This is a genomic window from Mycobacterium sp. 852014-52144_SCH5372336 (assembly GCF_001665615.1).
In the GTDB taxonomy this organism is placed as follows: domain Bacteria; phylum Actinomycetota; class Actinomycetes; order Mycobacteriales; family Mycobacteriaceae; genus Mycobacterium; species Mycobacterium neumannii_A.
Window position 1 is genome coordinate 1 of record NZ_LZSW01000042.1, and the last position, 113,189, is coordinate 113,189.

Here is a 113,189-nt window from a genome sequence, read left to right on the forward strand (position 1 = left end):
GATGTGTATAAGAGACAGGCCCTCCTCACCACGAGGGGGTGGATTGTTCGGCAGCCCAGGTGAATTCGGCGGCCCAGGGCTGTGCGGCGCAGTGGTGCGCGGCGCCGGTGGTGGCGGCGGCGTGCAGATCGGCAGCAGAGAATCGCGCGCCAGCTGGTTGATCTGGGTGATCGCCTGATCCTCCGACCCGGTCGGCAGACCGGAGATGACCTGTCGCTGTTCGGACGGTTTGAGGTCGCTCACCCGAAATGGCTGACAGTCGCGCGGTTCCTGGCCGGGACTGATCAGCGTCAGCCCGTTGCGTTCGGTCAGGCAGCCCTTTCGGTACGGCTCCTGCAGCGGGTAGCCGAGGATCGATCCGGGCACACCTCGCATGATCGAGACGACGTCGTCATGGGCGGTGACGTAGAAGTTGCTGCGGATGATCTCGCGACCGACGGCCAGTCCGGCAAGGACGACCAGTACCACGAGGGCGGCGGCGATGAACATTCGCCGCCGCGACTTGGGCGGTCGCGGCGGTTCCTCCGGTTCCGGTAGCGCGCGCTTGGCTTCGTTGCGTCGCGGGTTGAACGCCGACGCGCGACCGGCCGCGGTGTTGGGTGGTGGTTGGTCGTCATCACCCGATACCGCACCGGCGATGATCGGTTGGGTCTGCCCGTAGTCGTGGGCGTTGTTGTCGATGACGTCGGCCACCACGACGGTGACGTTGTCGGGACCGCCACCGCGCAGCGCCAATTCGATGAGCCGGTCGGCACTTTCGGCGACATCGGAGATCTGCAACGCCTCGAGGATGGTCTCATGGCTGACCGGGTCGGACAGTCCGTCGGAGCACAGCAGATAGCGGTCGCCTGCGCGCGCCTCCCGCATGATGAGCGTGGGCTCGACCTCGTGGCCGGTCAGCGCGCGCATGATCAACGACCGCTGCGGATGACTGTGCGCCTCCTCGGCGGTGATGCGGCCCTCGTCGACGAGCGTCTGGACGAACGTGTCGTCTTTGGTGATCTGGGTCAGCTCCCCGTCGCGCAGCATGTAGCCGCGCGAGTCTCCGATGTGTACCAAGCCAAGTCGGTTGCCCGCGAACAGGATTGCGGTCAACGTGGTGCCCATGCCCTCGAGCTCGGGGTCGGCCTCCACATGCGCGGCGATCGCTGAGTTGCCCTCGCGCACCGCAGCGTCGAGCTTGCTCAGCAGGTCGCCGCCGGGTTCGTCGTCGTCGAGGTGGGCCAGGGCGGCGATCACCAGCTGAGAGGCCACCTCGCCCGCGGCGTGCCCACCCATACCGTCGGCCAGCGCGAGCAGGCGGGCGCCGGCGTACACTGAATCCTCGTTGTTCGCCCGAACCAGGCCGCGGTCGCTGCGCGCGGCATATCGAAGCACCAGGGTCACGGGCGCAGCTCGATTACCGTTTTGCCGATCCGAACCGGCGTGCCTATCGGAACGCGTACCGCCGTCGTCACCTTCGCCCTGTCGAGGTATGTGCCGTTGGTCGATCCTAGGTCCTCGACGTACCATTCCGAACCTCGAGGCGACAGCCTCGCGTGGCGCGTCGAGGCGTAGTCGTCGGTCAGGACCAACGTCGAGTCGTCGGCCCGCCCGATCAGCACCGGCTGACTGCCCAGAGTGATGCGGGTGCCGGCCAGCGCACCCTCGATGACTACCAGATGACGGGCCACGTTACGGCGGGCTCGGTTGGGTAGCAGCGAGGCGCGCAGCGGCAGCCCGCGCCGCACCATGACGGCGCCGGTGGGGGCGTAGAGATCCGTCCGCAGAATTCGCAGCACCGACCAGATGAACAGCCATAGCAGCAACAGGAATCCGACGCGCGTCAGTTGCAGTACCAACCCCTGCATCTGACGTCCTCTCCGTCTCCATCCCGTTCAGCCGCCTCGGCACCGCAGCCAGCCTCGGCACCGTCACGATACTTGGACGGTTACCGACATGAGGGGGAAGCGACAGCTTCTCCGCCCCGGGCGGGCGCTCAGTGCACGCGGACGATGATCTCGGAGTGGCCCAGCCGGATCACGTCGCCGTCCGCGAGCTGCCACTCCTGAACGGGCGCGTTGTTGACGGTGGTCCCGTTGGTGGAGTTCAGGTCGGACAACAACGCGACCTGACCGTCCCAACGGATCTCCAGATGCCGCCGGGACACCCCGGTGTCGGGCAGCCGGAACTGTGCGTCCTGGCCGCGGCCGATCACGTTGGTGCCCTCGCGCAGCTGATAGGTGCGACCACTGCCGTCGTCGAGCTGCAGCGTGACGGTCGCGGCGCCCGCGCCGTAGTCGGCCTGGCCGTAGCCGCCGTAGCCGGCCGGCTGACCGTAGTCGTAGCCGCCGCCTGCGGGCTCGGAGTAGCCGGGTTCGGCGTAGCCGCCTGCGGGGGCGTCACCGTAGCGGCCGTAGTCCGGCGGAGCGCCGTAGCCCTGGTCCTGCCGCCCGTACGGCTGTCCGCCGTAACCGCCCTGGTCGGGATAGCCGCCCTGGTCCGGGTAGCCGCCCTGATCCGGATAGGCCGGACGACCGTAGCCGCCCTCCTCGTGGCGGCCGGGGGCCGGGGGACGCCCGTAGTCGTAGTCGGGCCCGGGTGCGCCGCCGTATCCGGGCTGGCCGCCCTGCGGGGGACCGTAGCCACCCGGGGCCTGGCGGTAACCCTGGTCCGGGTAGCCGCCCTGCGGCGGCGGGCCGTAACCGGCGGGCGGGCGCTGTTCGTATGACGGCGGCGGATAGCCCTGGTCGGGGTAGCCGCCCTGGTCGGGGTAGCCACCTTGGTCCGGGTAGCCGCCCTGATCCGGATAGCCACCCTGGTCGGGGTAGCCGCCCTGGCGCGGGGCGTACGGATCGCCCTGCGGCGGGTAGCCGCCCTGCTCGGGCGGGGGATAGGGGCCACGGTCGTCGGGGCGGCCGTAGCGATCGTCCTGCGAACGGTCCTGCGGACGGTCTTGCGGACGGTCGTAGTACTCGTCGGCGGGCCTCCCCGGCCCCTGGCCGCCGCGGTAGGTCGGGTTGTCGCTCATCGGTGGTACTCCTGATTCTGCGCTGGACGCACGTACATGGTGTGGTGGTGCGGGTTCGCCAGTGGTCGTGTCGGGATTGACCGCTCCACGCGCGCGAAACTGTCCGGTGTGCAGGGTGGGTGATTGTTCGAACCTGACGACCACATCACCATACGTTTGCCACCCCTGCTCACGGATGTATCCCTCCAAGTGCTTGGCAAAAGTCGCTGACGTGAGGTCTGGGTCGGCGCTCACCTTCTGATAGTCAGGCACACTGAGGGTAATGACGTAGTCGTTTGGTGCCAAAACCTGACCGCCGAGCACTTCGCGTCCGCCGGTGTCTGCCTCCCGCCGAAGCATCGCCTCGACCTCCTGCGGGACGATCGAACCGCCGAACACCCGGGCGAAGGCATCGCCGACCGTCGACTCGAGCTTGCGCTCGAAGCGGTCGACTAGACCCATGTCACCGCCCGCCTCACTCGGTCGTCGTCCGTCGGCACTGCTCACCGCGACGGGAGCCAGCGTGTCGCCTGGCCACATTGTTCATGTGCATGGTATCGGCCGAGCGCCGGACAGCGGGACCAACAGAACTCTGAGAATCGAATCACCGCAGTTCAGCGCCCTCGATCACGATCGGCCGAAAGTACCGGGGGCCAGCCGGTACGGTTGGGGAGCCGGGTGTTGTGCGTGATAGGCTCCCCCGGTTGTTGGGGCGAGTGGCGGAATGGCAGACGCGCTGGCTTCAGGTGCCAGTGTCCTTCGGGACGTGGGGGTTCAAGTCCCCCTTCGCCCACAAGCAATGAGACGAGCCACCGGATTTCGGTGGCTCGTCTCATTTGTATGACGTCGGCGGCCGGCGTCGGCACGCCTGAATCTGCGGCCGGCTGCCCGCGGGTAATTTGCGAGACATGCGGAACGCGATCTTTGCGCTCGTATCTGTCGTCGCGCTGCTTGCCACGGCGTGCACATCGACCGTCGAGGGGTCCGCGGTGCGGGCCGCGGGTGGGCCCGTGTTGGATTTCGACCGGTTGGACCCGGGCCGGTACCCAACGGCACCGCGGGATCCGCTCGGCGTCGCGGGCGACCCGATGCTCGGCGTGGTGCTCGAGGGCCAGCGACTGGCCAACCACGTCATCGGGCCGTGGGAGGTCGACGAGGCGCTGACGGAATGGTTCGGCCTGGGCGCGATGGTGCTGCCCCGCGCCGAAGCGCTGGCCATGATCGGCCCGATGAACGTCGCTGCAGCGGCCGCCCGGCACGACTTCGTCACCGGCTTCGCCACGACGCGAACCGAGAAGAACAAGCAGATACTGCTCAACGCGGTGCTGCGCTTCGGCGACGATCGCGCTGCCCAGGCCGCGGCCGACGACATGGGCGACGCGGTATCGCAGCCGCAGGGCGCCGACGGACCGTCGCCGAAGCTGGAGATTCCCGGCCACCCCGAAGCGCGCGCCAGCAGTCACACCGGGACCGATCGCAACATCGGGAAATTCGGTGCGGTGCGGTCGTTCACCGCGCACGGGTCCTACGTGTTGATGCAGCTGGCGCAGGCGACCGCCGGTATCGACGCCGCCGCCCGGCTGGTGACCGAGAGCCTGGACCTGCAGGCGCCGGAGATCGACAAGTTCCGAGCCACCGACCCGAGCGAGCTGGCCGACATCTCGATCGATCCGACCGGCCTGTTGGCCCGCGCGCTACCGCTCGACGGCCGCGACCCGACGTTCACCAAGGGCGGGACCTACGAACGGCGGGGTGCGCTGCACTTCCAGTCCGATCCCGTGCGGTCGGCCAAGCTCTTCTCCGACACCGGCGTCGATCTGGTCGCGATGGCGGGCACGACCGTCTACGAGGCCGAGGACGTCGCGGGCGCCGAAGGCGTGGTCGAGGAGTTCGCCGAGGAGGTGTCGGCGACGGCCAAGCCGGCCAACCCGGTGCCGGACATGCCCGGCAGCCGCTGCCTGCGCACGAACGAGGGCAGTTTCTACTGTCTGGCCACCGCCGACGAGTACACCATCGAGACCAGTGCCCCGACTCTGCTTGCGGCACAACAGATGACGGCCGCGCAGTACATCATGCTGATGAGCTAGCCAGTACGCAGCGAAGTCGGCTGCCGCCGCGGCAGGTCGGGCCCACATCGTTGTCGCCGCGCTGAAGCCCATCCCGGTGACGGTCGTCGCCGCCGCGACCTGACAAGATCGGGCCGTGGGCAAGAACGAACGCGCGAAGATCGTCATGTCCGACGACGAGATCGCCGAATTCATCGAACGCAGCCGCACCGCCACGATGGCGACCGTGCTTCCTGACGGGCGGCCGCACCTGGTCGCGATGTGGTACGCCGTGCTCGACGGTGAGATCTGGTTCGAGACGAAGGCCAAGTCGCAGAAGGCCGTCAACCTGCGACGCAACCCGACGGTCACCGTGATGGTCGAGGACGGCCACACTTACGACACGCTGCGCGGCGTGTCCATCGACGGCAGGGCCGAGATCGTCGACGACCCGGAAACCATTCTGCGCGTAGGTATCAGCGTGTGGGAGCGCTACACGGGACCCTATTCCGACGACATGCGCCCGTTCGTCGACCAGATGATGAAGAACCGCATCTGCGTGCGGGTGGTACCGCTGCGCACCCGCAGCTGGGACCACCGCAAGCTCGGTATGCCCGAGATGCCGTTGGGTGGCAGCACCGCGCAGTACCTAGGTTGATCCCATGGACCCGAACAACAAGCCCAAGCAGCTGAACTCGCCTGTCGTCACGAAGATCATGAAGTACGCGGGCAAAGCCCACGTGTGGGTGTATCGCCGCTCGGGCGGCAAGATCGGCGCGACGTGGCGGGTGGGCGCGGGTTTCAAGAAGCCGGTACCGACGCTGCTGCTCGAGCACATCGGGCGTAAATCCGGCAGACGGCTGGTGTCGCCGCTGGTCTACATCAACGACGGAGACGACGTGATCGTCGTGGCGTCCCAGGGCGGCCGCGACACCGATCCGCAGTGGTACCGCAACCTGGTGGCCAAACCCGAGGCCCATATCGAGATCGGTTCGGACCGCCGAGCGGTGCGCGCCGTCACGGCCACGCCCGAACAAAAGGCGCGGTTGTGGCCGAAGCTGGTCGAGGCGTACGCGGACTTCGACACCTATCAATCGTGGGCCGACCGCGAGATTCCGGTGGTCATCCTGCAGCCGCGCTGACGACACGCCGAGTGCGATCCATCTCACACCCCTGAGGCGTTCGACTCCCCCCACACGCCGGGTAGCCAACAGGACAGGTGCACCCCAGCGCCGACCGAAACCGTCAACGCTTAAGGGGCGAAAATCTATGACTACCAAGAACACACTGATCGCGCAGTTGCGCACGATTCTTGACCTCACGCACACCGAGATCCAGGTCGCTGAGACCCGGATCGCGCAGGCCCGTACCGAGGCTGTCCGTCGTGAGCTGACTCAGAACGCCGAGAACGGCCGTATCCGTGCCGAGGCGATCGAGAAGGCGATCCGCGACCTGGGTGGCTTCCCGGACACGATCGGCCCGTTCCTGGGCCGCGCCGCCGCCGCGGTCAAGGCGCTCACCGAGCAGGCACAGCCGTTCGATGAGGCGCTGCTCGGCGACCTGGCGCTCGAGGACCAGCTGCTCGACCGTGCCCGCTACGTCAAGGCACTCGCGGTCGCAGCCAAGGAGCCGGCCGTGCAGGATCTCGCCGATCGCCTGATCACCGCGCACTCGGCGACGGTGAACTGGCTGACGACAGTGCTGGCCGAGGATGCCCTCGGCGGCCCGGCCGCGCTGCAGCGCACCCCGCTGCAGGCTGCTGCGGGTACCGCGGTGAAGCTGGTGAACCTGCCAGGGCAGTGGTCGGCACAGTCGGTCGAGCGGCTCGCGGAGCTGCTGCGTTCGGCCGGACCGGCCGTCGATGATCTGCGCGAGCGTGCCCAGCGCGCCAGCGAGATCACCTTCAAGGCGCTCGGGGCGTCGCGCGACGGTGCCCTGCGCAGCGCGGAGAAGGTTGTCCGCCGCGAGGGTGCCGGCGACGCGGCCGATGCGCTGCACAAGGCGCGTGCCGAGAGTGGAGTCGTCGACGCCGACGAGCTGCCGATCGCCGGGTACGAGGATCTCAACCTCAGCGACGCGGTGGCCGCGGTGAAGGATCTCGACGATCCCTCCGACATCCGCACGATCATCGCCTACGAGGAGATGCACAAGAACCGCCAGCGGCTGGTGTCGGCAGCGCAGACGCGCCTGGCCGATATCGCGCAGGAGGTCGTGGGCATCAGCTGACCTTTTGGATGGCACCGGAAGCACCCCGCGGGAAACCGCGGGGTGCTTCGTATGTCGCAGGGGTTTGCGGCGGTCTTGCCGAGTTCTGCGGCAGGGCTGTGAATTGTCTCGTCGATCGCGACCCTGCCGCAGAAGTCGACGCGGAAATTAGTGCGAGGGGGGCGATTTCGCGCTACATACGGGGTGGTGTGAAGCCGGGGTTCGCCAGGGCATTGGCCACACCGCTACCGATGGGTCCGTACTCGTCGACGAGGGTCGCGGTGCCGGTGGCCACTCCGGCGTCGCTGAAGTGTGTCAGTGCGGCCAGCCCGAGATAGGGCCCCTTCGGCAGCCGCGACAGCGTCAGTGTGTAGTCGGCGTTGATCCACTGCAGGCCGCTCGGCCCGAAGTGTGTCAACGAGCTGACCATGTCGCCGGCCATGGCGGCGCGGGTGAACGGCGTCAGGTCCACGCCGGCGACCAGCGGCCGAAAGTCGCGGACCCACAGGTGTTTCGGACCCGAGTGCTGCCAGTTCGCCAAGCCCTCGCCGGGTCCGGGTTCGCGCTCGTCCCTGCCGTAGGTCCACACCAACGTCGACAGTTCGCGGGGGATGGGATCGGGTGTCGGAGGCGGCGCAGGCATGGTGACCGGCGACGTCCAGATCTCGTCGGCGGGTTGTTCTCCGCGGCGGAGGAACAGCGCGGTCGCGCGCGCGATGGTCGTGTCGCCCTGCGTCATCAGTGCGTCGACCAGTTTCAGGCGGCGGCCCTGGCGGACGACGGAGGTCTCGACCCGAACCGCCGCCAGCGCGGCTGGGCGGAACAGGTCGACGGTCAACCGGGCCGGCTGGAAGTCCGGGTCGCCGGCGTCGCGTTCGAGCACGTGACCGAGCAGACCGCCGACGTAGTTGCCGCTGATCGTCTGTCCCCACGGCCCCTGCGCCATCGGCGCGGGCACGAAGGCGTCACCGTCGGGGGTGAAGAACGCGGCCACCATCGCGAAGACGATAGCGGTCTAGTCGAACTAACGATTCTCCAGCCACTGCTCGATGTCGTCGGACACCGGATCGACGACGTCGGCGAACTCGTCGTGCTTCTCGACGTAGGACGCCACCATCTTGCAGACGGGCACGATGCGCAGCCCCTCATCGCGGGTCTTCTGCAGCGCCTCGCCGATCAGGATGGTCGCCAGGCCGCGGCCCTCGAAATCGCTGTCCACCTCGGTGTGGGTGAAGACTCGCTGCCCGTCGCGGTCGGCGAACTCGGCGATTCCGACGCCCTTCCCGTCGACGGCGATGGTGTAGCGGTCGGCTTCGGCGGTGACCTCGGTGGGTGCGCCGGTTTTGTCGGTCGTCATGGTTTCTCTATACCCCCGGGTTCGATCGCGGACGCAAGGTCGCGTTGGGCAGCGGGGGAGCGGGCAACCGGGATACCCCGCCGCGGTATCCCTGCACCGCGCCGAACCGGTCGTCGCCGTCCTCCCACTGTCTGCGATAGGTGGTGATGTCGTCATGGCTGCGGCCGACGAAGTTCCACCACATGACCAGTTCCTCGGGGAACGGTGGTCCGCCGAGCAGCACCAGCCGGGCGGGCGCGCTGCCGCGGTTGGCCAGGTGCAACCTCTCTGCACCGGCGGCCTGGAACGCCAGGTCGGCGGTGCAGAGCGCAGTGCCGTTGACAGCGACATCGCCCTGGTCGAGCAGCACCCCGTGCTCGAAGTCCGAATCGACCTCCAGCATCACCTCGGCCCCGGGGTCGAGGTCGACCTGGGCCCCGAGCAGGGGTGTGAACGTGTCGACGGGGGAGCGCAGGCCTTCGAGTTCGCCGATGAACACCCGCAGCGTCGCGTCCCCGACGGCGCGCGGCGCGGGGACGAAGTGTTCGAAGCCGCGCCCGGTGTCACGCGCCTCATCGGGCAGAGCCACCCACAGCTGTACGCCGTGCAGGATCGTGGTGGCGCCCGTCGACACCTCCGAGTGGCAGATGCCCGCTCCTGCCGTCATCAGGTTGAGCTCGCCCGGGCGCACCAGCGCGTGAACGCCGCCGCTGTCGCGATGCTCGACCTCGCCGCTAAACAACCAGCTGACGGTCTGCAGCCCGGTGTGCGGGTGAGGCGGCACGTCCATACCCGTCCCGCCGCGCACGTCGTGCGGGCCGTAGTGGTCGGCGAAGCACCACGCACCGATCAGCGACCGCTCCCGCTGCGGCAGCGTCCGTCGCACCCGGATCGCCCTCGGACCGCCCAGCGGCACCTCCCGCGGATGCAGCACGCCCGCGAACGGGACTGCCGCGCAGGCGACTTCGGCGGGTGCCGGATCGGTGTTGCTCATCAACCCACAGTAGGTCTAAGCCGCACCCGTCATCGCCGAACGGATCACGTCCAGATCGTCGTCGCCGATCTTGAACACCCCGAAGCGGAACTTGTAGCCCCACCGGGCCGTGTCCTCGATGAAGTCGAGCTTCTCGAGGAGCGGACGAATCGGCGTCTCGTGCGCGTCGAGGAAGTCGACATTGCGCCGCCACCGTTCGACGTCCGGGGACGCCGGATCGAGATAGGGCTCGTCGTCGGCGATCTGCCCGATCGCGGTGAACGCCTGCAGCGGCGGACCATCGGGATAGACGGCGCGAGGGGAGTAGAAGACGATCCAATCGCCGCGCGCCATCCTGCGCAGCATGTTCGGCTTGCCGTGATTGGCCTGAGTGAAGCGGCCGCGCACGCCGAATTCGACGTGGTCGCGGCTGACTGTGTTGATCCAGTTCGTCATGACCGCACGCTAAGCGCGACGGCCGACAGTTCCAGACCTCGAGAGAAGTGCCTGTGGATAACTCGGGCCGACGCCGCCTGATTAGCATCGGACGCCGTGAGCGACGAGTCGCTGCGCGACGACCACGCCGAGTTTCTACGACGCCGCGAACTCACCGAGGACGCGGCCCGACCGGATGCCGTGACCAGGCGACACGAGGCGCACGCCAGGACCGCTCGGGAGAACATCGCCGACCTCATCGACGAAGGCTCGTTCGTGGAGTACGGCCGGTTCGCGATCGCGGCGCAGCGCCACCGCCGCGACCTCGACGACCTGATCGCCCGCACCCCCGCCGACGGTCTGGTCGCCGGGACCGCACGCATCAACGGCGACCTGTTCGGCGCCGAGCGCAGTGCGTGTGCGGTGCTGTCCTACGACTACACGGTGCTGGCCGGTACGCAGGGCGCGCTGGGCCACCGCAAGAAGGACCGGTTGTTCGAGCTGATCGAGCGGCTGCGGCTGCCGACGGTGTTCTTCGCCGAGGGCGGCGGCGGGCGGCCGGGCGACACCGACTATCCGGCGGTGTCGTCGCTCGATGCGCGCGCGTTCAAACTGTGGGCGGCGCTGTCGGGCGTGGTGCCGCGCATCGCCGTCGTCCATGGTCGCTGCTTCGCGGGCAACGCCGTCATCGCTGGATGCGCGGACCTGATCGTGGCAACCGAGAACACATCGATCGGCATGGGCGGACCCGCGATGATCGCCGGCGGCGGGCTCGGCGACGTGCCACCCGATGAGGTGGGCCCGATCAGCGTGCAGTCGCCCAACGGTGTGGTCGACGTGGTCGTGGCCGACGAGGCCGAGGCGGTCGCGGTGACGAAGCGGCTGCTCGGCTACTTTCAAGGGCGGACCGAGCCCGGGCCGGCTGCCGACCAAACACGGTTGCGCACAATCGTTCCCGAGCGCGCCCGCCGCGCGTATCAGGTCGCGCCGATCGTCGAGACGCTTGCCGACGAGGGCACGGTGACGTTCCTGCGGACGAAGTTCGCGCCGGAGATGGTGACGGCGCTGGCCCGCATCGACGGCCGCCCGGTCGGGATCATCGCGAACAACACGATGGTGATGGCCGGCGCGATCACGGCGGCCGCCGCGGACAAGGCCGCCCGCTTCCTGCAGCTGTGCGACGCGTTCGGGCTGCCTGTGCTCTCACTGGTCGACTGCCCGGGCTACATGGTGGGTCCGGCGGCCGAGTCCGAGGCGCTGGTGCGCCGCGCCTCGCGGATGCTGGTGGCCGGTGCGGCGCTCGAGGTGCCGCTGATCGCGGTGATCCTGCGGCGCGGGTACGGACTGGGCGCGCAGGCGATGACGGGCGGCAGCCTGCACGAGCCGGCGTTGACGGTGGCGTGGCCGGGGGCGCACCTGGGACCGATGGGCCTGGAGGGCGCGGTCCGGTTGGGTATGCGCAAGGAACTGGAAGCGATCGCCGACGAGGACGAGCGCGAGGAACGGGTCAGGCAGGCGACGGCGGCCGCGCAGGAAAACGCCAAGGCGCTCAACGCCGCTGCGCTGTTCGAGATCGACGACGTGATCGACCCGGCCGAGACCCGTGATGTCGTGATCAACGCGTTGACTGCGGCCACGGCGCACGCCCCGCGTCGTCAGGGCCGACGCTTCGTCGACACCTGGTAGAAGAAAAAGGGACGGTGCCGCCTGCGCCTCTCGGCGAGTGGTCGCTCGAAGCGACGATTGTGTTGGGGCCCGGGGCATGCCCGGCACCGTCGCATTCGTCAACCTGCTGGTCCCCAGAGATATTCCGGGCGATGGTCGAGGCCCGCCGCCGACCCCCCGATCCGGCGGCGAGCCGACCGGTGATCAGGCCGATTCCGCGTAGAGCCGACGGTCGCGCACGGGGTGGCCGTGCCGCTCCGCCAGTGACTTCAGCTGCCGCAGAGCAAACGTGCGGCCGCGCCCGGCCTCGGGCACGAAGATCCCCGCCCACAGACCCTCGGCGCGCGGTAACTCGCAGGCCTCCCGTGCGCAGAGCCAACGGCGAGGGCACGCGCGGCAGATGGCCTTCGCCTGCTCGTCGGCCGATGTGGTCCACCGCTCCGGGTCCCGGGTGCAAGCACCGACGGGCGTCTCATCCCATTCAGTCGTGTTCATTCGTGATGCTCCTCTGCACTGTGTGCGGCCCGTCGGTCGCGATGGCGAAAACGTAGCGCATTAACCGTAGCGATGCAACAGTTACTGCGGATACGAGAGCCGATGGCCGCCGCAGATATGCCCTTGAAGTGCGGCTTCACACGCCACGGGACGCCGACAAAGCCGTAGCACCGACTGACGCGGACACGACTGAACTGGAGCGTCGACACGATTTGGGGACCGCCACGCCGCACCAAGCCGTAGCGCGCAACATAACGGCGGATACGATTACGGCGCCTTCTCACCCCCGCCCTCGAGGACCCACCGCGCCATGACCAATCCGGAGTCGACCGACGGATCGACCGAGGCGCTCGATCAGGGCATGGTTCGAGCGGGTGCGGCCGCCGCGGCGCGGCGTCGTGAGCTCAACATCAGCCAACGCAGCCTCGCGGCGGACGGCATCATCAACGCCGGCGCCCTGATCGCCTTCGAGAAGGGTAGAAGCTGGCCGCGGGAGCGAACCCGAGCAAAGCTCGAAGAGGTGCTGCAGTGGCCACCCGGCACGATCGCTGGGCTTCGGCGGGGAGAACCGGCCGGCGAGAATCACCGCCCCGCGGCGGCGCCGCGCAGCGACGAGGTGCCGTTGATCGCCGAGGCGGTGATCACCGCCGCGAGGACCTTCGACTCGGCCATCGCGGCGCTACCCGCAGCCGAGGACCCGGAGTTCGGCGCGAAGGCGGCCAAGATCCTGGCCGACCTTCGTCAGCTGGAAGCCGTCGCGGCGCGGGCGGCGCGGATCAGCAGGGTGACCCCGCCGCTCATCAAGGCGTTGAGCGCCGTGCGGACGCGCTATGACGAGCTGATGTTGCGCGCGGCGCGATCCCCGGGCGCGACATTGGGTCAGCGCCTCTATGCGGCGCGGCGCCGGGCGAACCTCACCATCGCCGAAACCGCCCAGGCGGCAGGGGTTTCCGATGACGACATTGCGCACGCCGAGGCAGAAGGGCAGGTGCCGGTGCAGGCTGCCGAGGCGATCGCCGCACTCGTCGACGAACTCGGTTGAGGCATCCGAATCAATAGCGCTCGCGGCTGCGGTCGTCGCTGGTGGGGAAGTGGTCGGCCAGCGCGGCGGCGATCTCGAGGAACCGCCGACGGGTCTTCGCGGACATCTCCGATGTCCCGTTGATGACGCCGCCCGGACGCAGATGCCCGTCGAACGGCACCTCGATGACCCTCTGGCCCTGACCCGAGAACTGTTGGGCCAGAATCGAACGCGTGCGCTTGTCGGCGTGCCCGTCGGAGTCGTTGAGCACGATGACCGTGCGCTGCAGCAGCCTCGTCAGCCCGCGCGCAGCCAGCCAGTCCAGTGTCTGGCCGGCCACAGCGGCACCGTCGACCCACGGTGAGGACACCACGACCATCGCGTCCAGGTCCCGAAGCACCTCCTGGGTGACCGGGGAGTCCATCGTCGAACTGCAGTCGATGATCGAGATCGTGAAGTAGCGGTCCAGCCGAGAGGTGGCTTCCCGGTAGATGGCCGGGTCGAGCACGCGGCGACGCGCGGGAGTGCCTTCACCGGCGAGCACGAACAATCCGGCGGCGTTGTTTCCGACTCGGCTGCGGACGTCGGCGAAGGTTTCCAGATGCTGGTCGGAGGCTAGTTCCCAGTACGAGCCCTGGGCCTTGGGGTCGACCCGGCTGCCCAGCTTGCCGAACGCGGTGTCCGCGTCGATCGCGACAACCCGGTCGTCCTGACGTATCTCGGCGAATACCGAGCCGATGCTGGCCGACACGGTCGTCTTACCGACCCCGCCCTTGCCCATCACGCCGATCTTGTAATGACCCCGCAGCGCGCCCCGGATCTTCGCTTCCAGCTCGGCCTGCCGGATCTCGTCAGGCCCCGGGCCGAGGTTCACGTATCCGAAGGTGGCTCGATACAAGGCGTATCGCCAACCGCGGGTGGGCGCGGGCTTGCGCGGAGGCACCAGTTCGTCGGGCCTGATCCGTTCTGCGTAGGAGCCCGGTTGCTGGGGTGCGGCTTGGCCCTGCGGTCCGGGACCGGGCCACGGTCCGGTGGGGCCGGGCTGCTGCGGAGGACGGGGCGGTGGCTGTTGCCTGGTGGGGTGGCCCCACATCCGCGGATCGGGACGGGGTGCGGCCGGTACCGGTCCGGTGTCGTGAAGAGAGTCCGGGGGTGGGCCGAATCGGGTCGGCTGCTCACGGAAACTGGCGCGCGGTGCGTCCGGATCCGGGAAACCCGGTGGCGGCGGCTGCGCCGGCTCCGGTTCGGAGGGCGGTGGCGGCGCCTGTTCGGCTTCTTCGGGGCTTGTCCAGCCGAGTTCTTTGCGCAACGCGTCATCGCGGTCGCTCAATGCGATCTCCTCCGAATGTCGTATCGGTCCCCGGGGTCAAGTATCAACCACTGTCCCAGCTTCCCCTGGCCAGCGTTCCCAGCTAACACCGAGCCGGGGGTCCCAGGGACGATGTGAACCGCCGTGAGTCGACATTCAGCCCGCTGCAACCGTCGGCGGGCATGCTTGCCAGCGGAAGCAGCCGCCAGCGGCTTCAGCACCCTAGGACCGTGGAAAAGTGCATCAACAGAGTTTGCTACATCGGGCATAGGCGCGGTTATGCCGCTGAGATGACATCCTGCGCATTAACTGCAAGTTGCCTGTGCGCGACGATCGGCGGGCGCCGAGGAGCCGAAAATTGGTGACATCGGGGGTGTTCAACCGCTGGTACGCTAGCTCGCGGCGACCAGACCTGCGTGCTCGGTGCCGGCCGTGTGAAGGGGTCCGCGGCAAAAGACTCGAGGTCCGTGCGCAAACCCGCGGTGCCGACAGAAGGTGCCAACGCACGACGACGGGAAGGGGTGAACGGCGATGTCCGACGATGTGCGTGTCTCCACCGCTCACCTCGGCGATCTGGCCGCTCGGCACGACCGCACGGCCGCGGACACCCGCGCGATGAGCCGCTCCGGCGACGACATCCAGGCAGCGGTCGAGAACACCCACGGCACCATCGCGGCGCCGACCGCCGATGCGCTGGATGCCGTGCTCACGTCGCGAGACCACGCCGGCGTCGCCGCCGCGGAATCGTCGGTCGCCCTCTCCGACGAACTGACCGACGCCGCCGCGCTCTATGGCAGCACCGATGAGGCGGCGGCCTCGGCATTGACTGCCCAGATGCAGACGGATCAGCCGTGAGCACGGACGCCACGCACATCGACGACGTCGTGGGCGTCGAGGTCACCATCGACGGCATGCTGGTCATCGCCGACCGGCTCGGCCTGATGGAATTCCCCACCGCCTTGGGCATCCGGCTGAACATCCCCCAGCCGGAACTGCGCGACCGCGTGTGGGATCAGGTCGCTCGCGATCTGACCGCACAGGGCGTGCTCGACGTCTTCGGCCACCCGCACCCCGAGGTGGCGGCGATGGTCGACACGTTGAGCCGGGCGGACCGCACGTTGGAAGCACGCTGGTGGCGGCGCGACGTCGGCGGCAAGCTGATCCGCTTCGTGGTCTGCCGCAAAGGTGACCGCCATGTCGTCGCGGCCCGTGACGGCGACATGCTCGTGTTGCAGCGGGTGGCTCCCCAGGTCGGTTTGGCGGCCATGGTCATGACGGTGCTGGGCACCGCGACGCCGGCCGACGTCGAACCGCTGACGGGTGTGGCGAGCAAACTCGCCGCATGCCGTGACGCAAACCAGATCGCGGCCTACGGAATCGGCCCGTCGTCGGCGCGCGCCTACGCCGACATCATCGCCGACCCGGAGAGTTGGGCGGAGATCACCGCGATCGAGCGGCATCCGGGCGGAACGTTCACCCAAGCCGACGTCGCCGCGGGCGTGCTGGACTCGAAGTACGGACGGATCGTGTCGATTCCCCGGCGGGTGAGCGGTGAACTGTATGGCAGTTTCCTGCCCGGCAGCACCGAGAACCTGCAGCGTGCGCTGGACGGCTTGATCGAATTCCTGCCGTCCAGAACGTGGTTCGAGCACGCCACGCTCGACCCAGCAGAGGCCGCGCATGGTGGATGAGCGGTCCCAACACGATGCCGACGACGAGCGCGACGACATGGCCGCGCTCGATTTCCGCCCACCCGAGGTCTCCGACGACTCCGTGCTCGACGCCCTGGATGGCTACGGCCCGGGCGCAACCGGCGCCACCGAACCGCCGCTCCCCGTCGCCACTGTGACCAATCCGCCCGGCACCGTCTCCGTCAGCGCCTTGTCCGACGGCCGGATCAGTCGAATCAAGCTATCTCCCAGAGCAAGTGGGCTCACAGAGGCCAAGCTGGCCGAAGAGGTCCTCGTCGTCGCCGGGCTCGCCAGCCAAGACGCGAAGTCGACGCAATACGTCAGCATGCTCGAGGGCATGCGCCAACAGGGCCACGACGACGCGGCAACCCGCGACTTCCTCACCCGCGATCTCGGCCTTCCCAGCCCGGAACAAGCCCGCGCCGAGCGCACCCGCGTGTTCAGGACAAGATATGCCGGTGACCATGACTGAGCATCTCGCCAGCCTGTTCGGAAGCGCGGTCGGCATGCTGGCCAGCACACCCGCCCGCTCATTCGAGATCTTCACGGAGATCACCACTTTCGACGAATCAGCCTGCGACGCATGGGTGGGCCGCATCCGTTGCGGTGACACCGACAGGGTCACGCTGTTCCGCGCCTGGTACTCCCGCGCCAACTTCGGTCAGCTCGCCGGTTCGGCCGAGATCTCGATGAACAGCCTCAACGCTCGGGTGCCGATCGGCGGGGGGTTCGGCGACATCACCTACCCGGTGAATTCGCCGCTGGCCATCACTATGGGTTTCGCCGCCAACGAGGCGTCGATCGGCAACTACGCCGACGCGATGGAGGCTCTCGACGACGCCCCGGCCGCCGGGGCCGAGCACCTGGTGGCCTGGATCAAGGCCGTGATCTACGCCGCCGCCGAGCGCTGGACCGATGTGATCGACCAGGTCCGCGGCGCCGCCGCGTGGCCCGACAAGTTCCTCGCCGCGGCCGCAGGTGTGGCGCACGGCGTCGCGGCGGCCAACCTCGGGCTGTTCACCGAGGCCGAACGACGGCTCACCGAGTCCAACTCCTCACCCGCCGGGGAGGCGTGCGCCCCGGCCATCGCGTGGTTCCTGGCGATGACGCGCCGCAGCCAGGGCAACGAAGAGTCGGCGGTCGCACTGCTGGAATGGTTGCAGGCCACCCATCCCGCCCCGAAAGTCGTTGAAGCACTCCGCGACCCGTCATACCGGCTCACGACCACGACCGCGGAGCAGATCGCGGCGCGCAAGGATCCGTGGGACCCGAACAGCGTCGAGGCCGACACCTCCGGTCGCGAGCGGCTCCTCGCCGAGGCGCAGGCCGAACTCGACCGACAGATCGGGCTGACGCGGGTGAAGGAGCAGATCGAGGCCTACCGTGCCGCGACGCAGATGGCGAAGATCCGCGCGGCGCGCGGGATGAAGGTCGCACAGACGTCCAAGCACATGATCTTCGCCGGTCCGCCCGGGACGGGCAAGACGACGATCGCCCGTGTCGTCGCCAATATCCTGGCGGGCCTCGGCGTCATCACCGAGCCGAAGCTTGTCGAGTCCTCTCGCAAGGACTTCGTCGCCGAGTACGAGGGGCAGTCGGCGGTCAAGACCAGCCGCACGATCGACCGCGCCCTCGGCGGTGTGCTGTTCATCGACGAGGCCTACACACTGGTGCAGGAACGCGATGGCCGCGCCGACCCGTTCGGCACCGAGGCACTGGACACGCTGCTCGCCCGGATGGAGAACGACCGGGACAGGCTGGTGGTGATCATCGCCGGCTACAGCGCCGACATCGACCGCCTGCTGGAATCGAACGACGGCCTGCGGTCGCGGTTCGCCACCCGCATCGAGTTCGACTCCTACACCCCCGGCGAGATCGTCGAGATCGCCGAAGTGATTGCGCAGGCCAATGACTCGTCGCTGGACGAGCAGGCCGCCAAGCAGGTGCTCGAGGCCGCCACCCTGTTGAGCAGCCGTACGCTCAACGGCAAACCCGCGCTCGACATCGCAGGCAACGGCCGCTATGCCCGCCAACTGGTCGAGGCGGGCGAACAGAACCGTGACATGCGGCTGGCCCGTTCACTCGACATCGACAGCCTTGGCGACGAACAGCTCAGCGAGATCAACGGTGAGGACATGGCCGCCGCGATCGGCGCGGTCCACGCACGTCTGAGCATCGGTGATTAGCCATGGGATTCCGGCTCACCACCAAGGTGCAGGTCAGCGGTTGGCGCTTCCTGCTGCGACGCGTCGAGCACGCGATCGTGCGCCGCGACACCCGGATGTTCGACGACCCACTGCAGTTCTACAGCCGCGCCGTCTCCGCGGGCGTGATCATCGCGGTGGCGGTATGCCTGGGTGCCGCGCTGCTGGCCTACTTCAAGCCGCTCGGAAAGCGCGGCGATGACACGCTTCTCGTCGATCGCAACACCAATCAGCTCTATGTGGTACTGCCCGGCAGCGGTCAGCTGCGGCCGGTGTACAACCTGACCTCGGCGCGGCTCGTGCTCGGTAACGCCGGGACACCGGTGGCGGTCAAGTCCGACGAGTTGAACCGCATGCCGAAGGGTCAGTCGATCGGAATCCCCGGGGCGCCTTACGCGACGCCGGTCGGCGGCGCGAACTCGATGTGGACGCTGTGTGACACCGTCACCAAGCCCGAAAGCGTGGCGCCGAACCTGGAATCGTCGATCATCGTCCGGCCCCTGGTCACCGACGCCTCGGTCGCGCCGATGCGCCCCGATCAGGGCATGTTGGTCTCCTACGAGAACGACATCTGGCTGGTGACCGAAAGCGGCAGGCACGACATCGATCTCGCCGATCGCGCGGTGACCTCGGCGGTCGGAGTCCCGGTGACAGCGCGGGCGACGCCGATTTCGCAGGGGTTGTTCAACGCGCTTCCCAACACGGGCCCCTGGCGTCTTCCCGACATCCCGGCCTTGGGGGCTCCCAATTCGGTTGGGCTGCCGCCCAATCTCGTAATCGGCTCGGTGTTCAAGGCGCTGACCGAGGACGGCGAACAGCATTTCGTGGTACTGCCCGACGGTGTCGCGAGGATCAACGACACCACCGCCGCCGCGCTGCGCGCGACCAACTCGTTCGGGCTCGTCACCCCGCCGTCGGTGGAGGCCAGCGTGGTCGCGCGTATCCCCGAACATGTCTTCGCCTCACCGCTGCCCGACAAGCCGTTGGAGATCCTGCCGCGCGAGGACACCCCGACGTTGTGCTGGGCGTGGCAGCGCGAGCCGGGGGATCAGGCGCCGAAGACGACGGTGATCGCGGGGCGGCACCTGCCGATCGCACCGTCGGCGATGGGCACCGGCATCGAACAGATCGGGGGTGAGGCAACGGTTTACATCGACGGCGGACAGTACATCCAGTTGCAGTCGCCCGATCCGCGGTACGGCGAGAGCCTCTACTACATCGATCCGCAGGGCGTCCGGTACGGGCTGCCCAACGCCGACACCGGCAAGACACTCGGGCTCAACGGTCCGACGACCGCGCCGTGGCAGGTGGTCGGACTTCTGATGGACGGCCCGGTGCTGTCGAAAGAGGCGGCGCTCATCGAACACGACACCCTGCCACCGGATCCCAACCCGCGCAGGGTCGGTGGGGACTCTGTCGCCGAGCCGGCCGCAGCGCAGACCGGAGGCGGCCGATGACGACCAAGAAGTTCACCCCGATCATCAAGCGCGGCCCGAGGCTGACGCCGGGCGAGATCAACGTCGCACCGCCGGAAGACCTGGGCGTCGAGATCCCGCCGTCGGGCATCCAGAAGGCGCTGCCGTGGGTGATGGGTGGCGGCATGCTCGGGATGATCGCGATCATGATCTTCACCGGCATCCGGCAACTGTCGCCGTACATGCTGATGATGCCGCTGATGATGGTCATGGCGACCGTCGGCTTCATGGCCGGTGGCGGTCCCGGCGGCAAACGTGTCCCCGAAATCAACGCCGACCGTAAGGAATATCTCCGCTACCTGGCCGGGCTCCGCACCCGTGTCACGTCCTCGGCGGCGGCTCAGGTGACGTTCTTCAACTACCACGCGCCACACCCGCAGGACCTGCTGTCGATCATCGGCACCAACCGCCAGTGGTCCCGGCAGAGCAACGCCGATTTCTACGCCGCGACCCGGATCGGGTTGGGCACCGAACCCGCGGTCGACCGGCTGTTGAAGCCGGCGGTCGGCGGGGAGCTGGCCGGTCCGCAGGGCGCGCCGCAACCGCACCTGGAACCGGTGAGCCACATGTGGGTGACGAAGTTCCTGCGCACCCACGGGCTCATCCACGACTGCCCGAAACTCCTGCAGCTGCGCTCCTTTCCGACCATCGCGATCGGCGGTGACCCGGACGGTGCTGCGGGGCTGCTCACCGCCATGGTCTGTCACCTCGCGGTGTTCCATCCGCCGGACCTGCTGCAGATGCGGGTGCTCATCGAGAACCCGGAGGACCCGAACTGGGCCTGGCTCAAGTGGTTACCGCACGTACAGCATCAGACCGACACGGACGCGGCGGGGCCCACCCGGATGATCTTCACCCGTCCCGACGGCCTGAGCGACCTGACCGCGCGCGGCCCGCACACCGCGGATGCGGCGCCCAGCGGACCATACGTCGTCGTCTTCGACCTGACCGGCGGGAAGGCCGGATTCCCGGTCGACGGCCGGGCTGGGGTCACGGTCATCACGCTCGGCAACCACCGCGGCTCGGCCTACCGGATCCGGGTGGCGGACGACGGCACCGCCGACGATCGGCTGCCCAACCAGACCTTCCGGCTGATCACGTCGACGGTCGATCGGATGACACCGGGGCAGGCCGCCCGCATCGCGCGCAAGCTGGCGGGTTGGTCGATCACCGGCACGATCATCGACAAGAGCGTGCGGGTGCACAAGAAGGTCGCCACCGAATGGCATCAACTGGTCGGGGCGCAATCGATAGAGGAGGTGACCCCGGCGCGGTGGCGCATGTTCAGCGACACCGACCGCGACCGGCTGCGTATCCCGTTCGGTCACGAACTCAAGACCGGCGACATCATGCACCTCGACATCAAGGAAGGCGCTGAGTTCGGTGCCGGTCCGCACGGAATGCTCATCGGGACAACGGGTTCGGGCAAGTCGGAGTTTCTCCGCACCCTGATCCTCTCGCTGGCGGCCACCCACCACCCCGACCAGGTCAACCTGCTGCTCACCGACTTCAAGGGTGGCTCGACATTCCTGGGCATGGAGAAGCTGCCCCACACCGCCGCCGTCGTCACCAACATGGAAGAGGAAGCCGAGCTGGTCAGCCGCATGGGCGAGGTGCTCAGCGGTGAACTGGACCGCAGGCAGTCCATCCTGCGGCAGGCCGGTATACAGGTCGGCGCGGCGGGCGCGCTGTCCGGCGTCGCCGAATACGAAAAGCATCGCGAACGCGGGGCCGACCTGCCGCCGCTGCCAACGCTTTTCGTCGTGGTCGACGAGTTCGCCGAACTCCTGCAGAACCACCCGGACTTCATCGCGTTGTTCGACCGGATCTGCCGGGTGGGCCGCTCGTTGCGGGTGCACCTGCTGCTGGCGACGCAGTCGCTGAACACCGGCGGGGTGCGCATCGACAAGCTCGAGCCGAACCTGACCTACCGGATCGCGTTGCGCACCACCAGTTCCGCCGAATCCAAGGCCGTGATCGGAACCCCTGAGGCGCAGTACATCACGAACAAGGAAAGCGGTGTCGGCTTCCTTCGCGTCGGCATGGAGGACCCGGTCAAGTTCCACAGCGTCTACACCGGTGTCAACTATGTGCCGACCGCCGCGCGGCAGGACAACGGGGAAGCACGACCCCAGACCAACGGTCAGACCCGGCTGCGAATCCGGCCGTTCACCGCGGCGCCGATTCCGGAGACGGCGGTGACGTCATGAGCATCGAACCGGACCAGCGGGTGCTCCGCGAGGTGGTCCTCGACCAGCTGACCACCGGAGAGACCCGCGCCTATCGGATGTGGTTGCCGCCGTTGGCCGATCCGACACCGGTCAACGAACTGATCGCCAACGACCGGCAGCGTCAGCCGCTGCGCTTCGGCCTCGGCATCATGGACGAACCGCGCCGGCACCGCCAGGAGGTGTGGGGCATCGACACGTCGTCGGCAGGCGGCAACATCGCCGTCGGCGGCGCACCACAGACCGGCAAGTCCACCTTCCTGCAGACGTTGATCCTCTCGGCGGCCGCTTCCCACACGCCCCGGCAGGTCCAGTTCTACTGTGTCGACCTCGGCGGCGGCGGCCTGCTGTACCTCGAGGACCTACCGCACGTCGGCGGTGTCGCCACGCGCTCGGAGCCGGACCGGGTCAACCGTGTCGTCGCCGAGATGAAAGGCGTTCTGCGGCAACGTGAGGCGATGTTCAAGCAGTACCGCGTCGGATCGATGGCCGCCTATCGCGAGATGCGCGATGACGCGAACCATCCGCTGGCCGCCGATCCGTTCGGCGACGTGTTCCTGGTCATCGACGGATGGCCGGCATTCGTCGCGGAGTTCGCTGACCTCGAGCCCGTCGTGCAGGATCTCGCCGGCCAGGGTCTGCAGTTCGGTGTGCACACGGTGATCTCGACGCCGCGCTGGACCGAGCTCAAGGCCCGCGTGCGTGACTACCTCGGCACGAAGGTCGAGTTCCGTTTGGGCGACGTCAATGAGACGCAGATCGACCGCATTACCCGCGAGATCCCGGCCAACCGGCCCGGCCGCGCGGTGTCGATGGAGAAGCACCACTTGATGATCGGAGTGCCGCGGCTCGACGGCGTGCACAGCGCCGACAACCTCGTCACCGCGATGTCCGATGCGGTCCAGGTGATCGCGGCGCGTCACACCGACCAGGCACCCAAGGTGCGCGTCCTGCCCGAACGCATCTACCTACACCACCTGGACCCCAACCCGCCCGGCCCGGACGCCGACTACCGCACCCGGTGGACGGTGCCGCTGGGTCTGCGCGAATCCGACATGGCTGTGGCCTACAACCACATGCACACCACACCGCACATGTTGATCTTCGGTGGGCCCAAGTCGGGCAAGACGCGAATCGCACACGCTGTCGCGCAAGCGATTTGCGCGCGCAACAGCCCGGACCAGGTGCGATTCATGCTGGCGGACTACCGGTCCGGCCTGCTGGACGCGGTTCCGGAGACACATCTTCTGGCAGCGGGCGCCATCAACCGCAATAACGCGAGCCTGGAAGAGGCGATCAAGGCGTTCGCCATCAACCTTCAGAGGCGGCTCCCGCCCGCGGACCTCACCACGGCCCAGCTGCGCGCCCGGTCCTGGTGGAGCGGGCCGGATGTGGTGCTGCTCGTCGACGACTGGCACATGATCGTGGCCGCCAGTGGTGTGGTGCCGCCGATGGCTCCGCTGTTTCCGCTGCTGCCCGCGGCCGCCGACATCGGCCTGCACATCATCGTCACCTGTCAGATGAGCCAGGCACACCGCGCCACCATGGACAAGTTCGTGGGCGCCGCGTACGGCGCCGGATCTCCGACGCTGTTTCTCTCGGGGGAGAAACAGGAGTTTCCCTCGAGTGAGGTCAGGCTCAAGCGTCGTCCCCCCGGCCAGGGATTTCTGGTCTCACCGGATGGCAAGGAAGTCATCCAGGCGGCGTATGTGGACCCCCCGGAAGAAGTTGTGTAATGAGCACCCCTGGGCCGCGGTTAAGATTGGTCGAGACACGCCAGCAAATTTTGTGGCAAGGCCTTGGCAAAGAGGTCGGGGAACGGTTCCTGGCTGGCGGACAGCGGCGTCCGAGCGTGCACAAGTTCATACGCATTGAATTCATGACCCACGAGGAGACGAACAGATGGAACCGTTGATGCACAATCCGGGTGCGGTCGGAGTCGGCGCCCAGGTCGTGGCTAACGGCACCCGGGGCCTCGCCGCGGGCACCACTGCCGGTGCGGCGGTCACCGCACTGGTTCCGGCCGGTGCCGATGAGGTGTCGGCGCAGGCGGCGGTCGCTTTCGCGGCCGAGGGCGTGGAAACGCTCGCGATGAACACTTTTGCCCAGCAGGAACTGGCCCGGATGGGCGCGGCCGTCATCGAAGGCGCCGGGATCTACACCGCCGTGGACGGCGCGAACGCCACGACGTTCTGAGCGCGGACCACCGCACACCCTCACTCGACGAACCAGGGAAGACCTAGACGATGTTCTGGCACGCCATGCCGCCAGAATTCAATACCGCCCGGCTGATGGCCGGCGCGGGCGCGGCGCCGATGCTGCAGGCCGCCGCGGGCTGGGAGGCGTTGGCGATCTCGCTGGAAACACAGGCAGACGAATTGGCCGCGAGCCTGGCGTCGCTGACAGCGGTGTGGAGTGGTACGGCCAGCGAGCGGGTCGTGGCCGCGACGATGCCTATGGTGGCGTGGCTGCGGACCGTGTCCGCGCAGGCCCAAAAGCGGGCGTTGCAGGCCACCGCGCAGGCGAACTCCTACAGCCTGGCGATGGCCACCACGCCGCCGCTGCCGGAGATCGAGCAGAACCACATCACCCACGCGGTGCTCGAAGCCACCAACTTCCTGGGCGTCAACACGGTGCCGATCGGGGTCAACGAGTTCGACTACTTCGTCCGCATGTGGAACCAAGCGGCCGGGGCGATGGACGTCTACCAGGCCGAGACCGCCGTGAACCTCCTGTTCGAACCGATCATGCCCCCCAAGCCGATCGTGATGCCCGGTGTGGCCGCCGGCGCGACGGCGGTCGCGGCTGGGTACGCTGCGGCGTCGGCGCCGATGACGGCCATGCGCAACGCCGTGATCGCGCAGGTGAGCACGCAGGCCTCGATGGAGTCGGCGGTGCTGCAGGGTGGACGCGCGACCGCCCAGATCGGCATGTCGGCCCAGCAGGCCGAGGGTCAGGTGCAGAAGGCCGAGAACCTCGCCCAGCGGGCGGCGAGCCCGAACCAGATGACCCAGCAGGGCATGCAGATGGGCATGCAGATGGCGTCGCAGTTGGGGTCGTCGCTGGCGCAGGTGCCGCAGCAGGGCATGCAGATGGTGATGCAGCCGGTGCAGCAGATGACCCAGCCGTTGCAACAGGTCACCTCGTTGTTCACCCAGCTCGGAAGCAGCTTGGGCAGCGAGAAGATGCAGGTGGGCCTGGTCGGGGCCAGCCCGCTGTCGAATCACCCGCTGGCAGGTGGCTCGGGGGCGACGTCCGGCGCGGGGCTCGTGCGAGCCGCGTCGTTGCCCGGTGCGGGCGGGACGATGGCCCGCACCCCGTTGATGGCCGACCTGATCGGTCAGCCCGCCGCGATGTCCGGCGGGCCGGGCGCGGCAGCCGGCGCAGGCGGTGCCGGGCTGGCACCGGTCGGCGCGGGAGGCGGTGCCGGACCGATGGGCCAGATGGGCCAGCGAGCGACCAGCGGGGGAAGCAAGCACGGATTGACGGCGCCGCGGGTCCTACCCCAGGACCTCGGCGAAGACGAGGACGACGACTGGTGATCGTCCACCACGACTTCCCGGTCACCCGACCGGAAAGACTCGCCAGCGATGGTGAGGACAGAGGAAGAGAGAAAGAGTATCCAGCATGGCAATGAATACCGACGTTGCTGTCCTCGCCAAGGAGGCAGCGAACTTCGAACGGATCGGTGGAGAGCTGCAGGCCGTCATCGGGCAGGTGGAGTCCACGGCAGGCGCCCTGTCCGCGCAGCTGATCGGCGAGGCCGGCTCGGCCGCACAAGCCGCCCTGATGCGTTTCCACGAAGCCGCCGTTCGTCAGGTCCAGGCGCTCAACGACATCTCGGCCAACATCCACTCCGCCGGCGCGCAGTACGCCGCGACGGATAGCGACCAGTCCGCGGCGCTGTCGACCGCGATGCAGTTCTGAACCCAACCCGACGAACGGAGAACACACCATGAGCGAAAAGGTTTACAACTACGCGGCGATCGACGGGTCGTCGGCCGAGATCAACACCGCCGTCGGCCGGACCGAGGGTCTGCTCGAGGAGGGCAAGGCCTCTCTCACCGCTCTCGCCGGAGTCTGGGGCGGCACCAGCTCGGAGGCCTACCAGGCCGTGCAGATGCGCTGGGACACCGCTTCGGCCGAGCTCAACGCCGCCCTCCGGCAACTCGCCGCCACCATTCAGGAGGCAGGCGGAAGCGGGGGGACCATGTTCCAGGCCGACAAGATGATCGAAAGCTCGTTCGGCGGATAGGAACTGCACGCGGGTGGGCAGGTTTCATCCTTCGGGGGGTCTTGCCCACCGCGTGTGTCCTCGCTTAGCGACTACATAGAGAGGTTCCCATGTCGGCAGACTATGACCGGCTTTTCCACTCCGCGGGAGACGCTGTCCAAACAGCCGACGACGACGCAGTGGATCGCGACACCACCAGTGCGGCCACGCGCCCGCCCGCACCCATGCCCAGTGGCCACGTCCCTGTCGAGATGACGGGGCCGACGGTGTCGGTCGGACAGACCAAACAGGCGCCGCCGCCGCAGCAGAACGAGATCACCACGCAGATGCCGGCCGCGCGGTCGACACCACCGCCGCCGCAACCGAATTCGATGATGCGCGTGCCGATGAGCGGCGCACCGGCCGGCGCACGGTTCGAGCAGCCACGCTCGGCGCCTGCACCGGCGCCGCGGCCTGCGCCCGCACCCGCGCCGAGCCAGCACTTCACCGAATCGGAGAAGAACGGCGCTCTCGCCAGTGCCCCGCCCGCGCAGACGTCCGCGGCCACCATCGGCAATCACCGCGCGATCGACGCGCTGTCGCATGTCGGGGTGAAGTCAGCGGTGAAGATGCCCTCGCAGCGGGGCTGGCGCCACGTGCTCTACATGCTGACGCGGATCAACCTGGGCCTGTCGCCCGACGAGCTCTACGAGATGGAACTGCACACCCGGATTCGCCGGAACGCCAGGGACTCCTACCAGATCGGTGTGTTCGGGCTCAAGGGCGGTGTCGGCAAGACCGCCGTGACCGTCGCGCTCGGTTCGGCGATGAGCAAGGTACGCGGCGACCGAATCCTGGCCGTCGACGCGGATCCCGACGGCGGCAACCTCGCCGACCGGGGCGGCCGCCAGTCCGCGGCCACCATCGCCGATCTGCTCGCCGACAAGGAACTGCAGCGCTACAACGACATTCGCGCCTACACGAGCATGAACGGCGCGAACCTCGAGGTGCTCTCGAGCGAGGAGTACAGCGGAGCCCGGCGTGAGTTCAACGACGAGGACTGGAAGGGCGTGACGAACATCGTGTCGCGCTACTACAACCTCGTGCTCGCCGACTGCGGAGCCGGACTGTTCCAGCCCGCCGCTCGCGGGGTGCTGTCGACCGTCTCGGGCCTGGTCATCGTGGCGAGCGCGTCGATCGACGGCGCCCGGCAGGCCGCGATGACCATGGACTGGTTGCGGCAGAACGGATATCAGGATCTGCTCAGCCGCTCGTGCGTGGTGATCAACCACATCGTGTCCGGCAAGCCGAACATCGACGTCGAAGATCTCGTCGCGCAGTTCGAGCGCCACGTACCGCCGGGGCGGGTCATCGTGCTGCCGTACGACAAGCACATCGCAGCGGGCACCGAGATCCAGCTGGATCTGCTCGGCAAGACGTTCCGGCGCCGGATCGTCGAGCTGGCCGCCGCCCTGTCCGACGACTTCGACAGGCTCGAACGCCGGTGACCTCAACCGCCGCAGCGACATCCGCCTCGAGCGTCACGCCCGGGCGGCCGTCGACCACCCGGGTCACCATCCTCACCGGACGGCGCATGACCGATCTGGTTTTGCCTGCGGCGGCGCCGATCGAAACCTACATCGACGAGACCGTCTCGGTGCTGGCCGAGCTTCTCGAGGACACACCCAAGGATGTGTTGGCGGGGTTCGACTTCAAGGCACAGGGCGTGTGGGCGTTCGCCAGGCCGGGTGCGCCGCCTCTGAGGTTCAGCGAGTCGCTTGACGAGGCGGGGGTCGTCGACGGATCACTGCTGACGTTGGTCTCGGTCAGCCGCACCGAGCGCTATCGACCGCTCGTCGAGGATGTCATCGACGCGATCGCCGTACTGGACGAGTCGCCGGAGTTCGACCGCTCGGCTCTGAACCGCTTTGTCGGAGTGGCGATTCCGCTGGTATCCGTGGTCGTCACGGTGATGGCGATGCTGGCGTGGTCGCGCGCCGGGCACGACTGGTGGTGGGCGGCCGCTCTCGGAGTGCTGGGGTTGGGTCTGCTCGGCGGTAGCGCGGTGGCCCACAACCGCTACCGGAACGTCGACCTGGCCGAGAGCCTGTTGACGGCGGCGCTGCCGACGCTCGCGGGTGCGGTGGCCCTGGCCGTCCCCCTTCCCCGGGGCGTCGACTCGCTGGGCGCACCGCAGATCGCGGGTGCCTCCGCGGTGGTGTTGTTGTTGACGTTGGCCACACGCGGCGGGCCCCGCCGCAGAGCGGAGTTGGCGTCGTTCCTCGCGATCGCGTCGATCGCGGTGACGGCTGCGGCGGTGGCCTTCGGCTACGGATGGCAGCAGTGGGTGCCCACGGGAGCGATCGCGTTCGGTCTGATCGTGGTCACCAATGCCGCCAAACTGACCGTCGCGGTCGCCCGCATCGCGTTGCCGCCGATCCCGGCCCCGGGGGAGACGGTGTCCAACGACGAACTGCTCGATCCCGTCGCGACATCGCACAGCGAGGAGGAGTCGCCGACCTGGCAGGCGATCATCGCCTCTGTTCCGGAGTCGGCGACGCGCCTGCACGAGCGCAGTCAGTTGGCCAGGCGGCTGTTGATCGGATTCGTCACGGCGGGCGCCCTCGTGCTGTCGGTCGGCGCGATCGCGGTCCTGACGCAGGGCCACTTCTTCGTGCACAGCATGATCGTCGCGGGCCTGACCGCGGTGATCTGTGGATTCCGGTCCCGGTTGTATGCCGAAAGATGGTGTGCCTGGGCGCTGTTGACGGCTACCGTTGCCATCCCGACGGGCGTGATGGTTCGGCTGTGCCTGTGGTATCCGGACAGGGCCTGGTCGGTCCTGGCGATCTACGCGCTCGCGGGCATCGTCGCATTGACCGCCGTCGGTGCCACGGCGAGCGTGCGCCGGATCTCACCGGTGACGAAGCGGATCCTCGAACTGCTCGACGGCGCCGCGATCGCCGCGATGATCCCGATGCTGCTGTGGATCGCCGGCGTCTACGACCTGCTGCGCAACTTGCGTTTCTAACTCCACTGCGTCGCGGGGCGTTCCTGTCGCACACCGTCGACGGCGACGTCGACGCGCTCGTCGAAGAAGCAGATGCGGTCGCGAACGCGTTCGCCGTCGGGCAGAGGATCGCGGTACGTCCACGCGACGTCGCGTGACCCGTGGGGCACCGAGAAGTACGACGCCCGTCCCTTGTATGCGCAGTAGGTGACGGTGTCGCTGTCGACGAGTTCGGCGACGACGTCTTCACGGGGCAGGTAGTACCGCACCGGCAGATGCGTCTCGAACAGCAGCAGCGGGCGCTTCGATTCCGCGAGCAGGTGGCCATCGGATTCGATGCGGACGTGGCGGCTGCTCGTGAGGATGTCGATGCGGTGATACGGATCGTGCGGGTGGCTGACGATCGGCTCGTCTTCTTCACGCCATTCGAACGCGCCGAAGTCGAGCACCAGGTAGTCGGCGAGGTCGGGGTCCTCGGGTTGGAAGGCCGCTGCGGGTGCCGTTTCCTCGCCGGCGATGACGTCGAACTCGGCACCGGGACACGAGTGGGTGCCGAACGGGACCGTGGGATCGAGCACCGCGCGGTCGACGCCGGGGCGATCCGCGTCGTCGTCGCCGGATTCGGCGCCCCCGGGCACCAACTGCCCGGCGAGGTCGGCGACCGGAACCGCGTACGTCGGCAGGATCCGGCGTGGTTCCCACACCAGCACGGCGTCGCAGGTGTCGACGAGCGGTTCACCGGCAAGGGCCACGCGGATCCGCTTCGGCGTCGGTTCGTACCGCAGGGCGTCGAGGTTTGCGCGCAGCAGGGCGGCCATCCGAACGGCCATCGGGCGCCCCTTGTCCGCTTATCCGCGAGTCATTTGCGAGGCGGGCGCAACACGTTCATCGCCAACCGCATAATCGGCGCGGGCACCCGGTCCTTGGCCGAAAGCGCGGCATCGGCGGCCCGACCGCGTAGCGGCGTACCGCGCCCGAACATGCGGTTGAACGGCCCACCGCTCGGTTCGAGGTCGAAGTGCAGCGGGGGCTTCCCGTCGGCGGCGCCGAGTGCATTGGCGATGACGACCCGCTGAATCTCGCTGGTGCCCTCGAAGATGGTGTACAGCTTGGCATCCCGGTACCACTTCTCGACGGGATGGTCGGTGATGTAGCCCCAGCCGCCCATTGTCTGGATGGCGCGTTCGGTGGCGCGGACCGCGACCTCGCTGGCCGCGAGCTTGGACATCGAGCCCTCGCCGCGTTCGAACGGGACACCGCTGGCGGCCATCCACGACGCGCGCCAGGTGAGCAGGCGGGCGCCGTCGAGCGTGGTCGCCAGTTCGGCGAGTGGGAACGCGATCCCCTGGTTGTCGATGATGGGGGCGCCGAACGCCTCTCGCCGGTTGGCGTACTCCGTGGCGTATTCGAGTGCGGCCCGGGCGATCCCGAGGGCCTGGGCGGCGACCATCGGCCGCGTCTGCTCGAAGGTGCCCAGCGTCGCCGAGCCGGAGTGCTTGGCGCCTTCGACGGCTTCGCGGGCTTTGGCCAGCTTGTAGTCGAGTTTCTCCTGGCCGCCGAGCAGGTTGTCGGCGGGGACGCGCACGCCGTTGAACTTCAGCTCCGCGGTGTGCGAGGCGCGGCAGCCGAGCTTGTCGAGCTTGCGGACCATCTCCAGACCCGGGGTGCCGCCGGGGACGATGAAGAGCGCTTGGCCCTTGTGTCCGAGTTCCTGGTCGACGACGGCGTTGACCACGTGCACGTTGGCGATGCCGCCGTTGCCGATCCACATCTTGTGGCCGTCGATGATCCAGTCGTCGCCGTCGCGCCGGGCGTGTGTCCGGAGGTTGCGGACGTCGCTGCCGCCCTCGGGCTCGGAGATCGCCAGTGCCGCCAGCTTCAGATCGCCTGGGGTGCCGAAGCATTCGGGTGCCCACTGGAGCATCTGTTCGGGCGAGGCAGCCTGGCCGATGGCCGACAGCGCGAGTGCGGGCATGACCACGGCAAGGCCGATGCCGGCGCAGCCCCAGAAGAGCTCCTCCATGAACATCGGTAGCGAAAGCCCCGTCGGGTCGCCGATGAGGTCGCGATAGAACAGGGGACTGTAGAAGCCGCGCGTGGCGGCTTCCTCGAGCACCGGCCAGGGGAACTCCTGGCGTTCGTCGTAGTCGAGCGCGACGGGCCGGACCACCTCTTCGGCGAATTCGTGGGTCCGTCGCGCCAGGTCGTGCTGCGCCTCGGTGGGCGTCAGGTCGAAGGCCACGACAGTGTGTTAGCCACGCCTGCGCATTCCGAAACACTTGTTCGCTGAAATGGACGGCCCCCGGATGCCAGGGGGTGCATCCGGGGGCCTGTCTCGCGGGGTAGCTACTTGACGTCTACATAGATCGTCTTGTTGATCACCCGGGTGTTGCGGTCACCGCCGACGCCCAGGCTGTCGGTCTGGGTGTAGGTCTGACCGGGGCGCACCGCCACCACGGACGCCTTGTCCAGCGGGACGTTACCGATGCGGTTCACGATCACGTGGTAGCCCTGAGATTCCAGCTCGTTGATGGTCTGCTGCGCGCTTCCGGGTCCGGATGGTGCGGCCTGGACGGGTGCGGCCAGTCCGATCAGAGCGGCGGCAAGGGCGCTAGCGGCGACGGTAGCGATACCAAACTTCTTCATTTTCGAGCCTTCTTCTTTTGTTCGTTTCGTATCCGAGCCGTGGCATGTGTCGCGGTTCGTAGCTGCAGCTGATCTTGGAAACCACGTGGTCAAAGGATTTAATTCCGATGGCAGAAATTGATTGCCGGATGGCAGGAATAGTGCTGCGGGGCAGCCGATTGCCCATGTTCGGACGGCCGAACCGGCCCACTGCCGGCGCGGTGAGCGGCGGGGCCGGCCGCACGCTCGCGGGCGCGGGTCGGTTCGCGTTCAGCTACCAGGTGTTCGAACGTATGATCGAACCATGGGCGAGCTGAAAGGCATCGGATACAACGGGCAGCCCGTTCAGCAAGCCTTCCGTCGTGTCGATCCGCCGATCACCGTGCTCGTCGATCTGGCCGCGGTCTTTCCGCGCGAGCCGCACGCCGTCGGCGGCTACAACCCGGCGGGTCTGCAGATGCACGCGGTCGTCGAAGGGCGGCTGACGTGCTGGGGCTTGTGCGAGCAGGGCTACTGGTGGGGGCTGGTGACCTACGAAATCGCCTACGGCGCGCGCCGGAAACCCGTCACGCACTGGATCCCCGCATGGACGCTCAAGCCCAAGGCGGACTGACCGCGCTCCCACGCATGGCTAAGAAGCCGCCTGGCCCAGCCGCCGCTGCGCCTCTCCTGGAGAAATACGCAAGCGCCTGGCCACATCCCGCGGAGTCGCGCTCCGGTCAAGGAGCAGGCGGCCGAACAGCCGCAGCTCGAGCGCCGCGACGCGACCGTCGAGCTTGTCGAGCTGTTCGACGAGCGCGTAAAGCTCGGTGCGCGTCAAACCGTCGAGCCGGACACTTGCAAGCTCTCGGTACAGCGCCTCCAGCGTGGTGAGCAGATCGGAAATTTTATTCGAACGCATGTACGAAAGCCTAGCTCCAGGGTGTGACACCCCGCGAGGAGTTATCCACAGGCAGGGGAATGTATCGGACTACAGTCCGGTTATTCCGTGCATGCCTGCAGTTACCGCCGATACGCTCACCCTTCCCCGCATCACCACCGCCGGGCCGTCGGACACCGACCGCCCCGTCCGGTCGATCACCAGCGGGCCGCGCGGCTTCGAAGGTGAGGGTTTCCCTGTCGTCCGCGCCTTCGCCGGGGTCTCGGCCGCCGAGCTCGATCCGTTCGTTCACATGGACCAGATGGGCGAGGTGGAGTACGAGCCGGGAGAACCGCGAGGCACCGACTGGCATCCGCACCGCGGGTTCGAAACCGTCACCTACATGATCGACGGCCGATTCGCGCACCAGGACTCCCACGGTGGCGGCGGGCTGATCACCGACGGCGCCACTCAGTGGATGACCGCCGGCTCGGGCATCCTGCACATCGAGACACCACCCGCCGAACTCGTCGAAAGCGGCGGCATATTCCACGGCATCCAGCTGTGGGTCAACCTACCCCGCAAGAACAAGTTCGCGACGCCGCGATACCAGGCCATCGAGGGCGGCCAGGTCAAGCTGTTGTCGTCCGACGACGGTGGCGCGCTGGTCCGAATCGTCGCCGGCGACGTCGACGGCCACGTCGGCCCTGGTGCGACGCATACCCCGATCACGTTGGCACATGCCACGATTCAACCCGGTGCGCAACTTCACCTGCCCTGGAGACGCGACTTCAACGCGCTGGTCTATGTGCTGTCCGGGCGCGGTACGGTCGGCCCCGTCGCACACCCGATCCACCAGGGCCAGCTTGCGGTACTGGGGCCCGGCGACCGGATCAAGGTGGAAGCGCACCGGAGCCAGGACGCTCACCGTCCCGCGCTTGAAGTACTGATCCTCGGCGGCCTCCCGATTCGCGAACCCGTGTTCCAGTACGGCCCGTTCGTGATGAACAGCAAGTCCGAACTCATCGAGGCGCTCGAGGACTACCAGGCGGGCAGGTTCGGACAGATTCCTCCGAACGCCCTCATGCCTCACCGTCATTGATCGACCGCGCCGGTGCACCTTTGGGGTACAGCAGGTTCAGTGCCCCGAGATGGGCAGCGACGGCCACCAAAGGCAGCGCGGCAGGAACCGCGAGGTCGTCGTCGGTGGCCTCGGCGCGCAGCGCCGTCACGAAATCGTCGCTGAGTGGTGGCGGCGGATCGACCGCGCCGCCGGTGACCCTCGCGCAGATCGCCTCGGCGTGGGTTTCGAGCACCCCCCTTGTCCGGGGATAGATTCCGTGCGGCGGGGGAACGACATCGGCGATCAGTTCGGCGGCGGCACGCAGCCGGATGGCCCGGTTCGCCGATCGCACTGCGGGCCCGCGGATATCGGTGGGCCCGCTACCCTCCGAAAGGAACTGTCGCACTGCGTCGTCCACGGTCCGCGTCGCCCGTAGCGCCTGTTGACTCAACGCGATGACCCGATCGGCGGCCTCCTCCGACGCCCCGCGGGTCACCCTCAGCACCGCGGCCTTGAGGAACGTCGCGCCGACGGCGAACGCGTCGTCGATGGCGCGTCCCAACCGGTTACCCACCCCGCGCGGCCACAACAGGACCGACACCACCACCCCGACGAGTGCGCCGACCACGACATCCTCCACGCGGATCAGCCCGACGCTCCATCCCGTCGGCGCGATCAGGTTGAAGATGATCAGCACCATCATCGTGAACGCGGCCTGGCCGGCGATGAAGGACGCGACCTCCGGAACGAAGGCGGACCCGAAAGCCACCGTCGGCAGGAGCATCCACATGACGACCGGATCGACGCCGACGAGCTCGATGAGCCCGACGCCCAGCAGGAATCCGATCGCGGTACCGGCGACCGCTCGTAACATCCGAGTGCCGGTGGTCAGCGCGCTGCTGCGCAGCACCGACATCGCTCCGAGCACGACCCAGAAGCCGTGCTCGAGCGGGAAAAGGTGAGTGACCGCAACCGCCAGCGCCAAGCCGAGCCCGGTGCGAATGCTGTTGCGCAACACCACTGCCCGGGTGGCGAGGAATCCGCGGGTGATCGCTGCGACGGCCGTCGTCTCCGGCATCACCCAGTCGGCGGTGCCGGTCTTGGGCAGGCCACGGCCCAGCACCCGCGCCCACACCGGGCGCGCGTCGGCGGCGGCGGCATTGCGGATGATCCGGCCGGTGACGCCTACCGTCGCCGAAAAGGTGCGTCGCGCAAGCAGATTGCGGCCGACGGTGATCGCGTCTGCCTCGCACGACGATGCGAGGATCTCGAGGATGTCCTCGCGGTAGTGCCCCTGGGCGATCTCGCGCAGTTCGGTCAGCGCCGCGTCGAGGTCCGCGGTGCGGGCGGCGCGGGTCGAGACGTCGGAGATCTGCAGTACTGCGGCCGAATCGCGCAGCACCCGGATGAGCGGGTATTTCATCTCGCCGAGGAGTTGCCCCGTGCCGTCGGTGATCCGGTCTGACAGCCAACCGAGATCGTCGACCACCCGGACCAGGGCGCGGCTGCCCGCGGTGAGCGCGACGGGTCGGTAGTCGGCACCCAGGAACGTTTCCCACAGTTGGTTCATCGCCCGGGTCACGTTCCTGGCCGGGGTGGTGCCCTGCAGACAGTCGGCCAACCGGTCGCACACGCGCGCGGCACCGCTGCGCAGCTCGTCGTGGTGGCGCGGCGGCAGGAGGAACAGCGCGGCGGGCACACAGAACACCAGGGCTATGAACCAGCCGAGCAGCCGATCGGGTACGGGCCCGGGGGGAGTACACGCGGGCAAGACGAACGTCATCAGCGTGGCGCGCTGCCCGGCGGCGATGATCTCGCTGAGCACCCCGGAGAACGTGACCACCACCCCGAGCACGAACATCGCCGCGACGGCGAGCCACGGATGCGGAGCCACCAGGGTGCCGAGCGTGATCAGGACGGCGCCGTTGAAGGCGAGCCCGAGGTAGGCGAGCGCGCGAGCCGGCCGGTTTCCCGGGAAGTCGACCAGGATCAGCAACGCGACCGATCCGAAGATCGTGATCATCGGCGTCTGGGTCCCGCCGCCGACCGCGAAGCTCACCGCGGCGGCGATCGGGAGCACGATCGCCGCGCGGATCGCACGGCGCAGCGCGTCGAGTTCGGGATCGCGCCGTCGCAGTCGGTTCTCCGCGTGGCGCCACACCGGGGCGACGACTTCAGTGAGCGACAACCCCGATGCCCGCGCTAATCGCTGTCGGGAACCGTCGCGAACCGACCGTCGTCGAGGGCCTCCCGCAATTCCGCGGAGATCCATCGCAACCCCTCGGGGTCGCGCGGCAACGTCGTCTGCTCATAACCGACGAAGACGTACACCGCACACTCGGCGAAGAGCTGCGCCTGCCTCTTGTGCTGCAGGATCTCGAACGCCGACTCGTACAGGATGTCGAAGCGCTGCTGGTCGACCGCCACCTGTACCTCGTGCACGTGCGGGTCCAGCGCGCTCCACACGCGAATGGCGGATTCGGCGCTGTGCGGCACGTCGAAGGCCGACTCGAACAGGGCGTCGATGCGCCGCCGCGGGTTGGGCTCGGCGCGCACCGCTTCGATCACCCGCACGGTGCGTTCCTGTGTCCAGTGTGCGAGCAGTTCCCTGGTGTAGGCGGGCCAGTTCGGGAAGTAGTGGTAGAACGAGCCGGTGGTCACACCGAGGCGTTGACAGACCTCCGCGAGCTTCAGACCTCCGTATCCCAGGTCGGACAGGATCTCGATACCCACGTCGAAGTAACCGTCCCGCGATACGACGCTCCCCATTACGTGGACATTAGTTCTAAGTCGGGCCGATTCTCTACGTTGTATTTCCGACCGCAAAGTCCGCCATTTGCTGATAAAAGGCTGGTCGGAGCCACGGGCGAAGCGGACGTCTGAAGAGGTAAGTGACGTGTGGCACAATTTGACCGTGCCGCATACGGCGAGTAGAGGTCCGGGTCGTCCCCCCGCAGCGAAGGCTGCCGAGACGCGTGAGCGCATCATAGGAGCCGCGCGCGAGGTTTTCAGCGAACTCGGATACGATGCCGCGACTTTCCAGGCGATCGCCATTCGCGCGGATCTGACCCGCCCCGCGATCAACCACTATTTCGCCAATAAGCAGGTTTTATGGCGTGAAGTCGTGCAGCAGACCAACGCCGCGATAGTCAACGCGGGGAAAGCGCGTGCGCAAGACGAAACCAAACTGCTCGCAAGGTTGTCGGCGTACTTCACCGCGGCGATGCAGGCCGATTCCGAAGATCGTTCGGCAGCAGCATTTTTGGTGACGTCGGTACTCGAGGCCCAGCGCCATCCGGAGCTCAGCGACGAGGAGCACGACTCGCTCAAGCACTCCCGCGAGTTCGTGGCCTGGGCGGTCAATGACGCGATCGCACGCGGCGAGCTCACCACCGACACCGAGGTCGACTCGCTGGTCGAGATGTTGGTCGCGGTGATGTGGGGGATGGGCTTCTACGCCGGCTTCGTCGGCAGCCACGAAGAGCTCAAAGCGGTGGTGCGCCAGTTCGAGCTCCTGATGTCCAACAACCTCTGGCGCCTGCAAACCTGACCGACGTCCCCACGCTCGGTAGCTCGGCTAAGTTCTCGGCTACGATGGCGGACGATGAGTTCGCTGCGCACTGAAGACGACACCTGGGACATCGCCACCAGCGTGGGCACCACCGCGGTGATGGTGGCCTCCGCCCGAGCCGCCGAGACCGAACGCGAGGACGCGCTGATCCGCGATCCCTACGCCAAAGTTCTGGTCGCGGGCGCCGGCGGCGGCGTCTGGGACGTCATGCTCGACCCACAGACCCGCGTCAAGATTGCCGACGCCGATGAAGACGTCGCCGCGATCTTCGAGCACATGGGCAATTACCAGGCGGTTCGGACGCACTTCTTCGACGAGTACTTCACCGATGCCGTCGAGGCCGGTATCCGGCAGGTCGTCATTTTGGCGTCGGGGCTGGACTCGCGTGCGTACCGCCTGCCGTGGCCGGCGGGGACGTCGGTGTATGAGATCGACCAGCCCAAGGTGCTCGAGTACAAGGCCGCCCGGCTGGCAGAGGAAGGCGTGTTGCCGACCGCCAAGCGCGTCGCGGTGGCCGTCGACCTGCGCCAGGACTGGCCGGGCGCGCTGCGGGAAGCGGGTCTGGACCCCGACGCCCCGACCGCGTGGCTGGCCGAGGGTCTGCTGATGTACCTGCCCGCCGATGCCCAGGACCGGCTCTTCGAGCAGATCACCGCGCTCAGCGCGCCGGGCAGCCGCGTCTCGGTGGAGACGGTCGGGGTGCAGGCCGAGGAGCGACGCGAGCAGATGCGGGAACGTTTCGAGAAAGTGCGCGCGCAGCTCGGCATGGAGGAGTCCGTCGACGTCGCGGAGCTGATGTACAACGACCCCGACCGCGCTGAGGTCTCGGAGTGGCTCGACGCGCACGGCTGGCGGTCGACGGCGGTGACCTCGCAACAGGAGATGCGTCGGTTGGGCCGCTGGGTGCTTCCCGAGGAGTACACGAACGACGACGGGTTTTCCGAGTTCGTCATCGCTCAGAAGGTCTGATCTACCGCGCGTCGGGCACCGAAGCCCCGCTAGCGACCGCGTTCGTACGCTGAATCGCGGCGCGTCGACGGGCAAACGCGGTCGCTCGCCGGCTAGCGCGAGGGCTCACGGCCCGCATGCGCGAGGGCTCACGCGGAAAAGGCGCGAGGCCTTCTGGGCGGTTCAACCGGTTGGTTAGGATCGGGGCATTCCTCGGGTCAGGAAGGACTCCCCATGACCACCGATATCGCCACTCCGGCACAAGCCACCGAAGACATCCCCAGCATCGTGCGTCGCCTGCGCGAGACCTTCAAAACCGGCCGCACGAGGGACATCGAGTGGCGCATAAGGCAGCTCAAGGCGATCGAACGCCTCGCCGTCGAGAACGAGGAGGCCATCGCCGCCGCGCTCGAACAGGATCTGGGGCGCAACCGTTTCGAGGCGTGGCTGGCCGACATCGCGAGCACCGCCGGTGAGGCCAAGGACGCCGCCAAGAACGTCAAGAAGTGGACCAAGCGCCGCTATCGGCTGCTCGAGATGTCGCAGCTGCCCGGTCGGGGCTGGGTCGAATACGAACCGTTCGGCACGGTGCTGGTCATCGGCGCGTGGAACTTCCCGTTCGTCCTGACGATCGGCCCGGCGATCGGGGCGATCGCGGCGGGCAACACCGTGGTCCTCAAGCCCTCGGAGGTCTGTCCGGCGTCGTCGGCGCTGATGGCCGAACTGGTGCCGCGCTACCTCGACTCCGACGCGATCGCGGTGGTCGAGGGCGACGGCTCCGTCAGCCAGGAGCTCATCGCGCAGGGCTTCGACCACATCTGCTTCACCGGCGGCACCGAGATCGGCCGCAAGGTCTACGAAGGCGCCGCACCGCATCTGACGCCGGTCACGCTCGAACTCGGCGGGAAGAGCCCGGTGATCGTCTCCGCTGATGCCGACATCGATGTCGCGGCCAAGCGCATCGCGTGGACGAAGCTAATCAACTCCGGGCAGATCTGCATCGCGCCCGACTATGTGCTCGCCGACGCGAAGATCCGCGACAAGCTGGTCGACAAGATCAAAGAGGCGGTGACGACGTTCGAGTCGGAGAACCCCGGCGGCAAACGCATTGTCAACGAACGCCACTTCGGGCGGCTGACCGACGCGTTGGCCGCGACCAAGGGTGAGGTGGTCGTCGGCGGTGGTTCGGACGCGTCGAAGATCAGCATCCAGCCGACCGTCGTCGTCGACCCCGACCCGGCGGAACCGTTGATGACCGACGAGATCTTCGGCCCGATCCTGCCCGTCGTGACGGTCCAATCACTTGACGACGCAATCAGTTTCGTCAATTCGCGGCCGAAGCCGCTGGCGGCCTACCTGTTCACCAAGACCAAGAGCATCAGGGAACGGGTGATCAAGGAGGTGCCGGCCGGCGGGATGGTGGTCAACCACCTGCTGTTCCACTTCGCCACGAACAAGCTGCCGTTCGGCGGCGTCGGGCCCTCGGGCATGGGCGCCTACCACGGCCGCTACGGCTTCGAACAGTTCAGTCACAAGAAGACCGTGATGACCAAACCGACCCGACCCGATGTCGGCGCGTTCATCTATCCCCCGTATACAGAGAAGGCGCTGAAGCTCGCCAAACGCCTGTTTTAGCGATTCGGGTGTAGTTGGTGGCGGCCAGCGCAACCAACTACACCGAAATCGCGGCGGAATGTGGAAAGGAACCCCATGCCAGGAGTGCAGGATCGCGTCGTCGTCGTCACCGGGGCCGGAGGCGGACTCGGACGCGAATACGCGTTGACGCTCGCCAAAGAGGGCGCCAGCGTCGTCGTTAACGACCTCGGTGGTGCCCGAGACGGCACCGGCGCCGGCCAGAACATGGCCGACCAGGTCGTCCAGGAGATCAAGGACGCCGGTGGCCGCGCGGTCGCCAACTACGACTCGGTCGCCGAGCCCGAGGGCGCCGAGAACATCATCAAGACCGCGCTCGACGAGTTCGGCAAGGTCGACGGTGTGGTCTCCAACGCGGGCATCCTGCGCGACGGCACATTCCACAAGATGGAGTTCGCCAACTGGGACGCCGTGCTCAAGGTGCACCTGTACGGCGGTTACAACGTGATCCGCGCCGCATGGCCGCACTTCCGGGAGAACGGCTTCGGGCGCGTCGTGGTGGCCACCTCGACCAGCGGTCTGTTCGGAAACTTCGGCCAGGCCAACTACGGCGCCGCCAAGCTCGGCCTCGTCGGCCTGATCAACACGCTGGCCCAGGAGGGCGCGAAGTACAACATCAAGGCCAACGCCGTCGCCCCGATCGCGGCGACCCGCATGACGCAGGACATCCTGCCGCCGGAGGTCTTCGAGAAGCTGACGCCGGAATATGTTGCGCCCGTGGTGGCCTACCTGATGACCGAGGAACTGCCCGACACCGCTTCGGTGTTCATCGTCGGTGGCGGCAAAGTCCAACGGGTAGCGCTGTTCCAGAACGAGGGGCTCACCTTCTCCGAGGTGCCTTCTGTCGACGACATCGCCGCGAAGTGGGGCGAGATCACCGACCTGTCGGCGGCACAGCGGGCCACCTTCAGCCTCGGCTGAGTTTCGATGAAAGCGCTTGTCGCGCAGGAACTCACCGGACCGGCTGGACTGGCGTACACCGACGTCGATGATGTTGGCGGCGAGGACGTCGTCGTTGTCGACGTCGGTGCGGCCGGGGTCAGCTTCCCGGACCTGTTGCTGCTGCGCGGGGAGTACCAGCTGCGGCTCGAACCGCCGTTCGTCCCCGGCATGGAGGTCGCCGGGGTGGTGCGCTCGGCGCCGTACGAGTCGGAGTTCGAACCCGGGCAGCGGGTGACCGCGCTGTCGATGCTCGGCGGGTGGGCCGAGCGGGTGGCAGTGTCACCCGACAGCCTGACACCGACGCCCGACGGCCTCGACGACGCGGAAGCCGTTGCGCTGCTGGGCAACTACCAGACGATGTACTTCGCGCTGGCCAAGCGGGGCGCGCTGCGACCGGGCGAGACGGTGCTGGTCCTGGGATCGGCGGGCGGTGTGGGCACCGCGGCGGTGCAGATCGCGAAGGCGTTGGGCGCCAGGGTGATCGCGATGGTACACCGGCCGCACGCGATCGAATTCGTCGAGTCGCTGGGCGCCGACGTCGTGCTACCGCTGACCGACGGCTGGCTGCAGGCGGTCAAGGACGCGACCGACGGCCACGGTGTCGATCTGGTGGTCGACCCCATCGGCGGCGACGCGTTCGACGACGCGATCCGCGCGCTCGCCGTGGAGGGCAGGCTGCTGGTGATCGGTTTTGCGGCGGGCGGGATTCCGACGGTGAGGGTGAACCGGCTGCTGCTGCGCAATGTGGCGGTGATCGGGGTGGGCTACGGCGAATATGTGAACCGCAAGCCGGGCTCGCAGTCGGTGTTCGAGTTCGGCGTCGCGCAGCTCGTCGAGGCTGGATTGCGCCCGCCGCCGCCGATGCGCTTCGCGCTGTCGAAGGGCGCCGAGGCGTTGCAGGTCCTCGCCGACGGCGGCGTGCTCGGCAAGGTCGTGTTGGAGCCGTAGATGCCGAAGGCGCTGGCATTCGACGTGTTCGGCACTGTCGTCGACTGGCGTTCGAGCATCATCCGCGAGCTCGAGGAGTTCGGTCGCACCCATGGCGTGCAACGGGATTGGGCGGCCTTCGCCGACGACTGGCGGGCCGGCTATCCGCCAGCGATGGACCGGGTGCGCCGCGGTGAGCTGCCGTGGACCAAGATCGACGACCTGCACCGCATGATCCTCGTCGAGCTGCTCGACGCGGCGGGGATCACGAGCGTCGATGCCGCGGCCGTCGAGAATCTCAACCGGGCCTGGCACCGCCTCGACCCGTGGCCCGACGCCGTGGACGGCCTCACCCGGTTGAAGGCGTGCTACCTCATCACGACGCTGTCCAACGGGAACGTCTCGCTGCTGACGAATATGGCCAAGCGTGCGGCCCTGCCGTGGGACTGCGTGATCTCGGCCGAGCTGTTCTGCCACTACAAACCCGATCCCGAGGCCTATCTCGGGTGCGCCGAGCTGCTCGACGTCGCGCCCAGTGAGCTGATGCTGGTGGCCGCGCACGCCAGCGACCTGCGCGGTGCGAAGCGGGCGGGCCTGATGACCGCCTACGTCGACCGGCCGCTGGAGTACGGGGCGCGCCGCCGCCGCCCGTCGAAGATCGAGGACGGCGAGTTCGACGTCATGGCAGCCGATTTCGCCGACCTGGCCGACCAGCTCGGGGCCTGAACCGCAGGGGTAGCGTGAAAGCGTGACCGATCAGCCGAAATCGTCGCTGCCGCCTGCGCTGCGCAGGGCGGTCGAGCTGTTCTCCGATCCGCCGGCGCGTCTCGAGGTCCGCGACGGCTACCTGGACCTGCTCGACGACGCGGCATCACCGAAGCAGGCACCGCCGGCGAACCGCGGTCTGATCCAGGCCGTGTGGGCGTCGGGCCCGGGGTCGATGTTCTACGACTACACCCAGGGCATCGTCCGCAGATTCGTGGGCGCCTGGCAGCTGCCGATCGACTGGCTCGACATTCCGAAGGGCGGTATCGCGCTCGACATCGGAAGCGGGCCGGGCAACGTCACCGCCTCGCTGGCCCGCGCGGCGGGACCGGCTGGGTTGGCGCTGGGCATCGACATCTCGAGACCGATGCTGGCGCGGGCGGTCAGCGCGCAGGCCGGGCCCAACGTCGGATTTCTGCGGGCGGACGCCCAGCGGTTGCCGTTCCGGGACGAGACCTTGGACGCGGTGACGTCGCTGGCGGTGGTGCAACTGATCCCGGAGCCGTCGTCGGCGGTGGCCGAGATGTACCGCGTGCTGCGGCCGGGCGGCCGGATCGCGATCATGGCGCCCACGGTCGGCAATGTGCCGCCGCCGCTGCGATGGTTGTCCAGCGGCGGGGCCCGCTTCTTCGCCGAAGACGAACTCGGCGACATGTTCGAGCAACGCGGGTTCGTCGGCGTGCGCACCAAGTCCGTCGGCAACCTCCAGTGGGTGCGGGCCCGGCGCCCGTGAGCCGACCGCGGCCGAGCCGCTACGACCACACGTAGATTCAACCCATGACCACCGGCGGGATCGTGCTTGTCGCGTTGGCCATCGCGGTCGGCATCGTCGGCATCGTGGTGCCGGTGCTTCCCGGGACACTGCTGGTCTTCGGGGCGATCGCGGTGTGGGCGCTCGTCGAGCAGGAACCCGCCGCGTGGGTGACGCTGGCCGTGGCGACCGTGCTGCTCGGTGCTGCGGCGCTGATCAAGTACACGTGGCCGGTGCGACGGATGCGGGAGGCTGATGTGCGCACCCTGAGCCTGGTCGCGGGCGGAGCGCTCGGCGTGGTCGGCTTCTTCGTGATCCCCATACTCGGACTCCCGATCGGCTTCGTGCTGGGCATCTATCTCTCTGAACTGACCAACCGGCACAACCGGCGCGTGGCGTGGGTGTCGACGAAGCATGCGCTCAAGGGCGTCGCCTTGTCGGTCGGCGTCGAAATGGCCGGCGCATTGCTCGCCACCGTCGTTTGGGTCATCGGGGTGTACCTGACGCAGTAGCTTGCAGGCATGGCCAAGCTGCGTTTCGGATACTTCATCGCACCGTTTCACCGCGCCGGCACCAACCCGACGCTCGCGCTGCAGCGCGATCTGGAGCTCATCGAGCACCTCGACGCGCTGGGCTTCGACGAGGCGTGGATCGGCGAGCACCATTCGGCGGGAAGCGAGATCATCAGCTCACCCGAGGTGTTCATCGCGGCGGCCGCGCAGCGCGCCAAGCGGATCCGGTTCGGCACCGGCGTCATCTCGCTGGCGTACCACAACCCGCTGTGGGCGGCCGACCGGCTGATGCTGCTCGACCACCTCACCCACGGCCGCATCATCGGCGGCATGGGGCCCGGCTCGCTGCCCACCGACTCGGCGATGATCGGCCTGACGCCCACCGACACCCGTGAACTTCTGGAGACCAACCTCGACATCGTCGTGCGGTTGCTCAAGGGCGAAACGGTCTCGGCCAAGACCGCCACCCACGAACTCCACGACGCCAGACTGCAACTGGCGCCTTATGCGGAGGACGGAATCCCGCTCAGTGTCGCCGCGGTGGCCTCACCGACCGGGGCGCGGCTGGCAGGCAAGCACGGAATCGGCCTGCTGTCGATCGGTGCGACGCTCGTCGTCGAGGGATTCGATGCGCTCGCGCATCACTGGGGGATCGCCGAGGAACGGGCGGCCGCGTTCGGCACCACGGTCGACCGCCGCAACTGGTCGCTCGTGTGCCCCATGCACATCGCCGAAACCGACGAACAAGCGCGCGCCGACGTCCGCTTCGGTATCGAGCCGTGGTTCAACTACTTCCAGAAGGTCGCCGCATTCCCGCAGATGACGATTCCCGGGGACCGGATCGACGACATGATCGACATCATCAACAACGCGGGCGCCGGAGTGATCGGAACACCCGAACGAGCCCGCGCCCAGGTGCAGCGGCTGTGGGATCAGTCCGGCGGCTTCGGGTGCATGCTCCAGATGGGCCACGAATGGGCCAATCCCGCCGCCACCAAGCGCAGCGCGGAACTGTTCGCCGCCGAGGTCATACCGCACTTCCAGGGTCAGGCCCAGCCGACGCTCGACGCCGCGGCGCGCGCCCGCGATGTGCGCGAGAACCTGGCCCAGACGCAGCTGTCCGCGATCGAGCACATGACGCAGAAGTACGAGGCCGAAAAAGGCGGGGCCTGACCGGATTTCAGCCGAGCAGGACGGTGCGCAGCCGCACGACCTCATCGTCGGTGACGCCGGCGGCCTCGAGGTAGCCCCGCACCGAGCCGTAGTTCTCGACGATCGAACGTCGCGCGGTTTCGAGGTAGTCCTCGCGCACGCCGAGCACCTCCTCGGTAAGCCGCGCCTCGGCGAAGGTGACGATTTCGTCGGTGGTGTCCTCTGACCGGTTGCGGATCGACTCGAGGATGCTTTCGCGCAGCTGCGGTACTGCCTCGTTACTGCGCAGGAAGTCGGCCAGGATGGCATCGCGCTGCACACCGACCGCCTCGAGCACGGTTGCGACCGTGAAGCCCGTGCGGTCCTTACCGGCGAAGCAGTGCGCGATGACCGGGCGTTGCCCGGCGAGCATCGAAATGACCTGGCGCACGGCCAAATGCGCACCGGGCAGCGTCGGGAACTTCTGGTACTCCTCGGTCATGAACCGGCCCGCCGCCACCGCCACGTCTTCGTCGTCGGGCTTTTCGGTCATCATGCGCTGGAAGCTCTGCTCATGGGGGGCCTCCGCGCCGGGTTTGGCAAGCTCGTGAAACGGCAGCCGGTGTATCGCGACGCCGTCGGGCACCCGCCCGGGCCCGCGCCGCTCGACCTCACGGTCCGAGCGCAGGTCGGCGACATCGGTGATGTTCAACCGGCGCAACAGCTCGCGGCCCACCTCGTCCAGACCGCTCAGCTCGCTGGACCGGAAGAACTGCCCGGGTCTGATACCGGTCTCCTCGGAGATGTCGCGGAAGTTCCACGCCCCTGACAGGGCGTCGGGGTTGCCCGCCACCTATCCGGCTCCTCCGGCCACCGCTGGGCCCGATTGGCGGCTCGCCGCCGTCGCGAAAGCGCTTTTCTCCCTACCGAGTTCGGCGCGGGCGATGGTCCTCATATGCACCTCGTCCGGCCCGTCGAACAGCCGCATCGCGCGGTGCCAGGCGTACAGCCGGGCCAGGGGCACGTCATCACAGATCCCCATACCGCCGTGCACCTGGATCGCGCGGTCGATGACGTCGCACGCCATCTGCGGGGCGACCGCCTTGATCTGGGCGACCAGCACCTGCGCGTCCTTGCTCTTGTTGCCCTGCTCGTCGATCGTCCACGCCGCCTTGTGGCACAGCAGGCGGGCCTGGTCGATCTGGTTGCGCGACTTGGCGATCGACTCGCGCACCACCCCCTGCTCGGACAACGGCTTGCCGAACGCCACGCGGTTCTGCACACGGTCGATCATCAACGCCAGCGCCCGCTCGGCGGCGCCGATCGCGCGCATGCAGTGGTGGATACGCCCCGGGCCGAGGCGGGCCTGGGCGATCGCGAACCCGCTGCCCTCTTCGTGGAGCAGGTTCTCGGCCGGCACCCTTGCGTTGTCGAAGACGATCTCGCAATGCCCGTGCTGGTCTTGGTAGCCGAACACCGGAAGCGAACGTTGGATGTCGACGCCCGGGGTGTCGGTCGGCACGAGGATCATCGACTGCTGCTGGTGGCTGGCCGCATCCGGATTCGTGCGGCCCATCACGATCATGATCTTGCAGCGCGGATCGGCCGCGCCGGTGATCCACCACTTGCGACCGTTGATGACGTAGTCGTCCCCGTCGCGCAGCATCGTGGTCTCGATGTTGCGGGCGTCGCTGGAGGCGACCGCGGGTTCGGTCATCGCGAAGGCGCTGCGGATCTCGCCGGCCAGCAGCGGTTCGAGCCATTGCTTGCGCTGCTGCTCATTGGCGAACAGGTGCAGCGTCTCCATGTTGCCGGTGTCGGGGGCCGCGCAGTTGGTGACCTCGGGCGCGATCTCCATGCTCCAACCGGTCAGCTCGGCCAGCTGCGCGTACTCGAGGTTGCTCAGACCCGACTCGGCGGGCAGGAACAGATTCCACAACCCGCGTTCCTTGGCGAGCTTCTTGAGGTCCTCGACGATCGGCGGGACGGTGTGGTCCTTGGGACCGGCCTCTTCGCGGTAGCGGTGGTACTCGGCCTCGGCGGGGAAGACGAATTCCGTCATGAATTCGCCCAGGCGCTGGTGGTAGTCCTGAGCCTTGGCCGACATCGCGAAGTCCATGCCCGCCACGATATGTCACCTCCTCAGACGGGTTTGTGCTGCGTCGGGCTTTGCCCGGACTCCCACTTGGCCTCCAGGCTGCGGGTCACCCGGGTGCCCGCGGCGTATTCGACCTGGAACGTCGTACCGTCGTCGAGCTCGTAGGTGATGACGGCCGTGCCGTCGTTGACGTCCTTGTGCACCACCTTGGACGGGACGGGTTCGGCGCCGCGGTCGACGAGGACGATGTCGCCGGGCGTGACGTCCTCGATGCGGTCGTTCTCGGAGATGTTCGACATCCATCGACCGTAGCAACGTCGCTGGCGCGAGGGTCCGCGCACTCTGCGATGCGTCCGTCCCGGTGGACCCCGAAATACGCTGACAGCGAACCCATTTCACGGCGCAGGTGTGGCCACAATCACGTTCGTTTAGCTTGCCTTCGCACCGAGAAAGGCCGAGTATCGAATACGTAATCTGGACTGAATCCAAACTAAGCGATAAGGATGGTGCTCGCGAATGGCATTGTTGACAATCGGTGACCAGTTCCCCAGGTACGACATGGCGGCGGTGGTCGGCGGTGACCTCTCCGAGGTCGATGCCAAGCAGCCCGACGACTATTTCACCCGCGTGACCAGCGAGGACCACGAGGGCAAGTGGCGGATCGTCTTCTTCTGGCCGAAGGACTTCACCTTCGTGTGCCCGACGGAGATCGCCACGTTCGGCAAGCTCAACGACGACTTCGAGGACCGCGACGCGAAGGTCATCGGCGTGTCCGTCGACAACGAGTTCGTCCACTTCCAGTGGCGCGCCCAGCACGAGGACCTCAAGAAGCTGCCGTTCCCGATGGCTTCGGACCTCAAGCGCGAGCTGTCGCTGGCGACCGGTGTGCTCAACGCCGACGGCGTGGCCGACCGGGCGACGTTCATCATCGACCCGAACAACGAGATCCAGTTCGTGTCGGTGACGGCAGGATCCGTGGGCCGCAACGTCGACGAGGTGCTGCGCGTGCTCGATGCGCTGCAGTCCGACGAGCTGTGCGCCTGCAACTGGAAGAAGGGTGATCCCACGATCAAGCCGGCCGAGCTGCTGGCAGAGGCGGTGTAACCATGAGCATCGACAACATCAAGGAAGCCCTTCCGGAGTACGCCAAGGACCTGAAGCTCAACTTCGGCAGCATCGTCAAGACAACCGAGCTGTCCGAGGAGCAGTTGTGGGGCGCCCTGGTGGCGACCGCCGCGGCGACGAGGAACGAGCGACTGCTGCGGGAGATCGCCGAGGACGCTCTGGACATCCTGAGCCAGGAGGCCTACAACGCCGCCCTCGGTGCGGCCGCGATCATGGGGATGAACAACGTCTTCTACCGCACCAAGGGCCAGCTCGACGGCGCCTATGACGACCTGCGGGCCGGGCTGCGGATGAACATCATCGGCAATCCCGGTGTCGCCAAGGAGGATTTCGAGCTGTGGTCGCTGGCGGTGTCGGCGATGAACGGATGCGGCCATTGCGTCACAGCGCACGAGAAGACCCTGCGCGACGCCGACGTGTCACGCACGGTCATCTTCGAAGCGATCCGGTTGGCCTCGATCGTCTCCGGTGTGGGCCAGGCGCTGCAGACCGCCGAGGTGCTGACCTCGGTCTGATCGAACACGTGAAGCGGGGGCACCGAATCGGTGCCCCCGCTTTCGTCCCCCCTCACCGGTGATAGGACGGCTGCTCGAACTCGATGTGGTCGATGCGGTGGCCGTGCGTTCCGTTCTGAACCGACGGAGCGTGGACGCTGGGCGTCGCGACGATGCCCGGCCGCGGCGTGTTGTCGGGGGAGTAGGTACCCGCGCTGGCGGCTCCGGCGAAACCGAGTGCCCCGGCGAGGATTCCGGCCCCGAGGACCGGCAGCGCGACGAAGCGGGCGAGGCGGCGATTGGTGTTGGTGGTCATTTCGAATCTCCTTTGATCCTTGTTGTCTTGTTCTGACCACCGGCTTGTTCCGGCGATGACTCAAGAGTGCTGCAACACAATCGCGCTGTATGTCGGGAGACCGGTGGGCGATCGGGATGAATCTCGTGTCCCCCAAATAGGGGAAGCGGACGCCCCGCTATGCCAAGCTGACACCCGTGGCGAGCGGTACGACCGGTGACAAGGTCCGGGTGGTGGTGGGTGACGACCATCCGATGTTTCGCGACGGGGTGGTCCGAGCGCTGGTGTCCAGCGGCCAGATCGAGGTGGTGGCGGAGGCCGACGACGGCGCGACCGCTCTCGAAGCGATCCGCTCACATACCCCGCAGGTGGCCCTGCTGGACTACCGGATGCCGGGCATGGACGGGTCCGAGGTGGCGGCCGCTGTCATACGGGACGAACTGCCCACGCGAGTGTTGCTCATCTCCGCGCACGACGAGTCCGCGATCGTCTATCAGGCACTGCAGAACGGCGCAGCGGGATTCCTGCCCAAGGAATCCACTCGGGCGGAGCTCGTCAACGCGGTGCTCGATTGCGCCAAGGGCCGAGATGTCGTCGCACCGAGCCTGGCCGCCGGCCTGGCCGGTGAGATCCGCAAGCGCTCTGAACCCAACGGTCCGACGCTGAGCCCGAGGGAACGCGAGGTGCTCCGACTGATCGCGTCCGGGACCAGCATCCCGGCGATGGCCAAGCAGCTGTTCCTGGCGCCATCGACGGTGAAGACCCACGTGCAGCGGCTCTACGAGAAGCTCGGCGTCAACGACCGCGGCGCCGCCGTCGCCGAGGCGATGCGCCGCAAGCTGCTGGACTGACACCGTCGTGCTGAACCGGATCGCGAGCTTCCTCACCGCGGAGCCCGTACGTGTTTCCGCGGTCCTGCGGCTGCCGCTGCTCGCGCTCATCGCGGTGCTGGTGGTGATCTGGGAGGTCGACCACTGGCTTCCCGGGCTGTACGCGGTGGTGCTCGGGATATGGGCGGTCGCGGCCGTGCTGTGGCTCGTCGCGGTGTTGCGCGGCCCGGTGCCCTGGTGGGCAGGCTGGGCGTCCACCGGCGTCGACGTCCTGATGATCCTGGTGCTGTGCCTGGTCTCCGGTGGCGCCACCGCCGCGCTGCTCCCCGTCTTCTTCCTGCTGCCCATCGCGGTCGCGTTCCAGGACCGGCCCATGCTGACCGCACTGCTCGGAATCGGCACGGCGACGGCCTATCTCGGGGCGTGGGTGGTGTACTCGAAACGCGACGACACGATGGGATTGCCGAATGTCGTCTACACCCACTTCGGCTTCCTGCTGTGGGGTGCGGTGGCGATGACCGCGCTGTGCATGGTGCTGGTCCGCCGCCAGGCGCGGGTGGCGAAGCTGCAAGCGGTACGGCGCCAACTGGTTTCCGAGGCGATGCAGGCCGACGAGCGCCACAACCGAGAGGTCGCCGAGAACCTGCACGACGGACCGCTGCAGACACTGCTCGCGGCGCGTCTGGACCTCGACGAATTGCAGGAGAACAGCGACGATCCCGCGCTGGAGGCGCTTCGCGACGCGTTGCAGCAGACCGCCGCGGCGCTGCGCTCGACGGTGACCCAACTGCACCCTCAAGTGCTGGCCCAACTGGGGCTCACCCCGGCGGTACGAGAACTGCTGCGCCAGCACGAGTCCCGTGGTCTCTACGAGATCGAGGCGGACCTCGACGACGTCGGCAAGCCCGAATCGCAGCAGTTGCTCTACCGGGCGGCCCGCGAACTGCTGACCAACATCTACAAGCACGCCGACGCGACGACGGTGCGGGTGGGACTGTCGCGGCAAGGGGACCGGGTCGTGCTGACGGTCTCCGACGACGGCAAGGGATTCGACCCGGCGATCATCGAGCAGTACGTCGCCGACGGCCATATCGGCCTGGGCTCACTGCTGGCCCGGTTCGACGCCATGGGCGGGTCGCTGAAGGTGAGCTCGGAAGAAGGCCACGGCACACGGGTCACGGTCACCTCGCCGCCCGAACCGTCGCTCGGTGAACCGGCCGAGATCAGGACGTGAGCCCGCGGGCGATGACGAGGCGCTGAATCTGGTTGGTGCCCTCGAAGATCTGGGTGATCTTCGCTTCCCGCATGTAGCGCTCGACGCGGTAGTCGCGAGTGTAACCGGCACCGCCGAACACCTGCACCGCGTCGGTGGTCACCTTCATCGCGGCGTCGGTGGCGATCAGCTTGGCGACACTGGCCTGCTGTGAGTACGGCCGGCCCTGATCACGTCGACGCGCCGCGTCCAGGTACGTAGCCCGCGCACTGGCGACCGCAGCGGCCATGTCGGCCACCAGGAAGCCGAGGCCCTGATGGTCGATGATCTTGCGCCCGAACGTCGTTCGCTCGTTGGCGTAGGCGACGGCCTCGTCGAGCGCGGCCTGGGCCAGCCCGGTCGCGACCGCGGCGATGCCCAACCGCCCGGAATCCAGTGCAGAGAAGGCGATCTGCAGGCCTTGGCCCTCGGCGCCGATCAGCCGGTCCGCGTCGATGCGGGCATCGGAGTAGAACGCCGACGTGGTCGGGATCGCGTGCAGGCCCATCTTCTCCTCGGGCTTCCCGAAGCTCAGCCCGGGCAGGTCACCGGGCACCAGGAAGCACGAGATGCCCTTCGACCCCTCGCCCGTCCGCGCGAACAACGTGTAGAAATCGGCACGCCCGCCGTGGGTGATCCACGACTTGGAGCCGTTGATGACGTACCCGTCCCCCGTCTTGGCAGCCGCGCAGCGCAACGCCGCTGCGTCCGAACCGGCCTGCGGCTCCGACAGGCTGTAGGCGCCGATCTGCTCACCCGACAACATGCCGGGCAGCCAGCGCCGCTTCTGCTCGTCGGCGCCGAACATCAGCAGGGGATGCGACGACAGGCTGTGCACGCTGACCGCCACCGCGACGGCCGCCCACCGGGCCGCCAACTCCTCGAGCACCTGGAGGTACACCTCGTAGGGTTGGCCGCCACCACCCCACTCCTCGGGTTGGGGCAGGCTGAGCAGTCCGGCCGCCCCCAGTTGCGCCATCACGCCTTCGGGATAGCGCTCGGCCTTCTCGTGGTCGTCGACGATCGGGTCGAGCACCTTGTCGGCGATGTCGCGGGTCAACGCGATCAAATCTTCGGCATCCGGGGTGGGCAGCAGCCGGTCGACAGCCATCCGATGGCCTCCCGTGGTTGTACTGGTCGAGACCACCATAGGCGGGCCTGGCCGGCGGCTACCGCGCCGTCAGTCGCTGCGTCGCCACCAGGCCGCGAAGTACAGCACCATCGCTCCCGTCAACGCGAGCAGCACCCACAGCACCAGGATCTGGTCGATCCACGCGCCCGGCGGCGGCGCACCGGGCATGAAGTTGCGGATGGGGATGATCGCGAACAGCGAGGCGGCGTACCACGTGCCGAAGGGCGGGAGGAAGTTGCGCCGTCCGCGCAGCATCTCGATCGACACGAAGAGAGCCAGCGCGGGCAGGGTGATCAACACCAGGCACAGGCCCACATCGAAGGCGAGCGGTCCCTTCGCGCGTTTCAACGTCACCGTCTCGTAGTCGCCGTCGTCAGCCGACTGGGTGGCCGGCCCGCTTCGCGTGCTGGCGATGTCCCACCCGTCGAGTCCGCCGGTCACCACCACCCGAGCGGGCTCGAACGTGCGGTCGTCACCGCTTCCGACGATGATGTCGGCTCCCAGAGCGCCGACCGTGTACGAGTCGAAAGGCCACTTGTCCGGGTCGCCCTTCGCGGACAGCGTGGCGCTGATCTGGGCAGGCAACTGGCCCTTCGGCGTCTGCAGGTCTTCGATGTCGATGTTGATCTCGTTGATGAACAGCCGCACCGCGATATCGGTGTTGACCACATTGAGGTCATCGTTCATGTGGTTGTCCGACGGGAAGACCACGACCTTGACGTCGATCTGGTTGGCGACGGTGTGCAGTTCCGACAGGGTGACCTGGACGATGTTGTCCCCGCTGTCTCCGAGGTCAGGAGGACCCAAGGAGACGGGCTCGCCGGAGAGATAGTGATAACCGACCAGCGACGTGATGTAGACGACCAGGATGATCAGCACCGTGGCGATGTCGGCCAGCCGTGCGCGTCGGCGATTACGGGACTTCGGCAACGACGCTTCCGGCACCTTCGGGATGCTAGTTCGCGCGGGCGCCGTTTCCGGTGCGCCGTGCCGGTGGAAATCCGCGACTGACCGTACCGATTTAGATGTGACCAGCGGTAGCGGTTAAGGTGTTCCGTCATGACAGAGCAGACGCATGCTGATGTCGCCGGCGGGGCGGCCCCGACGGTTGGGGTGGTACGCGAATCAGAAGCCGACGAGCGCCGCGTCGCGTTGGTGCCGAAGGCCGTCGCGTCGCTGGTGAAGAGCGGTGTCACCGTCGTCGTGGAGTCCGGCGCGGGTGAGCGGGCCCTTCTGCCCGACGACCTCTACACCGCAGCGGGCGCGACGATCGGTGACGCATGGAGCACCGACGTCGTGGTCAAAGTTGCGCCGCCGACCGCCGAAGAGGTCGCCAAGCTCACGAGCGGGCAGACGCTGATCGGTTTCCTCGCCCCCCGCAACGACGACAACCAGATCGCCGCCCTGAAGGCCGCAGGTGTGCAGGCCTTCGCCGTCGAGGCGATCCCGCGTATCTCGCGCGCCCAGGTGATGGACGCGCTGTCGTCACAGGCCAACGTCGCGGGCTACAAGGCCGTGCTGCTGGCGGCTTCGGAGTCGACGCGGTTCTTCCCGATGCTCACCACGGCCGCAGGCACCGTGAAACCGGCGTCGGTGCTGGTGCTCGGCGTCGGCGTGGCGGGGCTGCAGGCGCTGGCCACCGCCAAGCGGCTCGGCGCGCGCACCACCGGCTACGACGTGCGCCCCGAGGTGGCCGACCAGGTCCGCTCGGTCGGCGCGCAGTGGCTCGAGCTGGGCATCGAGGCGGCCGGGGAGGGCGGCTATGCCCGCGAGCTGTCCGACGAGGAACGCGCACAACAGCAGAAGGAACTGGAGCAGGCGATCACCGGCTTCGACGTCGTGATCACCACCGCGTTGGTGCCCGGCAGGCCGGCGCCCCGACTGGTGACCGCCGCCGCGGTCGAGGGGATGAAGCCGGGCAGCGTGGTCGTCGACCTCGCCGGCGAGACGGGCGGCAACTGCGAGCTCACCGAGCCGGGGCAGACCGTGGTCCGCCATGGCGTCACGATCGCCTCACCGCTGAACCTTCCGGCCACCATGCCCGAACACGCCAGCGAGCTGTACTCGAAGAACCTGACCTCGCTGCTGGAGCTACTGATCAGCGACGGCAAGCTCATGCCCGATTTCGATGACGAGGTGGTGGCGGCCTCCTGCGTCACCCGGGGAGAAAACTGATGTACGACAACCTGCTGGCCAATCTCGCGATCCTGGTGCTCGCCGGGTTCGTCGGGTTCGCCGTGATCTCCAAGGTGCCCAACACCTTGCACACACCGCTGATGTCGGGCACCAACGCCATCCACGGCATCGTGGTGCTCGGTGCGCTGATCGTGCTGGGTGATCTGCCCGCAGACGCGCCATGGGGTGTGCGGACGATCGCCTTCGTGGCGCTGATCTTCGGCACGCTCAACGTGATCGGCGGCTTCCTGGTCACCGACCGGATGCTGGGGATGTTCAAAGGGCGAAGGCCCGCCCAGAACACCGAGCCCAAAGCTGTTGAGGCGGCTGACAAGTGAACTACCTCGTCACCGTCCTCTATATCGTCGCGTTCTCGCTGTTCATCCTCGGCCTGTCCGGGCTGACCGGACCCAAAACCGCGGTGCGGGGCAACTGGATCGCGGCCACCGGTATGGCCATCGCCGTGATCGCCACGCTGATCAAGGTGCGCGACACCGCGCCGATCAACTGGGTGCTGATCGTGGCCGGATTGGCGCTCGGCGTGATTCTCGGTGTGCCACCGGCCAAGAAGACCAAGATGACCGCGATGCCGCAGTTGGTGGCGCTGTTCAACGGCGTCGGCGGTGGCACGGTCGCGTTGATCGCGTGGGCGGAGTTCATCGAGACCGACGGCTTCGCGCATTTCACGCCCGACCAGCATCCGACGGTCGCGTTGGTGGCGGGGTCGCTGCTGGCCGCGATCATCGGGTCGGTGTCGTTCTGGGGTTCGCTGGTGGCGTTCCTCAAACTGCAGGAGTCGATCCCCAAGAACATCGAGAAGCGACTTGTTGCTTCCGCGAAGGTGTTTCAGGCCGCCAACGTCGTGCTGCTGCTCGGTGCGACCGCCGCCGCGATCTACATCGGGCTCAACGCCGGCACGGGTACCCCCGGGTGGGCGATCGCGCTGGTCCTGGTGTTCGCCGGCCTGATGGGCCTGTTCGTGGTGTTCCCGATCGGCGGCGCGGACATGCCGGTCGTCATCTCGTTGCTCAACGCGCTGACTGGATTGTCCGCGGCCGCAGCGGGTCTGGCGCTGGACAACACCGCGATGATCGTCGCGGGCATGATCGTCGGCGCATCGGGTTCGATCCTGACCAACCTGATGGCCGTGGCGATGAACCGGTCGATCCCGGCGATCGTGTTCGGCTCCTTCGGCGGCGGCGCCGAGGCGGTGGCCGGGCCGGGGGGCGACCAGGGCACGGTCAAGGCCACCTCCGCCGCGGACGCCGCGATCCAGATGGCCTACGCCAACCAGGTGATCGTCGTCCCCGGTTACGGGCTGGCCGTCGCGCAGGCCCAGCACACCGTCAAAGAGATGGCCGACCTGTTGGAAAGCAAAGGCGTCGAGGTGAAGTACGCCATCCATCCCGTCGCGGGCCGTATGCCCGGGCACATGAACGTGCTGCTGGCCGAGGCCGACGTCGAGTACGACTCGATGAAGGAGATGGACGACGTCAACGGCGAATTCGGCCGCACCGACGTCACTTTGGTCATCGGCGCCAACGACGTCACCAATCCGGCCGCGCGTAACGACCCGTCGAGCCCGATTCACGGCATGCCGATCCTCAACGTCGACGAGTCGCGTTCGGTGATCGTGCTCAAGCGGTCGATGAACGCGGGCTATGCGGGCATCGAGAACCCGTTGTTCTTCCTCGACCAGACCTCGATGCTGTTCGGCGACGCCAAGAAGTCGGTCACCTCGGTGATCGAGGAACTCAAGGCGCTCTAGCGCTACCTGGGAGCCGTAAGCTCAAGCGGGTGACGGAGCGACGTTCGCCGGTCGAGGTCCTGCTGGCCCGTGCGGGCGGCGTGCGCGGACTGGTCTACTCCGCGCTGCCGGTCGCGGTGTTCGCTGTATCGTCGCCGACGCTGGGCCTGCTGGTGGCCACCGGAGCCGCCGTGGGCGCCGCGGCCCTCGTGGCGATTGCGCAACTGCTGCAACGAGGTTCGATACGGCCCGCCCTGTTCGGCTTCGCCGGGGTGGCGGTTTGCGCGGTCGTGGCCCTGATCACCGGCCGCGCCAAGGACTTCTATCTGCCGGGGATCTGGATGTACCTCGCTCTGGCGATCGCGTTCACCACGTCGTTGGTGGTGCGGCGTCCGCTGGTCGGAGTCGTGTGGGCGTGGATCACCGGACGCGACAGTGCCTGGCGGCAGGTCCCACGGGTGCGCCTGGCTTTCGACATCGCCACCGCGGTGATGGCCACGTCGTCGTGGTCGCGCTTTCTGGTGCAGTACTACCTCTACGACACCGACCGGGAGGGACTGCTCGCCGTGGCCCGTGTCGCGATGGGGTGGCCGATCTTCGTGATCACCTCGTCGGTGATCTACCTCGCGATCCGCACGGCGCTGCGCACGCTGCCGCGCGCTGCCTGACAGCGGGCGATTCAGCCGGCGCCGGTCGGGTAACCGGACGGCATGGACATGCACGCGCTTCTTCAGACGCCCGAATCGGCCGACTCACTCGACGCGGTCGCGGACCGGACGGCCGATGCCGTCGACCGGATGCTCGGTGACGGCGCGTTGGCACGGGGACTGCGCGGCTCGTGGCTGGGTCACCCCACACATCCGCTGATGGTCACCCTGCCGATCGGCGCGTGGATGTCGTCGATGGTGCTGGATCTGGTGTTCAAGGACCGCGACGCCGCGCGGCAGCTGATCGCGATCGGGTTGGCCGCGACACCGCCCGCAGTGCTGGCCGGGCTGGCGGAGTTTCCCACGCTGGGGACGCGGCAGCGGCGGGTCGGCCTCGTGCACGCGGCGGGCAACACGGTCGCGGCAGTGGCGTTCTGGGTGGCTTATCGGAAGTACAAGCGCGGCAAGGTGGGTGCGGCGCGCACGTTCAGCGTGCTCGGGTTGACCGCGGTCTCAGTGGGCGGCGCGCTCGGCGGACATCTGTCCTACGCCCAGGGCGCGGGTGTGCACCGCTGGCAGTTGACGGGTTAAACCGGCGGATAGGCCGGCGGCGGGTACACCCCGCGGAGAATCCAGGCGAACCAGTTCACGCCGTACTCCAGCTCGTCGCTCGCGTCATAGTCCGGATTCGGATCCATGGGGTCACCTCTCGAGTACGGGCCGGTTATGACCGAAGTCTAGACCCGCGGTGCGGTCGGCGACACCCCCAACACCTACACTTCCAACCAGTTGATTGACACCCGGACGAGGTTCCGGCCTGCATATAGTGAGTCGCCATGCCCTCTGCGGACGCCGCCACCCCGAACGGGAGGACCCGTCGCGACGAGTTGTTGGCCGTCGCGACCAAGCTCTTCGCCGCCCGCGGCTACCACGGCACCCGGATGGACGACGTCGCCGACGCGGTCGGCCTGAACAAGGCGACCGTCTACCACTACTACGCCAGCAAGTCGCTGATCCTCTACGACATCTACAAGGGTGCCGCCGACTTCACCGTCGACGCGCTGCACGACGACCCGTCGGCGTCCGCGCGCGAAACGATCTACCACTTCACCCGCCGGTTGCTCGTCGGCATCGCCAGCGACATCGAACGCGCCGCCGTCTACTTCCAGGAGGGCCCCTATATCGGCGAGTGGTTCACCGAAGACCAGGTGGCCTACATCCGGGAGAAGGAGACGCAGGTCTACGAACACGTCCGCGACGTCATCGACCGTGGCATCGCCAGCGGCGAGTTCTACGACTGCGATTCGCACGTCCTCGCGCTCGGCTACATCGGCATGACACTGGGCGCCTACCGCTGGCTGCGGCCGCACGGCAGGCGCACCGCACAGGAGATCGCGGTCGAGTTCAGCACGGCGCTGCTGCGCGGTCTGATCCGTGACGAGACCGTGCGCACCGAGTCGCCGCTGGGCATCGCGGTCGACGCGTTGCCCGGGGAACCCGACACCGCGACCGCACCGTGAAGTCACTGCTGCTGTCGCGCCGCGACCTCGACTTCCTGCTATATGAGTGGTTGAAGGTCGAGGAGTTGACCGAGCGCGAGCGGTTCGGCGAACACTCACGCGAGACCTTCGACGCGGTGCTGTTGCTCTGCGAGCAATTGGCGACGCGGTACTTCGCGCCGCACAACAAGAAGAGCGATGCCAACGAGCCGACCTTCGACGGCGAGAAGGTGACCGTCATCCCCGAGGTCAAGGAGGCCTGGGATGCGTTCGCCGAGGCCGACCTCATCGCGATGTCGATGGAACACCGTCTCGGCGGCGCGCAGCTGCCCGCGACCGTGGCGCAGGCCGCCTTCGCCTGGTTTTCGGCGGCCAACCTGAGCACGACGGGCTATCTGATGCTGACGATGGCCAACGCCAACCTGCTGGCCCGCTTCGGCACCGACGAGCAGGTCGAGGAGTTCGTCAAACCGATGCTGGCCGGGCGGTTCTCGGGCACCATGGCGTTGTCGGAGACCCAGGCGGGTTCGTCGCTGGCCGACATCGTCACCCGCGCCGAACCGGCCGACGACGGCACCTACCGGCTGTTCGGATCGAAGATGTGGATCTCGGGCGCCGAACACGAACTCACCGACAACATCGTCAACCTGGTGCTCGCCAAGATCCCCGGCGGCCCACCGGGAACCAAGGGCATCTCGCTGTTCATCGTGCCCAAGTACCTGACCGACGGCGACGGCGCGATCGGCGAGCGCAACGACGTCGTGCTGGCCGGGCTGAACCACAAGATGGGTCAACGTGGCATCACGAACACGGTGCTCAACCTCGGCGAGGGCGCGTACACACCCGGCGGGAAATCCGGCGCGGTCGGATACCTCGTCGGTGAGCCGCACCGCGGGATCGCCTACATGTTCACGATGATGAACGAGGCGCGGCTCGGCGTCGGGATGGGTGCGGTGGCGCTCGGTTACACCGGCTATCTCAAGTCGGTTCAGTACGCCCGCGAGCGCCCACAGGGGCGACCGGTCAGCGACAAGGACCCGTCGACGCCCCAGGTACCGATCATCGAGCACGCCGATGTCAAGCGGATGCTGTTGGCCCAGAAGGCCTATGCCGAAGGCGGATTGGCGTTGCTGCTGTACTGCGCCAAGCTCGTCGACCTCCAGCACAGCGCGGCCTCCGATGAGGAGCGCGACAGCACCACGTTGCTGCTCGAGATGCTGACACCGGTCGGCAAGAGTTGGCCATCGCAATGGTGTCTGGAGGCCAACAGCCTGGCGATCCAGGTACACGGTGGCTACGGCTACACCCGCGAATACGACGTCGAGCAGCACTACCGCGACAACCGGCTCAACCCGATCCACGAAGGGACACACGGCATCCAGAGCCTGGACCTGTTGGGCCGCAAGGTCCCTGCGCGCGGGGGTGCCGGGCTGGCGGCGCTGGGTGCGGCCATCGGAGCGACGGTGACCGAGGCCGGCCCGCTCGGCGGTCGGATCGCCGAACACGCAGGTCTGTTGGATGCCGCATGGCAGCGCCTCACCGCCGTCACCGCCGAGATGTTCGGCTGCGGCGACGTCGAGGCCGCGATGGCGAACAGCGTGATCTACCTCGAGGCGTTCGGCCACATCGTCGTCGCTTGGATGTGGCTGCAGCAGGAGATCGCGGCGCAGGATCACAGCGGAGACTTCTATGACGGCAAGCGTCAAGCCGCCCGCTACTTCTTTCGGTACGAACTACCCAAGACCGCACCGCAACTCGACCTTCTCGCCAGCCTGGACCGCACCACGCTGGACATGCGCGAGAGCTGGTTCTGACCTCTACCCGAAGCGGATGACCTGACGCACGGCCCGGCCGTCGGCCAGTTCGTCCATGCCGGAGTTGATGTCGTCGAGCGTGATCGTCGACGACACCAGCGACTCGACCGGCAACCGTCCCGCACGCCACAGTTCGACGAAGTGGGGGATCTCGCGGGAAGGGACCGCCGAACCGAGGTAGCTGCCGATCAGCGATCGGCCCTCAGCGACAAAACCCAAGGGCGACAAGGATACCCGCGCATCGGGTGGAGGCAGGCCGACAGTCACCGTGCGACCCCCCGCGGCGGTGAGCTCCACCGCGGTTTCCAGGGCGCTCGGATGACCGACCGCCTCGATCACGACGGCGGCTTTGAACCCCTTGTCCTGAGCGTCTTCCGGGGTGTACGCCTCGTGCACCCCGAGGCCGCGGGCCCGCTCGAGTTTGTCGGGCAGCTGGTCGATGCCCACCACGCGGACGTCGTCGACAGCCAGTGCGGTGAGCACCGCGGCCATCCCGACACCGCCGAGGCCGACAACGGCCACGGTGTCGCCCGGGCGTGGCCGGCCGGCGTTGATCACCGCGCCGCCCCCGGTCAGCACCGCGCAGCCCAGCAGCGACGCCACCGCCGCGGGCACGTCGTCGGGCACCGGCACGACCGAACGGCGGTCGACGACTGCGTGGGTTGCGAAACCGGAGACGCCGAGATGGTGGTGGACCGGCTCGCCGTCGCGGGACAGCCGGCGCTCGCCGGTCATCAGCGTGCCCGCCCCGTTGGCCGCCGAACCCGGCTCGCAGGGCGTGAGACCGTCCGTCGCGCACGCCGGACACTCACCGCACCGAGGCAGGAACGTCATCACCACGCGGGCGCCGACCTCCAGGTCGGACCCGCCGGCGCCGATCTTTTCGACGATCCCGGCCGCCTCATGCCCGAGAAGCATGGGCACGGGCCGTACACGGTTGCCGTCTACCACCGACAGGTCGGAGTGACACAGACCCGCGGCCTCCACCCGCACCAGCAACTCCCCGGGGCCGGGCGCGGCGAGGTCGAGTTCACCGACCGTCAAGGGTTTCGACTCCGCATACGGCCTCGGCAGGCCGATCTGTTCGAGCACGGCGCCGCGAATTCTCATCTCTACAGCTTGCCGTCACCTCTGCTGAGCCGACAATCCGACGAGCCGGTTGGAACTACGCTTCTGGGGTGCTGGAAAGGTCCGAGATCCGGTTTCTGCGTGTGGACGGACGCCGCATCGCCTACGAGGTGCGCGGCAGCGGCCCGCCGCTGATCGCTCCGGCGTGGTGGGTCAGCCATCTCGAACTCGACTGGCAGGCAGCCGGTTTTCGTCGCTTCTGGGAGGGAATCGCCGACGGATACACCTTGATCCGCTACGACCGGCTCGGAGTCGGCATGTCCGACCGCACTCTGCACGATTCCGATCTGAGCCTCGAGCACGAGGTCGCGACGCTGAGCGCGCTCGTCGACGAGCTGGGGCTCGAACGCGTTGCGCTCATCGGCGGCTCATCGGGCAGTTGCACTGCAGTAGCGTTCGCCGCGACATTCCCCGAGCGTGTCGAGCGGTTGGTGTTGTACGGGTCGTATCCCGACGGAACGGCACTCACGCCGCCGGGGGTCGGTGAGGCGATACTGGCTGCGATACAGGCACATTGGGGTCTGGGTTCACGTCTTCTCGGCGACATCTTCCTCGGCAGGGCCGACGCCGATGAGCATGAGCGATTCGGCCGGTTGCAGCGTGAGGCAGCGACGGCCGAAGTCGCCGCCGCGGTGTTGGCTCTTGTCTACCGCCTTGATGTTCGAGACCATCTTGCGCGCGTCCGCGCGCCAACACTGGTGGTACATCGTCGAGACGACCGCGCCGTGCCGTACCGACTCGGGCGCGAGGTCGCGGCCGCGATTCCTGGCGCCACATTCATCCCGCTGAAAGGAAGCGCGCACTTCCCGTGGCACGAGGACGCCGTATCCGTCGTGCGCGCATGCCGCGAGGCGCTCGGACCCGCGGAGCCGTCACCGCACCAGGCGAGCGGCCAGGAACTGGCCCTGTCCTCCCGCGAGCGCGAAATTCTGGCCTGCGTCGCGCGCGGTCTCAGCGACCGCGCTATCGCCGAAGACCTGGTCCTCAGCCCGCACACTGTGCACCGCCACGTCGCGAACATCCGCCGCAAGCTGGGTCGCACCTCACGAACTGCCGCCGTCGCGGAAGCCGCGCGGCTGGGACTCCTGTGAACTAGCCGAAACGGGCCATCTGCAGAAGATGGCCGCATCGGGCGATGCGTGCGTCACCTGCTCACTCCTACGTTTGCGGCATGACTGAAGTCGCCGATATCAAGTCGAGCAGCGAACCTTGCGGAAAGCCGCAATCGGCTGCGTGGCTGCGGATCTTCGCTCTCGCGTACGACCCCTTGCTGTGGCTGGGTGAGATCGCAGGCATGCGTCGCAGGCGCGCCGCGCTGCTGGCCGATGCCTACGGTCGCGTCGTCGAGATCGGTGCCGGGACGGGGCTGAATGTCGCGCACTATCCGGAGGCGGTCACCGAGCTGGTACTGACCGAGCCCGAGCCCGGAATGCGAAGGAAACTGTCACGTCGTGTGCGCCAATGTGATTCGGCCACAAGTATTGTCGACGCCCCAGCAGAGCGGCTCCCATTCGACGACGCGTCGGTGGATACGGTCGTTTCGACGCTCGCTCTGTGCACGGTCGACGAGCCTGAACGGGCGCTGCGCGAGATTGCACGTGTACTCCGGCCCGCCGGACAGCTGTTGTTCATCGAGCATGTGCGCGCGAGCTCACGACTTCTGGCGGCGTGCCAGGACAAACTCGTCGAACCGTGGCGCCACTTCGCCGGTGGCTGCCGTTGTAACCGCGACACCGTCGGGCGCCTGCGCGCCAGCGGCTTCACGGTCTCGGCCCGAAACGTCGTCTGGCGCTGCATGCCGGCGATCGTCCACCCGCTCGCCATGGGACGTGCGACGCGCACCGTCACTACTTCTGGCGAGCATCAATCGATTCGAAGGGAAAGCACATGAAAATCCGTTCAATTGGAATGTCGATGGCGGCGATCGCTTTATGCGGCGCGGTTGCCGGCCTCGGCGCCGGCGTCGCCGACGCGAAGCCCATGGAACGCGAACACCAGAGGTATTGCGCGAAGATCGTCAAGGACTACGAGACGACCGGGCGAATCTACCGGGATTACCACAAGAGGTACGGCCCCAATGACGCGCTGACCATCCAGGCCGCCAGCAACCACTCCCGCGCAGCCGACGCTTGGGTGAGCGCAGACTGTTAGTGAGCGGCGGCGGGCTCCGCCCGTCAGCCTTGCGTGACTGCGAGACTGCTGCGATGACCGGTAGCGAGCAGACACACTCCAGCGCGGACTTCCCCGTGCACTGGCCGGTGACCACCAGGTGGGCCGACAACGACATGTTCGGGCACCTCAACAACGCGGTGTACTACGCGCTGTTCGACTCGGCGATCAACGGCTGGATCAACACCAGCCTCGGGATCGACCCGCTGACCGTGCCCTGGTTGGGTGTGGTGGCCGAGTCGGGGTGCCGGTACCTGGCCGAGCTTCGGTTCCCGGATCCGCTGACGGTCGGCCTGGCGGTCACCCGGCTGGGCACCAGCAGCGTCACCTACCGGTTAGGGCTCTGGCAGCACGACGGCCCGACCGCGGCGGTCGGGCACTGGGTGCACGTCTATGTGGACCGGGACGGTCGGCGGCCGGTGCCGATCCCGGCGTCGATCCGCGAGCTGCTGGAAACGGCGCGCGTGGAGTAGTCGATATGCTCGTCGGATGCCGCTCGTGAGTAAAACCGTCGAGGTGGCGGCCTCCGCCGAGGCGATCATGGGGATCGTCGCCGACTTCGAGGCCTACCCCCAGTGGAACGAAGAGATCAAAGGGTGCTGGGTGCTGGCCCGGTACGACGACGGCCGGCCCAGCCAGTTACGTCTCGACGTCGTCGTGCAGGGGCAGGCGGGCACATTCATCACAGCGGTCTACTACCCGGGCGAGAACCAGATCTTCACGGTGCTGCAGCAGGGCGATCACTTCGACAAGCAGGAGCAGAAGTTCTCGGTGGTTCCGATGGGCCCCACCTCGCTGCTGACCGTCGACCTCGACGTCGAGACCAAGCTGCCCATCCCGAAGCAGATGGTGAAGAAGGCGATCGGGGACACGCTGGACTATCTGGCCGACAACCTCAAGGCCCGCGCCGAACAGCTGGCCTCCAAGTAGCGCCGCTTCGTCAATCGGGCAGCGCATCCAGCCACTTCTCGAAGTCGCGGCCCGCGAGCATGTCGGCTTCGGCCCGCAGGTCGAGCACCCGCTTGCGAATCCGGTCTGCGGTCGAGCGCGGGGTGTCACCCGGGCCGTAAAGTCCGCGCCGCAGCCGTCGCACCCGGCCGTGTGCCATCTCCCAGCGCAAGGCGTCGGAGACCCACTTGGGGGCCGGTCCGGGGAGTGCGAAGTTGTAGTAGTCGAGTGCGTCGATCAAGTCGGGAATCGTCGTGGGGCCGTGCTGGGACAGATGGAACGTCAGCACGTACCGCAGTTCGACGCCGTAGATGTGCCGCTTGCTGGCCATAGCCACGACTGTGCCGCGAGCCACCGACAGTTCCGGCCCGCAGCGGCGCATCATCCCCAGGCGGTCCCCAGGCGGCTCGCCATCGTCGGGCATATCGACTGCCGACCATTCGCGAAGGTGCCCACCTCGCAGCGAAAAACTCGCTGCCAGCGAATTTTTCGCTGATAGGCGGGCACTCGTCTAAATGGTGGGCAGCGGGTGGTTCCTGTGGACGGATGATCTGCGCAAGGCGCCGATTTGGGTGGGGCCGGTCTGCAACGACCGGTCTCTGGCAGCCGGTCTGCGAAGGCGAGTCTCGTCTTGGAGCCTCAGCTCCACAACCCCGTCTCGTCGAGGCGCGCGATCAGCCGCTGGGCCCCGTCGGTGAACTCGCCGGCCGTCAGCGCGACCACGGTGTCGACGTCACGTCGGCGCAGCGCCGCGATGAGCTCGCGGTGCGTCGCCACCGCCGAAACCCCCCACTGCGGGTCGCCCGCGTAGATCTGCCCGGGCAGATAGCGCGCGACGTGCAGAAGGAACCAGGCCAGCTTGATCCGGCCGCTCGAGCGGTTGAACGCGCGGTGGAACACGAACTCCGCGGCAGCGATCTCCTCGACTTCGTGGCGTGAGACGGCGAGCTCCAAGTCGTCGTTGAGCCGGTCCAACTCGTCGATCTCGTCGGTGGTGATGCGTTGGGTGGCCGTGGCCGCGAGCTCCCGCGCGATCGTCGCCTGCAGCCAGAAGATGTCCTCGACGTCGGCGCGTGACAGCGGCACCACCACGTGGCCGCGGTGCGGTTCGAGCTGCACCATGCCCTCACCGCGCAGCGTGCGCAGCGCCTCGCGCACCGGGGTGATGCTCACCCCGAGCGCCGCGGCGGTCTCGTCGAGCCTGATGAAGGTGCCCGGCCGCAGCACGCCGGTCATGATGTCGGCGCGCAGACGCGCCGCGACCTCGTCGGACAGTTGTTCACGCCGCACTCCCCGCGGCGGCCTGGGAAGCCGTGCGGTGGGTGCGTTCACGGTGTTCTCCGGTGCGTTCTGGCGATCAACGACGAGGAAATGACGAGGGCTTGTACCCGAGCGGCCGAGGCCATAGTGTGACCGGGGCAACACCATGTTTGATCAAATGTCAAACGCGCGCAACCCCGAGATTCGATGGAGCAGCAGCAGGTGAGTTCCCTTCCCCCGCCGGAACCCGACCCCACTACACAGCCGTACCTCGCTCGCAGGCAGAACTGGACGAACCAGCTGGCCCGCCATGCGCTGATGCAGCCCGACGCCACCGCCTTGCGCCACCTCGGCAAGACCACGACCTGGCGTGAGCTCGACATGCGGGTGAACGCGCTGGCCGGCGCGTTGAGCCGCCGCGGGGTGAGCTTCGGCGACCGGGTGCTGATCCTGATGCTCAACCGCACCGAGTATGTCGAGGCGTTCCTCGCGGTCAACAAGCTCGGTGCGGTCGCGGTACCGGTCAACTTCCGCATGACCCCGCCCGAGATCGCGTACCTAGTCAGTGACTGCCAAGCCACGGTCGTCATCACCGAGGCGGTCCTGGCCACCGTCGCCACCGCGGTCCGCGACATCGACTCGACGCTGACCACCGTCATCGTGGCCGGCGGCGCCACCGAGAACGACGTGCTCGGCTACGACGACCTGATCGCCGAGTCCGGTGAGCCGGCGACGGTCGTCGACATCCCCAACGACTCCCCTGCGCTGATCATGTACACCTCCGGCACTACGGGCCGGCCCAAAGGCGCGGTGCTCACCCACACCAACATCGCCGGCCAGGCGCTGACGTTCCTGTTCACCAACGGCGCCGACATCAACAACGACGTCGGGTTCATCGGCGTGCCCATGTTCCACATCGCCGGCATCGGCAACATGATCCCCGGCCTGCTGCTGGGCCGGCCGACCGTCATCTATCCGTTGGGCGCCTTCAATCCGGACGAGCTGCTCGACGTCCTCGAAGCCGAGCAGGTGACCGGGATCTTCCTCGTGCCCGCACAGTGGCAGGCGGTGTGCGCCGCGCAGAAGGCACGGCCCCGTCAGCTGCGGCTGCGGGTGTTGTCCTGGGGCGCCGCGCCCGCGTCGGACACCCTGCTGCGCCAGATGGCCGAGACCTTCCCCGGCACCCAGATCCTGGCCGCCTTCGGCCAGACGGAGATGTCGCCGGTGACCTGCATGCTGTTGGGCGAGGACGCGATCCGCAAACTCGGATCGGTCGGCAAGGTGATCCCCACCGTCGCGGCGCGGGTGGTCGACGAGGACATGAACGACGTCCCGATCGGGCAGGTCGGCGAGATCGTCTACCGCGCACCGACTCTCATGGCCGGTTACTGGAACAACCCCCAGGCCACCGCGGAAGCGTTTGCCGGCGGCTGGTTCCACTCCGGTGATCTCGTCCGCCAGGACGAGGAGGGCTACGTCTGGGTGGTCGACCGCAAGAAGGACATGATCATCTCCGGCGGAGAGAACATCTACTGCGCCGAGGTCGAGAACGCACTCGCCGCCCACCCGGCCATCGCGGAGGTCGCCGTCATCGGACGTCCCGACGATAAATGGGGCGAGGTTCCCGTCGCTGTCGTCGCCCTCGGCGCGCCCGATCAGACCGATCTTGACCTGCGCGAGCTCGACGCGTTCCTCGACGAACGGCTCGCCCGGTACAAGCATCCGAAGGCCGTCGAGGTCGTTGATGCGTTGCCGCGCAACCCCGCCGGCAAAGTCCTGAAAACCGAACTGCGTGCACGGTTTGGAGCCGACAAGCCGGTTGACGCCGCTGAAAGTAGCTCCGAGGGAGCGGTTTCTGCTGCGCCACAGCCGAATTAGAGAACGGAATCGGGTTTGCTAACGGTTACGGGCACAATCCGCCCGATGCCCTGCACGGCAGGAATCGCATCGGGTACATTCCTGTGGTCTGTCTTACTACCGACTGGTAGCGAGACGGGGATAACAACAATCAGGTCGGGGCAAGGAGGGGTCGTGCGACAGGGGCTGCCGGGGCACCACGACAGTCGCCGTTGCGCCGCGGGAGCACACTGGTGACGGCGTCGACCGGGGTCGTCGGTTACGTACGTGACCAGGTCCGACCGGGTCTGGAAGCGGTCGGCGGATTCGTGCGCATGTGCGTGCTCGTCGGCAAAGCCCTGTTCAAGCCGCCGTTCCAATGGCGCGAGTTCATCCTGCAGAGCTGGTTTCTGATGCGCGTCGCGTTCCTGCCGACGCTCGCGGTCTCCATCCCGCTGACCGTGCTCCTGATCTTCACGCTGAACATCCTGCTGGCCGAGTTCGGCGCCGCCGACGTGTCCGGCGCCGGCGCGGCCATCGGCGCGGTTACCCAGCTCGGTCCCCTGGTGACAGTGCTCGTCGTCGCCGGGGCGGGCTCGACCGCCATCTGCGCCGACCTCGGGGCTCGAACCATCCGCGAGGAGATCGACGCGCTCGAGGTCCTCGGCATCGACCCGATCCACCGCCTGGTGGTGCCCCGCGTCGTCGCCTCCACCTTCGTCGCCCTGCTGCTCAACGGCGCGGTGATCACCGTCGGCCTGGTCGGTGGCTTCATCTTCGGCGTGTACCTTCAGAACGTCTCGGCCGGTGCCTACGTCTCGACTCTGACGCTGATCACCGGGCTGCCCGAGGTCCTCATCTCGATCATCAAGGCCATGACGTTCGGCCTGATCGCCGGTCTGGTCGGCTGTTATCGCGGTCTGACCGTCGCCGGCGGCGCGAAGGGCGTCGGCACCGCGGTGAACGAGACCCTGGTGCTCTGCGTCATTGCGCTGTTCGCGGTGAACGTGGTCCTGACCACGATCGGCGTCCGGTTCGGAACAGGGAGCAGTTGAGGTGTCTACGACAACGGTCCTGCGTTCTCGGTTTCCGCGGGGGTTCAGCCGTGCCCAAAGCGTCGCGAGTGCACCCGCGCGGTTCCTCGACAGCGTCGGGCACGTCGCGTGGTTCGTCATCACCTCTGTCGGGTCGATCGGCCACGCACTGCGCTACTACCGCAGGGAGACGCTGCGTCTGATCGCCGAGATCGGCATGGGCACGGGCGCGATGGCCGTGATCGGCGGGACGGTCGCGATCGTCGGCTTCGTGACCTTGTCCGGTTCGTCGCTGGTCGCGATCCAGGGCTTCGCCTCGCTCGGCAACATCGGTGTCGAGGCCTTCACCGGCTTCTTCGCCGCGTTGATCAACGTGCGTATCGCGGCACCGGTCGTCGCGGGTCAGGCGCTGGCCGCCACGGTCGGCGCCGGTGCCACCGCGGAGCTGGGCGCCATGCGCATCAGCGAGGAGATTGACGCTCTCGAGGTGATGGGAATCAAGTCCATCTCTTATCTTGTCTCGACCCGAATCATGGCCGGGTTCATCGTCATCATCCCGCTGTACGCGATGGCGATCATCATGAGCTTCTTGTCAGCGCAGGTCACTACTACGTTGTTCTACGGCCAGTCGACCGGCACCTACGACCACTACTTCCGCACGTTCCTGCGTCCGGATGACGTGTTCTGGTCGTTCATCCAGGCGGTCATCATCTCGATCATCGTGATGCTAAACCACTGCTACTACGGCTACTTCGCCAGCGGCGGTCCGGTCGGTGTGGGTGAGGCCGTCGGTCGCTCGATGCGTGCTTCGCTGGTGGCCATCGTTTGTGTGGTCCTGTTCGCCTCGTTGGCGCTTTACGGCGTCGACCCCAACTTCAACCTGACGGTATAGCGCCATGACCGCACCCCTGAACAATCCGCGCACACCGCCCTACAAGCTGGCCGGGATCGTCCTGACCATCTTCGCGATCGGCGCGTTGATCTTCGTGTATTTCCAGTTCCGCGGGGAGGTTCCGTGGCTGCCGCGCGAGAAACTCACGCTGTTGTCGGGGCGTGCCGGCCTGTCGATGGACCCCGGCGCGAAGGTGACCTACAACGGCGTGGAGATCGGCAGAGTCGGCGCTGTCGACGTGGTCGACGTCGGTGGTGAGCCGAGAGCGAAGATTCTCCTCGAAGTCGACCCCAGGTACCTCGAGCTGATTCCGAAGAACGTCGATGCCAGCATCGACGCCACGACGGTGTTCGGCAACAAATATGTCAACTTCTCGAGCCCGAAAAACCCCACCGAGCAACGCATCACGTCGTCGGACGTGATCGATGTGACGTCAGTCACCACCGAGTTCAACACGTTGTTCGAAACCGTCGTCTCTGTCTCGGAGCAGGTCGACCCGATCAAGCTGAACCAGACGCTGGCCGCGACAGCCGAGGCCCTCGACGGGCTGGGCGACCGGTTCGGGCAGTCGATCATCAACGGCAACGAGATCCTCACCGACGTGAACGCCCGGATGCCCGAGCTCCGCCGCGACACCCGGCTGCTCGCCGACCTCGGCGAGGTCTATGCCGACGCGGCACCCGACCTATTCGACGGGTTGGAGAACGCGGTGACCACAGCCCAGACGCTCAACGAGCAGCAAGCCAACATCGACCAGGCGCTGATGGCGTCGATCGGTTTCGGCAACACTGGGGCCGATATCTTCGAGCGCAGCGGGCCGTATCTGATCCGCGGCGCCGAGGATCTCGTCATCACATCGGAGTTGCTCGACGAGTACAGTCCCGCGCTGTTCTGCACAATTCGAAACTTCCACGACGTCGAACCCAGGTTCGCAGCCTCACTGGGCGGGAACGGGTACTCCCTGAGAACGCTGTCCACAATCGCGGGCGCCGGTAACCCATATGTTTATCCGGACAACCTCCCGCGGGTGAACGCCCGGGGCGGCCCGGAGGGCCGGCCGGGCTGCTGGCAACCCATCACGCCCGAGCTGTTCCCTGCGCCGCTCCTCGTCGCGGATACCGGTGCGTCGAACGCGCCGTACAACCATTTCGAACTGGGCCAGCCGCTGCTGATCGAATACGTCTGGGGACGTCAGGTGGGGGAGTACACGATCAACCCATGAAAATCACCGGTACTGCCATCAAGCTCGGGGCCTTCTCTCTGGTGCTGCTGCTCTTCACGGCGATGATCGTCGTGGTGTTCGGTCAGATGCGCTTCGACCGCACCACCGGGTACACGGCGATATTCTCCAACGCGAGTGGCCTGCGTGCCGGGCAGTTCGTCCGTGCCTCGGGCGTCGAGGTTGGCAAGGTTTCCGGGGTCGAGCTGATCGACGGGGGATCGAAAGCGAAGGTGGACTTCGCCGTCGACCGCTCGCTGCCGCTTTTCGAGGGGACGACCGCGTCGGTGCGGTATCTCAACCTGATCGGCGACCGCTACCTGGAGCTCAAGCGGGGAGACAGCGACAGGCGGATGCCCGGCGGTGCCACCATACCGATCGAGCGCACCGAACCCGCGCTCGATCTCGACGCGTTGATCGGCGGATTCCGGCCGGTGTTCCGAGCCCTCGATCCCGAAAAGGTCAACAGCATCGCCCAGTCGATCATCACCGTCTTCCAGGGGCAGGGCGGCACGCTCAACGACATCCTCGACCAGACCGCGTCGCTGACATCCGCGTTGGCCGACCGGGACCAAGCTATCGGAGAGGTGATCCGCAATCTCAACACCGTGCTTGACACGACCGTGCGCCATCAACGGCAGTTCGACGAGACCGTGCAGAACTTCGAAACATTGATCACCGGGCTGAAGAACCGCGCCGATCCGATTGCCACTTCGGTGGCCGGAATCAGCGACGCGGCCGGGACGGTCGCCGATTTGCTCGCCGACAATCGCCCGCTGTTGCAGAGCACGATCAGCTATCTGGAGGCGGTTCAGCAGCCCCTGGTAGAGCAGCGTGACGAACTCAACAACATCCTCGTCAGACTGCCAACCGCATTCAAGATCATCGGACGCAGTGGCGGTATCTACGGCGACTTCTTCAACTTCTACTCTTGCGACATCTCGTTGAGAATCAACGGGTTGCAGCCCGGCGGGCCGGTCCGCACGGTCAAGCTGTTCAGCCAGCCATCGGGTAGGTGCACGCCACAATGAGGACGCTCGAAGGGTCGGATCGGGTCCGGAACGGACTGATGGGGATCATCATCGTGATTTTGGTGATCGGCGTGGGACAGAGCTTTGCCAGCGTACCGATGTTGTTCGCGCAACCCACCTACTATGCGCAGTTCTCCGACACCGGTGGTATCGGCGAGGGCGATAAGGTGCGCATCGCCGGTGTCGACGTGGGCCTCGTCAAAAGCATGCGGATCGACGGCGATAAGGTTGTCATCGGTTATTCGCTGGGCGGCACCCAAATCGGGAAGGACAGCCGGGCCGCCATTCGCACTGACACGATTCTGGGCCGTCGCAACATCGAGATCGAACCGCGCGGCACCGAACCTCTGCGCGCAAACCAGGTGCTGCCGCTCGGGCAGACCACCACGCCGTACCAGATCTATGACGCATTCTTCGACGTGACGAAGGCGGCCTCGGATTGGGACACTCAGACCGTCAAACGCTCGCTCAATGTGTTGTCGGAAACGATTGATCAGACCTCACCCCATCTGAGCGCCGCGCTCGACGGGGTTGCCCGCTTCTCTGACACCATCGGTAAGCGCGACGAGGACATCAAGCAACTGCTGGCCAACGCCAATAAGATCGCCGGCATCCTTGGCAGCCGCAGCGAGCAGATCAAGAACCTATTGGTAAACGCGCAAACGCTGCTCGGCGCCATCAACGAGCGCAACTACGCGGTCAGCATGCTGTTGGAGCGGGTCGGTTCGTTCTCCGAACAGGTCAAGGGTCTGATCGACGACAACCCCAACCTGAACCGCGTCCTCGAACAGCTACGGGTAGTCAGCGACGTGCTGCGCGAGCGCCAGTTCGACTTACAGGAAACGCTGATCACGGTGGCGAGTTTCGCGGCGTCGTTAGGCGAAGCGTTGGCCTCCGGTCCCTACTTCAAGGTCATGCTGGTGAACCTGCTACCGGGCCAGATCCTACAACCGTTCATTGACGCCGCCTTCAAGAAGCGCGGTATCGATCCAGAGAAGTTCTGGCGCGACGCTGGCCTGCCCGCCTGGCGTTTCCCGGACCCGAACGCCCAGGGTTTCGAAAACGGCGCGCCGCCGCCGAGCCCCGCAGTGATCGAGGGCACCCCGGAGAACCCCGGACCCGGTGTGCTGAAGGGTTCGCCGTGCTCGTACACGCCACCGGCCGACGGGCTGCCGCGGCCCGGCGACCCGCTGCCGTGCGCCGACCTTTCGGTGGGACCGTTCGGCGGTCCCGCATATGGGCCGCCCAATGTGGCCACCTCCGACCCGAACATGCACGGCCCGCAACCGTCGCCGGGCGTGCCCGCCGCCGCGATCCCCGGTCAGATTCCGCCGAGTGTGCCTGGGGCGCACGGCCAGCTTCCGCCCGCACCGCCGGGGGCCCGCACCGTGCCCGTCGGGCAGGACCCTTCGCAGCCCCCATTGCCCGCGGACTTCACGCCCGGCATCGCCCCGCTGCCACCCGCGCTGCCAGCGCCCGCGGTCCCGGGACCTGGTCAGCAACTGGCGCCCGCCGGACAACCGCCCTTACCGGGAAACCCGCCGTTCCTCCCGCCGGGTTCGCAGCAGGGTTAGGGGATAGCAGATGTCGACAATTTTCAACGTCCGAAACATGAAGTTGCCCGCGCTGTCCCGGGCGACGATCGTCATCGGTGCGCTGATCGTGGTTCTCGCGTTGGTGGCCGCCTTCGTCGGGTACAGCCTGTACAAGAAGCTGACGACGAACACGGTGGTGGCCTACTTCAGCGACACTCTGGCGCTGTATCCGGGCGATAAGGTGACGATAATGGGCGTGCGGGTCGGCGAGATCGAAACGATCGAACCGGCCGGCGACCGGATGAAGGTCACCTTCAATTACGCGAACTCCTACAAGGTGCCGGCCAACGCCACTGCGTCCATCCTCAACCCGAGCCTGGTGGCGTCGCGCAACATCCAGTTAGCGCCGGCCTACACGGGCGGCCCGGTGATGGAAGATGGTGCCGTCATCCCGATCGACCGCACCCAGGTACCTGTCGAGTACGACGAGCTGCGGGACTCCATCAATCGGATCTTGACGGACCTGGGCCCAACTCCCGAACAGCCTCGAGGCCCGTTCGGCGACATCATCGATTCGGCCGCCGATGGATTCGCGGGCAAGGGTGAGCAGCTCAACAGGACGCTCAACAACCTGTCAGAGGCGCTCTTCGCGCTCAACGAGGGGCGCGACGACTTCTTCAGCGTGGTCAAGAGCCTGGCACTGTTCGTCAACGCCCTGTATCGCAGCGATCAGCAATTCGTGGCGCTCAACGACGACCTAGCTACATTCACCAACGCATTCACCAACACCGACCGCGAGTTGGCCAACGCCCTTCAGGATCTGAACGAGCTGCTGACGACGACCCGTCAGTTCTTCGACCAGAACGCGGAGGTGTTGACCCACGACGTGAACAATCTCGCCGAGGTGACAACTGCGATTCTTCAGCAGGAGCCGCGCGACGGACTGGAAACCGCGTTGCACGTGTTCCCCAACCTCGGCGCGAACTTGGTCAACATCGTCTCACCGGTCACCGGCGGCATTAACAGTTATGCCGTGATCAACAACTTCGCTAATCCGCTGCAGTTCATCTGTAGTGCCGTTCAGGCCGGTAGCCGGCTCGGATACCAGGAGTCGGCAGAGATGTGCGCGCAGTACCTGGCGCCGATCCTGGACGCGATCAAATTCAACTACCTGCCGTTCGGTGTCAACCAGTTCAGCTCCGCGATGACGCTGCCGAAGCAGGTTGCGTACTCCGAGCCACGGCTAAAGCCGCCGGCCGGTTACAAGGACACGACGGTGCCGGGCATCTGGTCGCGGGACACGCTGTTCTCTCACGGCAACCATGAGCCGGGCTGGGTCGCCGCACCGGGCATGCAGGGCATCGACGTGCAGCCGTTCACGGCGAGCATGATGACCCCGGAATGCCTAGCGGAATTGTTGGGCGGACCCGACTGCCCGATCCCCGCCGCGCCGCCTGCGTTCGGGACGACGCGCGACGGCAACCTGCCCGGTCCGCCGAACGCGTTCGACCAGAACAACCCGCTGCCGCCGCCGTGGTACCCGCAGCCCGGACCACCACCGCCGCCGGCGCCGGGCGTTATTCCAGGCGACCCGGGTGGAGCGGCGATGGCCGGCCCGGTACCGGCTCCCGCCGCCGGCGCCCCCGCACCCGCGGGCCCCCCGCTTCCAGCAGAGGCAGGTCGATGATGATCGCGCTCAAATGGAGAAGGCTCGCGCAACGCGCTCTCGCGCTCGGGGCGGTCGCTCTGGTGCTGAGTTCCTGCGGTTCCTGGAAGGGCATTGCCAACGTGCCGCTGCCCGGGGGCCCGGGTACCGGTTCGAATGCGACGACGATTTACGTGCAGATGCCGGACACTCTGGCACTCAATGTCAACAGCCGCGTGCGAGTGGCCGACGTCTACGTCGGTCGAGTACGTGCCATCGAACTCAAGAACTGGGTCGCGACCTTGACCCTCGATGTCGAGCCCACAGTGGAGTTGCCGAAGAATGCGCTGGCACGAATCGGGCAGACGAGCCTTCTCGGCTCGCAGCATGTAGAGCTCGAATTACCGCCGGATCCATCACCCCAACCGCTGCGTGACGGTGACACGATCCCACTGCAGAACGCGTCGGCTTTTCCGACCACCGAGCGGGTGCTGGCGAGCATCGCCTCCATCCTGCAGGGCGGCGGGGTGCAGAACCTCGAGGTCATCCAAACCGAGATCTACAATGTGCTCAACGGCCGAGCCGATCAGATCCGCGATTTCCTCAGCAAGCTGGATACGTTCACCGACGAGCTGAATCAGCAGCGTCAGGACATCACCCGCGCGATCGAGTCGACAGACCGACTGCTGTCGATCGTTGCCCAGCGCAACAACACGCTGGACCGGGTGCTCACCGAGTTCCCGCCACTGATCAAACATTTCGCGGATACCCGCGATCTGTTCGCCGACGCGGTCGAGGCGATCGGCCGGATCAGCGTCGCGGCCGACAACGCGGTGGCGCCGGCCAGCGAAGATCTGAATACCAACCTCGTCAACCTTCAGCGGCCGCTCAAGCAACTGGGCCGTGCTGCGCCGTATGTCATCGGTGCGCTCAAGCTCCTGCTCACTGCACCCTTCTCGATCGAGAACGTCCCGAAGGCAATTCGCGGTGATTACGTCAACGCGTCACTCACGGTCGACTTGACACTCTCAGCGCTCGATAACGCTGTCCTGTCGGGCACCGGCATATCGGGCATGCTGCGTGCACTTGAACAGTCCTGGGGTCGCGATCCGGCGACGATGATCCCAGATGTGAGGTTCGTGCCGAATCCGCACAATGCGCCGAACGGCCCGCTGGTCGAAAGGGGTGAGTAAGCGGTGCTGACCCGGTTCATCAAATTCCAGCTGACGCTGTTCTCCATCCTGACGATTGTCGCCATCGTGGTACTGGGTTGGTATTACCTGCGGGTTCCAAGCATTATGGGTATCTCGCAGTACGAGTTGAAAGCCGAACTCCCGCGCTCGGGCGGGCTCTACGCGACCGCCAACGTCACGTACCGCGGAACCCAGATCGGCAAGGTGACGTCGGTCGAGCCCACCCAGACCGGTGCGATAGCCGTGATGAGCATCGACAACCGATTCAAGATCCCGGCTGATGCGACCGCCAACGTCCACTCCGTGTCAGCAATTGGAGAGCAATACCTGGACCTGGTGTCAACCGGCAACCCGGGTCAGTACCTGTCGCCTGGTTCGACCATCACCGACAGCACCGTGCCCAGTGAAGTGGGACCGGCACTCGATGCGGCCAACCGGGGCCTGGCGGTATTACCGAAAGAGAAGATCGACACGCTGCTGACCGAGACCTCGCAGGCCGTCGGGGGTTTAGGCCCGGCGCTCCAGCGGTTGGTCGACTCGACGACCAATATCGCGCAGGGGTTCCAGCAGAATTTGCCGCAGGTCAACGACATCATCGAGAACGCAGCACCGATCCTGGACAGCCAGGTCCAGTCGGGCGACAACATCGAGCAGTGGTCGCGTAACCTCAACATCCTGGCAGCGCAGTCTGCCGAGCAGGATGCTGCGCTGCGCAGCGGACTGCAGCAGGCCGCCCCGACGCTGGATCAGGCGAATGCGGTATTCGGTGGTGTTCAGGAGGCGTTGCCTCAGACGTTGGCGAACCTCACGATCGTGATCGACATGCTTAAGCGCTATCACAAGGGCGTCGAACAGTCGTTGGTTCTCTTACCTCAGGGCACTGCGGTGGCGCAGGCCGGCACGATATTCGAGGGTTACGGCCTCCTGCCCTTGACTCTCGGAGGGATTAACCACACGCCGCCGTGCTTCACGGGTTTCCTGCCGGCGTCCGAGTGGCGCTCGCCCGCCGACACCAGCATGGCGCCGTTGCCGCGCGGCACATACTGCAAGATTCCTCAGGAGTACCAGGGTAACGTGGTTCGCGGTGCGCGTAACTATCCGTGCGCTGACATCCCTGGCAAGCGTGCAGCGACGCCGATGGAATGCCGCAACAACGAACCGTATGTTCCGTTGGGCACGAACCCGTGGTACGGCGACCCCAACCAGATCCTGTCCTGCCCGGCTCCGGGCGCCCGCTGCGACCAAGGTGTCAACCCCGGCCGTGGTGTCATCCAGGCGCCGTCGGTCAACAGTGGCATGAACCCCGCACCGGCTAGTGACCTGCCGCCGCCGAATTCGTCGGCGCCGGTCAGCGACCCGCTGAGCCCTCCCGGACAGGGCAACGTTGTCTGCAGTGGACAGCAGCCCAACCCCTGCGTCTACACTCCCGCTCCAGGGCCACCCGGCTCCACAGCGGTGTACAGCCCGACCAGCGGCCAGGTGGTCGGACCCGACGGCGTGAGGTACAACGTCAGCAACTCGAATAGCACAGGAGACGACGGATGGAAGGAGATGCTGGCACCCGCCAGCTGAACCCCACCGATGCTGATGAGACGCCCGACGAGTCGTTAGCAGTATCCCCAGACAGCGAAGCTACCGAGAACCCGGACAGCCCCGAGGACGGGACCCCGGCCAAGCCCCGCCGCCCGTCGCGGATCGGCCGCGGTCTGGCCGTCGGCATCTCCGCGGCGCTGCTGGTGCTGGCCACCGCCGGCGGCGTCGCGGGATTCCTGTTGCTCAAGAACGACCAGAAGGTGGTGGCCGGTGACCGTGCGGAGGCCGCCGCACTGCAGGCGGCCAAGGATTGTGTGGCGGCGACGCATGCCCCGGACACCGCCGCCATGACCGCGGCTCAGTCCAAGATCATCGAGTGCTCGACCGGCGACTTCGCCGTCCAATCCTCGCTTTACGCCGGCGTGCTGGTCGATGCGTACCAGGCCGCGAACGTACAGGTGCAGGTGTCGGATATGCGAGCCGCGGTGGAGAAACACAACGGCGACGGGACATTCGACGTCCTCGTCGCGGTCCGGGTGAAGGTCACCAATTCCGATGTCGCCGATCAGGAGCAGGGCTATCGGCTTCGCGTGAAGATGGCGCCCGACGACGAAGGCACCTACAAGATCGCCAAACTGGACCAGGTCACCTCGTGACGTCGTTGACCGCTGTGCATGAAGCACCCGTAGATCCGGTGGCCGCTGGCGAGGCCGTCGACGAAACGGTGGCCGCGTGGTCGGCCAGGGCCGGCGCATTCGCCGTCGACATCCTGACCGGGCTCGCGGTGCTGGTGACGCTGGCGGTGGTGTCGTTGACCGCACCGCAGCGTAGCTCGTTGTGGTGGGGCTACCTGATCGCGATGGGCGTGGTGGTGCTGGCGATGGCGGTGAACCGCCTGGTGCTGCCGGCGGTGGTGGGATTCTCGCTGGGGCGGGCGCTGTTCGGGCTCGCGGTCCGCAAACGGGACGGTTCGCCGGTGGGAGTGTGGCGGCTGCTGCTGCGCGAGGTCGCTCACCTCCTGGACACCGCCGCCCTGTGCGTCGGATGGTTGTGGCCGTTGTGGGATAGGCGCCGCCGGACCTTCGCCGACCTGTTGGTGCGCACCGAGGTGCGTCCGGTCCAACCGCCGGAGCGCAACATCCGGAAGTTGACCGCGATCGTGCTGACCGTCGCGACGCTGGCTTGTGCAGCCGCGGTCGGGGTGAGCTATTGGGTGGTGTACCGGCACGAACGCGCGGTGGACGAGACCAAGCAGCAGATCGCCGAACAGGGTCCTCGGATCGTGGAACAGATGCTCAGCTTCAAGCGCGACACCATGGCAGAGGATTTCGCGCGTGCACAGTCGCTGACCACCGACGGCTACCGCGAGCAGTTGATCGCCCAGCAGAAGGCCGGCCAGGACGCCGGTGTCAGCTCGAACGAATACTGGGCGGTGAGCAGCGCCGTGCTGAAGGCGACGCCGGACGCGGCCGAGATGCTGCTGGCCATGCAGGGGCAGCGCGGCGACAATCCCCAGGAGTTGAAGTTCATCACGGCGACCGTCCAGGTCGAGTTCGAGAAGTCCCGTGACGGGCAGTGGCGCGTCGCCAAGCTCACCGTGTTGAAGCGGCCGCAGATGAACGCGCAGGGCCAATGAGTCCGCGGCGCAGGGTCGACGCCGACGAGCGCGACTTCTTCGAGGTGGAGCCCAAGCCGCCCCGCCGCTGGGGGCTGCCGATCATCTCGGCCGTCGCCTCGCTTCTCATGGCAGCCGCAATCACGGCGGGTTCGCTGATGTTGGTCAGCCACGAGAACGACCGCCGCACGGTGGCCGACGACCACGCCGCGCTGGTGTACGTCAGTGAGTTCATGACCGAATACACGACGTTGGATCCCTTCAACGCCAACGCCTATGTGGAACGGATCCTCACGAATGGCACGGGCGATTTCGCGAAGATGTTCAAGGAGAAGCAGAACGAGATCCTGATCCAGGTCGCGCAGGCGGAGCCGACCAGCGGCACCGTGCTGGCCGCAGGCGTGCAGCGGTGGAACGACAACGGCAGCGCCGACATCCTGGTCGCGACCAAGGTTTCCCAGAAGGCGCCAGACGGCAAGTCGACGGTCGAGAGTGGAAGTCGTTGGGTGGCAACGACTATCAAGGAAGGACAGCAGTGGAAGATCAGCCAGCTGATTCAGGTGATCTGACCACCGACTCCTCAGCGGAATCCACCCCGGCACCGCGTCGGCGTCGGTGGTTCTTCGGGCGTCGCAAGACGGAAGGCCCTGCCGCCGCGGCGGATACGGAAGCAACAGAGGAAGCGCAAGAAGCGGAGCCGTCGGCGCCGCGGCCGGTCGGCAAGGCGAAACGCCGCGGCCGGGCGCGTGTCGACGACGGGGGCACCGAGATCGCGACCGAGGAGGCGAAACCGCAAGTCACCGAGCCGGAATCGCCGGCGGCCGATGACGTCGCCGAGGAACCGGGCGCCCCAGACGAATCCGAGGTCACGCCGCAGGATGTGCGGTTCGCTCCGCACCGGCCCGCGGGCAAGCGGCTCATCGCCGCGATCGTCGCTGCCGCGGCCCTGTTCGTCGGTGCTGCCGCGTTCGCCGCGTCGACCCTGCAGCCCTACTTGTCGGAGCGAGCCGAGATCAACACCAAACTCGACGTCGCTCGCACCGCGGCCAGCGCGATCTCCACGCTGTGGACCTACACGCCGGACAATATGGAGACGTTGCCGGAGCGGTCGGCGGCGTTCCTCGGTGGCGACTTCGCCTACGAGTACCGCAAGTACATTGACGCGATCGTCGCGACGAACAAACAGGCGCAGGTCACCAACACCACGCAGGTGATGGGCGCGGCGGTGGAGACGCTGACCCCCGACGAGGCCACCGCGATCGTCTACACCAACTCGGTGGCGACCAGCCCGATGAGCAAGAACATCCCTTCGCTGCGCTACCTGTCCTACCGGTTGACGATGGAACGCCGCGATGCGAAGTGGCTGATCACGAATATGTCGACCATCACGTCGCTGGACCTGACACCGCAGCTGTAGTCGGGACGTTGACGCGTGGTTGTCGAATCCCCTGTCTCTCAACGATTGACGATCACCTGTCTGCTGCTGTTGACCTTCGCGACCGGCCTGGTGGATGCGGTCAGCGTGCTCAAACTCGGCCACGTGTTCGTGGCGAACATGACCGGCAACGTGATCTTCCTGGGTTTCTGGCTGGTGCCGCACTCGGGGGTGGACGTGACCGCCGCGCTGGTCGCGTTCGTCGGCTTCGTCGCTGGCGCGGTGGCCAGTGGCCGGTTCACCCGCCACCTGGGCACCGATGTCCGCCGCTGGCTGTCGATCACGATGACCTTCGAGGTCGTCCTGCTCGCGACCCTTTCGGTGCTCGCCGGGACCGGAGTGCTCGACTATCAGGACAACACGAAACTGCTTCTCATCGCCGGTCTCGCCGTGGCGTTCGGCGTTCAGAATTCCAGCGCCCAGCAGTTCGGCATCCAGGAGTTGTCGACGACGGTCTTGACGACGACCATCGTGCGGATCGGCTTCGACAGCCGGTTGGCCGGTGGCACCGGTGAACGGGAGAAGTTGCGCTACAGCGTGGTTCTGACGATGTGCGGTGGGGCGGTCGTGGGGGCGACGATGACCCGCTTCACCGTCGCGCCGATCATCGGGCTCGCCGCGGCACTGGTGGCGCTCAGCGGGATCTTGTTCTGGGTCGGGGACCGGCGCGGCCGCTAGTCTTGCCGCATGCCTTCGGTACTTGTCACCGGCGCGTCACGGGGAATCGGCAGGGCCCTCGCCGAGCACCTGGCTGCCCGCGGATGGCAGGTGATCGCCGGTGTCCGCACCGAGCGCGATGCCGAGGCGGTCACCGCGCTGGATCCGCACCGGATCTCGGCGGTGCTCCTCGATGTCACCGACGCCGGCCAGATCGCCGCCTTGGCCGACGTCTTGCCTGCGCGACTGGACGCTGTGGTCAACAACGCCGGGGTGGTCGTCAGCGGGCCCATGGAGACGGTGACGTCCGATGAATGGCGAAAGCAGTTGGAGATCAACGTGATCGGCCAGCTCGCGGTCACCCGGGCGGTACTGCCGCGGATGCGGGAATCGCGCGGCCGGATCGTGTTCATCTCCAGCGTCAACGGCAGGCTGTCGATGCCGTTGCTCGGAGCGTATGCCGCGAGCAAGTTCGCGCTCGAGGCCGCGGCCGACGCCCTGCGGATGGAGTTGCAGCCGTGGCGGATACCCGTCGTCGTCGTCGAACCGGCGCAGACCGACACCGACATGTGGCGTACCGCCGACACCATGGTGCTCGAAGCCGAGGCCGCCCTTTCCCCGGAGCACCGCGCGCTGTACGCCAAACACATCGCGGGGATGAAGAAGATGGTGCCGGTTGCCCAACGGATGGCCGTTCCTACCGAGAAGGTCTCCGCCGTGGTCGAGGAGGCGCTCACCGCGCGCCGCCCGCGACCTCGTTATGTGGTGGGGCTGGGGCCCAAGCTGCAGGTTGCCGTGGTTCCGAGGTTGCCGACCCGGGTGCGCGACGCAGTGTTGCGCCGGGTGTCCGGCCAGCCCTGACCGATGAGGGAGTTCGTCAAGCGCAACGCCTCCGCGCCCGCAGGCTTCTTCGCGTGTGAAGCCGCTGGGCTGCAATGGCTTTCAGCCGCCCACGACGGTGTCCCGTGTGCGACCGTGCTCGATTACGACGACACCAGCCTCACCCTGGAAGAGCTGCAGACCGTAGCCCCGACCCAATCCGCGGCGCGGGAGTTCGGATGCCGACTCGCGCGCACGCACGACGCAGGCGCCGCGGAGTTCGGCGCGGCGCCGGACGGATGGGAGGGACCAGGGTTCTTCGGGCCGATGCATGCACCGCTACCCATGTCGTTGACGGGACATGAGCGATGGGGCGCCTTCTATGCACGCGAGAGGTTGGCGCCGATGGCCCGCGCCGCGGGCGATCGACTGGACGCGGAGTGCCGCGCGGTCATCGACACGGTGATGGCCAAGTGCGAAGACGGCGCCTTCGACGACGACGATCCACCGGCCCGCCTGCACGGCGACCTGTGGAGCGGCAACGTGATGTGGACACCGGACGGCGTGGTGCTGATCGACCCCGCCGCCCACGGCGGTCACCGTGAGACCGATCTGGCGATGCTCGCGCTGTTCGGCTGTCCCCACTTCGACGAGGTGATCGGCGGCTACCAATCCGTGCGGGAGTTGCGGGCGGGATGGCGCGGCCGAGTCGGATTGCATCAGCTTTATCCGCTGTTAGCCCACGTCGTCCTATTCGGAGGCGGTTACGCACGGCAAACGTCGGCGGCGGCACGCAGCGCCCTTGCCGGGTGATTCAGTAAATGCGCTGGCTGGGCTATCAATTTCGATAAGTTAGCTTACTGTCCAAGGCAACAAATTTGCTCAAATTGTAGTCTCGTGAGAGCCTGCCTGTTACGGTCACGTAAATTGCTGTTTCGTTCGAAAGGACCGGATCAGTGGCTGGCAGACACGGCAGGCATGGCAAACGCAGCCGCACCTCCAAGAAGATCGCGGCGATCGGCGCGGCCACTGCGACGGCGACGGCGCTCACGGTCGGCGCCGCACCCCTGCCCGAGCCGAGCGACGACGCGAAGACTCTCGTAGATACCCACGTCAACCTGGCCGCGGCGGTGAATCAGTGGCCCGGACCCGATGAGATCCCCGACCTCACGTTCGGCCTCGGTCCGGCGGTCTACGACCTCGGCCAGGTCGCCGCAGAGGTGCTCATCCGGCTGGTAGTCGAGAACTTCAACCTCGCCGTGCTGGCACAGGCGGCCGGCGCCGACCCGGAGTCGGTGCTGAACAACCTGCTCGGCGGGGTGCTGGGTGAGATACCGCCAGGTTTGCTCGCTGACGTTGTCGGCGCGATACCGATCGACGTACCGGGAGTCGTGGGCGCACTCATCGATCCCCTTGGGATACTCACCCCCGACGTGGAACAGCAGCTCAGCAACCTGCTGGCAGGCTCGCTGCCGGAAACCATCGGCGGCCTGTTCGGTCTGCTCGGCCTCGACCTCAGCGATCCGTTCAACCTCTCCAACCTGCCCGGACCGGTCAACGTGATCACCGCGGGCCCGGTGTTCACCGTGCTCAAGCTGTTGGGAGTCGACCTCGGTTGGGTGCCTGGCCTGCCGCGCGCCATCGCCGAGGAGGTCAACAAGACCCCGTACCTCGACGTGGAAGTCAGCCTCGAGTCAGTGCTGCGCGAGCTGGAGATCCTGAATCCGGTGTTGGACCTGCTCGACATCCCCATCCCCGACATCGACGCCGTCGAGGTCCGGGTGCCGGTGGTCCTGAGCATGGGGCTCGGCGCCTTCTCCGCCGGGGCGGCATACGAGCGAATCGTCGCCGACCTGGTGAATCAACCGGGCGGGGACAACGCCGCCGAGCATCCGCTCCTGGGTAGCATCACCATCCTCCCGATGATCCTGCTGCGCAATCCCGGGCGCGCCAACGGCGGAATGTTCGCCCGCTTCTATCCTCTGTTCGGCCTGGCGGGCATCAAGACGGTGACCCCAGAGACCGAAGCCTCCTACAGCGGGGGCACCCCGCTGCCCGGCACCGGCCTCTCCGTCGGCGGTGCGAACCTGATCCCGATCAAGCTCGACGCGACGGTTCAGTACGACATGCTGAGCGACTTCGCCGCGTGGCCGAACCCTTTCTCGTTGGCCAACAACCTCTTTGCGGGCCTGCTTCCGACCTACATGCTTCGCGGCGTCACGCTCGACCCCCAGCAGCTGCTGGAGCTCGACGATCTCGCGGAGCGCATCCGGAACGGCGATCCGCTCGCGGTCAACCTCTATCTCACGCTGCGCTCGGCAACCCTGCCGCTGCTCGAACCGCTATATCTTGCCGCCGACGTGCTCAACCTCGTCACGCTCGGAGGGGTCGCGCGCTACAACCCGTTCAGCATGGTGGCCAACGCGCTTGCGCCGGCGTTGACCAGCCTGGTGAACCTCGGCTACACCGACGTCTATTACAACCCGCAGACGGGCGGTTACGAGCGGTCACTGGACGAGGCCGGCGACCCGACGCCGTTCATGTCGTTCCCCAACGTTGACTGGGCCCAGGTGCCGGGCGTCATCTTCAACCAGTTGGTTCAGGGCATCTTCAAGGAGTTCTTCAACGGCAACCCGACCGTAGGCACGCCGAACGTCCTGACCAGTCTGCTCAGGTTCCTCACGGGCGGATCCCTCTGGGGTACAACGCCAACCAGTGTGCTGACCGACATCGTCGATGAGGCGCTGGAGGAGGCCACCGAGGAACTTCTCCCGGACACCGCGCAGGAGGAGGGCGAACTACCCTCGCCGACCGACCTGCCCGATTCCGGCGCGCGGATGCTCACCCTCGTGACCGACGAACCGGAGGGCGAGGAGGCAGTCGACGACGTCGTCGCAAACGAGGCCGAAGACAAGGTCGCAGACAAGCTCAAAGCCGAGGCGGTCGTTCAGAAGCCCGTAGAGGAAGCGGTCGGCATTGAAGAGACCGCGACCAAGGACGTGAAGGCCGCCGAGGGCGACGGCGAAACCACGGTGAGCGAGACGGGCACCAAGATCCAGGACTCCAAGACCTCCGAGACCCCTGCCGATAAGACCACCGCCGATGACACCAAGGTCGGAGAAACGAAGGCCGGAGAAACGAAGGCCGGAGAAACCAAGACCGGAGAAACGAAGGCCGGGGAGACCACGACCGGCGACAAGGACGATGACACGAAGAAGGGCTACAAGCCGGGCAACAAGTTCAGTCCGAACACCGGCGCCAAGTCCGGGCCGAAGCACGCCAAGCCCGACAACGGTGAGCCGGTCAAGGCGGTACCGGGATCGTCACCGCGACATGCCAAGCCGGACAACGACTCTCCGAGCGCGACCACCGGAGACGCCGGCAGCAGCACGTCCGGCACCACCTCCGGCACATCCGGTGAGGGGTCCAGCAGCGCCGCGGCTTGATGTGGACGGTTTAGTTGAACGCGAGCCAGCTCGGTAGTCCGCGTTCGCGTGAATCGCACAGCACCTGCCGGGTGTCACAGGATCCGCGGGGCACGCCCGCGCCGGTCCACATGCCGCCGGTGTCTCGACGCAGCACGATCGACGACGAACCGCCACCGTCGAGCAGGATCGCCGTGTCACTGCCCAACCCGCGGAACAGATCCTGGATCTGGTCGGGGGTGTAGCTCCCGCCCTGGAAGACGTACATCTCGTCCTTGTCCTTGGAGTATGCGAGCGCGGTGCGCGCCGCGCTCGGTCCGCCGTCGTTGAGCTGACCGGTGTCGCCCGGCGCGAGCAGGCCGATACCGGCGACCGCGACGAACCGCACGCCGTCGTCCACCAGCCGCTGTACCACCGGCGAAGCCGCGTCGTAGTCGTCAGGGCTGGCGGGCGGCACCACATACGGCGCACCGCCCACCGGAAGGATCATGGTGGACAGCGCTTTCCAGTGCTCGTTGCCGCCGGACAGCCCCTGTTTACCCGCATAGGCGACGGTGCCGGTCACCGCCACGTTCGCCTTACCCTGGCCGCGGGTGTTGTCGACGTAGGCGCCCAGCGGTGAACTGCATCCGGTGGACTTCCACGAGCCGCCTCGTTGGCCGCGCACGTCGAAGAAGTTGGCGTTGATCGCGATCGTCGGCTGTCCGAGCGCCTGCCAGGCCTGCAACGGAGTGAAGATCTCCGACGCCTGCAACAGCCCCTCCCCGGTGCGGGCGCGGGGATCGCGTTCGCAACGCGCTTGATAACCCCGGTGCGAGTCGACCAGCAGACGCGGCGCAAGCCGGGTGGAGGCCGCCTTGATGATCATCAGGCGCCCGCCGCTGGTGGTCTCGTACCAGCCGCCGCCCGCGTTGAGCATCGGGGCGGGATGGCCACCGCCGAAGTTGTAAACGAGATAGGACCCTCGGGTGTTGGCGATCGCGGTGGCGAGTTTCTCGCGTGCGCCGGCGGCATTGGCGGCGGGGGCCATGGACAAGACCGCAGACAGCACCGCGCACAGCAACAGCGCCGCGGCCGCTGTCGCGAAGCGTCTGATGTTTGCTGTTCGCGCCGACACGTGAGGCTCCCAAATACGACGATGGAACGGTGACATCATCAATCTCACCGTGAACACCGTCAACTTGCGTCACAGCGGCATCACGATCCGGTCTCATCGTGCCTGCGCGTTGAAACCGGGGTTAACGGGTAATCGGCCTGCGGCAGACAACGAACAGGGAGCAGAAATGATCGGAACCATCCTCAGCGCGCTCATCGTCGGTCTGATCGTGGGTGCGCTCGCGCGGCTCATCATGCCGGGCAAGCAGAACATCGGTGTGATCATGACGATCGTTCTGGGTGCCCTCGGCTCATTCCTCGGGTCCTGGCTGACCTACTCGCTCGGCTACACAAACGCGAACGGCGGCTGGGAGGTCATCCCGTTCCTTGTCGGCATCATCGTGGCGATCGTGCTGATCGCGATCTACGTCGGAATTACCGGCCGGCGGTCGGGGACCACGCGCGGCACGGCGGTCCGCTAACGCCCCGGCGGGGCCAACCGGTAGACCGCGTCGGCGTAGTCGTCGGTGATGTAGACGGCGCCGTCGGGCCCGACCACCGCGGCGACCGGTCGGCCCCACCGCGAGCCGTCTTCGGACTGGAACCCGCCGACCAGCGTCTGCTTGTCGGCGAGTTCGCCGTTGCGCCAGCCGAAGAACGCCACCTCGGGGGCATACGGCGGCTCCCGGTTCCACGACCCGTGCACGCCGACGAGGGTGCCGCTGGAGTACGGGGCCGGTAGCACGCCGTCGGTGAAGCTCATTCCGAGCGGGGCGGCATGCGCGCCGAGGCTCTGTTCGATCGGCGGCAGGGCCGCACAGTCGAGGCGGCTGCCGTCGGCGTTCGTCTGTACGTCGCGGATCAACGGCAGCCGCGCCGGGCCACCGTCGGGATTGCAGAAGGGCCAGCCCAGTTCGCGCCCTGGCGTCAGTCGCGCCACCGATTCCGGCGGATGCAGGCTTACGTAATCCTGGCGGACCTCGCCGGTCTGCGGGTCGGCGATGTTGTCGCGGTTGTTGACGGCGGTCCACACCGCTCCGTCCGGCGCGATCGCCAGGCCGGTCCCATTGCGGACCCCGGTCGCGAACGGCTCGGCGGGGCCACCGCCCGGCGGGACCCGCATGATCGTGGCGCGCGGCGGATCGGCGTCGCGATCGGCGGCAGTGATGTTGCCCGTCGAGCCAATCGAGAAGTAAACGCTGCCGTCGGGGCCGATCGCGACTGATTTGAGGGCGTGGGCATACGCGCCGCGCAGGTCCGGACTTCCCGCGTCCGGTAGATCCCCCGCCAGGGTGCGCCGATCGGTGGCCGCGCCTTCGGCGTAGGTGTAGGCGTCGACCTGGTCGCTTTCGGCGACGTAGAGCGTGTCACCTGCGAACGCGAGCCCGTGCGGTTGGTCGAGTCCTGAGAGCAGGGTCGACTGGCGGGGTTGCGCATCGGTGGGCTGCAGCCGCAACACCTCGCCCGTGCTGGGCTGCGACACCAGAAGCGCGCCGTCAGGTGCCCACGCGGCCAGCCTCGCCTTCGGGACGCGCGCCCACACCGCCATCGACCAACCGGCGGGAACGAGCGCCTGACGCGGCTCATCGAACGGCGCCTGCGCCAGGGAAGGGTCGACGGCGACGGTCACCTCGGACAGCTCCGAGGTCGCTTCCGCGGTGGCCGAGGGTTCACTCGGGGGCGGGTCCGGCGCCGGCGCTCGCCCGGAATCCGACGAACAGCCCGTCGCCAGCAGCACACCTGCCATGCAGGCGATCGCGTTATGCCGCAGCCAAACTCGCATGCATCTCCCAGACCAGAATTTCGGCCGACGTCGTGGCGGTGACGCGCTGGCCACCCGTACCCGTGAAACGAACGGCGTCGCCCTCACCCAAGGGGCCCGCGCCCTCGAGCGTGACCTCGCCGCAAGGCACGAACAGGTGGAGATACGGGGCGTGCGGCAACTCGACGCTGTCGCCGGCCCGCATCCGCGCTCCGTGTAGGGCGGCGTACTTGTTGTGGATGAAGATTGCGGTGTGGTCCCGGTGTTCAGGCATACCGCTGGCGATCGTGATCAGACCGCCGCGCAGCAGTTCGTCATCGATCTCGAGTTGCTGATAGCCGGGCTCGATTCCCGACTCGTCGGGGATCACCCACATCTGGACGAAATGCACAGGCTCACTGTGGGATTCGGTGCCCGTCAAGGTCCATGAGTCGTTCTTCTCGGAGTGCAGGATGCCGCGACCGGCCGACATCCGTTGTGCCAGACCGGGATAGATCACGCCGGAGTGGCCGGTGGAATCCTGGTGCACCAGCGATCCGCACAACACCCAGGTGACGATCTCCATGTCGCGGTGCGGATGGGTATCAAATCCGGTACCCGGTGCTACCCGGTCGTCGTTGTTGACCAGCAGCAGGCCGTGATGGGTGTTGTCCGGCTCGTAGTGGCTGCCGAAGGAGAACGAGTGTTTGGAGTCCAGCCAGGAGATCGCGGTCTTCGCGCGGTTGTCTGCCCGGCGGATGTCGACGGTGGGGGCGGTCATGGCTTACCTCTCGCTCGGCGCCCAGCCTAAAGGGGGCTACTGGACGCGACAACATAGATGATGTGTCATCTATTCCGTGTGGCTGACGAGGCGCGAACAAGAGGTCTGGCGGAAGTACCTGACGGTCACGAGCCGTCTGCAGACGGCCATGCACCGGCAACTGCAACGTGACTGCGAGCTGTCGCTGGCGGACTACGAGGTCCTCGTCGCGCTAACCGAGCGCGGTCCGCAGCGCATCAACGACCTGGCCGAGGCGCTCGGGTGGGAGCAGAGCAGGTTGTCACACCAGCTGCGGAGGATGCGCGGGCGCGCACTGCTCGAGCGGCACGGCAGCGACGACGACCGGCGGGGCGCCAGCGTATCGATCACCGACGGTGGGCTCGGAGCGCTGCAGAGGGCTGCTCCGGGGCACGCAGAACTCGTGCGCAGCACGGTGTTCGAGGGGTTGACACCACAACAGCTTCAGGCGTTCGAGGACGTTTTGAACGCGGTGCTGGACCGGCTGGCTACCAGTCCGCCTCGTCGTAGGTGACGACGCCGCGGATGTTCTTACCGTCGAGCATGTCCGCATAGCCGGAGTTGATGTCCTCGAGGCGGTAGGTCCTGGTGACCATGTCGTCGATGTTCAGCAAGCCCGACTTGTACAGGCCGACCAGCTTCGGGGTCTCGATGTGCGAGCTGCCGCCGCCGAAGATGTTGCCCTTCAACGTCTTCTGCAACATCGTGAACAGGAACAGGTTGAGCTTGACGTCGACGTCCATCATCGAGCCCATGCCCGTCACGACGCAGGTGCCCGTCTTGGTGGTCAGCGTCAGTGCCTCTTCGATGTACTCGCCCTTCATGTCCCCGACGGCGATGATCGTCTTGTCGGCCATCACGCCATGGGTGAGGTCGATGACCGGTGCGATCGCCTCGGCCATCGACGGGTAGACGTGGGTGGCGCCGAACTTGATCGCCTGTTCGCGCTTCCACTCGTTGGGGTCGATCGCGACGACGTGGCGGGCCCCGGCGATGACGGCGCCCTGCAGTGCGCTCATGCCGATGCCGCCGACGCCGACGATCACGACGGTCTCACCCGGGTTCACCTCGGCCACGTTGGTGGCCGACCCGAAGCCCGTCGGGACCGCGCAGCCCAGCAGGGCGGCCGACTCGAACGGAATGTCCTTGTCGATCTTGACGACGGAGTCCTTGTGCACCGTCATGTGGGGCGCGAACGTGCCGAGCAGGTTCATCGGCGAGACCTCGATGCTACCCACATGCACCCGGGAGGTGCCGTCGGCGATCGCCTTGCCGCCGAGCAGTACCGCGCCGCGGTCGCACAGCGAGCGGTGGCCCTTGAGGCAGGGCGCGCATTGTCCGCACGCCGGGATGAATGCGAGGATGACGTGGTCACCCTCCTCGAGGCCGGTGACGTTCTTGCCGACCTTGGTGATGACGCCGGCGCCCTCGTGCCCGCCGAGCGCAGGCAGCCCGATCGGGGTGGCGCCGGTGGTCAGGTGGTAGTCCGAATGGCACATGCCGGCGGCGTGCAGGCGGATCTGTACCTCGTCGGCGACGGGGTCACCGATCTCGATCTCGTCGATGGAAAACGGTGAGTTGAGCTCCCACAGCAGCGCGCCCTTGGTCTTCATGGCCGCTGACTATAGAACACGTTGCAGAACAGGTGTCAACTCCGCTGTGAACTGCGCAGATGAGGGCTTCGGCCCATCGCAGGCACCGCTGTCGGCCGGCTGGCTGCGCGTCGAGCCGCTTTGGGGCGCACCTTCGTAATACGCTGCCCGCGATGAGCACACCTTCGCCGCGATGGCGCGCTGTGCGGGCATTTGCGGTCTTCGCTGTGGCGCTGGTGCTGCTGATGGCGGGCAACCTCGCGCTGTACGCGTCCAGCAGGCACTGGGCCGAGGACGGTCTGCAGCTCGGCGACTTCGACAAGCCCGACCGGATCGACCTCACCGTGTGGGTGAACCGGGTGGACACCGAGACGACGACGGTGGCGGCGACGATCACCGACGTCGAGGCCAACGGGAAGTACGCCGATGAAGACGGCCATCTGAACCTGGACACCAAGCTGCTGAGCAATTCCTTCACCAACCCCTCGGTGAACCTGCCGAGCGGAGAGACCGTGCCCGTCATCGAGCAGAAGTTCGGGATGGTCGGGATCCCGACCGACTACCCCTTCGATCGCTACAGCGCCTTCCTGGGGCTCAACATCGCGGCCGACGACGGCACCGCGCTGCCCACGACGCTCACCGTGTTCAACAACGACTCGTTCTTCCGGGTCGCGCTGGGCCCCGACCCGGACGTCGAAGGCGACAGCGTCGACGCGGATCTTTTCCTGCACCGCAGCGCCCCGACGCTGGTGTTCGCCGTGTTCGTGATGCTGCTCATGCTTGGGTTGGCCGCGGCCGCCGTCACGGCGTCCTACTACGCGCTGCGGTGGCGCAGAGGTCTTGTCCTGCCGGCCTGCTCGATGATGGCGGCGATCCTGTTCGCGCTGATCCCTCTGCGCAACGCCGTGCCCGGCGGCCCGCCGATCGGCTCGCTCATCGACTTCGCGGCGTTCTTCATCGCCGAGGGGGTAATCTCGATCGCGTTGATCACCAGCGTCGTGCTCGGCTACCGGCACGACATCGCCTATGAGCGTGCCGAAGCGGAAAAGGCGGGCCTGAGCATCGACGAGTACGCGCTGGGCCGCAAGCCCTAGGTCACGCGGTGTCGGCGAACCCGAAGGGGGCGAAGGTCGTGGCGTGGAACGCCACGACATGCGCGATGCCGCCGGCCGTCACTTCGAGCACATGGAGCTGGAAGGCTTCGTGAACCCCGGTCTCCCGGTTGAGCAGGTACAACGCCGCGGCCGGCTGACCGTTGGCCGTGGTCCGGATGAACCGCATATCCCCGGGCCCTTCGGCAGGGCAGTGCGTTTTCGACAGAGCCACGATGTTCTCCGGGCCCTGGTACCAGCCGTCGAACGGCGGCATCTCCCACACGGCATCCGCGGTGAACAACTCGACGAGCTTGTCGACGTCGTAGCTCTCGAACGCTGCGATATAGCGCGTCAGCAGGTCTTGGGCCTCCGGCGACTCCGGCGCGCGCAGCTCGTCGTCCTCCCTCGGGCCGACGGCGTCCAGCTGCGCACGCGCCCGCTGTAGCAGGCTGTTCACCGCTGCCGTCGACGCGCCGACCGCCGCGGCGACCTCGGACGCCTTCCACTGCAGCACGTCGCGCATCACCAGAACAGCGCGCTGCCGCGGTGAGAGGTGCTGAAGAGCCGCGACGAATGCCAGCCGCACGGATTCGCGAGAGCCCACGATGACCGACGGGTCGGCCGGGTCAACCGCCTGATCGGGCAGCGGCTCGAGCCACGGCACCTCCTCGCGGGCGACGATGTCGTCGAGCGGATCGGAACTCGGGGCCCCGAGGCCCGTCGGCAGCGGCCTGCGCTGCCTGCTCTCCAGCGCCGTCAGGCAGGTGTTGGTGGCGATCCGGTACAGCCACGTGCGCACCGACGATTTGCCCTCGAAGCCTTTGAACGACTTCCACGCCCGCAGATAGGTCTCCTGCACCAGATCCTCGGCATCGTGCAGCGAACCGGTCATTCGGTAGCAGTGCGCGAGTAGTTCACGGCGATACCGTTGGGCATCGGCCAGGAAGGCATCCTCGGCGCTGCTGTCGTCGACATCGTGGGCCAGGACCGTCACGCCGCCGAGCTTAATCAGTGGGTCCGACAACGGATAGTCTCGCTGCGTGACCACGACCCGCAGCGAACGCAGCTTCGACGGTATCGGCGGTGTGCGCATCGTCTACGACGTGTGGACTCCCGAGGGGGATCCGCGCGGCGCGGTCGTGCTGTGCCACGGATACGCCGAGCATGCCCGCCGGTATGACCACGTCGCGCAGCGGTTCGGCCAGGCCGGCCTGCTCACCTACGCGCTCGACCTGCGCGGCCACGGGCGCTCCGATGGCAAACGGGTTTACCTCCGCAACATCGGCGAGTACACCGGCGACTTCGGAACCCTGGTGACGATCGTCGCCGACGAGCACCCCCGGCTGCCGCGCATCGTCCTCGGCCACAGCATGGGCGGCGGCGTCGTCTTCACCTACGGCGTCGAGCACCCCGACGACTACACCGCGATGGTGCTGTCGGGGCCCGCCGTCTACGCCCACGACGCGGTGTCACCGGCCATGATCACGGTCGCCAAGGTCGTCGGCAGCATCCTGCCGGGCCTCCCCGTCGAGCAACTGCCCACCGAAGCGGTGTCGCGGGACCCCGATGTCGTGGCCGCGTACATGGCCGACCCGATGGTGCACCACGGGAAGCTCCCCGCCGGGGTGGCCAAGGCGCTGATCAAGGTCGGCGAGACGATGCCGCAGCGGGCGTCCGCGCTCACCGCGCCGCTGCTGGTGGTGCACGGCGAACAGGACAAGCTCATTCCTGTCGCGGGCAGCCGCCACCTGCTGGCGTGTGTCGCATCGACCGATGCGCACCTGAAGGTCTATCCCGAGCTCTACCACGAGGTGTTCAACGAGCCCGAGCGTGACCTGGTGCTCGACGACGTCACCTCGTGGATCGAGGCCAAGCTTTGAAAGCAGTTGTCGCGGGGGCGCTTTCACTGATCGTCGTACTGTCGGGATGTTCGGCCTCGGGCGACGTGCAGTGGGTCGACGAGGACGTCACCTTCACCGCCGACGACCTGACCATCCACGGCACATACCGGCACGAGACCGGCGACACGGTGGGGCCCGCCGCGCTGCTGATCTCCGAGAGCGGCGCCACGGACCGAAACGGCGACAACCAGGTCGCCGGGCCGGTCGGGAACATGCGCCAACTCGCCGAACTGTTGTCGGACCGCGACGTGGCCAGCCTGCGTTACGACAAGGTCGGCACCGGCCAGACCGGCCTCGGCCCGTACGCGCAGCGGCCCACCGAGGTGGTCAGTTCGGTCTACACCACGGGCGCGAAGGCCGCGGTGCGCTACCTGGCCGATCAGTCGCGGACCGACGACTCCCGCATCTCGGTCTATGCGGTGGGCGAAGGCACCATCCACGCGATGACGCTGGCCGGCGACACCGACGCCGGTGCTCCAAAGATCCACGCGCTCGGCCTCTTTCAACCGCTGCCCGGCCGCTACCTCGACATGATCACCAACCGGGTGCGCGCCGGCGGCGCTGCAGAGACCCTGTCCGCGTGGCTGGCGGCCGTCGAGCAGGTCCGGACCACGGGGACGGCGCCTGCGAACCTGCCCGAGGGCCTGGGCGCGATGCTGAACCCGGGCAACGTCAACGCGGTCGTCGAAGCCGACAAGATCGACCCGCTGACGCTGGCAGCCAAGGTGCCTGCGGGCACACCGGTGCTGTTGACCTGTTCGGACTCCGACGCGCAGGCGTCGTGCGACTCGATCCGACCCCTCGCGGACGCGCTTGGGCACACCGCGCTGACGGTCGTGGAGCTCAAAGGGGTCAACCACGTGCTGCGTGACGACCCGAGCGACAACGTCGCCAACTACGCCTCCCAAGATCCGCTTTCTTCACAGGTTGTCGAAGCGGTGGACCGCTTTGTCGCCGAGCAGCCCTAATCTGGCGCCATGAGTGACGACAAGATGCTGGCCCGCATCGCCGCACTGCTGCGGCAGGCCGAGGGCACCGACAACGCGCACGAGGCGGAGGCGTTCATGGCCGCGGCGCAGCGGTTGGCGACGGCCACCTCCATCGACCTGGCGGTGGCGCGGTCGCACTCCGATCAGCGCACGAAGGCGCAGATGCCGGTGCAGCGCACGATCACGATCGGCAACGCGGGCACCCGAGGGCTGCGGACGTATGTGCAGTTGTTCACCGTGATCGCGCACGCCAACGACGTGAAATGCGATGTCGCGTCGAACTCGACATTCGTCTACGCCTACGGATTTCCCGAGGACATCGACGCCAGCCATGCGCTGTACGCGGGCCTGGTCATGCAGATGGTCAGGGCCTCGCAGGCCTACATCGAGTCGGGCGCCCACCGTCCCACGCCGACCATCACCGCGCGAATCAACTTCCAGTTGGCGTTCGGCGCCCGCATCGGCCAGCGACTGGTCGAGGCGCGGGAGGAAGCACGCCGGGAGGCCACGAACAGCCGCGACAGCCGGCCGGGCACCGCGATCGCGTTGCGGGACAAGGACCTCGAGTTGCGCGACTTCTATCGCGAAACCTCCGAGGCGCGCGGGACGTGGCGGGCGACCAGCGCGACGGCCGGCTACTCCTCGGCCGCCCGCCGTGCCGGTGACCGCGCGGGCCGCAAGGCCAGGCTCGGGCCCAGCCCGGAAATCGCCAATGCGCGTTCGGCGCTGCCCGGGAATGGGCGCCGCGCCTCCGGGGAGACGTGACGCCGCGCGACACCCAGAGGGCGAAGGTGTACGCCGCGGAGGAGTTCGTCCGGACGTTGTTCGACCGGGCCGCCGAGCACGGCAACCGGGCCATCGACTTCTTCGGGACCTCGTTGACCCTGCCGCCCGAGGCACGGTTCGCGTCGGTGGAGTCGGTGCAGCGTTATGTCGACGAGGTACTGGCGATGCCCGCCGTGCGGCGACGCTGGCCACGGGTGGCCCCGCTCGGCGTGCGGCCCAGGCGCGGAGCCAGCGCCGCTCACTACGAACTCGATGACGATGGCGCCGTCATCGCGGTGCCCGAAGTCCGGACCCGTTGGGCGCTGCGCGAATTGGTGGTGCTGCACGAGATCGCACACCACCTGTGCGAGGCGGCGCCGCCGCACGGGCCGCAGTTCGTGGCCACCTTCTGTGAACTCGCCGACACGGTGATGGGGCCGGAGGTGGCCCACGTGTTACGCGTGGTGTATGCGAAAGAGGGTGTACGTTAGCCGTTCCCGTCGGTGATGTCGGCGACGGCGGCGTCGATCCGGTCCCGGTCGGCCTCCAGCGACGCGGTGGCCGCGGCCGTCGCGGAGTCCAGCGCCTCGTTGAGCCGCTTCTGGACCTCCTCGACACCCAGACCGAGCAGACCGTCCTCGATGACCACGCCCGTCAGCTGGTGGTGACCGTCCAACGTCACTCGTACAGTGTCGAATTCGTCAGTGCCGGTGAAGGTTTGAGAGTTCATCCGGTCCAGCTGGTCGTCCATGAGCGACTGCAACTGCTGCGCCTGCCGCAACACGGCGGCGACGTCGGGGTGCATATCGTCGCTCACGCGTCGTCTCGGCTCTCGCCGTCGGTGACCGCCCTGCGCCTGCGATTGCCGACGACCGCCTCGGTCCACGGCCGTTCCTCGGTGTAGAGGTCCTCGTCGGGCGTGACTCGGGGATCGCGCCGCTTTTCCTTGCCCTGTTGGGCGCCGGCACCGTGCGCCATCGGGGCCATACCGCCGGCAATGGGCGTACCCGCGCGGCCGTCCGTCGATGATCCCGGCGCGCCGCCCGCCGCGGCAGGCATGGTCGGGGCGGGCGCGACCGTCTCCGCGGTTACCGGGGCCGACATCGGCGTCGCAGGCATGCCACCGCCGCCGGAGCCACCGCCTCTTCCGCCGCCCCCTCCGGCACCGCCGACAGCAGCGGGGCGCACTCGCGGATCGGTCGACTTCGGGCCCGATGCCGCAGCCCCAGCCGGCGCACCGCCGCCCGACGGCGTACCACCGCCCGAGGGCGCACCGCCACCCGACGGCGCACCACCGCCGGCTGGCGCGCGACCTCCGGCAGAAGCGCCACCCGGGCGCGCCGCACCCTCGGCCCGGTCCGCGGTCCCGGACCGCTGCGGGCCGTACGACGCCATAGCCGCGCGACCGCCGCCGGTTTGCGCACCGGGGCCACCGACGATTGCGGCGCTGTCGGCGTCGGAGCTGGACGGCATCGCGGGCCGCACGGGTGAGAAGGTCGCGCCGCTCGCATAGTCCTGGCGCACGTCGTCGGACCGCTGCTGCAGCTCCTGCAGCCGCTTCTGGATCGTGGCCATCTCGTTGGAGGTCGCGACGGAGTTGCCCACCGTCGTCTGCGCCGCGAGCTCACGCAGCCGGGTCTCCAACTCCACGTACTCGGTGTGGATGCCCGCATGCTCGGCCTTCGCGGCGTCATGTGCCGCAATGATTTTCGCCGCCGCTTCCGCGAGGTCGTGCCAGCCCTCGGCGAGTTGTTCCAGCCAGCCGCTGAATTCGGCCATCCTGGCGTACGCGGCGTCGGCGGCCCGGCCCTCCCAGTCGCCGCTGGGCGGCCGCGGCGCGGCGTCCCTGACCCGGGTACTGGCCAGACCCCATTGCAGCATGGCCATTTTCAGCGATGCACCGTTGTCCCCGGCGACCAGGTCAGCCTGCGTCTCGTGCACGTCGCTGTAGCCGCCCGCATCGAGTGGCTGCGGAGTGCCGACCGGATGGGGAAGCGCGGGCGGCGGCGTCGCCGGGGCGGGCACCGCGATCGCCTCGACCGCTGCCCGTCGGTTGGGGTTCTCGATGGCTCGCCCGCAGGTTTCGTCGACCTCGGTGTAGGCGTCGGCGGCGATCTGCAGCATCTCGGCGATGCGCTGGTTCTCCGTCTCGGCCCACCGCTGAAACTCCATCAGCGACTGCGCGTTCGCGTTCAGGTTGGCGACCGCGGCGGCCGAGGACGGCAGCGCATCCGGCGGCACCACCGCTTCGGTTACGGGGTTGTGCCACTGCGTCCCGTGCATCTCTGCGGACTGCTTGGTGAGCTCCGCCGGTTCGACCCGCTGGATCTCGCCCATCGCTACCCCTGCGCCCGCATGTCGGCTCAGCCCTCGAGGACCATCTGGTAGCGGCTTTCCTCGCGCGGATTGATCAGCCTTATCGGCAATTGGCGATGACGGGGCGTCTCGATGTAGTTGTTGCGCAACATCACCCGGCCGAGGCCGGGGTGCGGGCTCAAGTACGTCGTCGCATGCGGCCACGCCACCTTGGCCTCGTCCCCGATCCTGGCGTTGACGTATCCGGCGAACTCGTTGAACTGCGGCGTCAGGGTGACCACGGCACCTGCCGCCGCCGACCGCACGATGAACTGGGTGAACAGCCGGGAGTCGCCGAGGTTGATGCTCACGTCAACGTCGTCGAACGGTATGTAGGCGGGGTAGCGGTCGGCGGTCTCACCGACCAGCACCCCCGCCGACCCGATCGGCAGCTCGTAGTGGCGGTCGCCGACCGGGCTGATGCCGTGCAGAGCCGCCCGCTGCCCGCCGAACAGACACGAAAAGCCGCGTGGTGTGGCGGGATTGGCCAACGTGGTCAGCAGCACCGTCGAGCGTGGGGCCTCACCGGGCCGAATGCGGACCCGGGTGATCGTATGGTCGGCGCGCGCCGACCACCACACGTCAGGTCCGCCCGGCGCGGTGTAGGCCGCGGTGAACGTGCTGCGGCCCTTGATCGCCGACCACGTCTCACGCTCGAAACTGATCTCGGTGGCCCGGTCGAGATCGTCGAAACTGCGCGCAGGGCGAGCGTCGATTCCGTTGCCGGCCAACTGATCCGCGATCCGGGTGGCCGAGGACACCAGGTACCGCGCAAGCCCGGCAACCCCGGACTCGCGGCGCTGCGACGACTTGCGCGTGAACTCGGGGTCGGCGCGCAGCACGATCCAGGTGCGCCGGTTCGCCGGAGCCGGATACGGACCGACGACCTGTTCGTACAGCGAAATCAGCGTGGCGGGAGCGGTTTTGCCGACGCGATACCCCGACGACACCACGTCGGCCTCGACGTCCGGGCAGTGCGCGGCCACGAGTTGTTCGACGAGCCGGGTGTCGACGACGTCGTCGGTGAACGCCGCGCCGTTGACGATCACCGTCGGGGTGAACGGACGCGGCACCAGTTCGATCGCCGCGGTCAAGTACTCGTCCTGCCATCGCACGGCGACGTGATCGCCCGGCATCACAGTCGCGCCCACCGCGGGTTCCGACGGACGCTGCGGAACGTCGCGGTGCCTGCGCCGCCACGCGAACACCGCCGCCACCCAACCGGTGATCCGCAGCCCGCGGATGGTCACCACCGAGCCCAGCGCGATCAGCACGGCGAGCGTGATTCCGAGCCACAACAAATTCAGCTCGGCGAACACCAGGACGGTCGCGGGGATCAGCGCCGCCGCCCAGATCGCGTGGCCCGTCGTGAAGCGCAGGCCGAACATGCCGAAGAGCCTGTTCATCGGCGCCTCAGTGCGCGGCGGGCCAGCGCGCCGAGTCCGAGCGCGGCCGCAAGCCCGGCTCCGGTGACGACCACCGCGGTGATCGGCCCCCGATCCGGCGGCGGGGTGAACACCGGCGCCGGAAGCTCCTTGACCCGGTACTGCACCTGCTCCGGGCCGGGAGGCACGTCCCACGTCAACGCGGCGACGGGGTCGACCGCCCCGGCGCCCACATAGTTGTCGACGCCGCCGCCCGGGTGCCGCGCCGTCGCGGTGATCCGGTTCATGATCTGGGCGGGCGTGAGCGCGGGGAAGCGCTGTTTGAGCAGCGCCGCCAGCCCGGAGACGTAGGCCGCGGCGAACGACGTCCCGCTGATGGGGATCGGGCCGTCCTGGCCCTGCAGCGCGTTGACCGGATTGCCGTCGTAGCCGAGCGCGACGAGGTTCTCGGCAGGTGCCGCGGCGCCGAGCCACGGACCCGACATCGAGAACGTGCTCGGCTGGCCGTTCGGGGCGATCCCGCCGACCGTCAGCACCAGCGGTGAATACCAGGCCGGGCTGACGATCGTCTGCACCTGCTTCCAACCGCGCGGATCGGTCGGAACCGCGGGATCGGCTGGCGGGTTCTGCGCGCAATCCTGGCCGGTGTTGCCCGCGGCGACGACGATGACGGCGCCCTTGACGTTGACCGCGTAGTTGATCGCGGCGCCAAGGCTGGTCTCGTTGATCGGGCGGGTGACCTTGTAGCAGGCCGCCTCGCTGATGTTGATGACCTGCGCGCCGAGATTGGCCGCGTGCACCACCGCGCGCGCGAGGCTGCGCAGCGATCCTGCGGTCTGGGTGGCGTTCGGGTCGTTGGGGTCCTGGCGCGTCCCCACCGTCTGGAACGCCTCGGAGGTCTGGCGCAGCGACAGGATGCGGGCGTCGGGCGCGACGCCGACGAAGCCGTCGTTCGGCGCGGGCCGACCCGCGATGATCGACGCTGTCAACGTGCCGTGCGCATCGCAGTCCGACATGCCGTTCCCGGCCTGGTCGACGAAGTCTCCGCCCGGTTCGGCGGGCACCCGCGGTGAGCCGACGACGCCGGTGTCGATCACCGCGACGGTCACGCCCGCGCCCGTCGCGAACTTCTGCGCCTCGGACAACCGCAGGTAGTCGTTCGCCCAGGGCCGGTCGGCGAAGTTCGCGTTCGGAAACACCGTCGGCGCAGAGCAGACCCGGCGCTGCTCCATCGGCTGATCCGGCCCGGTCTCATCCGGGGGCACGGCCGCGGGATCGATCGTCGGCGGCTCGATCGCCGTCGCCGGAGGGGCGGCGATCAAGGCCAGCAACAGCACCGCCGTCAGCACGCCGACGCGTTCGAAGAGGCACCGCACGCGCTACGCACCTCCCCGGCGGCCGGACTGGTCGGCGGTGTGCCACGACACCGGCAGCAAACTGAAATCTGCCCGTTGCGCAGGGCAAACGCTCACGTCACGCCGATGGGCCGATTGCACGCAGCCAATCTTAAGGGGCCGCTCGGGGGAGTCATTCCACTATCTGGTGGCGCACGCCCGTCACCAGGGGCTGCCGCGTCGGTTACCGCAGCGCCTGCGGGCTAGGTGACCGCGATGTCCAGACCGTCGACGTCCAGGGTCAGCGCCCCCGCAGGGTCGGCGCGGAACTTTCCGTTGCCCGCCGCTTCGGCCAGCCCGCCGGTGCCCGATGCGATCCGCACCTCTCCACTGGCCACGCCGTCCCGGTAGGCGCCGTCGTGCAGCAACACCAAGCCGCCGGTCGCGCCCGCGATGGTGCCGGTGACGTGCTCGATGCCGACGAACAGCGCACTCTTGTCCGGTCCGTAGGCCAACAGCCACTTGGTCGTCGACGTACCCTGGATGTCACCTTCGTAGCGTTTCGAGACCAGGGCCTCGGTGAGCTTGGTGGCCTCGTCGCCGTTCTCGAACGGCGTCTCATCCCAGCTGGCGATCTGGAAGGTCGCCTCGATATGTCTGCTCATGACCGGCGGATACCCGGTCACCGGACCGCGGAACCGAGAGGCCGACGGGCAGCACCGCCGGTCACTGTGATAGTCAAGGCATCACGGCCGCGTTGCGTCCGCTAGCACGTCAAACTATAGTCTGGACACATGTCCAGAAGGTTCGGAGTTGTTGCGTGACACGATTTGTCCAGCTCACCGGCCCTGGATTCAGCCGCTTCTGCGCATCGTCTTGAGTTGACCATGCGCATCGCACTTCTGTCCTACCGGAGCAAGACCCACTGTGGTGGGCAGGGCGTCTACGTCCGCTACCTGTCCCGCGGCCTCGCGGACCTGGGCCACGAGGTCGAGGTGTTCTCGGGCCAGCCCTATCCGGAGGAACTCGATCCCCGCGTTCGGCTGACCGAGGTGCCCAGCCTGGACCTCTACCGGGAACCCGATCCCTTCCGGATCCCGTGGCCCAACGAGATCAAGACGTCGATCGACCTGCTCGAGCTGCTGACCACGTGGACGGCGGGCTTCCCCGAACCCCGCACGTTCAGCCTGCGCGCCGCGCGGGTGCTCGCCGAACGTCGCAACGAGTTCGACGTCGTGCACGACAACCAGTGCCTGGGCACCGGGCTGCGCAAGATCGCCGGCCTCGGCCTTCCGGTGGTCGCCACCGTGCATCACCCGATCACCCGCGACAAGGTGGTCGACGTCGCGGCCGCCAAGTGGTGGCGTAAACCGCTGGTGCGACGGTGGTACGGCTTCGCCGAGATGCAGAAGCAGGTGGCCTGCGAGATACCCGAACTGCTGACCGTGTCGTCGACGTCGGCCGCTGACATCGCCGAGGACTTCGGCGTCGCACCCAGCCAGCTGCACGTCGTGCCGCTGGGCGTGGACACCGCGATGTTCAAGCCCGCCGAGCGACGGGTGCGCAACCGCATCATCGCGATCGCCAGCGCCGATGTTCCCCTCAAAGGCGTCAGGCACCTGCTGCACGCGGTGGCCCGGCTGCGCGTCGAACGCGATCTCGAACTGCAGCTGGTCGCCAAGCTCGAACCGAACGGTCCCACCGAGAAGCTGATTGCCGAGCTCGGCATCTCCGACATCGTGCACAGCTCCAGCGGGTTGTCCGACAGCGAGCTGGCCGACCTACTGGCCTCGGCCGAAGTCGCTTGCATCCCATCGCTTTACGAGGGGTTCTCGTTGCCAGCGGTGGAGGCGATGGCCAGCGGCACGCCCATCGTGGCCAGCCGCGCCGGTGCGCTGCCCGAGGTGGTGGGCGCCGACGGCGATTGCGCCCGGCTGGTCAAGCCCGCCGACGTCGACGAATTGACCGCGGTGCTCGGCGAACTGCTCGACTCACCGCGTGAGCTGGCCCGCCTCGGGGCGAACGGCCGCAAGCGCGCGGTAGAGGTGTTCAGCTGGCAATCGGTTGCGGCGCAGACGGTTGCGGTCTACGAGAAGGCGCGCGAACGGGTCGGCGCATGCTGACGGTGGACTTCGACCGGCTCGGCGTCGGCGAGGGCACGAAGGTGATCGACGTGGGCTGCGGCGCAGGCCGGCACAGCTTCGAGGCCTTCCGGCGCGGAGCGGACGTCGTCGCGTTCGACCAGAGCGCCGCCGACCTCAACGACGTCGACGAGATCCTGACCGCCATGCGCGAGCAGGGTGAGGCGCCGCCGACGGCCAAGGCCGAGGCGGTCAAGGGCGACGCGCTCGATCTGCCTTATGCCGACTGCACTTTCGACTGTGTGATCGCCTCGGAGATCCTCGAGCACGTGCCCGAGGACGAGAAGGCGATCGCCGAGCTGGTCCGGGTGCTCAAGCCCGGCGGAATGCTCGCCGTCACGGTACCGCGGTGGCTCCCCGAGAAGCTGTGCTGGGTGTTGTCCGACGAGTACCACGCCAACGAGGGCGGGCACGTGCGGATCTATCACGCCGACCGGCTGCGCGACAAAGTGCTCGCCCATGGCCTTCAACTCGAGCACACTCAACACGCGCACGCCTTGCACTCCCCGTACTGGTGGCTCAAATGCGCGGTGGGAACCGAGAATTCGGATCACGTCGCGGTGAAGGCGTACCACCGGATGCTGGTGTGGGACATGATGAGCCGCCCGTGGCTGACGCGGACGGCGGAGTCGCTGCTCAACCCGCTGATCGGCAAGAGCGTCGCGTTGTACTTCACGAAACCGGTGGGTGCCGGTGCTGACACCTAAACTCGACGGCGTCCCGGGCGTTCCCGGGGTGCTGACACCCGAACAGTGCCGTCAGACCGCGAAATCGATTGCTGCTACCCAGGAGTCCTCGGGTGCGCTGCCGTGGTTCGACGGTGGCCACACCGATCCGTGGGATCACATCGAGAACGCGATGGCGCTGACGGTCGCCGGGTTGCTGGAGCCGGCCCGTGCGGCGTTCGAGTGGTCGCGCACGCACCAGCGCCGCGACGGATCGTGGCCCATCCAGTTGCGCAACGGTGTCATCGAGGACGCCAACAGCGACAGCAACTTCTGCGCCTACATCGCCACCGGCGTCTGGCACCACGTGCTGGTCACCGGTGACCGCCGCTTCGCGGAGACGATGTGGCCGGTGGTCACCAAGGCGATCGACTTCGTGCTCGGCATGCAGCTCAGTGGCGGTGAGATCGCGTGGGCGAGAAGCCCTTCGACCATCGAATCCGAGGCCCTGATGACGGGGTGCGCGAGCATCTACCACAGCATCCGGTGCGCGCTGGCGCTCGCGGACTACTTCGACGACCCGCAGCCGGAATGGGAGGTCGCGGTCGGCAGGCTCGGCCACGCGATCGCCCACCATCCCGAGGCGTTCACGGTGAAGGACCGCTGGTCGATGGAGTGGTACTACCCGGTGCTCACCGGCGCGGTGCGCGGTCCCGCGGCGCGGATGCGGATCGACGAGCGGTGGCACGACTTCGTGGTTCCCGGACTGGGTATCCGGTGCGTCGACGACCGGCCGTGGGTGACCGGAGCCGAAACCTGCGAGCTGGTACTGGCTTTGGACGCGATGGGTGACGCGGTGCGCGCCAGGGAGCAGTTCGCCGCGATGCACCATCTGCGTGAGGACGACGGCTCCTACTGGACGGGTCTGGTGTTCGCCGACGGCAAGCGCTGGCCGGAGGAACGTACGACGTGGACCGGCGCGGCGATGATTCTGGCCGCCGACGCGCTGTCGTCGACGTCGGCAGCCAGCGGGATCTTCCGGGGAGCAGACCTTCCGCGCGGCCTCGAAGGCGAATACGACTGCGAGTGCGCGACCAGCGACCGCTAGCCCAGCGGCTCGCCGGCGACGCCGTCCGTGCGCTCGAGCACCCGCATGGATCCGGTTGCCGAGACCTCGCGAAAATGGTTGGTGTTCAACGCCCGCTGGTAGATGTGGAACGGCGCCTGCCCGCCCTCGTCGGGGTTGGGGAACACGTCGTGGATGACGAGCGCCGCGCCCACCTCCACCCATCTGGCCCAGCCGTCGAAATCGCGCTGTGCGGCTTCCTCGGTGTGGCCGCCGTCGATGAACAGGAAGCGCAACGGAGTTCGCCATCCCCGCGCCACCACCGGTGACCGGCCGACGATCGCGACGACGTGGTCGTCGAGGCCCGCGGCGTCGAGCGTGTGCCGAGCCGTCGGCAACGTGTCGAACAGGCCGGTGACGGGATCGACCATCGACTCGTCGTGGTACTCCCACCCCGGCTGGTGTTCTTCGGAGCCGTGGTGGTGGTCGACGGTGTAGATCACGCCGCCGGTCTGCTGTGCGGCGGCGCCGAGTAGCACGGTGGACTTGCCGCAGTACGTGCCGATCTCGACGCCGATGCCGTCGCCGAGATACTTCACGGCCGCGTCGAACAGGGCCCGGCCCTCGTCGGCTGGCATGAATCCGATGACCTGCTCGGCAAGGGCGAAGAGTTCGTCTGTGGTGCGCATCGGTAACGAACCTACTCGGCGCGGATCGTTGCTGGTGCAGGGGTGTTGTAGTAGCGTCCGGACATGTGTCCGACACGGCCTTGGAGTCGACTCGGCGCCGTCTGACCGCCAAACAAGCCGACACTGTCGACCGCCTCGGCCGCGCCGCGGTGGAACTCCTCAACCGCGAGGGGTTCGCCGGTCTCACGGTGCGCCGCGTGGCCGCCGATGCCGGTGTCGGGGCGGCTACCGCCTACACCTACTTCTCCTCCAAGGAACACCTTGTCGCCGAGGTGTTCTGGCGCAGGCTCGCGGCATCTCCACCGGCGGCGCACGAGTCCGAGGACCCCGCAGCACGGGTCATCGAGGTGCTGCGCCACATCGCCCTGCTGGTCGCCGACGAGCCCGCCTTCGCCGGTGCGGTGACGACGGCGCTGTTGGGTCGGGACCCCGATGTCGAGGTGCTGCGGCTGCGCATCGGCCGCGAGATCCGCGACCGGCTGGCCGCGGCGTTGGGCGCCGACACGGATCCCGACGTCATCGACACGCTGGAGATGCTGTACTCCGGTGCGCTGGTGCGCGCGGGCATGGGATATGCGTCGTACACCGAAATCGCGGAGCGACTGGAGAAATCGGCGCGGCTGATCCTGAACTGATCCTCAGCGCGAGCCGAGGATCGCCACCGACGCGGTGATCGCCGGCTCGATGATGCCGCCCAGATCGTGGCCGTCCTCGACGAAGAGCGCGGTCAGCTCGCGCAGGCCGCCAAGGATGATGAGCGCCAACGGACGCGATATCGGAGTCAGCGAAGCGCGTTCGAAGCCCGGCGTGCTGCTGATGTCGACCAGCATGTCGGTGAAATTCTCCATGGCCTCGCGATGCAGCGGATGTGCGACGGCGCCCAGTGCCGGCGCCTCGCGGATCCACGCCAGCGTGATGGCCGGTCGCGCCGCGATGTGGTCGACGTAGGCGGTCACCGCCGAGCGGATCTGGGCCCGCCAGTCGGCATCGGGGTCCGCCGCTGCACGCACCCCGGCGATCATCGTCTCGTTGTTTCGCCGCAGCAGCTCGATCAAACATTCCTCTTTGCTCGCGAACTGTTCGTAGAACGTGCGCTTGGAGGTTCTCGCCTGCCGCACGATGTCGGCGACGGTGGTGTCGCGATAGCCCCGTTCGGTGATCGAGGCGGCCATACCGTCGAGCAGGCGGTCGCGGAACGCCCCGTCGGCCGCGGTATGCGCGCCGTTGTCCAGCGCAGTGGTCATACCGCCTCCTCGACAGCCTTGCGCCTGCTGGTACCAAGCGGTACCGTACTACACGAACCTACGGTACATCGTAGTACCGGGGAACAGGCTGGGAGCGTCATGAGCGAAGCTTTGGTCGTCGATAAGCCCACACCCGCAGCGGTGTCGCCTGCCGCGGTCAAGCTGCCACCGGCGGCGCGGATTCCCAAGCCGCTGTTGGGTCTCGCGTTCGCGGTTTCCCGGCGCTGGACCGTCGCTCAGTTCGCCCGCCTCCACGGTCCGGTCTTCACGATGAACGTTCCGGTCTTCGGACGCACGGTCGTCGTCGGCGACCCGCAGCTGGCCAAACAGATGTTCATGGCCAACACAGACGACGTCGGCAACATCCAACCCAACCTGTCGCGGGTGCTGGGCCCCGGTTCGGTGTTTGCGCTCGACGGGTCAGAACACCGGCGCCGGCGGCGGCTGCTGACACCGCCGTTCCACGGCAAGAGCATCAAGAACTACGAGGCGATCTTCGAAGAGGAGACCCTGCGCGAATCGGCGAACTGGCCTGAGGGTCAAGCGTTTCCGACGCTGGAGCCGATGATGCGCATCACCCTCAACGCCATCCTGCGTGCGGTGTTCGGCGCCGACGGTGAGCAGTTGGACGACCTGCGGCGCATCATTCCGCCGTGGGTGACGCTCGGTTCGCGTTTGGCGTCGTTGCCCGCACCGTCACGCACGTACGGCCGGTTCAGTCCGTGGGGGCGGCTGGCCGAATACCGCAGGCAGTACGACGAGGTCATCGACAAACTGATCGACCGGGTCACGGCCGATCCGGGGTTCGACGAGCGGACCGACGTTCTTGCGCTGTTGCTCGGCAGCACCTACGAGGACGGTAGCGCGATGTCCCGCAAGGACATCGGCGACGAGTTGCTGACCCTGCTTGCGGCCGGTCACGAGACCACGGCCTCGACCCTGGCCTGGGCGTTCGAGCGGATCACCCGCCATCCCGACGTCCTTGCCAAGCTGGTGTCCGAGGCGGAGACCGACGGCAACGACTATCGCCAGGCCGTGCTCGGGGAGGTGCAGCGGTCGCGCACGGTGATCGACTTCGCGGGCAGACACGTCTACTCGCCAACCTTCGAGCTGGGCGAATGGGTTGTCCCGCAGGGCTATACAATGCTGGCGAGCATCTCGCTGATGCACGACAGGGCCGCTGAGTTTCCCGATCCCGAGCGCTTCGACCCGCAGCGCTTCCTCGACGAGCGACCGCCGACGTTCGCCTTCATCCCGTTCGGCGGAGGCACCCGCCGCTGTGTCGGCGCCGTGTTCGCCAACGTCGAGATGGACGTGGTGCTGCGAACTGTGCTGCGCAACTTCGTGATCGACACCACCGCGGCACCTGCGGAGAAGACGCACTCGCGCGGCGTGGCTTACACCCCGAAGGACGGCGGCCGCATCGTGGTGCACCGCCGCAGGACACCGCTCGCGCAGGAGGAGTGAAAGAACCGATGACGAACGCCACCGCCGCCGACCAGCAAGCCCCGGTCACACCCGGCAAATTGCCGCCGGCGGTCCCGCTGCCCAAACCCGTTCAGATGGTGCTGATGGCGGGCTTCCGCCGCTGGTTCCTGGGCAAAGCGCTCAAGCGATACGGTCCGGTGTTCGCGATCAACGTGCCGTTCTTCGGTCGCAGCGTGGTGATCGCCGATCCGGCGCTGATCCGCACCGTGTATCTCGCGAGCACCGACGACCTGATCAACGTGCAGCCGAACCTCAGTCGGATCTTCGGCCCCGGTTCGGTGTTCGCGCTCGACGGCGTCGAGCACCGCAAGCGCCGCAAGCTGCTCGCACCGCCGTTCCACGGCCAGAGCATCAAGAACTACGAGAAGATCATCGAGGAGGAGACGCTCCGCGAGACCGCGACCTGGCCCGAGGGTGTCGAGTTCGCGACGCTCGAACCGATGAACCGGATCACGCTGAACGTCATCTTGCGCACGGTGTTCGGGGCCGACGGGGCCGAACTGGACTATCTGCGCGAGATCATCCCGCCGTGGGCCAAGCTCGGTTCACGCATGGCGACGTTGCCCGAACCGCCGTTCAAGACCGGCCCCTACAGCCCGTGGGGCCGCCTTGAGACGTTCCGGCGCAACTTCGACCGGACCGTGTTTGCGTTGATCGACAAAGCCCTGATTGAAAAGAGCAAGGCCGACCCCGCCCGCGAGGAGCGCACCGACATCCTGGCGCTGCTACTGGGCAGCACCTATGAGGACGGCACCCCGATGTCGCACCAGGACATCTCCGACGAGCTGCTCACCCTTCTCGGTGCCGGCCACGAAACGACCGCGTCGACGCTGGGTTGGGCGTTCGAACGGTTGCGCCGCCATCCCGCGGTGCTGGCCAAACTGGTCGAGGAGAACGACGCCGGCGGCAACGAGTACCGCCAGGCCTTCATCAACGAGTTGCAGCGCAACCGGACCGTCATCGACTTCTCCGGGCGCCACGTGCTGGCACCGCATTTCGACGCCGGCGAGTGGCGAATCCCCCACGGCTACACCGTGATGGTCGCGCTGGCGAACATGCACGCCAACCCGGACGTGTTCCCCGACCCCGAACGCTTCGATCCCGACCGGTTCCTGGGCAAGCGTCCGCCGACGGCGTGGGTGCCGTTCGGCGGCGGGACGCGCCGGTGCATCGGTGCCGCGTTCGCCAACGTCGAGATGGACGTCGTCCTGCGAACGATCTTGCGCCACTTCGTGATCGAGACCGATGACGCACCCGACGAGAAGGTGCACTTCCGCGGGATCGCGTTCACCCCGAAGGACGGCGGCCGCGTCGTGGTGCGCCACCGCAGCTAGCGCGCTACTGGTTGGCCGTTTCGCGCTTGGGCAGTTTCCAGCCCGGGCGCGGGAAGTGGCAGGTGTAGCCGCTCGGGTACCGCTCCAGGTAGTCCTGGTGCTCGGGCTCGGCCTCCCAGAAGTCGGCGGCCGGGGTGACCTCGGTGACGACCTTGCCGGGCCACAGTCCCGACGCGTCAACATCGGCGATGGTGTCCAGCGCGACGCGCTTCTGCTCGTCGTCGAGGTAGAAGATCGCCGACCGGTAGCTGGTGCCGACGTCGTTGCCCTGACGGTTCTTCGTGGTCGGGTCGTGGATTTGGAAGAAGAACTCGAGCAGCGCGCGGTAGTCGGTCCGCGCCGGGTCGTAGACGATCTCGATCGCTTCGGCGTGGCCGGGGTGGTTGCGGTACGTGGGGTTGGCGTTCTCGCCGCCGGTGTAGCCGACGCGCGTCGACACCACGCCCGGTTGCCTACGGATCAGATCCTGCATGCCCCAGAAGCAACCGCCCGCCAGGATGGCCGTCTTGTGGTCGCTCATGCTTGCGCCTCCTCATTCACGAACAGCTTCTTGTAATCGCCATACCCCTCGGCCTCGAGGTCGTCGAGGTGGATGAATCTCAGCGAAGCGGAGTTGATGCAGTAGCGCAACCCACCCTCGGTGCGGGGGCCGTCGGTGAAGACGTGGCCGAGGTGGCTGTCGCCGTGCGCCGAGCGCACCTCGGTGCGGACCATCAGGTGTGAGAAGTCGCGCTTCTCGACGACGTTGGTCGCTTCGATCGGACGGGTGAAGCTGGGCCACCCGGTCCCGCTGTCGAACTTGTCGACCGAGGCGAACAACGGCTCGCCGGAGACCACGTCGACGTAGATACCCGGCTCGTGGTTGTCCCAGTGCTCGCCGGTGAAGGGCCGCTCGGTGCCGTTGCGCTGGGTGACCTGGTACTGCTCCGGCGACAACGCGTTCACCGCGGCCGGATTCTTGTTGTATTGCTTTGCCATAGTGCCTGTATAACCGCCGAACCGACCGCGGTGTTCCTGCCTCCCATTACGGTTGTGTGATGCGCGCATTCCTCGCCGTGATGGCCGCTGCGTTGGCCCTGTGGGCGGCCCCTGCGGCATCGGCGGAGACGGCGGTGCTACCCGAACGGCCCGGCTATCCGGGCCTGCTGTTCATCGACAACCCCGCGATCGTCGATCCGCATCCGATGCGCGCCGAGTCGTTCAACCGCGTGGCCGGCGACCGCGCCGTCGGGGTGCACTTCACCACCGGCACCCCGCAGTGCTACGGCGTTCGCGCGACCGTGCAGGAGACACCCGAAACCGTCACCGTCGAACTCTTCGGCGGCACGCTTCACGAAGCCGTGGGCCGGCCGTGCATCATGATCGCGGTATCGGGGATCCTCGACGTCCCTCTACAGAATCCGCTGGGCAGCCGCCAGGTGCTCACCGCGTTCTGACCCTCGACAAGCTCGGTAGAACGTGTTCTAGTTCTGGTGTGACGGGCAGCACCTTCAGCCGCGAGGAACTCGCCGCGGCGTTCCAACAGTTCGAGGCGACGGTCGACCGCGCCGCGCAGACCCGCGACTGGGATCCCTGGGTCGACCAGTACACCGACGACGTCCTCTACATCGAGCATGCGGCAGGCACCATGCGCGGCCGGGAACAAGTGCGCCCCTGGATCTGGAAGACGATGGAGTCGTTTCCCGGTAGCTACATGACGTCGTTCCCGTCGCTGTGGACCGTGATCGACGAGGCCACGGGCCGAATCATCTGCGAGCTCGACAACCCGATGCGCGACCCCGGCGACGGCACCATCATCAGCGCCACCAACATCTCGATCGTCACCTACGCCGGCGACGGACTGTGGCGCCGGCAAGAGGACATCTACAACCCGTTGCGGTTCGTCAAGGCGACCGTCAAGTGGTGCCGCAAGGCAGCGGACCTCGGCACCTTGCCGCCGGAGGCCGAGGAGTGGATGAAGCAGTACGGAGGAGGCAAGTGAGCAAGCTGGTCATCGGGGCCAACGGTTTCCTCGGATCCCATGTCACTCGACAGCTGGTGGCCGCCGGTCACGACGTCCGCGTCATGGTCCGCCCGAACGCGAACACCAAGAGCATCGACGATCTGCCGGTACAGCGCTTCCTCGGCGACATCTGGTACAACGACACGCTGCGCGCGGCCATGACCGGAGTCGACGACGTGTACTACTGCGTCGTCGACACGCGCGGCTGGCTCAAGGACCCCACGCCGCTCTTCTATACGAACGTCGAAGGCACCCGGAACGTGCTCGAGGTCGCCAAGGACATGCGTCTGCGGCGGTTCGTCTACACCAGCAGCTATGTGACGGTCGGCCGCAGGCGCGGGCACGTGGCGACCGAGGACGACGTGATCGTCGACAAAGGTCTGACGCCGTATGTGCGGTCGCGGGTGCAGGCCGAGACGTTGGTGCTGCAATATGCGCGCGAGCACGGCGTGCCCGCAGTGGCGATGTGCGTGTCGACCACCTACGGCGGCGGCGACTGGGGCCGCACCCCGCACGGCGCGATCATCGCCGGGGCGGCGTTCGGCAAGCTGCCGTTCGTGATGCGCGGCATCGAGTTGGAGGCCGTCGGTGTCGACGACGCGGCGCGCGCCATGATCCTCGCCGCCGAGCACGGCCGAGTCGGCGAGCGGTACCTGATCTCGGAAAAGATGATCAGCAATGCCGAGGTGGTGCGCATCGCCGCCGAAGCCGCGGGGATGCCTGCGCCGACGAAGTCGCTCCCGCTGCCCGTCTCCTACGCGATGGCCGCCCTGGGCACCGCCAAGGCGCGGGTGACCGGCAAGGACGAGAAGTTCTCGCTCGGCTCGCTGCGGCTGATGCGTGCGGAAGCACCGGTGGATTGCAGCAAGGCCCGACGTGAATTGCGTTGGAGTCCAAGGCCTGTCGAGGATTCGATCCGCGAGGCCGCGAGGTTCTGGGCGGGGCTGCGGGACGCGCGGCGTACAAGCAAGGCAGGCTAGCCCGCGAGTAGAGATGCCCGACAAGCTTTCCGTCGATTTGTCCGGTGCGCCGCAGACCATGCTTGCGACGTTCTACGCCAAGGCGCTCGACGCCGACCTGCCGAACCCGATCCTGGGTGACCGGTTCGCCAAGGACATCGTCGAGCGCATCGACTACGACTGGTCGAAAACGACGATCACACCGGCCAATTCGGCATCGGTGACCACCCGCAGCGCGCACTTCGACAGGTGGACGCGCCAGTTCCTGGCCGTGCACCCGCGGGCGGTCGTGCTGCACCTGGGATGCGGGCTGGACGCGCGGGCGTTTCGGGTGGACGCCGGTCCCGGGGTCGACTGGTTCGACATCGACTATCCGGAGGTCGCAAGTCTGCGCACGCAGCTCTATCCGGACCGCGACCACTACCGGGTGATCGGCGCCTCGGTCACAGATGCCTCGTGGTTGCCCGAAATCCCCTCGGACCGGCCGACTTTGATGATCGCCGAGGGCCTCACCATGTACCTGACGGAATCCGATGGTGCGGCGCTGTTGCGGCGGGTGGTCGACGGGTTTCCCTCCGGCGAACTGCAATTCGATGCGTTCAGCCGGCTCGGCATCCGGTCGCAGGTCCTGAACGCGGTGGTGCGGCGCTCGGGGGCGACGCTGCAGTGGGGGGTCGACGGTCCGGACGATATCGCCAAGGCGGTGCCCGGCGTGCGGTTGCTGGCGTGGGTGTCGCCGTTCGATTCGCCAACGTTCCGCGACGTCGCCTGGTATTACCGGGCGATGGGGCGGGTGATGTCGGCGCTGCCGGCGTTGCGGTACATGGCGCAGTATCACCGTTGGGCGTTCTGAGCTGTTGCACTCGAAACTGAAGCTATGTATGAAAATGCCGGAAAGATCGTGCAATTGTTCAGTTTCGGCGGCTAACGCACCTTCAGTTCGGCGATCACTTCCGCGTACAAGCGCGCCTTGATCGTGCCGAACACCGCGCCGGCTTTGGCGGCCAGCGCATCGGCGCGGTCGACCG

Annotated in this window: 119 protein-coding genes, 1 tRNA gene and 1 pseudogene (1 of these 121 running past the window's edge); 81 read left to right on the top strand and 40 right to left on the bottom strand. The window is 67.3% G+C overall.

Translation table 11 applies throughout. The features are described from left to right. The 3 genes from A5759_RS08685 to A5759_RS08695 all read right to left on the bottom strand — a co-directional run. Positions 1-1,386, bottom strand: a 1,386-nt coding sequence (locus A5759_RS08685; protein WP_068196292.1) for a PP2C family serine/threonine-protein phosphatase, incomplete at its 3' end; no start/stop codon positions are given. Further along, positions 1,383-1,850, bottom strand: coding sequence for an FHA domain-containing protein (locus tag A5759_RS08690; RefSeq protein WP_064394676.1), 468 nt, complete (start codon positions 1,848-1,850; stop codon positions 1,383-1,385). The genes A5759_RS08685 and A5759_RS08690, both read right to left, overlap by 4 nt. Positions 1,851-1,978: 128 nt before the next feature. Continuing rightward, positions 1,979-3,451: an FhaA domain-containing protein gene (locus tag A5759_RS08695; RefSeq protein WP_068196635.1), complete on the bottom strand. Its 1,473-nt coding sequence runs from the start codon at positions 3,449-3,451 to the stop codon at positions 1,979-1,981. Positions 3,452-3,699: 248 nt separating this feature from the next. Here A5759_RS08695 and A5759_RS08700 point away from each other — a divergent pair. The 5 genes from A5759_RS08700 (at position 3,700) to A5759_RS08720 (ending at position 7,260) form a co-directional block, all read left to right on the top strand. Continuing rightward, positions 3,700-3,782 (top strand) — tRNA-Leu (locus tag A5759_RS08700). 115 nt (positions 3,783-3,897) lie between these two features. Next, positions 3,898-5,076 (top strand): hypothetical protein, encoded by a 1,179-nt coding sequence (locus A5759_RS08705; protein WP_068196295.1) that lies wholly within the window; start codon positions 3,898-3,900, stop codon positions 5,074-5,076. Positions 5,077-5,191: 115 nt separating this feature from the next. After that, positions 5,192-5,692 carry a pyridoxamine 5'-phosphate oxidase family protein gene (locus A5759_RS08710; RefSeq protein ID WP_064424892.1) on the top strand — a complete coding sequence of 167 codons (501 nt, stop codon included), beginning with the start codon at positions 5,192-5,194 and terminating at the stop codon, positions 5,690-5,692. A gap of 4 nt (positions 5,693-5,696) precedes the next feature. Next, complete coding sequence (locus tag A5759_RS08715) at positions 5,697-6,176, top strand: nitroreductase family deazaflavin-dependent oxidoreductase (protein ID WP_068196297.1); 480 nt, start codon at positions 5,697-5,699, stop codon at positions 6,174-6,176. 127 nt (positions 6,177-6,303) lie between these two features. Beyond that, complete coding sequence (locus A5759_RS08720) at positions 6,304-7,260, top strand: hypothetical protein (protein ID WP_066849880.1); 957 nt, start codon at positions 6,304-6,306, stop codon at positions 7,258-7,260. Positions 7,261-7,432: 172 nt separating this feature from the next. On the opposite strand, the gene A5759_RS08725 is transcribed toward A5759_RS08720, so the two are convergent. Genes A5759_RS08725 through A5759_RS08740 form a run of 4 tightly spaced genes read right to left on the bottom strand, consistent with a single transcriptional unit; the run spans position 7,433 to position 10,004 of the window. Beyond that, the gene (locus tag A5759_RS08725; protein ID WP_068196301.1) at positions 7,433-8,236 is read right to left on the bottom strand and encodes an acyl-CoA thioesterase domain-containing protein; all 804 of its coding nucleotides are present in this window, start codon (positions 8,234-8,236) and stop codon (positions 7,433-7,435) included. Between the two features lie 27 nt (positions 8,237-8,263). Continuing rightward, complete coding sequence (locus tag A5759_RS08730; protein WP_068196305.1) at positions 8,264-8,596, bottom strand: GNAT family N-acetyltransferase; 333 nt, start codon at positions 8,594-8,596, stop codon at positions 8,264-8,266. A gap of 7 nt (positions 8,597-8,603) precedes the next feature. Continuing rightward, positions 8,604-9,569, bottom strand: a complete 966-nt coding sequence (locus tag A5759_RS08735) for a pirin family protein (RefSeq protein WP_068196311.1) — start codon at positions 9,567-9,569, stop codon at positions 8,604-8,606. A 15-nt stretch (positions 9,570-9,584) separates the two neighbouring features. Further along, positions 9,585-10,004 (bottom strand): EVE domain-containing protein, encoded by a 420-nt coding sequence (locus A5759_RS08740; RefSeq protein WP_068196314.1) that lies wholly within the window; start codon positions 10,002-10,004, stop codon positions 9,585-9,587. 96 nt (positions 10,005-10,100) lie between these two features. Between A5759_RS08740 and A5759_RS08745 the strand changes: the two genes are divergently transcribed. Continuing rightward, positions 10,101-11,669 (top strand): acyl-CoA carboxylase subunit beta, encoded by a 1,569-nt coding sequence (locus A5759_RS08745; RefSeq protein ID WP_068196317.1) that lies wholly within the window; start codon positions 10,101-10,103, stop codon positions 11,667-11,669. A 183-nt stretch (positions 11,670-11,852) separates the two neighbouring features. On the opposite strand, the gene A5759_RS08750 is transcribed toward A5759_RS08745, so the two are convergent. Further along, positions 11,853-12,143, bottom strand: coding sequence for a WhiB family transcriptional regulator (locus A5759_RS08750; protein WP_066846576.1), 291 nt, complete (start codon positions 12,141-12,143; stop codon positions 11,853-11,855). 310 nt (positions 12,144-12,453) lie between these two features. On the opposite strand from A5759_RS08750, the gene A5759_RS08755 reads away from it, so the two are divergent. Next, positions 12,454-13,185: a helix-turn-helix domain-containing protein gene (locus A5759_RS08755; RefSeq protein ID WP_068196319.1), complete on the top strand. Its 732-nt coding sequence runs from the start codon at positions 12,454-12,456 to the stop codon at positions 13,183-13,185. A 10-nt stretch (positions 13,186-13,195) separates the two neighbouring features. On the opposite strand, the gene A5759_RS08760 is transcribed toward A5759_RS08755, so the two are convergent. Next, positions 13,196-14,494, bottom strand: a complete 1,299-nt coding sequence (locus tag A5759_RS08760) for a MinD/ParA family protein (protein ID WP_068196321.1) — start codon at positions 14,492-14,494, stop codon at positions 13,196-13,198. Positions 14,495-15,004: 510 nt separating this feature from the next. On the opposite strand from A5759_RS08760, the gene A5759_RS08765 reads away from it, so the two are divergent. From A5759_RS08765 to eccD, 13 genes are all read left to right on the top strand, one after another. After that, on the top strand, positions 15,005-15,328 hold the full coding sequence (locus A5759_RS08765; protein ID WP_068196323.1) for a type VII secretion target: 324 nt from the start codon (positions 15,005-15,007) through the stop codon (positions 15,326-15,328). 56 nt (positions 15,329-15,384) lie between these two features. Next, positions 15,385-16,164: an ESX secretion-associated protein EspG gene (locus A5759_RS08770; protein WP_197506008.1), complete on the top strand. Its 780-nt coding sequence runs from the start codon at positions 15,385-15,387 to the stop codon at positions 16,162-16,164. Continuing rightward, entirely contained in the window at positions 16,154-16,636 is a 483-nt protein-coding gene (locus tag A5759_RS08775) for a secretion protein EspD (RefSeq protein WP_068196327.1), read from the top strand. The genes A5759_RS08770 and A5759_RS08775 overlap by 11 nt, the downstream gene beginning before the upstream one ends. Beyond that, entirely contained in the window at positions 16,629-18,350 is a 1,722-nt protein-coding gene (gene eccA, locus A5759_RS08780; protein ID WP_068196638.1) for a type VII secretion AAA-ATPase EccA, read from the top strand. The genes A5759_RS08775 and eccA overlap by 8 nt, the downstream gene beginning before the upstream one ends. A 2-nt stretch (positions 18,351-18,352) precedes the next feature. Then, positions 18,353-19,825 (top strand): type VII secretion protein EccB, encoded by a 1,473-nt coding sequence (gene eccB / locus A5759_RS08785; RefSeq protein WP_068196329.1) that lies wholly within the window; start codon positions 18,353-18,355, stop codon positions 19,823-19,825. Then, positions 19,822-22,053: a type VII secretion protein EccCa gene (gene eccCa, locus A5759_RS08790; RefSeq protein ID WP_068196331.1), complete on the top strand. Its 2,232-nt coding sequence runs from the start codon at positions 19,822-19,824 to the stop codon at positions 22,051-22,053. Before eccB ends, eccCa begins: the two co-directional genes overlap by 4 nt. After that, positions 22,050-23,807: a type VII secretion protein EccCb gene (gene eccCb, locus A5759_RS08795; RefSeq protein WP_066846599.1), complete on the top strand. Its 1,758-nt coding sequence runs from the start codon at positions 22,050-22,052 to the stop codon at positions 23,805-23,807. The genes eccCa and eccCb overlap by 4 nt, the downstream gene beginning before the upstream one ends. Before the next feature lie 166 nt (positions 23,808-23,973). Further along, the gene (locus A5759_RS08800; RefSeq protein ID WP_068196332.1) at positions 23,974-24,267 is read left to right on the top strand and encodes a PE family protein; all 294 of its coding nucleotides are present in this window, start codon (positions 23,974-23,976) and stop codon (positions 24,265-24,267) included. Between the two features lie 50 nt (positions 24,268-24,317). After that, positions 24,318-25,613, top strand: coding sequence for a PPE family protein (locus tag A5759_RS08805; protein ID WP_068196334.1), 1,296 nt, complete (start codon positions 24,318-24,320; stop codon positions 25,611-25,613). 85 nt (positions 25,614-25,698) lie between these two features. Then, positions 25,699-25,998 (top strand): WXG100 family type VII secretion target, encoded by a 300-nt coding sequence (locus A5759_RS08810; RefSeq protein ID WP_064394652.1) that lies wholly within the window; start codon positions 25,699-25,701, stop codon positions 25,996-25,998. A 28-nt stretch (positions 25,999-26,026) separates the two neighbouring features. Beyond that, on the top strand, positions 26,027-26,326 hold the full coding sequence (locus A5759_RS08815; protein ID WP_064394651.1) for a WXG100 family type VII secretion target: 300 nt from the start codon (positions 26,027-26,029) through the stop codon (positions 26,324-26,326). Between the two features lie 89 nt (positions 26,327-26,415). After that, positions 26,416-27,792 (top strand): MinD/ParA family protein, encoded by a 1,377-nt coding sequence (locus tag A5759_RS08820; protein ID WP_068196338.1) that lies wholly within the window; start codon positions 26,416-26,418, stop codon positions 27,790-27,792. Next, positions 27,789-29,315 (top strand): type VII secretion integral membrane protein EccD, encoded by a 1,527-nt coding sequence (gene eccD / locus A5759_RS08825; RefSeq protein ID WP_068196341.1) that lies wholly within the window; start codon positions 27,789-27,791, stop codon positions 29,313-29,315. The genes A5759_RS08820 and eccD overlap by 4 nt, the downstream gene beginning before the upstream one ends. Here eccD and A5759_RS08830 read toward each other — a convergent pair. From A5759_RS08830 to A5759_RS08840, 3 genes are all read right to left on the bottom strand, one after another. Next, entirely contained in the window at positions 29,312-30,124 is an 813-nt protein-coding gene (locus A5759_RS08830) for a DUF427 domain-containing protein (protein ID WP_068196344.1), read from the bottom strand. The genes eccD and A5759_RS08830 overlap by 4 nt on opposite strands. A gap of 29 nt (positions 30,125-30,153) precedes the next feature. Then, positions 30,154-31,536 carry an acyl-CoA dehydrogenase family protein gene (locus A5759_RS08835; protein ID WP_068196347.1) on the bottom strand — a complete coding sequence of 461 codons (1,383 nt, stop codon included), beginning with the start codon at positions 31,534-31,536 and terminating at the stop codon, positions 30,154-30,156. A 104-nt stretch (positions 31,537-31,640) separates the two neighbouring features. Further along, positions 31,641-31,940: a hypothetical protein gene (locus tag A5759_RS08840; protein ID WP_068196350.1), complete on the bottom strand. Its 300-nt coding sequence runs from the start codon at positions 31,938-31,940 to the stop codon at positions 31,641-31,643. A 283-nt stretch (positions 31,941-32,223) separates the two neighbouring features. Here A5759_RS08840 and A5759_RS08845 point away from each other — a divergent pair, with 283 nt between their 5' ends. After that, entirely contained in the window at positions 32,224-32,532 is a 309-nt protein-coding gene (locus tag A5759_RS08845) for a hypothetical protein (protein WP_068196354.1), read from the top strand. Between the two features lie 18 nt (positions 32,533-32,550). On the opposite strand, the gene A5759_RS08850 is transcribed toward A5759_RS08845, so the two are convergent. Further along, on the bottom strand, positions 32,551-32,820 hold the full coding sequence (locus A5759_RS08850; protein ID WP_068196357.1) for a hypothetical protein: 270 nt from the start codon (positions 32,818-32,820) through the stop codon (positions 32,551-32,553). A gap of 91 nt (positions 32,821-32,911) precedes the next feature. On the opposite strand from A5759_RS08850, the gene A5759_RS08855 reads away from it, so the two are divergent. Continuing rightward, positions 32,912-33,880, top strand: coding sequence for a pirin family protein (locus A5759_RS08855; RefSeq protein WP_068196365.1), 969 nt, complete (start codon positions 32,912-32,914; stop codon positions 33,878-33,880). Here the strand turns inward: A5759_RS08855 and A5759_RS08860 are convergent. Both A5759_RS08860 and A5759_RS08865 read right to left on the bottom strand, forming a co-directional pair. Beyond that, on the bottom strand, positions 33,861-36,029 hold the full coding sequence (locus A5759_RS08860) for an FUSC family protein (protein ID WP_068196368.1): 2,169 nt from the start codon (positions 36,027-36,029) through the stop codon (positions 33,861-33,863). The genes A5759_RS08855 and A5759_RS08860 overlap by 20 nt on opposite strands. Before the next feature lie 14 nt (positions 36,030-36,043). Further along, on the bottom strand, positions 36,044-36,610 hold the full coding sequence (locus tag A5759_RS08865) for a TetR/AcrR family transcriptional regulator (protein ID WP_068196371.1): 567 nt from the start codon (positions 36,608-36,610) through the stop codon (positions 36,044-36,046). Positions 36,611-36,755: 145 nt separating this feature from the next. Between A5759_RS08865 and A5759_RS08870 the strand changes: the two genes are divergently transcribed. From A5759_RS08870 to A5759_RS08910, 9 genes are all read left to right on the top strand, one after another. Next, positions 36,756-37,391 (top strand): TetR/AcrR family transcriptional regulator, encoded by a 636-nt coding sequence (locus A5759_RS08870; RefSeq protein WP_068196643.1) that lies wholly within the window; start codon positions 36,756-36,758, stop codon positions 37,389-37,391. Positions 37,392-37,445: 54 nt separating this feature from the next. Next, entirely contained in the window at positions 37,446-38,381 is a 936-nt protein-coding gene (locus A5759_RS08875) for a class I SAM-dependent methyltransferase (RefSeq protein WP_068196374.1), read from the top strand. 213 nt (positions 38,382-38,594) lie between these two features. After that, positions 38,595-39,995: an aldehyde dehydrogenase family protein gene (locus A5759_RS08880; protein WP_068196376.1), complete on the top strand. Its 1,401-nt coding sequence runs from the start codon at positions 38,595-38,597 to the stop codon at positions 39,993-39,995. A 75-nt stretch (positions 39,996-40,070) separates the two neighbouring features. Beyond that, complete coding sequence (locus A5759_RS08885) at positions 40,071-40,934, top strand: SDR family NAD(P)-dependent oxidoreductase (protein WP_064417692.1); 864 nt, start codon at positions 40,071-40,073, stop codon at positions 40,932-40,934. A 6-nt stretch (positions 40,935-40,940) separates the two neighbouring features. Next, entirely contained in the window at positions 40,941-41,903 is a 963-nt protein-coding gene (locus tag A5759_RS08890; RefSeq protein WP_068196379.1) for an NADPH:quinone oxidoreductase family protein, read from the top strand. Next, positions 41,904-42,608, top strand: a complete 705-nt coding sequence (locus tag A5759_RS08895) for a haloacid dehalogenase type II (protein WP_068196382.1) — start codon at positions 41,904-41,906, stop codon at positions 42,606-42,608. A 22-nt stretch (positions 42,609-42,630) separates the two neighbouring features. Then, positions 42,631-43,380, top strand: coding sequence for a methyltransferase domain-containing protein (locus tag A5759_RS08900; protein WP_068196386.1), 750 nt, complete (start codon positions 42,631-42,633; stop codon positions 43,378-43,380). Positions 43,381-43,424: 44 nt separating this feature from the next. Further along, positions 43,425-43,910 (top strand): DUF456 domain-containing protein, encoded by a 486-nt coding sequence (locus A5759_RS08905; RefSeq protein ID WP_068196401.1) that lies wholly within the window; start codon positions 43,425-43,427, stop codon positions 43,908-43,910. Between the two features lie 9 nt (positions 43,911-43,919). Continuing rightward, positions 43,920-45,083 carry an LLM class flavin-dependent oxidoreductase gene (locus tag A5759_RS08910; RefSeq protein WP_066842010.1) on the top strand — a complete coding sequence of 388 codons (1,164 nt, stop codon included), beginning with the start codon at positions 43,920-43,922 and terminating at the stop codon, positions 45,081-45,083. Between the two features lie 7 nt (positions 45,084-45,090). Here A5759_RS08910 and A5759_RS08915 read toward each other — a convergent pair whose 3' ends face one another. Genes A5759_RS08915 through A5759_RS08925 form a run of 3 tightly spaced genes read right to left on the bottom strand, consistent with a single transcriptional unit; the run spans position 45,091 to position 47,438 of the window. Beyond that, a complete protein-coding gene (locus tag A5759_RS08915; protein ID WP_068196403.1) occupies positions 45,091-45,894 on the bottom strand; it encodes a tyrosine-protein phosphatase in 804 nt (267 codons plus the stop codon). Further along, positions 45,895-47,148 carry an acyl-CoA dehydrogenase family protein gene (locus A5759_RS08920; RefSeq protein ID WP_197506009.1) on the bottom strand — a complete coding sequence of 418 codons (1,254 nt, stop codon included), beginning with the start codon at positions 47,146-47,148 and terminating at the stop codon, positions 45,895-45,897. A 35-nt stretch (positions 47,149-47,183) separates the two neighbouring features. Further along, a complete protein-coding gene (locus A5759_RS08925; RefSeq protein ID WP_068196409.1) occupies positions 47,184-47,438 on the bottom strand; it encodes a hypothetical protein in 255 nt (84 codons plus the stop codon). 217 nt (positions 47,439-47,655) lie between these two features. On the opposite strand from A5759_RS08925, the gene A5759_RS08930 reads away from it, so the two are divergent. Further along, positions 47,656-48,243, top strand: coding sequence for a peroxiredoxin (locus A5759_RS08930; RefSeq protein WP_064394629.1), 588 nt, complete (start codon positions 47,656-47,658; stop codon positions 48,241-48,243). Between the two features lie 2 nt (positions 48,244-48,245). Continuing rightward, positions 48,246-48,779, top strand: a complete 534-nt coding sequence (gene ahpD, locus A5759_RS08935; protein WP_068196412.1) for an alkyl hydroperoxide reductase AhpD — start codon at positions 48,246-48,248, stop codon at positions 48,777-48,779. A 52-nt stretch (positions 48,780-48,831) separates the two neighbouring features. Here ahpD and A5759_RS08940 read toward each other — a convergent pair whose 3' ends face one another. Further along, positions 48,832-49,074 carry a hypothetical protein gene (locus A5759_RS08940; RefSeq protein WP_068196415.1) on the bottom strand — a complete coding sequence of 81 codons (243 nt, stop codon included), beginning with the start codon at positions 49,072-49,074 and terminating at the stop codon, positions 48,832-48,834. Positions 49,075-49,250: 176 nt separating this feature from the next. On the opposite strand from A5759_RS08940, the gene A5759_RS08945 reads away from it, so the two are divergent. After that, entirely contained in the window at positions 49,251-49,904 is a 654-nt protein-coding gene (locus A5759_RS08945) for a response regulator transcription factor (protein ID WP_082962055.1), read from the top strand. A 7-nt stretch (positions 49,905-49,911) separates the two neighbouring features. Then, entirely contained in the window at positions 49,912-51,117 is a 1,206-nt protein-coding gene (locus A5759_RS08950) for a sensor histidine kinase (RefSeq protein WP_068196417.1), read from the top strand. Here A5759_RS08950 and A5759_RS08955 read toward each other — a convergent pair. After that, on the bottom strand, positions 51,107-52,246 hold the full coding sequence (locus A5759_RS08955) for an acyl-CoA dehydrogenase family protein (protein WP_068196420.1): 1,140 nt from the start codon (positions 52,244-52,246) through the stop codon (positions 51,107-51,109). The two genes, A5759_RS08950 and A5759_RS08955, sit on opposite strands and share 11 nt — an antisense overlap. Positions 52,247-52,315: 69 nt before the next feature. Beyond that, on the bottom strand, positions 52,316-53,212 hold the full coding sequence (locus A5759_RS08960; protein WP_197506005.1) for a DUF4436 domain-containing protein: 897 nt from the start codon (positions 53,210-53,212) through the stop codon (positions 52,316-52,318). 114 nt (positions 53,213-53,326) lie between these two features. On the opposite strand from A5759_RS08960, the gene A5759_RS08965 reads away from it, so the two are divergent. The 5 genes from A5759_RS08965 to A5759_RS08985 are packed head-to-tail and all read left to right on the top strand — an operon-like array spanning position 53,327 to position 57,427. Beyond that, complete coding sequence (locus A5759_RS08965; protein ID WP_068196425.1) at positions 53,327-54,442, top strand: Re/Si-specific NAD(P)(+) transhydrogenase subunit alpha; 1,116 nt, start codon at positions 53,327-53,329, stop codon at positions 54,440-54,442. Beyond that, positions 54,442-54,780: an NAD(P) transhydrogenase subunit alpha gene (locus A5759_RS08970; RefSeq protein ID WP_064394622.1), complete on the top strand. Its 339-nt coding sequence runs from the start codon at positions 54,442-54,444 to the stop codon at positions 54,778-54,780. The genes A5759_RS08965 and A5759_RS08970 overlap by 1 nt, the downstream gene beginning before the upstream one ends. Continuing rightward, entirely contained in the window at positions 54,777-56,210 is a 1,434-nt protein-coding gene (locus A5759_RS08975; protein WP_068196429.1) for an NAD(P)(+) transhydrogenase (Re/Si-specific) subunit beta, read from the top strand. Before A5759_RS08970 ends, A5759_RS08975 begins: the two co-directional genes overlap by 4 nt. A 29-nt stretch (positions 56,211-56,239) precedes the next feature. Then, entirely contained in the window at positions 56,240-56,857 is a 618-nt protein-coding gene (locus A5759_RS08980; protein WP_068196432.1) for a DUF3159 domain-containing protein, read from the top strand. Positions 56,858-56,899: 42 nt separating this feature from the next. Beyond that, positions 56,900-57,427 (top strand): DUF2231 domain-containing protein, encoded by a 528-nt coding sequence (locus A5759_RS08985; protein ID WP_068196433.1) that lies wholly within the window; start codon positions 56,900-56,902, stop codon positions 57,425-57,427. Here the strand turns inward: A5759_RS08985 and A5759_RS26095 are convergent. Further along, positions 57,424-57,537, bottom strand: a pseudogene (locus tag A5759_RS26095) (CAP domain-containing protein); the annotation flags it as partial. The gene A5759_RS08985 and the pseudogene A5759_RS26095 overlap by 4 nt on opposite strands. A 135-nt stretch (positions 57,538-57,672) precedes the next feature. Between A5759_RS26095 and A5759_RS08990 the strand changes: the two are divergent. After that, a complete protein-coding gene (locus A5759_RS08990; RefSeq protein WP_068196435.1) occupies positions 57,673-58,356 on the top strand; it encodes a TetR/AcrR family transcriptional regulator in 684 nt (227 codons plus the stop codon). Then, positions 58,353-60,149 carry an acyl-CoA dehydrogenase gene (locus tag A5759_RS08995; protein WP_068196438.1) on the top strand — a complete coding sequence of 599 codons (1,797 nt, stop codon included), beginning with the start codon at positions 58,353-58,355 and terminating at the stop codon, positions 60,147-60,149. Before A5759_RS08990 ends, A5759_RS08995 begins: the two co-directional genes overlap by 4 nt. A 3-nt stretch (positions 60,150-60,152) precedes the next feature. Here A5759_RS08995 and A5759_RS09000 read toward each other — a convergent pair whose 3' ends face one another. Then, positions 60,153-61,259, bottom strand: a complete 1,107-nt coding sequence (locus A5759_RS09000; protein WP_068196441.1) for an alcohol dehydrogenase catalytic domain-containing protein — start codon at positions 61,257-61,259, stop codon at positions 60,153-60,155. Positions 61,260-61,327: 68 nt separating this feature from the next. Here A5759_RS09000 and A5759_RS09005 point away from each other — a divergent pair, with 68 nt between their 5' ends. The 5 genes from A5759_RS09005 to A5759_RS09025 all read left to right on the top strand — a co-directional run bounded on the left by A5759_RS09005 (position 61,328) and on the right by A5759_RS09025 (position 64,376). Then, the gene (locus A5759_RS09005; protein ID WP_068196444.1) at positions 61,328-62,368 is read left to right on the top strand and encodes an alpha/beta fold hydrolase; all 1,041 of its coding nucleotides are present in this window, start codon (positions 61,328-61,330) and stop codon (positions 62,366-62,368) included. A gap of 80 nt (positions 62,369-62,448) precedes the next feature. Further along, positions 62,449-63,168: a class I SAM-dependent methyltransferase gene (locus A5759_RS09010; protein WP_082962056.1), complete on the top strand. Its 720-nt coding sequence runs from the start codon at positions 62,449-62,451 to the stop codon at positions 63,166-63,168. Beyond that, on the top strand, positions 63,165-63,428 hold the full coding sequence (locus A5759_RS09015; protein ID WP_068196447.1) for a hypothetical protein: 264 nt from the start codon (positions 63,165-63,167) through the stop codon (positions 63,426-63,428). Before A5759_RS09010 ends, A5759_RS09015 begins: the two co-directional genes overlap by 4 nt. Before the next feature lie 53 nt (positions 63,429-63,481). After that, the gene (locus tag A5759_RS09020) at positions 63,482-63,919 is read left to right on the top strand and encodes a thioesterase family protein (protein ID WP_068196448.1); all 438 of its coding nucleotides are present in this window, start codon (positions 63,482-63,484) and stop codon (positions 63,917-63,919) included. A 16-nt stretch (positions 63,920-63,935) separates the two neighbouring features. Next, complete coding sequence (locus tag A5759_RS09025; protein WP_066841977.1) at positions 63,936-64,376, top strand: SRPBCC family protein; 441 nt, start codon at positions 63,936-63,938, stop codon at positions 64,374-64,376. Between the two features lie 10 nt (positions 64,377-64,386). Here A5759_RS09025 and A5759_RS09030 read toward each other — a convergent pair whose 3' ends face one another. Together A5759_RS09030 and A5759_RS09035 are read right to left on the bottom strand one after the other, a co-directional pair. Beyond that, on the bottom strand, positions 64,387-64,725 hold the full coding sequence (locus A5759_RS09030) for a hypothetical protein (RefSeq protein WP_068196649.1): 339 nt from the start codon (positions 64,723-64,725) through the stop codon (positions 64,387-64,389). A 308-nt stretch (positions 64,726-65,033) separates the two neighbouring features. Beyond that, positions 65,034-65,726: a GntR family transcriptional regulator gene (locus A5759_RS09035; protein ID WP_068196450.1), complete on the bottom strand. Its 693-nt coding sequence runs from the start codon at positions 65,724-65,726 to the stop codon at positions 65,034-65,036. 135 nt (positions 65,727-65,861) lie between these two features. On the opposite strand from A5759_RS09035, the gene fadD5 reads away from it, so the two are divergent. From fadD5 to A5759_RS09120, 17 genes are all read left to right on the top strand, one after another. After that, positions 65,862-67,532: a fatty-acid--CoA ligase FadD5 gene (gene fadD5, locus A5759_RS09040; RefSeq protein ID WP_068196452.1), complete on the top strand. Its 1,671-nt coding sequence runs from the start codon at positions 65,862-65,864 to the stop codon at positions 67,530-67,532. A gap of 212 nt (positions 67,533-67,744) precedes the next feature. After that, a complete protein-coding gene (locus tag A5759_RS09045; protein WP_064418133.1) occupies positions 67,745-68,545 on the top strand; it encodes an ABC transporter permease in 801 nt (266 codons plus the stop codon). Position 68,546: 1 nt separating this feature from the next. Beyond that, the gene (locus A5759_RS09050; protein WP_066841968.1) at positions 68,547-69,416 is read left to right on the top strand and encodes an ABC transporter permease; all 870 of its coding nucleotides are present in this window, start codon (positions 68,547-68,549) and stop codon (positions 69,414-69,416) included. A 4-nt stretch (positions 69,417-69,420) separates the two neighbouring features. Further along, complete coding sequence (locus tag A5759_RS09055) at positions 69,421-70,638, top strand: MCE family protein (RefSeq protein WP_064418135.1); 1,218 nt, start codon at positions 69,421-69,423, stop codon at positions 70,636-70,638. Continuing rightward, the gene (locus A5759_RS09060; protein ID WP_064418136.1) at positions 70,635-71,666 is read left to right on the top strand and encodes a virulence factor Mce family protein; all 1,032 of its coding nucleotides are present in this window, start codon (positions 70,635-70,637) and stop codon (positions 71,664-71,666) included. Before A5759_RS09055 ends, A5759_RS09060 begins: the two co-directional genes overlap by 4 nt. Then, positions 71,663-73,240, top strand: a complete 1,578-nt coding sequence (locus A5759_RS09065; protein ID WP_064418137.1) for an MCE family protein — start codon at positions 71,663-71,665, stop codon at positions 73,238-73,240. The genes A5759_RS09060 and A5759_RS09065 overlap by 4 nt, the downstream gene beginning before the upstream one ends. Positions 73,241-73,250: 10 nt before the next feature. Then, positions 73,251-74,888, top strand: a complete 1,638-nt coding sequence (locus A5759_RS09070) for a virulence factor Mce family protein (protein ID WP_068196456.1) — start codon at positions 73,251-73,253, stop codon at positions 74,886-74,888. Continuing rightward, the gene (locus tag A5759_RS09075; protein WP_369816181.1) at positions 74,888-76,039 is read left to right on the top strand and encodes a virulence factor Mce family protein; all 1,152 of its coding nucleotides are present in this window, start codon (positions 74,888-74,890) and stop codon (positions 76,037-76,039) included. Before A5759_RS09070 ends, A5759_RS09075 begins: the two co-directional genes overlap by 1 nt. Positions 76,040-76,042: 3 nt before the next feature. Beyond that, positions 76,043-77,611 (top strand): MCE family protein, encoded by a 1,569-nt coding sequence (locus A5759_RS09080; RefSeq protein WP_064418140.1) that lies wholly within the window; start codon positions 76,043-76,045, stop codon positions 77,609-77,611. Continuing rightward, a complete protein-coding gene (locus A5759_RS09085) occupies positions 77,581-78,228 on the top strand; it encodes a hypothetical protein (RefSeq protein ID WP_064418141.1) in 648 nt (215 codons plus the stop codon). Before A5759_RS09080 ends, A5759_RS09085 begins: the two co-directional genes overlap by 31 nt. Before the next feature lie 5 nt (positions 78,229-78,233). Then, positions 78,234-79,208 (top strand): RDD family protein, encoded by a 975-nt coding sequence (locus tag A5759_RS09090; protein ID WP_066842049.1) that lies wholly within the window; start codon positions 78,234-78,236, stop codon positions 79,206-79,208. After that, a complete protein-coding gene (locus tag A5759_RS09095) occupies positions 79,205-79,756 on the top strand; it encodes a mammalian cell entry protein (protein ID WP_066841964.1) in 552 nt (183 codons plus the stop codon). The genes A5759_RS09090 and A5759_RS09095 overlap by 4 nt, the downstream gene beginning before the upstream one ends. Beyond that, positions 79,723-80,604, top strand: a complete 882-nt coding sequence (locus tag A5759_RS09100; protein WP_068196531.1) for a mammalian cell entry protein — start codon at positions 79,723-79,725, stop codon at positions 80,602-80,604. The genes A5759_RS09095 and A5759_RS09100 overlap by 34 nt, the downstream gene beginning before the upstream one ends. A gap of 15 nt (positions 80,605-80,619) precedes the next feature. Next, a complete protein-coding gene (locus A5759_RS09105; protein WP_068196534.1) occupies positions 80,620-81,300 on the top strand; it encodes a YoaK family protein in 681 nt (226 codons plus the stop codon). A 9-nt stretch (positions 81,301-81,309) separates the two neighbouring features. Beyond that, positions 81,310-82,140, top strand: a complete 831-nt coding sequence (locus tag A5759_RS09110) for an SDR family NAD(P)-dependent oxidoreductase (RefSeq protein ID WP_068196536.1) — start codon at positions 81,310-81,312, stop codon at positions 82,138-82,140. 3 nt (positions 82,141-82,143) lie between these two features. Beyond that, on the top strand, positions 82,144-82,911 hold the full coding sequence (locus A5759_RS09115; RefSeq protein WP_068196538.1) for a fructosamine kinase family protein: 768 nt from the start codon (positions 82,144-82,146) through the stop codon (positions 82,909-82,911). Between the two features lie 143 nt (positions 82,912-83,054). After that, complete coding sequence (locus A5759_RS09120) at positions 83,055-85,544, top strand: hypothetical protein (RefSeq protein WP_068196540.1); 2,490 nt, start codon at positions 83,055-83,057, stop codon at positions 85,542-85,544. Positions 85,545-85,554: 10 nt separating this feature from the next. Here A5759_RS09120 and A5759_RS09125 read toward each other — a convergent pair whose 3' ends face one another. Further along, positions 85,555-86,676, bottom strand: a complete 1,122-nt coding sequence (locus tag A5759_RS09125; RefSeq protein WP_094287098.1) for a phosphodiester glycosidase family protein — start codon at positions 86,674-86,676, stop codon at positions 85,555-85,557. A 130-nt stretch (positions 86,677-86,806) separates the two neighbouring features. Between A5759_RS09125 and A5759_RS09130 the strand changes: the two genes are divergently transcribed. Then, positions 86,807-87,100 carry a GlsB/YeaQ/YmgE family stress response membrane protein gene (locus tag A5759_RS09130; RefSeq protein ID WP_064395021.1) on the top strand — a complete coding sequence of 98 codons (294 nt, stop codon included), beginning with the start codon at positions 86,807-86,809 and terminating at the stop codon, positions 87,098-87,100. Here A5759_RS09130 and A5759_RS09135 read toward each other — a convergent pair. Further along, positions 87,097-88,401, bottom strand: coding sequence for a sorbosone dehydrogenase family protein (locus A5759_RS09135; protein ID WP_068196546.1), 1,305 nt, complete (start codon positions 88,399-88,401; stop codon positions 87,097-87,099). The two genes, A5759_RS09130 and A5759_RS09135, sit on opposite strands and share 4 nt — an antisense overlap. After that, complete coding sequence (locus A5759_RS09140; RefSeq protein WP_068196551.1) at positions 88,379-89,140, bottom strand: pirin-like bicupin family protein; 762 nt, start codon at positions 89,138-89,140, stop codon at positions 88,379-88,381. The genes A5759_RS09135 and A5759_RS09140 overlap by 23 nt, the downstream gene beginning before the upstream one ends. A gap of 67 nt (positions 89,141-89,207) precedes the next feature. Here A5759_RS09140 and A5759_RS09145 point away from each other — a divergent pair, with 67 nt between their 5' ends. Further along, positions 89,208-89,672, top strand: coding sequence for a MarR family winged helix-turn-helix transcriptional regulator (locus A5759_RS09145; RefSeq protein ID WP_068196554.1), 465 nt, complete (start codon positions 89,208-89,210; stop codon positions 89,670-89,672). Here the strand turns inward: A5759_RS09145 and A5759_RS09150 are convergent. Further along, positions 89,647-90,771 (bottom strand): NDMA-dependent alcohol dehydrogenase, encoded by a 1,125-nt coding sequence (locus tag A5759_RS09150; protein ID WP_068196559.1) that lies wholly within the window; start codon positions 90,769-90,771, stop codon positions 89,647-89,649. The two genes, A5759_RS09145 and A5759_RS09150, sit on opposite strands and share 26 nt — an antisense overlap. A 152-nt stretch (positions 90,772-90,923) precedes the next feature. On the opposite strand from A5759_RS09150, the gene A5759_RS09155 reads away from it, so the two are divergent. After that, entirely contained in the window at positions 90,924-91,844 is a 921-nt protein-coding gene (locus tag A5759_RS09155; RefSeq protein WP_082962058.1) for a DUF4436 family protein, read from the top strand. 1 nt (position 91,845) lies between these two features. On the opposite strand, the gene A5759_RS09160 is transcribed toward A5759_RS09155, so the two are convergent. Further along, positions 91,846-92,868 carry a sigma-70 family RNA polymerase sigma factor gene (locus A5759_RS09160; protein WP_068196566.1) on the bottom strand — a complete coding sequence of 341 codons (1,023 nt, stop codon included), beginning with the start codon at positions 92,866-92,868 and terminating at the stop codon, positions 91,846-91,848. 16 nt (positions 92,869-92,884) lie between these two features. On the opposite strand from A5759_RS09160, the gene A5759_RS09165 reads away from it, so the two are divergent. The 4 genes from A5759_RS09165 to A5759_RS09180 are packed head-to-tail and all read left to right on the top strand — an operon-like array spanning position 92,885 to position 95,990. Beyond that, the gene (locus tag A5759_RS09165; RefSeq protein ID WP_068196569.1) at positions 92,885-93,724 is read left to right on the top strand and encodes an alpha/beta hydrolase; all 840 of its coding nucleotides are present in this window, start codon (positions 92,885-92,887) and stop codon (positions 93,722-93,724) included. Positions 93,725-93,750: 26 nt separating this feature from the next. Next, positions 93,751-94,713 carry a hypothetical protein gene (locus A5759_RS09170; protein WP_369816182.1) on the top strand — a complete coding sequence of 321 codons (963 nt, stop codon included), beginning with the start codon at positions 93,751-93,753 and terminating at the stop codon, positions 94,711-94,713. 9 nt (positions 94,714-94,722) lie between these two features. Then, on the top strand, positions 94,723-95,499 hold the full coding sequence (locus tag A5759_RS09175; protein WP_064395030.1) for a DUF2786 domain-containing protein: 777 nt from the start codon (positions 94,723-94,725) through the stop codon (positions 95,497-95,499). After that, entirely contained in the window at positions 95,496-95,990 is a 495-nt protein-coding gene (locus A5759_RS09180; protein WP_064395031.1) for a TIGR04338 family metallohydrolase, read from the top strand. The genes A5759_RS09175 and A5759_RS09180 overlap by 4 nt, the downstream gene beginning before the upstream one ends. On the opposite strand, the gene A5759_RS09185 is transcribed toward A5759_RS09180, so the two are convergent. The 5 genes from A5759_RS09185 to A5759_RS09205 form a co-directional block, all read right to left on the bottom strand. Next, positions 95,987-96,316, bottom strand: coding sequence for a YbaB/EbfC family nucleoid-associated protein (locus tag A5759_RS09185; protein WP_094287038.1), 330 nt, complete (start codon positions 96,314-96,316; stop codon positions 95,987-95,989). The genes A5759_RS09180 and A5759_RS09185 overlap by 4 nt on opposite strands. Next, the gene (locus tag A5759_RS09190; protein WP_068196577.1) at positions 96,313-97,836 is read right to left on the bottom strand and encodes a hypothetical protein; all 1,524 of its coding nucleotides are present in this window, start codon (positions 97,834-97,836) and stop codon (positions 96,313-96,315) included. The genes A5759_RS09185 and A5759_RS09190 overlap by 4 nt, the downstream gene beginning before the upstream one ends. 26 nt (positions 97,837-97,862) lie before the next feature. Next, positions 97,863-99,260, bottom strand: coding sequence for a type VII secretion protein EccE (eccE, locus tag A5759_RS09195; protein ID WP_064418159.1), 1,398 nt, complete (start codon positions 99,258-99,260; stop codon positions 97,863-97,865). Continuing rightward, positions 99,257-100,615 carry a type VII secretion-associated serine protease mycosin gene (mycP, locus tag A5759_RS09200; RefSeq protein WP_068196580.1) on the bottom strand — a complete coding sequence of 453 codons (1,359 nt, stop codon included), beginning with the start codon at positions 100,613-100,615 and terminating at the stop codon, positions 99,257-99,259. The genes eccE and mycP overlap by 4 nt, the downstream gene beginning before the upstream one ends. A gap of 221 nt (positions 100,616-100,836) precedes the next feature. Beyond that, positions 100,837-101,238: a DUF3224 domain-containing protein gene (locus tag A5759_RS09205; protein WP_064395079.1), complete on the bottom strand. Its 402-nt coding sequence runs from the start codon at positions 101,236-101,238 to the stop codon at positions 100,837-100,839. A 222-nt stretch (positions 101,239-101,460) separates the two neighbouring features. Here A5759_RS09205 and A5759_RS09210 point away from each other — a divergent pair, with 222 nt between their 5' ends. Genes A5759_RS09210 through A5759_RS09220 form a run of 3 tightly spaced genes read left to right on the top strand, consistent with a single transcriptional unit; the run spans position 101,461 to position 104,487 of the window. Continuing rightward, complete coding sequence (locus tag A5759_RS09210) at positions 101,461-102,696, top strand: glycosyltransferase family 4 protein (protein WP_064395035.1); 1,236 nt, start codon at positions 101,461-101,463, stop codon at positions 102,694-102,696. After that, the gene (locus A5759_RS09215; RefSeq protein WP_064418193.1) at positions 102,690-103,421 is read left to right on the top strand and encodes a class I SAM-dependent methyltransferase; all 732 of its coding nucleotides are present in this window, start codon (positions 102,690-102,692) and stop codon (positions 103,419-103,421) included. Before A5759_RS09210 ends, A5759_RS09215 begins: the two co-directional genes overlap by 7 nt. Further along, positions 103,408-104,487 (top strand): hypothetical protein, encoded by a 1,080-nt coding sequence (locus A5759_RS09220; RefSeq protein WP_064395081.1) that lies wholly within the window; start codon positions 103,408-103,410, stop codon positions 104,485-104,487. Before A5759_RS09215 ends, A5759_RS09220 begins: the two co-directional genes overlap by 14 nt. Here A5759_RS09220 and A5759_RS09225 read toward each other — a convergent pair. After that, the gene (locus tag A5759_RS09225; RefSeq protein ID WP_064395036.1) at positions 104,484-105,134 is read right to left on the bottom strand and encodes a class I SAM-dependent methyltransferase; all 651 of its coding nucleotides are present in this window, start codon (positions 105,132-105,134) and stop codon (positions 104,484-104,486) included. The two genes, A5759_RS09220 and A5759_RS09225, sit on opposite strands and share 4 nt — an antisense overlap. Positions 105,135-105,199: 65 nt before the next feature. Here A5759_RS09225 and A5759_RS09230 point away from each other — a divergent pair, with 65 nt between their 5' ends. Then, positions 105,200-105,769 carry a TetR family transcriptional regulator gene (locus A5759_RS09230; protein WP_064395037.1) on the top strand — a complete coding sequence of 190 codons (570 nt, stop codon included), beginning with the start codon at positions 105,200-105,202 and terminating at the stop codon, positions 105,767-105,769. A gap of 3 nt (positions 105,770-105,772) precedes the next feature. On the opposite strand, the gene A5759_RS09235 is transcribed toward A5759_RS09230, so the two are convergent. Beyond that, entirely contained in the window at positions 105,773-106,378 is a 606-nt protein-coding gene (locus A5759_RS09235) for a TetR/AcrR family transcriptional regulator (protein WP_064395038.1), read from the bottom strand. A 99-nt stretch (positions 106,379-106,477) separates the two neighbouring features. On the opposite strand from A5759_RS09235, the gene A5759_RS09240 reads away from it, so the two are divergent. Continuing rightward, on the top strand, positions 106,478-107,845 hold the full coding sequence (locus tag A5759_RS09240; RefSeq protein WP_064418160.1) for a cytochrome P450: 1,368 nt from the start codon (positions 106,478-106,480) through the stop codon (positions 107,843-107,845). 8 nt (positions 107,846-107,853) lie between these two features. Next, positions 107,854-109,200 carry a cytochrome P450 gene (locus A5759_RS09245; RefSeq protein WP_064418194.1) on the top strand — a complete coding sequence of 449 codons (1,347 nt, stop codon included), beginning with the start codon at positions 107,854-107,856 and terminating at the stop codon, positions 109,198-109,200. A 4-nt stretch (positions 109,201-109,204) separates the two neighbouring features. Here A5759_RS09245 and msrA read toward each other — a convergent pair whose 3' ends face one another. Together msrA and msrB are read right to left on the bottom strand one after the other, a co-directional pair. Beyond that, the gene (gene msrA, locus A5759_RS09250) at positions 109,205-109,720 is read right to left on the bottom strand and encodes a peptide-methionine (S)-S-oxide reductase MsrA (RefSeq protein ID WP_064418161.1); all 516 of its coding nucleotides are present in this window, start codon (positions 109,718-109,720) and stop codon (positions 109,205-109,207) included. After that, positions 109,717-110,178, bottom strand: coding sequence for a peptide-methionine (R)-S-oxide reductase MsrB (msrB, locus tag A5759_RS09255; RefSeq protein ID WP_064418162.1), 462 nt, complete (start codon positions 110,176-110,178; stop codon positions 109,717-109,719). The genes msrA and msrB overlap by 4 nt, the downstream gene beginning before the upstream one ends. Before the next feature lie 59 nt (positions 110,179-110,237). On the opposite strand from msrB, the gene A5759_RS09260 reads away from it, so the two are divergent. From A5759_RS09260 to A5759_RS09275, 4 genes are read left to right on the top strand one after another with little or no spacing between them, the layout of a single operon-like run. After that, positions 110,238-110,636 carry a hypothetical protein gene (locus A5759_RS09260; protein WP_064418163.1) on the top strand — a complete coding sequence of 133 codons (399 nt, stop codon included), beginning with the start codon at positions 110,238-110,240 and terminating at the stop codon, positions 110,634-110,636. Positions 110,637-110,674: 38 nt separating this feature from the next. Beyond that, entirely contained in the window at positions 110,675-111,181 is a 507-nt protein-coding gene (locus tag A5759_RS09265) for a nuclear transport factor 2 family protein (protein WP_064418164.1), read from the top strand. After that, on the top strand, positions 111,178-112,182 hold the full coding sequence (locus tag A5759_RS09270; RefSeq protein WP_064418165.1) for an NAD-dependent epimerase/dehydratase family protein: 1,005 nt from the start codon (positions 111,178-111,180) through the stop codon (positions 112,180-112,182). The genes A5759_RS09265 and A5759_RS09270 overlap by 4 nt, the downstream gene beginning before the upstream one ends. A gap of 13 nt (positions 112,183-112,195) precedes the next feature. Continuing rightward, positions 112,196-113,014 carry a class I SAM-dependent methyltransferase gene (locus A5759_RS09275; RefSeq protein WP_068196584.1) on the top strand — a complete coding sequence of 273 codons (819 nt, stop codon included), beginning with the start codon at positions 112,196-112,198 and terminating at the stop codon, positions 113,012-113,014. A 71-nt stretch (positions 113,015-113,085) separates the two neighbouring features. On the opposite strand, the gene A5759_RS09280 is transcribed toward A5759_RS09275, so the two are convergent. Then, positions 113,086-113,189 carry the end of an enoyl-CoA hydratase-related protein gene (locus A5759_RS09280; RefSeq protein WP_068196588.1) on the bottom strand. The gene runs 553 nt beyond the window's last position, so only the last 104 of its 657 coding nucleotides appear in the window; its start codon lies beyond the right edge, outside the window; it ends in the stop codon at positions 113,086-113,088.

Coding starts and splice junctions, on each gene's coding strand:
- A5759_RS08970 (WP_064394622.1), top strand. CDS start 54,442: ATGTACGACAACCTGCTGGCCAATCTCGCGATCCTGGTGCTCGCCGGG.
- msrB (WP_064418162.1), bottom strand. CDS start 110,178: ATGGCAAAGCAATACAACAAGAATCCGGCCGCGGTGAACGCGTTGTCG.
- A5759_RS08815 (WP_064394651.1), top strand. CDS start 26,027: ATGAGCGAAAAGGTTTACAACTACGCGGCGATCGACGGGTCGTCGGCC.
- A5759_RS09030 (WP_068196649.1), bottom strand. CDS start 64,725: ATGGCCAGCAAGCGGCACATCTACGGCGTCGAACTGCGGTACGTGCTG.
- A5759_RS08990 (WP_068196435.1), top strand. CDS start 57,673: ATGCCCTCTGCGGACGCCGCCACCCCGAACGGGAGGACCCGTCGCGAC.
- A5759_RS08940 (WP_068196415.1), bottom strand. CDS start 49,074: ATGACCACCAACACCAATCGCCGCCTCGCCCGCTTCGTCGCGCTGCCG.
- msrA (WP_064418161.1), bottom strand. CDS start 109,720: ATGAGCGACCACAAGACGGCCATCCTGGCGGGCGGTTGCTTCTGGGGC.
- A5759_RS09065 (WP_064418137.1), top strand. CDS start 71,663: ATGAGGACGCTCGAAGGGTCGGATCGGGTCCGGAACGGACTGATGGGG.
- A5759_RS08720 (WP_066849880.1), top strand. CDS start 6,304: ATGACTACCAAGAACACACTGATCGCGCAGTTGCGCACGATTCTTGAC.
- A5759_RS08850 (WP_068196357.1), bottom strand. CDS start 32,820: ATGCGTTCGAATAAAATTTCCGATCTGCTCACCACGCTGGAGGCGCTG.
- A5759_RS08875 (WP_068196374.1), top strand. CDS start 37,446: ATGAGTTCGCTGCGCACTGAAGACGACACCTGGGACATCGCCACCAGC.
- A5759_RS08845 (WP_068196354.1), top strand. CDS start 32,224: ATGGGCGAGCTGAAAGGCATCGGATACAACGGGCAGCCCGTTCAGCAA.
- A5759_RS08885 (WP_064417692.1), top strand. CDS start 40,071: ATGCCAGGAGTGCAGGATCGCGTCGTCGTCGTCACCGGGGCCGGAGGC.
- A5759_RS09055 (WP_064418135.1), top strand. CDS start 69,421: ATGACCGCACCCCTGAACAATCCGCGCACACCGCCCTACAAGCTGGCC.
- A5759_RS09110 (WP_068196536.1), top strand. CDS start 81,310: ATGCCTTCGGTACTTGTCACCGGCGCGTCACGGGGAATCGGCAGGGCC.
- A5759_RS08715 (WP_068196297.1), top strand. CDS start 5,697: ATGGACCCGAACAACAAGCCCAAGCAGCTGAACTCGCCTGTCGTCACG.
- ahpD (WP_068196412.1), top strand. CDS start 48,246: ATGAGCATCGACAACATCAAGGAAGCCCTTCCGGAGTACGCCAAGGAC.
- A5759_RS08690 (WP_064394676.1), bottom strand. CDS start 1,850: ATGCAGGGGTTGGTACTGCAACTGACGCGCGTCGGATTCCTGTTGCTG.
- A5759_RS09275 (WP_068196584.1), top strand. CDS start 112,196: ATGCCCGACAAGCTTTCCGTCGATTTGTCCGGTGCGCCGCAGACCATG.
- A5759_RS08765 (WP_068196323.1), top strand. CDS start 15,005: ATGTCCGACGATGTGCGTGTCTCCACCGCTCACCTCGGCGATCTGGCC.
- A5759_RS08865 (WP_068196371.1), bottom strand. CDS start 36,610: ATGGGGAGCGTCGTATCGCGGGACGGTTACTTCGACGTGGGTATCGAG.
- A5759_RS09225 (WP_064395036.1), bottom strand. CDS start 105,134: ATGCGCACCACAGACGAACTCTTCGCCCTTGCCGAGCAGGTCATCGGA.
- A5759_RS09070 (WP_068196456.1), top strand. CDS start 73,251: ATGTCGACAATTTTCAACGTCCGAAACATGAAGTTGCCCGCGCTGTCC.
- A5759_RS08810 (WP_064394652.1), top strand. CDS start 25,699: ATGGCAATGAATACCGACGTTGCTGTCCTCGCCAAGGAGGCAGCGAAC.
- A5759_RS09150 (WP_068196559.1), bottom strand. CDS start 90,771: ATGAAGACCAAGGGCGCGCTGCTGTGGGAGCTCAACTCACCGTTTTCC.
- A5759_RS09075 (WP_369816181.1), top strand. CDS start 74,888: ATGATCGCGCTCAAATGGAGAAGGCTCGCGCAACGCGCTCTCGCGCTC.
- eccCa (WP_068196331.1), top strand. CDS start 19,822: ATGACGACCAAGAAGTTCACCCCGATCATCAAGCGCGGCCCGAGGCTG.
- A5759_RS09140 (WP_068196551.1), bottom strand. CDS start 89,140: ATGACCGCCCCCACCGTCGACATCCGCCGGGCAGACAACCGCGCGAAG.
- A5759_RS08880 (WP_068196376.1), top strand. CDS start 38,595: ATGACCACCGATATCGCCACTCCGGCACAAGCCACCGAAGACATCCCC.
- A5759_RS08965 (WP_068196425.1), top strand. CDS start 53,327: ATGACAGAGCAGACGCATGCTGATGTCGCCGGCGGGGCGGCCCCGACG.
- A5759_RS08695 (WP_068196635.1), bottom strand. CDS start 3,451: ATGGGTCTAGTCGACCGCTTCGAGCGCAAGCTCGAGTCGACGGTCGGC.
- A5759_RS09095 (WP_066841964.1), top strand. CDS start 79,205: ATGAGTCCGCGGCGCAGGGTCGACGCCGACGAGCGCGACTTCTTCGAG.
- A5759_RS09010 (WP_082962056.1), top strand. CDS start 62,449: ATGACTGAAGTCGCCGATATCAAGTCGAGCAGCGAACCTTGCGGAAAG.
- A5759_RS09130 (WP_064395021.1), top strand. CDS start 86,807: ATGATCGGAACCATCCTCAGCGCGCTCATCGTCGGTCTGATCGTGGGT.
- eccA (WP_068196638.1), top strand. CDS start 16,629: ATGACTGAGCATCTCGCCAGCCTGTTCGGAAGCGCGGTCGGCATGCTG.
- A5759_RS09155 (WP_082962058.1), top strand. CDS start 90,924: ATGAGCACACCTTCGCCGCGATGGCGCGCTGTGCGGGCATTTGCGGTC.
- A5759_RS09000 (WP_068196441.1), bottom strand. CDS start 61,259: ATGAGAATTCGCGGCGCCGTGCTCGAACAGATCGGCCTGCCGAGGCCG.
- A5759_RS09085 (WP_064418141.1), top strand. CDS start 77,581: ATGGAAGGAGATGCTGGCACCCGCCAGCTGAACCCCACCGATGCTGAT.
- A5759_RS09260 (WP_064418163.1), top strand. CDS start 110,238: ATGCGCGCATTCCTCGCCGTGATGGCCGCTGCGTTGGCCCTGTGGGCG.
- A5759_RS08985 (WP_068196433.1), top strand. CDS start 56,900: ATGGACATGCACGCGCTTCTTCAGACGCCCGAATCGGCCGACTCACTC.
- A5759_RS08840 (WP_068196350.1), bottom strand. CDS start 31,940: ATGAAGAAGTTTGGTATCGCTACCGTCGCCGCTAGCGCCCTTGCCGCC.
- A5759_RS08920 (WP_197506009.1), bottom strand. CDS start 47,148: ATGTCGGCCAAGGCTCAGGACTACCACCAGCGCCTGGGCGAATTCATG.
- A5759_RS09210 (WP_064395035.1), top strand. CDS start 101,461: ATGCGCATCGCACTTCTGTCCTACCGGAGCAAGACCCACTGTGGTGGG.
- A5759_RS08910 (WP_066842010.1), top strand. CDS start 43,920: ATGGCCAAGCTGCGTTTCGGATACTTCATCGCACCGTTTCACCGCGCC.
- A5759_RS08755 (WP_068196319.1), top strand. CDS start 12,454: ATGACCAATCCGGAGTCGACCGACGGATCGACCGAGGCGCTCGATCAG.
- A5759_RS08750 (WP_066846576.1), bottom strand. CDS start 12,143: ATGAACACGACTGAATGGGATGAGACGCCCGTCGGTGCTTGCACCCGG.
- A5759_RS09025 (WP_066841977.1), top strand. CDS start 63,936: ATGCCGCTCGTGAGTAAAACCGTCGAGGTGGCGGCCTCCGCCGAGGCG.
- A5759_RS08890 (WP_068196379.1), top strand. CDS start 40,941: ATGAAAGCGCTTGTCGCGCAGGAACTCACCGGACCGGCTGGACTGGCG.
- A5759_RS08740 (WP_068196314.1), bottom strand. CDS start 10,004: ATGACGAACTGGATCAACACAGTCAGCCGCGACCACGTCGAATTCGGC.
- A5759_RS09190 (WP_068196577.1), bottom strand. CDS start 97,836: ATGGGCGAGATCCAGCGGGTCGAACCGGCGGAGCTCACCAAGCAGTCC.
- A5759_RS08855 (WP_068196365.1), top strand. CDS start 32,912: ATGCCTGCAGTTACCGCCGATACGCTCACCCTTCCCCGCATCACCACC.
- A5759_RS08820 (WP_068196338.1), top strand. CDS start 26,416: ATGTCGGCAGACTATGACCGGCTTTTCCACTCCGCGGGAGACGCTGTC.
- A5759_RS08730 (WP_068196305.1), bottom strand. CDS start 8,596: ATGACGACCGACAAAACCGGCGCACCCACCGAGGTCACCGCCGAAGCC.
- A5759_RS08705 (WP_068196295.1), top strand. CDS start 3,898: ATGCGGAACGCGATCTTTGCGCTCGTATCTGTCGTCGCGCTGCTTGCC.
- A5759_RS08895 (WP_068196382.1), top strand. CDS start 41,904: ATGCCGAAGGCGCTGGCATTCGACGTGTTCGGCACTGTCGTCGACTGG.
- eccE (WP_064418159.1), bottom strand. CDS start 99,260: ATGAACAGGCTCTTCGGCATGTTCGGCCTGCGCTTCACGACGGGCCAC.
- A5759_RS08925 (WP_068196409.1), bottom strand. CDS start 47,438: ATGTCGAACATCTCCGAGAACGACCGCATCGAGGACGTCACGCCCGGC.
- A5759_RS09245 (WP_064418194.1), top strand. CDS start 107,854: ATGACGAACGCCACCGCCGCCGACCAGCAAGCCCCGGTCACACCCGGC.
- A5759_RS09115 (WP_068196538.1), top strand. CDS start 82,144: ATGAGGGAGTTCGTCAAGCGCAACGCCTCCGCGCCCGCAGGCTTCTTC.
- A5759_RS08770 (WP_197506008.1), top strand. CDS start 15,385: ATGCTGGTCATCGCCGACCGGCTCGGCCTGATGGAATTCCCCACCGCC.
- A5759_RS08805 (WP_068196334.1), top strand. CDS start 24,318: ATGTTCTGGCACGCCATGCCGCCAGAATTCAATACCGCCCGGCTGATG.
- A5759_RS09235 (WP_064395038.1), bottom strand. CDS start 106,378: ATGACCACTGCGCTGGACAACGGCGCGCATACCGCGGCCGACGGGGCG.
- eccCb (WP_066846599.1), top strand. CDS start 22,050: ATGAGCATCGAACCGGACCAGCGGGTGCTCCGCGAGGTGGTCCTCGAC.
- A5759_RS08955 (WP_068196420.1), bottom strand. CDS start 52,246: ATGGCTGTCGACCGGCTGCTGCCCACCCCGGATGCCGAAGATTTGATC.
- A5759_RS08930 (WP_064394629.1), top strand. CDS start 47,656: ATGGCATTGTTGACAATCGGTGACCAGTTCCCCAGGTACGACATGGCG.
- A5759_RS09060 (WP_064418136.1), top strand. CDS start 70,635: ATGAAAATCACCGGTACTGCCATCAAGCTCGGGGCCTTCTCTCTGGTG.
- A5759_RS08830 (WP_068196344.1), bottom strand. CDS start 30,124: ATGGCCGTTCGGATGGCCGCCCTGCTGCGCGCAAACCTCGACGCCCTG.
- fadD5 (WP_068196452.1), top strand. CDS start 65,862: ATGGAGCAGCAGCAGGTGAGTTCCCTTCCCCCGCCGGAACCCGACCCC.
- A5759_RS08725 (WP_068196301.1), bottom strand. CDS start 8,236: ATGGTGGCCGCGTTCTTCACCCCCGACGGTGACGCCTTCGTGCCCGCG.
- A5759_RS09215 (WP_064418193.1), top strand. CDS start 102,690: ATGCTGACGGTGGACTTCGACCGGCTCGGCGTCGGCGAGGGCACGAAG.
- A5759_RS09205 (WP_064395079.1), bottom strand. CDS start 101,238: ATGAGCAGACATATCGAGGCGACCTTCCAGATCGCCAGCTGGGATGAG.
- A5759_RS08735 (WP_068196311.1), bottom strand. CDS start 9,569: ATGAGCAACACCGATCCGGCACCCGCCGAAGTCGCCTGCGCGGCAGTC.
- A5759_RS09240 (WP_064418160.1), top strand. CDS start 106,478: ATGAGCGAAGCTTTGGTCGTCGATAAGCCCACACCCGCAGCGGTGTCG.
- A5759_RS08905 (WP_068196401.1), top strand. CDS start 43,425: ATGACCACCGGCGGGATCGTGCTTGTCGCGTTGGCCATCGCGGTCGGC.
- A5759_RS09125 (WP_094287098.1), bottom strand. CDS start 86,676: ATGTCACCGTTCCATCGTCGTATTTGGGAGCCTCACGTGTCGGCGCGA.
- A5759_RS09135 (WP_068196546.1), bottom strand. CDS start 88,401: ATGCGAGTTTGGCTGCGGCATAACGCGATCGCCTGCATGGCAGGTGTG.
- eccB (WP_068196329.1), top strand. CDS start 18,353: ATGGGATTCCGGCTCACCACCAAGGTGCAGGTCAGCGGTTGGCGCTTC.
- A5759_RS08800 (WP_068196332.1), top strand. CDS start 23,974: ATGGAACCGTTGATGCACAATCCGGGTGCGGTCGGAGTCGGCGCCCAG.
- A5759_RS08775 (WP_068196327.1), top strand. CDS start 16,154: ATGGTGGATGAGCGGTCCCAACACGATGCCGACGACGAGCGCGACGAC.
- A5759_RS09015 (WP_068196447.1), top strand. CDS start 63,165: ATGAAAATCCGTTCAATTGGAATGTCGATGGCGGCGATCGCTTTATGC.
- A5759_RS09020 (WP_068196448.1), top strand. CDS start 63,482: ATGACCGGTAGCGAGCAGACACACTCCAGCGCGGACTTCCCCGTGCAC.
- A5759_RS09175 (WP_064395030.1), top strand. CDS start 94,723: ATGAGTGACGACAAGATGCTGGCCCGCATCGCCGCACTGCTGCGGCAG.